This window comes from Flavobacterium sp. Root186, assembly GCF_001428525.1.
Lineage (GTDB): Bacteria > Bacteroidota > Bacteroidia > Flavobacteriales > Flavobacteriaceae > Flavobacterium.
This window is the reverse complement of sequence record NZ_LMHW01000001.1, coordinates 115,343-230,685: the sequence shown is the minus strand read 5'-3', so window position 1 is coordinate 230,685 and position 115,343 is coordinate 115,343. Positions and strand designations below refer to the sequence as shown.

The window sequence follows — 115,343 nt, the reverse complement described above, 5'->3', positions numbered from 1 at the left end:
ATATATCTACGATTTAGGTTCAGAACCTTCTTCAAGTCCAACAATGGAAGTCGCGCAAGAATTAACTAAAAATTCAGCTGCTCCAAAAGAAAGTTTGGTCGAATGGATTGCAGAAGTTTCAAAAGCAAATCCAATTGATACCAATATTTCAGGTCTTAAAAACGCAAATGATTTAAAAATAAATTCGGCACAAAATACAATTTCAGATAAAAAAGTAATCACAAAAAACGGCTGGCTTACTTATGATAATAAAGTAATTGCCGGAAACAGATTAAGCGTACCGTGGTGGCGCGGAAGCCTTAGAGACAGCGATATTTCTAAATCAGTTCCGGATGTTACCAGATTCGTTCCGGGAAGAACTGGAACCGGATTCACAGATAATATCAATGAAGTTTCAGATTATTTGAGTACCAATAATATGGTCGCTTTAGAACATAATTATGGTTTATGGTATGAGAGAAGAATGGACGATCACGAACGCGTTCGCCGTTTTGATGCCGATGTCTGGCCTCCGTTTTACGAACAGCCATTTGCCAGAAGCGGTCAGGATTTGGCTTGGGATCAATTAAGTAAATACGATTTAACAAAATTCAACGATTGGTATTGGGATCGTTTGGCACTTTTTGCTAACGTAGCCGAAATAAAAGGACAAGTATTAGTCAATCAGCAATATTTTCAGCATAATATTATAGAAGCTGGAGCACATTGGTCAAGTTCGCCTTGGCGTTCCGCAAACAATATAAACAGCACAGGTTTTCCGGAACCTCCGCCGTATGCAGGAGACAAGCGTATTTTCATGGCAGAACAGTTTTACGATGTTAATAATCCTGCAAGAAGAAAATTGCATGAAGGATTCATCAGAAAATCTTTGGAGAATTTTAAGGAAAACAGCAACATAATTCAGTTAACAAGTGCCGAATATACTGGTCCACTACACTTTATGGAATTCTGGCTGGACGAAGTTCAAAAATGGAAAGACGAAACGAATAAAAAAGCAATCATAGGTTTAAGTGCCACAAAAGATGTTCAGGATGCTATTTTAAATGATGCCAAAAGAGCCAAAACAGTAGACGCAATTGACATTCGTTATTGGTATTACAAAGAAGACGGATCGGCTTATGCACCAGAAGGCGGAAAAAATCTAGCGCCAAGACAACACGCGAGAAAATTAAAAACCGGAAAAGAAACAGACAATCAGGTTTATAGAGCCGTTCGTGAATACAGAGAAAAATATCCTGAAAAAGTAATTTTATACTCAACAGATGGTTCACCAAGATTTGGATGGCCGGCTTTAATGGCGGGAGCGTCAATGCCAAATATTCCAAAAATTGAATTGCCTGAGTTTTATGCAGCTTTAAGCGAAATGAAATTAGTAGAAGGAAACACGTTTTCAGATAATCTTTGGAAACTGGAAAATAAAGGAAAAAGCTACCTTTTCTATTTAAAAAACGATCAGGAAATTTCAATTGATTTGTCGAATACAAAAGGAACTTTCGAAGTTTACGCCATAAACGCAGCAACAGGAAAAATTACAAAAAAAGCAAATATAAACGGAGGAAAAACAGTAGTAATTCCGCAATCAGAAATCAAAGAAAAAGTGCTTTTCATAGTGAAAAAATAAAAGAGTCATTAGCCACGACTCGAACGATAGTGAACAGGCGAAGCAATTCACGAATTATTTATAATCATATTCAAATAAAAATTCGTGAATTCGTGGCAAAAAACTACAAAATATAATTTCAAAATAAAACCAAAATGAATCTGAAAATTAAATATTTATACGCCCTTTGTATAAGCTTTTTGTTGACAGCACAAAGCGGATTCTCGCAATCTCAAACAAAAGGTGCTTTACCTCAAATCAAAGTTTCTAAAAATCAGCATTATTTTGTTACCGAAAACGAAAAACCTTTTTTCTGGTTAGGTGATACAGGCTGGCTGACATTCGGAAAATTAGATAGAGCAGGAGTTGATAAATACTTTAAAGACAGAAAAGAAAAAGGATTCAATGTAGTTCAGGTCATGGTTCTGCATAATATAAACGCTGTGAATGTTTATGGAAGTGCAGCTTTAATTAACGAAGATGTTTCAAAACCTTTAATCACGGCCGGAAATAATTTCAACAACAAACAAGAATACGATTATTGGGATCACGTAGATTTCACTTTGGATGTTGCTCAGAAAAATGGAATCTACGTTGCAATGGTTCCGGTTTGGGGAACAAATGTTTCAAAAGGAAACAAAATCAATAAAGAACAAGCGGAAAAATACGCGAAATTTTTAGCTGACAGATATAAAAACAGAACCAATGTAATTTGGCTAAACGGTGGAGACACACATGGAAACGAATTTATGGATATCTGGAACGCGATAGGAAATACTTTAAAAACCAATAATCCAGACCAGTTAGTGACTTTTCACCCATTTGGAAGAACCGATTCTTCTGAGAATTATCATAACGAAAAATGGTTAGATTTCAATATGTTCCAATCGGGACACAGAAGATACGATCAGGATTCAATACAAACGAATTTCAAAGAAGACAATTATAAATTCGTGCTAAGAGATTTCGAATTAAAACCAACAAAACCTACACTTGACGGAGAGCCATCTTACGAAGGAATTCCACATGGTTTACACGACACTTTACAGCCAAAATGGACAGACAATGACGTTCGCCGTTACGGATATTGGTCGGTTCTTTCAGGTGCTGCAGGGTACACATACGGACATAACGCTGTAATGCAGATGTTCAGAAAAGGCGATAAACCAGCCTACGGAAACAAAGAATTATGGACATCGGCAATCAATGCTCCAGGTGCTAAACAAATGGTCTATATTAAGAAATTAATAGAAGAATTTCCATTTTTAGAAGGAGTTCCAGATGTTTCTTTAGTTTTAAATCAAGGTGAGAAATACGATTATATTCCGGCCATAAGAGGAGAAAAATACGCTTTGCTATACACTTACAACGGAAGAATAATAGAAGTAAAACTAGGAAAAATTTCAGGAGATAAATTCGAAGCGATTTGGTACAATCCAAGAAACGGGAAGAAAACTAAAATTGGAACATTTGATAATAAAGGAACTCAAAACTTTCAACCAGAAGGTAAAAAAGAAGATGGCAATGACTGGGTTTTGATTTTGAAATCTACTAAGTGATTAGTGAAAAGTAAAAAGTAATTAGTGAAATGCAATTCGTGAATAATCACGGGTTATCCACAATCTTGTCATTTCGACGAAGGAGAAATCTTCGCAAGAAACTCTACAAAGTTGATCAACCATGCGGAGCTACTAACGAGGATTTCTCCTTACGTCGAAATGATAAAAAATGAGAATATAATACTCTCGCAGATTTGACAGATCAAGCAGATAAAAAATCATTTTAATCTGTTAAATCAGTGGCAAAAAAAAAATCAGCACAATCTGCAAAATCTGTGAGAGAACAAAAAAATAAACTATGAAAAACATACTAATAACACTCTGCTTCATTCTCGGATTAAACACCGCTTTCGCAAACGACGGCTGGTTGAACATCCTAAACGAAGGCGGAAACAACAAAGGAATAAAATGCACACAAGCCATTCAGAATGCGATCGAAAAAGCATCTAAAAACGGGGGAGGAACCATTTTTTTTCCTGCTGGAGAATATCTTACTGGAGCATTAACACTAAAAAGCAACATCACCATTCATTTAGATTCAGGAGCACTTTTAAAGTTTTCAGAGAACTTCGATGATTTTCTTCCGTATGTAGAAATGCGTTACGAAGGAATCGTGATGAAAAGTTTCCAGCCCTTATTTTATGCCAAAGATGTAGAAAATATTACCATTACAGGAAGAGGTGTAATCGACGGACAAGGAAAAGCGTGGTGGAATGAAGTGTACCGAATTGAAACTGCCAAAGAACCACTTCCTCCGACGAAATATCAAACGATGTGGGAAGAGCAAAATAAAGGACTTTACACAGAACCATATTACAAAAGAACAGTTGACAAGAAATTCTTCAGGCCTTCTTTTTTTCAGGCTTATAACTGCAAAAACATTTTAATTGAAGGTGTTACGTTTCAAAATTCACCTTTTTGGACCATCAACCCAGAATTTTGTGATAATGTAACGGTTACCGGAATTTCAATTTTTAACCCGCATTCACCAAATACAGATGGAATTAACCCTTCTTCTTGCACCAATGTTCATATTTCAAACTGCCACATCAGCGTTGGAGACGATTGTATTACCATTAAATCAGGAAGAGATGGCGACGGTCGTAAATACGGAAAAGCGACAGAAAATGTTACCATTACCAATTGTACCATGTTAAGCGGTCACGGTGGTGTTGTAATAGGAAGCGAAATGTCTGGCGGAATCAAGAAAATCACGATTTCAAATTGTGTTTTTGACGGAACAGACCGTGGTATTCGTATTAAATCGGCTCGCGGTCGTGGAGGTGTTGTAGAAGACATTCGAGTAGACAATATCGTAATGAAAAACATCAAAGAAGAAGCCATTATTTTGGATTTATTCTATGATAAAGATAATAAGGCAGAGCCCGTTACAGAACGTACGCCTATTTTTAGAAACATTCATATCAGTAACGTTACGGGTGGAAATGTAAATAAAGCGGGTTTTATTCGTGGAATTTCCGAAATGCCAATTCAAAACATATCATTCTCTAATATTAACATGGATGGAAAAGAAGGTTTTACCGTTAATACAGCCACAGATGTTGAATTTCACGATGTAAAAGTAAATGCAACGGTTGGTTCCTCTTTCAAAATAGCAGATTCAAAAAACCTTATTTTAGATAATGTTGGTTCATCGACGCCAATAAAAGGAATTCCGGTTATCAAAATAGAGAATGCATCAAACATTATGATTAATAATAATTTTCCATTTAATGCAACCGATGTTTTCATCGAAGCAAATGGAAAAGAAACAAAGAATGTTTTCCTGAAAAATAATGTTTTTAACAACGTAACAACGGTAGTTAAAAAAGGAAAAGATCTGGATAAAAAAGCGATTGCAGAATAACATAATAATACAACACTGATTTCACGAATTTACACCAATTCAATTCGTGCTAATTAGTGAAATTAGTGTTTAATAAACATCATGAAAAAAATCTTCATCATACTAGCTTTCTGTTTTTTTGCGATGAGTTATTCGCAGAAAAAGAAAGACCTATATCTTTTTACGTCGTTTAGAGAACCAGCCACCGAAGGTTTGTATCTGGCGTACAGCGAAGACGGTTACAAATGGAAAGGTTTGGAAGGATCGTTCTTAAAACCGGAAATCGGCGCAAGCAAAATCATGCGCGATCCATCCATCACAAAAGGAGCAGACGGAACGTATCACATGGTTTGGACAACCGACTGGAAAGGCGGAAACGGTTTTGGATATGCCAGTTCTAAAGATTTAATGCATTGGTCAGAACAGCAATATATTCCGGTTATGAAAAACGAGCCAGAAGTCGTAAACGTTTGGGCGCCTGAAATTTTTTATGATGATGTCAAAAAAGAATACATTATTATCTGGGCATCGACAATTCCGTTCCGATTTGAAAAAGGAGTAGAAGAAGAAAAAAACAACCACAGAATGTATTATGTAACGACCAAAGATTTTAAAACATTCTCTGATACAAAATTATATTACGATCCAGGTTTCAGCGTAATTGACTGCGTGATTGTAAAGAAAGGCAAGAAAGATTATGTTTTGGTTTTGAAAGACAATACTAGACCCATGCGCAACATAAAAGTGGCGTTCGGAAAATCGCCTTTAGGACCGTTCAAGAAAAGTTCGGAGCCATTGACGGAATATCTATCAGAAGGACCAACGGTGGTAAAAGTCGGTAAAAACTGGTTGTTGTATTATGACAATTATGGTTCAAAAAATTATAAAGCTTTAAGCACTTCAGATTTTGTTCATTTTGAAGATGTTTCATCAAAAATAAGTCTTCCGGAAGGGCACAAACACGGAACGATTACTACAATTTCTGAAGAAGTTTTAAAGGGATTAATTGAAAAGAAAAATTAGAAGAAAATTTCACGCAGATTTAAATTGATTAAAACAGATCAGGCAGATTTTTAATTTTTAGTCTAATTAAATAAAATCAGAAAGATAAAAATAATATCTGCGGAAATCAGCCAAAATCAGCTAAAATCTGCGTGAAACAAAAATATATAAAATGATTACTTTCCAAAACATAAAAACCAATATCCTAACAGCCACAATTCTGTTGATTGGTACAGCTGTAAATGCCCAAAATGACACTGTGCGCTATGTTGGTAAAACACTTTCAAATGTCGATTATCATCACGGACAGTTAAGTCCGGCCGTTGGCGTTCACGCTACGCAGATTATGCGTGCAAGCCGTGAACATCCTGAAAAAGCAGATGGTTTTGGATGGACATACAATCACCAGCCAACTATGGCATATTGGAACGATACTTTTTATCTCCAATATTTGAGTGATCCTGCCGGAGAACATATTCCGCCAAGCCAAACATTGATTATGACTTCAAAAGATGGTGTAAGCTGGAAAATGCCAAAAGTAATTTTTCCTATTTATCATATTCCAGACGGATGGAAAAAAGATGGAGTAGAAGGCGTTGCCAAAAATCTGGATGCGATTATGCACCAGAGAATGGGCTTTTATACGTCAAAAGATAAACGACTTTTTGCTTTGGCGTATTACGGAATCGCAATGGATGAAAAAGATGATCCAAATGATGGAAAAGGAATTGGACGTGTCATTCGTGAAATTAAAAAAGACGGAAGTTTTGGCGAAATTTATTTCATCAGATACAATAAATCTTGGGATAAATCGAAATCTGCTTTTCCATTTTATACTCAGGCAAAAGACAAAGGTTTGAAAAAAGCCTGCGAAGAAATCCTTTCAGATCCTTTGGTTTTACAGCAATGGGTTGAAGAAGCCGATCGCGATGACGAATTAATTCCGCTTAAAAAACCATACAAAGCGCTTAGTTCGTATCATTTGCCAAACGGAGATGTTGTAGGTTTATGGAAACACGCTTTGACTTCGATCAGCAAAGACGGCGGAAAATCTTGGGAATATATGCCGCTTCGTGCACCAGGTTTTGTAAACAGTAATGCTAAAATCTGGGGACAAAAAACGTCTGATAATCGTTATGCAACCGTTTACAATCCGTCTGAATATCGTTGGCCATTAGCAATTTCAACCAGTGATGATGGTTTAAATTACAAAGATCTATTGTTGGTTCACGGCGAGATCAGTCCGATGCGTTATGGCGGAAACTACAAATCAGCAGGGCCTCAATATGTTCGTGGTATTTCTGAGGGAGACGGAATTCCGCCTGACGGAAAACTTTGGGTTAGTTACAGCGTTAATAAAGAAGATATTTGGGTAGCGTCGATTCCGGTTCCGGTTGTAAGTGCCGTTACTGAAAATGCAAATGATATTTTTAACGAACTTCCTGACGGACAAGAATTAAAGTTGTGGAATACGTATGATTTGGCTTGGGCATCTACCAAAATTGAAAAGAGAGAGGGTAAAAAATGGCTGACTTTAAGAGATCAGGATTATTTTGATTATGCTCGCGCTGAACGTGTTATTCCGTTTGCAGAAAAAATGGAAGTCACTTTTACGGTTAAACCGGAACAAAATAATCACGGTTTATTGCAGGTTGAATTTCAAAATAAACAAGGATTGCCTGCCGTAAGATTAACGTTTGATTCAGACGGACAATTGAAAACAAAAACCGGAGCGCGTTTTAATACGATTGCAAAATACGAAGCCGGAAAAGAATATAAAGTAAACGTGAAACTGAACGTTAAAACCCGTTCGTACACGATAAAAGTAAACGACGAAAAAGAATCAACAAGAATTTTTTATGCTCCCGTTGATGGTTTTGAGCGAATTATGTTCCGTACAGGCGAGCAAAGATATTCTCCAAATCCGGATACAGCGCCGGATACAGATGATTATGACGATCTGCCTCAAACCGGAAAATTAATCCCAGAAGCAGTATTCAATATCGAATCGTTGATAACGAAGAAATTATAATGATTTTTACCATTAAGAGATTAAGAAAATTAAGTTCAATATATAGTTTGACTCATTGAAGGTCATAAAGTTTCCACACCTAAAGATTAAGTAATTAAATGCTTAATGAACTAAATTTAAGGCTTAGATTTTCGACATAGTGAGCTTAATTTACTTAATATCTTAATGGTTCAATTAAAAATTTATAAAGTGAATATTTCAAAATCCATATTATCCTTCATTTTTCTTTTTTTATTTTTCATCTCGAATGGACAAATTTTGTCTGTGCGCTTAACCACAGAAATGGCCGAAAATCCATTAGCAGTCGTTCAGAATCAGCCGAGACTAAGCTGGCAGTTAGTTTCAAAAGAATCCGATGTATCGCAGATTGCTTACATCATTTTGGTTGCATCTTCGGAAGAAAAACTAAAAAATGACGAAGGTGATATTTGGAACAGCGGAAGGGTAAACTCTAGCAAAAACCTGCACATTTCTTATGGTGGAAGTCCTTTAAAAAATGAAACAAAATATTTCTGGAAGGTTAAAGTGTGGAATCAAACAGGCAAAATTTCGAAATGGAGTAAAACAGCTTCTTTCAGAACCGCTTCGTTAGAATCAGATCTAAATCCGGTTTGGATTGGTGCAATTACAAAAGCCGATAGCCATTTGCCGGAAGGCCGAAATTATCACACAGCCACTTTCAACAGAGAAAAAAAGAATTCGTTTATCAATGCTTCCGATTCATTAGCACGAAGAAGTATTATGCTTCGTAAACCTTTCGGAGTAAAAAAAGAAATCAAAGAAGCCGTAGTTTACATTTCAGGTTTAGGGCATTATGAATTAACAATTAACGGTAAGAAAGTCGGAAACAGTCAATTTGCACCTTTATGGACAGATTACGATAAAACGGTTAATTACAACATTTACGAATTAAGCGCAAAAGAATTAGATAAAGGCGAAAATGTAATTGGCGTGCTTTTAGGAAACGGAATGTACAATACGCTGGCTGAAAGATATACCAAATTTTTCGTGAGTTTTGGTCCGCCGACTTTATTTTTCAAAATGAAAATCAAATATAATGATGGTTCAGAAGAAATTATAAAGTCAGATGAGACTTGGAAATACAGCAAAAGTCCGATTACGTACAACAGCATTTTTGGAGGAGAAGATTTCAATGCCAATTTAGTTCAAAAAGGATGGAACAGTAAAGGTTTCAAAGATTCAGATTGGAAAAAAGTTGTAATTCAGGAAGCTCCAAAAGGAGTTTTAAGACCGCAGACCGCACCGCCAGTTATAATTCAGAAACAATATGAAATTAAAACGGTTAAAGAACTGAAACCGAATTTTTATGTTTTTGATATGGGGCAGAATCTTTCGGGTTTTCCAACCATCAAAGTAAAAGGAAAAAAAGGTCAGACTGTTCGTGTTTGGGTAGCCGAAGATTTAAATGAAGACGGAACTATTGCGCAGGGAAGATCAGGAAAACCATATTATTACGATTACACTTTAAAAGGCGAAGGAACAGAAGAATGGACGCCAAAGTTCAGTTTTTACGGGTTTGAATATATTCAGATTGAGAATGTTAATTACAAAGAAGCTAAAAACAAAGAACTGCCAACGATTTTAGATTTAAAATCAAATTTCATTTATAACTCGGCAGGAGAAGCGGGAAGTTTTGCATGCTCCAACGAGATTTTCAATAAAACACACGAACTGATTAACAATTCGATAAAAAGTAATTTCCAAAGCGTTTTTACCGATTGTCCGCAACGTGAAAAATTAGGATGGCTGGAAGAAATTCATTTGAATGGTCCGGGTTTAATGTTCAATTATAATCTTGAAACTTTTATTCCTGCAACGATGCAGAATATTTCTGATTCACAACGCGATAACGGTTTAATACCGACCATTGTTCCTGAATATGTAATTTTTGGTGGCGATTTTACCGATTCTCCGGAATGGGGCGTAACAGGTGTGATTTTACCTTGGATGTATTATGAATATTATGGCGATGCTTCTTTATTGGAAAAATATTTTCCTGTAATGAAAAAGTATGTGGATTATTTAGGAACAAAAGCTGAAAACCACATTGTTTCTCACGGATTAGGCGATTGGTACGATTACGGAACGCACGCAGCAGGATATTCAAAAAACAGTCCGATTGCACTTTCGGCCACTTCGCATTATTATTACGGAGCATATTTGGTAGGAAAAGCAGCTAAATTATTGAATAAAAAAGAAGATGTTGAGAAATACGAAACTTTAGCTTCTGAGATTAAAACTGCTTTCAACAAAGAATTTTTCAACGAAGAAACCAAACAATATGGTACGAGCAGTCAGTTTAGCAATGCTGTTTCGGTTTTTATGGATATTGTAGAACCGCAATATAAAGAAGCTGTAATGCAAAATTTAATAGCCGATATAAAAGCAAAAGGAGATCGTTTGACAACTGGTGATGTGGGGAATCGTTATTTGTTTCAGGCTTTGGCACAAAATGGCGAAAACGAAACGATGTACAAAATGCACAATCATTATGATGCGCCGGGTTATGGTTTTCAGATTAAATTTGGCTTGACCACTTTAACCGAACAATGGGATCCGAGAAAAGGAAATTCATGGAATCACTTTATGTTGGGGCAGATTGAAGAATGGTTTTATCAAAGTCTGGCCGGAATTAAATCTGATCCTGAAAAACCGGGTTTCAAACATTTCTTTATTCAGCCCGAAGTAGTAGGCGATATGACTTTCGCGAAAGCGGACTATCAATCGGTTTACGGAAAAATTGCCTCATCTTGGGAAAAGAAAAATGGCAAAATTATTCTAAAAGTTGAAATTCCGGTGAATACAAAGGCGACGATAAAATTGCCTGTTGCTAAAAAATCGGAAATTAAGATTGACAATAAAAACGTTAGGACTGGTTTTGATGAAAAGTCTCAAAAGCCATTCTTAGAATTAGGATCTGGAGTTTATACAATTGAGTGTGGATTGTAAAATGCAAAATGTTAAATGTGAAATGGAAGTTGTGATTGTTAAAATGATTGCAATTGAGATTAAAACAATATATAAAATTGAATTGCCTCCAGTTTTAACTGGAGGTAAAAAGAGAGACAAGTAACAGGGCTTAGCCAAATAAATACGTTAGGCTAAAGCCAATATTAGAAATCAAATTATTATCCTCCAGCTAAAGCAGGAGGCAATTCAAAAGATAAATGAAAAACATAAAATACGCCATATTAGCGACAATCTTTGCCTTGACATTTGTAAATGCGCAAAGCACATCTGATACTAATTTTAGAAAACCCGTTTCAGAAACTTTAAAGAAAATCGAAACCGTTTTTAATGTTACCATAAACGACGACCGAGGTTTATTAAAGGGAAAAGAACTCGATTATGCCGATTGGAGAATCGAACCCGGAAATCTCGCTATTTCGTTAACTAATATTCTGGCTCCGTTTGAATTGATGTATTTCAAACAGCCGGACGGAACTTACATTATAAGAAAATATGAAAACCATAAAGTTTCAGTTGATAAAGGAAAAGAACGTTTGTTCTATTTAGAAAGCCTTTATTCGACTAAAGAAGAATGGGAAAAACGTAAAACGGAGTTAAAAGCTTGTATGATTACATCATTTGGTTTAGACAAGGCGCCCCCAACACCAAAATCTAAACCACTTTTAACTCCAAAGAGAATTTATAAAGATTACAGCGTTGAGAATATTGCTTTGGAAATTCTGCCGGGCGTTTATGTAACGGGATCGATTTACAAACCGTATCCGTTAAACAAAAAAGCGGCAATTATTTTAACCCCAGACGGCCATTTCGGCGATGGAAGATATAGAAAAGACGAGCAGTACCGCTGTGCTATGATGGCAAAAATGGGCGCTATTGTAGTCGGTTATGATTTATTTGCGTGGGGAGAATCATTATTGCAGTTTCCAGAAGAAACGCACAGAAACAGCATCGCATCGACGGTTCAGGTTTTGAGCGGTATTCGATTATTGGATTATCTGGCAACAACAAAAAATGCCGATGTGACAAGAGTCGGTGTTACGGGAGGTTCAGGCGGAGGTTCGCACACGATGTTTTTAGCGGCTTTAGATGACAGAATTAAAGTTTCGGCTCCCGTTGTAATGGTTTCATCTCACTTTTCAGGCGGTTGTCCGTGCGAAAGCGGGCGCGGGATTCACCTTTGCGGCAACGGAACAAACAATGCTGAAATCTCGGCAATGATGGCACCAAAACCGCAATTAATAGTTTCTGACGGAAAAGATTGGACATTGGCGGTTCCTGAATTGGAATTTCCTTTTATCCAAAGAACGTATGAATTGTACGGTAAAAAAGATTTGGTGGAGAATGCTCATTTTGCAAAAGAAGGTCATGATTTCGGAGTTTCAAAACGTATGGCTTTGTATCCGTTTATGGCTAAATATTTAGGTTTGGATTTGAATAAAGTGAAGAATGAAAAAGGAGAAATCGACGAATCAACTTGTGTGATTGAACCTTATGATAAATTGTATGTTTTTGGTAATAAAGCCGAAAATTTGCCTAAAAATGCGCTGAAAGATATTGACAAATTATATGAAATGTTTGGCGAGAAAAATAATAAGATTTATGAAGTTAAGAAGTAAGATGTAAAAGATAGCCACGAATTCACGAATTATTTTAAGCCAATTTTAATAATTAAAAATTCGTGAATTCGTGGCGAAAAAAATATACTCTATGAAATTAAAAAATAAAATAGCTGCGATTTGTGTTGGAATTTTTTCGTGTGCTGCAACAGCGCAAAGTAATAGTGATTTAAAACTTTGGTACGATAAACCAGCTGCGATTTGGAACGAAGCTTTGCCTTTGGGGAACGGACGTTTGGGCGCGATGGTTTTTGGAGATCCTGCGGTGGAGCGTCTACAATTGAACGAAGAAACCATTTGGGCAGGTTCGCCAAATAGTAACGCGCACAATAAATCAATAAAAGCTTTGCCAATTGTTCGTCAGTTAATTTTTGACGGAAAATTTGATGAAGCACAGGATTTGGCAACGCAGGATATTATGTCGCAAACCAATGACGGAATGCCGTATCAGACTTTTGGAAGCGTTTATATTTCTTTTAACGGACATCAAAAATATACTGATTATTACAGAGATTTAGATATTAGCAATGCTACGGCAAAAGTAAAATACAAAGTAAACGGCGTTGAATTTACAAGAGAAATTCTGACGGCATTTTCAGATCAGGTTATTGTAGTAAAACTTTCGGCAAGTCAGCCAGGGCAGATTACTTGTAATGTTTTTATGAATAGTCCGATTGATAAGACCGTGGCTTCAACAGAAGAAAATCAAATTATACTTTCGGGTTTAGGAACCAATTTTGAAGGCGTAAAAGGAAAAGTGAAATTTCAGGGAAGACTTACGGCTAAAAATAAAGGAGGTGAAATAAATGCCAGCAACGGAGTTTTAAGCATTAACAAAGCAGATGAAGTAACTTTATACATTGCGATCGCAACGAATTTCAAAAATTATCAGGATATTTCAGAAGATGAAATTGCGAAAAGCAAAGGATATTTGGCGAAAGCCGAAACCAAAGATTTTGAAACGATAAAAAAAGCGCATGTCGATTATTATCAAAAATTCTTCAACAGAGTTTCTTTTGATTTGGGAATAAACGACGCGGCTAAGAAACCAACAAACGAAAGAATCAGAGATTTCTCGAAACAATTCGATCCGCAATTGGCGAGTTTGTATTTCCAATTTGGACGTTATCTTTTAATTTCGAGTTCACAGCCGGGCGGACAACCTGCGAATTTGCAAGGAATTTGGAATGATATGGTTACCCCGCCCTGGGACAGTAAATACACCACAAACATTAATGCCGAAATGAATTATTGGCCTGCACAGGTAACCAATCTTCAGGAAATGCACGAACCATTTGTTCAAATGGCAAAAGAGTTAAGCGTTACGGGAGCAGAAACAGCAAGAATGATGTACAATGCCAGCGGTTGGGTTTTACACCACAATACCGATATTTGGCGTGTTACCGCTCCGGTTGATTCGGCAGCATCTGGAATGTGGCCGACTGGCGGTGCATGGGTTTGTCAGGATTTATGGGAAAGATATTTGTATACAGGAGATAAAAAATATTTAGAAGAGATCTACCCAATTATGAAAGGAGCAGCAGATTTCTTCATTGACTATATGGTTATCGATCCAAATACAAAATACTTGGTAGTGGTGCCGTCAAGTTCGCCTGAAAATACACATGCGGGCGGAACAGGAAAATCTACCATTGCTTCTGGAACGACAATGGACAACCAGTTGGTTTTTGATTTGTTTACGCATGTTATCGAAGCTTCTAAATTGGTTTCTCCAGATGCTGTTTATGTAAAAAAAATAAGCGATGCGCTGGCAAAAATGCCTCCAATGAAAGTAGGTAAACACAGTCAGCTGCAGGAATGGCAGGACGATTGGGACAATCCGAAAGACAATCACCGACATGTTTCGCATTTATACGGATTATATCCAAGTAATCAGATTTCGCCAATTAAAACTCCTGAATTATTTGAAGCGGCCAAACAGTCTCTGATTTACAGAACAGACGAATCTACAGGATGGTCTATGGGCTGGAAAGTGAATTTATGGGCGAGATTATTAGACGGAAATCACGCTTATAAATTAATTCAGGATCAATTGCATTTGGTAACAGCCGACCAAAGAAAAGGCGGCGGAACGTACCCAAATATGTTAGATGCGCATCAGCCCTTTCAAATTGATGGAAACTTTGGATGCACAGCCGGTTTTGCCGAAATGTTAATGCAGAGTCAGGAAGATGCGATTCATTTATTACCGGCTTTACCAAGTGTTTGGAAAGACGGAAGCATAAAAGGTTTGGTTGCCAGAGGCGGATTTGTAATTGATATGACATGGAAAAACAATAAAGTTTCGGAGTTGAAAATCTATTCGAAAATTGGAGGAAATTGCAGATTGAAAGTAGAAAATACTTTAAAAGGATCTTCGCTTAAAAAAGCAAAAGGGAAAAACACGAATCCGTTGTTTTATGATGTGGAAGTGAAGAAACCCATTATTTCGGATCTAGCGAAACTGGATAATGTAAAACTGCCAAATTATAATATTTACGATGTGAATATGAAAGCTGGACAGACGTATACTTTTACAGGGAATTAATAAATGTCGTATCCTAACAGGTTTTTAAAACCTGTTAGGTATTAACTTTAGATAACGATTATCTGAATTGCCTCCAGCTTTAGCTGGAGAATAAAAGAAGAAAAGTCTTTGGCTTTAGCCTAACTAAGCATTCGGCTAAAGCCATTGGAGATGCATTTATTACAACCTCCAGCTAAAGCAGGAGGCAACTCAAAAACAAGAACAAAAAAACAAAGCTGAATAATAATTCTAATATGTTACAAAATTTCAAATACAAAATAGTTGTTTTTATAATTTTGATTGCAACTTTAAACAGCTGTAAATCGGGCGCAGACTATTCTCAAAAAGGAAAAGCAATCATTTTAAAAGAAAAAAACTTCAAACATTATGTTGATTATTTCAACTCGATGGAGGATGAAAATTTAAAATTTGCGATTCCGAATGACAGTGCGTGGACTTGGATGGAAAAGAATATTCCGTTGTTTGAATGTCCGCAGCAGAATTTTGAGGAGATTTACTATTTCCGCTGGTGGAGCGCGCGAAAACATATCAAGAAAACACCGCAGGGATTTGCGATAACTGAGTTTTTGGTAGACCGTTCGTATGCAGATAAATACAATATGATTAGTTGTGCTTTGGGGCATCATATTAATGAATTTCGATGGGTTCATGATCCGCAGTATATTGAGCAAGACGTTCATTTGTGGTTTAGAGGAAATGACGGAAAGCCTATGAAAAAGCTTAGAACGTTCAGCAGCTGGACGGCGGATGCTTTGTACAACCGTTATTTGGTAAATAAAGATGATAAGTTTTTATTGGATATTTATCCTAATTTGGTTGCCGAATATTCGGCTTGGGAAGGAGACAGAAAACGTAAAGACGGTTTGTTCTGGCAGTTTGATGTAAAAGACGGAATGGAAGAATCGTTGAGCGGTGCGAGAAAATTTAGAAACGCGCGCCCAACGATTAACAGTTATATGTTCGGCAATGCTCAGGCTTTGGCAAAAATGGCCAAGTTGAAAGGCGACTCGAATAAGGCAAGTTATTTTTTAGCGAAAGCCGATACACTTCAAAAATTGGTTGAAACCAAATTATGGAATGCTAAAAGCGAATTTTTTGAGACCTTTACAGAAAAAGATACTTTAGCGCAAGTTAGAGAAGCAATCGGATTTATTCCGTGGTATTTTAATCTGCCGGAAAAAAATAAAGGTTTTGAAAAAGCATGGGAGCAGATTAAAGATGAAAAAGGATTTTCGGCACCATTTGGGTTGACGACAGCCGAGAGAAGAAGTCCGCGTTTTAGATCGCATGGAACCGGGACCTGCGAGTGGGATGGGGCGATCTGGCCATTTGCAAGTTCGCAGACCTTAACGGCTTTAGCCAATGTCTTGAATAATTACGATCAGAATTTTGTTACCAAAACGGATTATTTCAAACAAATGGACTTGTATGTACAATCTCAGTATTATAGAGGTAAACCTTATTTGGGTGAATATCTGGATGAAACAACAGGATATTGGTTAATGGGCGACAGAGAAAGAAGCCGTTACTATAATCATTCGACTTTTAATGATTTGATGATTACAGGTTTGGTTGGTTTACGCCCGCGAGCAGATGAAAAGATAGAAGTGAATCCGTTGATTCCGCAGGAAAAATGGGATTGGTTTTGTCTGGATAATGTTTTGTATCATGGCAATATTATCACCATTCTTTGGGACAAAACAGGAGAAAAATATAAAAAAGGAAAAGGCTTCAGGATCTTTAAAAACGGAAAAGAAATTGCGCTTTCCGAGAGATTGGAGAAGTTGGTTTCTGAATAAAGCTTAAATTATTTCACCCAGATTTAAAGAGATTTAAGCAGATAAACGCAGATTTTATTTTTGTCATTTGGCAAAATTTCAAGATTAAAAATCAAATTAAATCTGCTCAAATCTGCCAAAATCTGCGTGAAAAAATCCTCACAAAGCATTAAAATAAAATTATGAAAAAGTTTTTTCTACATCTTACAATAATCATTTCACTTTTCACAATTTCGGCGAAAGCCCAAAACAAAATCAGTGTTACAGATTTAAAATGCGAAATGCTCACCAATCCGGAAGGCATTGATGTTTTACAGCCGAGATTGAGCTGGAAAATAAAAGCAAACGTAAATGATGTAAAACAAATTCATTACCAAATTTTAGCTTCTTCGTCTTTAGAAAAATTAAATGCTGGAAACGGTGATTTGTGGGACAGCGGAAAAGTGCAAAGTGACGAATCTGTTAATGTAATTTATAACGGGAAAAAGCTAAAAGACCGACAAGATATTTACTGGAAAGTAATTGTTTCTACAAATAAAGGCGAAGTAAAATCTACAGAAAATGCACATTTCAGCATTGGTATTTTAACCTATGCCGATTGGAAATCGACTCGATGGATTGGCTATGAAAAAGCTTCTCCGGGTGATAGTATTTCGCAGTATTCGAGATTGTCAGCCAGATATTTACGAAAAGAAATCGACCTGAAAAAGAAAGTCAAAAGCGCCAAGGTTTATATTATGGGTATGGGCTTGTACGAGTTATACATTAACGGAAATAAAATTGGAGATCAGGTTTTGGCGCCCGTTCCTACAGATTATACCAAGAATGTAAAATATAATGTTTTTGATGTGACTTCGCAATTGCAGGAAGGAAAAAATGCATTGGGAACGATTTTAGGAAACGGACGTTTTTTTACCATGCGTCAGGATTATAAACCGTATAAAATTAAAACTTTTGGTTATCCAAAAATGGCTTTGCAACTGTTTGTAGAATATGCTGATGGAAGCAAAGACGTTATCCGTACCGACGATACTTGGAAAATCACAACCGACGGACCAATCTTATCCAACAATGAATACGACGGAGAAGAATACGATGCGCGAAAGGAAATGAAAGGCTGGAACACCACGAATTTTGATGATAAAAAATGGCTTTCGGCAGAATATGTTCAGGAACCAGGTGGATTCTATGAAGGACAGATGTCGGCAAATATGAAAGTAAAAGGCGAAGTAAAACCTATTTCAATCAAACAAACACCAAAAGGCACTTATATCTTAGATATGGGACAAAATATGGTGGGTTGGTTACAATTGAAAATAAAAGGAAATGTGGGAGATAAAATCACGATGAAATTTGCAGAATCTTTACAAAAAGATGGTTCATTATACATTGCCAACTTGCGTGATGCTAAAACGACCGATATCTATACTTTAAAAGGCGAAGGCGAAGAAGTTTGGGAACCACGATTTATTTTTCACGGTTTCAGGTTTGTTGAAATTTCAGGTTTCAAAACAAAACCTAGTTTAGAAAATTTTGTTGGAAAAATCGTTTATGATGATATTGCCACAACGGGAACTTTTGATTCTTCTAACTCTATTATGAATCAGATTTTTAAGAATGCGTGGTGGGGAATCAGCGGGAATTATAAAGGAATGCCAATTGATTGTCCGCAAAGAAATGAGCGTCAGCCTTGGTTGGGAGACAGAACAACGGGAGCTTATGGCGAAAGTTTTTTATTCGACAATCAGACTTTGTATGCAAAATGGCTGGATGATATTAAAAACGCACAAACTATAGATGGCGGAATTCCGGATGTAGCACCAGCTTTCTGGCGTTATTACGGCGATAATGTGACGTGGCCGGGAACGTATATTACGGTTTCGGATATGTTGTATCAACAATTTGGAGACAAAAAAGTAGTCGAAAAACAATATCCGTCTATGAAAAAATGGATGGATTATATGGAAGAAAATTATTTGGTTGATGATATTATGACCAAAGATAAATACGGTGATTGGTGCGTTCCGCCAGAATCATTGGAATTAATTCGTTCCAAAGATCCGTCTCGTTTAACAGATGGCGAATTGATTTCGAGTGCTTTTTTCTATCAGCTTTTAAATACCATGAAAAAGTTCGCGGTAATTGCCAATGCTGAGAAAGATATTGCACATTACGATGATTTGGCTTCAAGAATCAAAAAAGCATTCAATGCAAAGTATTTTAATTCAGCCAAAAATAATTACGCCAATAATACCGTAACAGCCAATTTATTGCCTTTGACTTTTGGAATGGTTCAAGAAGAATTACAGCAAAAAGTCTTTGAAAATTTAGTTCATGAAGTAGAAGTAACTAAAAACGGTCACGTAAGCACAGGTGTTATTGGAACTCAGTTTTTGATGCGAACGCTAACTAATTTGGGGCGCGGAGATTTAGCTTTCAAACTGGCATCAAATAAAACCTATCCAAGCTGGGGTTATATGGTCGAAAACGGAGCGACTACGATTTGGGAATTATGGAACGGAAACACAGCAGATCCTGCAATGAATTCGCAAAATCACGTCATGCTTTTGGGCGATTTATTGATTTGGTATTATGAAAATATGGCCGGAATCAAGAGCAATCCTGAAACTCCGGGTTTCAAACAAATCATTATGAAACCGGATTTTAATGCGGGTTTAACGTATGTAAATGCTTCTTACGAATCGGTTTACGGCTTGATTAAAAGTGACTGGAAAAAAGATAAAAAAGCTTTGGTTTGGAATATTACCATTCCTGCAAATAGTTCAGCAGTAGTTTATCTTCCTACAACTGATGTTTCGGCTGTTTCAATCAACAAACAGAAATTAGATAAAACTTCGCATTCTTATAAAACAGAAAAAAGTAATCTTGCTATTACACTTTCTTCAGGAACCTATATTTTAAACGTAAAATAAGCTGCATTTTTAAGAATTCGGGACAGTACAGGATACATCTTTAGATTTTTAGTGTCATTTTTACATTTATTAAATAATTTTGTGCGAAAAATTATTAGGTATGTATTTATAATCAAAAATTTTAATTCATAATTAAATTAAGAATGAAGATAGTAAAATTAACATTTGTCTTGTTTGGACTTTTCCTTTTAGGAAGTTGTAAATCGGCTTTAGAAAAAAAGACTTGGAAAGAAGGTATTCTGGTTGATGAATTTATTTATGATAAAGCGCCTTATCCGTCTTGCCACGCGGTTACAATTGTCGAAGCAACAAATGGTGATTTAGTTTCATCCTGGTTTGGAGGTACTCACGAAAGACATCCTGATGTTTGCATCTACGTAAGCATCAAACCGAAAGGAAGTGATAAATGGGGCGAAGGCGTTAAAGTAGCCGATGGCGTGATGAAAGAAGGTCCGAGATTACCAACATGGAATCCGGTTCTGTATCAAATTCCGGGTGGCGATTTAATGCTTTTCTACAAAATCGGACCAAAACCATCTGAATGGTGGGGCGTAATCAGAACTTCAGCTGATGGCGGAAAAACATGGTCTGAGGCTAAAAAAATGCCGGATGGTTTCTTAGGACCAATCAAAAACAAACCTGTTTTATTAAGCAACGGAACTTTATTATGTCCGTCAAGTATTGAAGGAGACGGATGGAGACTTCGTATGGAATCGACTCCTGATTTTGGAAAGACTTGGATTATGGGCGATACACTTCCGAGAGGAAAACAAAAAATCAATGCAATACAGCCAAGTATATTATTCCACAAAGACGGCAGTATTCAAGCCATTGGAAGAACAAGAAACAGAGCTATTTTCAGCACATTCTCAAAAGATAACGGAAAAACATGGTCGGATGTCGAATTAATTGGTTTACCAAATAATAACTCAGGAACCGATGCCGTAACGCTTAAAAACGGAAAACATTTGTTGGTTTACAATCATGTTTTGCCTCCGGGAACGGAAGCAAAAGGTCCAAGAACGCCGTTGAATGTTTCAATTTCTGATGATGGAATTAATTGGAAAGCAGCATTGGTTTTAGAAGATTCAAAAATCAGTCAGTATTCTTATCCGTCAATGATTCAGAGCTCAGACGGAATGGTGCATATCGTTTACACTTGGAGAAGAGAAAAACTGAAATATGTAAAAGTTGATCCAAATAAATTAAAAGCATTCCCTATCAAAAACGGAATCTGGCCTGGAGAAGAAGGAAAAGTCGTAACAGCGGTAAAAGCGGAAGAAGAGTAAAATTTAAAATTTAACCATTAAGATATTAAGTTTCATTAAGCTTTATTTTCTGTTTTAAGTTTTATTAAGAAGCAGCGCTTAATTTTCTTAATATCTTAATGGTAAAAACCAATAATATGAAATCAACTTATTTTAAAAGAAATATTCTTGTTTTATTTCTGGCTGTTTTATCGGCAACATTCAACAGCTGTGCAACGGCTCAGTCTTCTAATAAAAAGCAAAAATATAAAGTTGCGGTTTGCGACTGGATGATTTTAAAAAGACAAAAATTAGGCGCTTTTGGTTTGGCTGCTGAATTAAAAGCTGACGGAATCGAACTGGACATGGGAGGTTTAGGAAACCGACCAACTTTTGACAGTAAACTGGGTGATCCTGTAGAAAGACAAAAATTCCTTGATAAGTCTAAAGAAACTGGAGTTGGAATCAGTTCTATTGCCATGTCTGGATTTTATGCACAGTCTTTTGCAACCAGAGAAATTACGCCAATGATTGACGACTGCATCAAAACGATGAAAGATATGAACGTAAAAGTGGCGTATCTACCGTTAGGAACACAAACTGATTTGGTTAAAAATCCGGAATTACGTCCAGAAGTTATTAAAAGACTGCAATGGGCAGGAAAAGAAGTGGGCAAAATAGGCGGAGTTATCGCAATTGAAACTTCTTTGAGTGCTACCGAAGAGAAAAAACTTTTAGAAGAAGTTGGTTCAAAATACATTAAGAGTTCTTTTAATTTTGCGAATGCAGTGGATAACGGCAGAGATATTGTATCAGAATTAAAAATATTAGGTAAGAAACATTTAGCACAGATTCACGCTTCAAATACGGATCAATTTTGGTTAGAAAATGATAAAGCGATCGATATGCCAAAAATCAAACAAACGCTTGATGAAATGAAATGGAGTGGCTGGCTAATTGTAGAGCGTTCACGTGACGTAACACAAGTACACAATGTAAAAGCCAATTACGGCGCAAATGTGGCCTATTTGAAAAAAATTTTTCAGAATTAAAAAAAGATCAAAATAAAATCTGCTTAAATCTGCCTAATCTGCGTGCAAATAATTTCACGCAGATTTTTATAGATAAAGGCAGATTTAGCAGATTCTTTTTAGAATGAATACCCAAAACAGCATACCATGAAATATTTAAGCTTAATTTTTTTAGTTTTCTACGTCTCTTTCGCGACAGCGCAAAATGTAACTATCGTTAGCAATGCCAACTCGCCGAGAGCAAAATTTGGAGCCGAAAAACTATCTGAAACGTTATCTGGTAAAGGATTCAAAATCACTTCTTCCAATAAAATCACAAAGTCAAAAGATCAGGTAATTGTTATTGGAGAAAAAGGAACCGATTTTTGGAAACAAAACGCAAAAAGCGCCAAAATCGACGATAGCAAACTGACTAAAAAAGAAGGCTTTCAAATTCGTACCCAAAAAAATATCATTTATATTGAAGGAACAGATGCTTCTGGAGCTTTATATGGCGCATTAGAATTAACTGATCGTATTAAAGATTCAGGAAAATTTCCGTCAGAAATTAACATTGATGACAGTCCGGAAATGGTTTTAAGAGGAGCTTGTATCGGAATGCAGAAACCCGTTTACCTTCCAGGACGTGATGTTTACGAATATCCGTATACGCCTGAAACTTTCCCTTGGTTTTACGATAAAAAACTATGGGTAAAATATTTGGATATGCTGGTAGAAAACAGAATGAATTCCTTGTATTTATGGAACGGGCATCCATTTGCTTCTTTAGTAAAATTGAAAGAATATCCGTTTGCAGTAGAAGTAAGCGATGAAGATTTTAAAAAGAACGAAGAAATCTATAAATTCTTAACCGTAGAAGCCAATAAAAGAGGAATCTGGGTCATTCAGATGTTCTACAATATTATCGTTTCTAAGCCTTTTGCGGAGCATTACAATATTAAAACACAAGATCGTTCGCGTCCAATTACGCCTTTACTTTCAGATTATACCAGAAAATCTATTGCGGCTTTTATCGAAAAATATCCAAATGTTGGATTAATGGTTTGTTTGGGAGAAGCAATCAATACCGTTGATGATGATGTAGAATGGTTTACGAAAACCATTATTCCAGGCGTTCGTGATGGTTTACAAGCATTAGGAAAAACAGAAGAACCGCCAATTATTCTGCGTTCTCACGATACAGATGGCCCTTTGGTAATGGAAAAATCACTTCCGTTATACAAAAATCTATACACAGAAAGTAAATATACAGGAGAATCTCTTACGACTTATACGCCGGGCGGACCTTGGGGTGAAACGCATAAACAATTAAGCGCTCTAAAATCAATTCATATTGAGAATGTTCATATCCTGGCAAACTTAGAACCTTTCAGATACGGCTCGCCAGACTTTATCCAGAAAACGGTAAAAGCCATGCACAGCGTTCACGGCGCAAATGCACTGCATTTATATCCGCAGGCATCGTATTGGGATTGGCCATATTCGGCAGATAAAACCAAAACAGGCGAACGATTATTAGAAATGGATCGTGACTGGATTTGGTACAAAGCCTGGGCTAGATATGCGTGGGATAGTAAAAGAGATAGAAAGGAAGAAGTTAAATATTGGAATACTGATTTAGCAGCTAAATACGGAACTGATCTAGAAGCTGCAAATAACATTCAAAAAGCGTATGATGAAACAGGAGAAATTGCTCCAAAAACATTAAGACGTTTTGGAATTACAGAAGGAAACCGTCAGACTTTATTATTAGGAATGTTCGAAAGTCAGTTGGTTAATCCATCAAAATGGCGTGTTTACCCAGGATTCCACGAATCGTGCGGACCAGCTGGTGAATTGCTTTTGGAATATGCTAAAAAAGAGTGGAATAAAGAACCACATTCAGGCGAACTTCCAACGCAGATTATTGCTGAAATCACAGAACACGGAAGATTAGCAGTTGAAGCGATCGACAAAGCAGAAAAAAGCGTAACCAAAGACAAAGAAGAATTTTTACGTCTTAAAAACGATATGCATGCTTATAAAGCGTTTGCCGATTTCTTTTCAGAAAAAGTAAAAGCAGCTTTATTGGTGTTGAGATACAGCTATTCAAATGATATTAGCGATTTAGATAAAGCGATGCCTCACTTAGAAAAAAGCATCGAGCATTATGAATTATTGGTAAATCTAACAAAAGATACGTATTATTACGCCAACAGTATGCAGACCGCTCAACGCCGAATTCCAATTGGGGGCGATGACGGAAACAACAAAACATGGGCAGAATTATTACCGCATTACGAACGTGAATTGGCTAATTTCAAAAGAAATCTGGACAAGTTAAAATCGTCAAAAGATGGTAAAATTGATACCAAAGAAGGAAAGCCCTGGAAAGCGGCAGAAGTAACTTTTATTGATGAAAAACCTGCAGCTTATTTAGTTAAAACAGGAACAAAAGTTTACGGAACAGACATTTCTGAATTGACGAAAATAGCTCCCGAACTTCAAAATCTAAAAGGTTTTAAGTATGTAGAAAACGATCAAAATGAAAAAGGAACGCATTTGAAGTTTAAAAACACAAAAGCGGTTAAATTAGTAGTTGGTTATTTCAATTCAGATCAGAAAAGATTTTTATTACCGCCGAGTTTAGAAACTGATGCAGCAGGAAATGCTCACGGTCAAGCCGAAGTTATTCTGGCAAGTGCAATGAATTTAAAAGAGCTTCCACGTGTAAATATTCACACGTATACGTTTCAGCCTGGCGAGAATAAATTAGATTTAGGAAAAGGAAAAGTATTGATTTTAGGTTTTATCGACGCAGATCAAACCATAACACCACGTGATGTTGGCTATATTGATGCAGGAGAAAAAGCAGCTATAGACTGGCTGTTTTATTAATATTATAGACAAAGTTAAACCTGACGGGTTTTAAAAACTCGTCAGGTTTGCTGATTAAGGATTATTAAATTCAAAACTTAAATTACCTTATATCACTGATATGGTTTAAAAATATGAACAGAATAGTTTTTTTTATTTTTTGTTTTTTTTCAAGTCTTTGCTTTGTTTGGAGTCAAAGCACAAAAAGTTCAGCGAAAGTCCGAAAGGAAGTTTCGCTGAACTCGTCTTGGGAAACCATTATTTTGGATAATCCGCAAGCAGAGAAATCTTTTGTGGAGAATCCAAAGTCAGATAAATGGTTAAACGTAAACGTGCCTCACAATTGGGATCAGTATTATGGTTATAGAAGAACAAAACACGGAAATTTGCATGGTACTGCCTGGTACAAAAGATCTTTAAATCTGGATAAAAAAGACGCTTCAAAACAACTTTTTCTTTATTTTGAAGGTGTAAGTTCTTACGCCACAGTTTGGGTAAATGGTAAAAAAGTTGGTGAACACAAAGGCGGCCGAACGACTTTTACCTTAGATATTACAAAAGCTGTTTTTTTTGACAAGGAAAATATAATTTTAGTTAAAGCGGCACATCCTTCTTTTATTGCAGATCTCCCTTGGGTTTGTGGAGGATGTTCGGGAGAATGGGGATTTTCTGAAGGTTCTCAGCCAATGGGGATTTTCAGGCCTGTTTCTTTAGTTGTAACAAATGATGTTCGAATTGAACCTTTTGGCGTTCATATCTGGAATGACAAATCGATTTCTAAACAAAAAGCGATTCTTCATACCACTACAGAAATCAAGAATTACGGTACTTCAGCCCGAAATTTGACTATCGAAAATATACTTTATGATGCTTCGGGAAAGAAAACAGTTACTACAAAAAGCGACATCAAATACTTTTCGGGAGAAACAAAAGAAATTGCACAAACACTTCCTGAGATTTTAAATCCGCAGTTATGGTCGCCGTCCAATCCATATTTGTATAAACTGGTGACTTCTGTTTATGAGAACGGAAAAATAATTGATCAGTTAACAACGCCTTACGGAATTCGCTGGGTGAGCTGGCCGGTCAGCCGAGACGGAAAAGACAATCGCTTTTTTATTAATAACGAACCTTTATTTATCAACGGAATCTGCGAATACGAACATTTAATTGGAAACAGCCATTCGTTTTCAGACGAAATGATTCATTCGAGAATCGAACAGATAAAAGCGGGAGGATTTAATGCTTTTAGAGAGGCACATCAACCTCATAATTTATTGTATCAAAAAGAATTAGACGAAAACGGAATCTTATTTTGGAGTCAGTTTTCGGCTCATATCTGGTACGATACGCCGGAATTTAAAGAAAATTTCAAAACCCTTTTACGCGAATGGATTAAAGAGCGCAGAAACAGTCCATCCGTTGTGATGTGGGGCTTGCAGAACGAAAGTACAATTCCGAAGGAATTTGCCGAAGAATGCACACAGATTATCCGTGAGATGGATCCATTATCGGCATCACAAAGAATCGTAACGACTTGTAACGGTGGAGAAGGAACCGATTGGAACGTGGTTCAAAACTGGTCGGGAACATACGGCGGTGATCCTTTAAAATATCACTTGGAAATGAGCACGCAGTTATTAAACGGCGAATACGGCGCATGGCGTTCAGCCGATTTACATACGGAAGGCGAGTTTGACCAAAAAGGAACTTTAAGCGAAAACAGATTTTCTCAGTTAATGGAAATTAAAGTCCGCGAAGCCGAATCGGTAAAAGATAAAATCGCGGGACAATTTAACTGGCTTTTTGCTTCGCACGAGAATCCGGGAAGAGTACAAAATGGAGAAGGCTTTAGAGATATTGATAAAGTTGGGCCTGTAAATTACAAAGGTCTTTTTACAATTTGGGGAGAACCTCTGGATGCGTTTTATATGTACCGTGCCAATTATGTTTCGAACAAAACAAATCCGATGGTTTATATCGTTTCACACACGTGGCCAAGCCGATGGGATTCGGCAGGAATTAAAAGCGGAATCGATGTTTACTCTAATTGCGATGAAGTAGAATTATTCAATGACGTCAATAAATCATCTTTAGGAAAATTAAAAAATCCGGGAATCGGAAAGCATTTTCAATTCAATAATGTCAATATTCAGTACAATGTTTTATATGCCGTTGGTTATGTAAATGGTGTGGCGGTTGCCAAAGATTATATTGTTTTAAATACGCTTCCGAAAGCGCCAAATTTAAGTGCTTTAATTGCTGATAAAGCAGATATTACAAAAGCTAAAAAAGGATACAATTATATTTATAGAGTAAACTGCGGTGGTTCTGAAATGACAGACAGTTCAGGAAATACCTGGTTTACGGATACACATAAAAACGGACAATATACGTATGGTTCTTTGTCATGGACGGATAATTTTGAAAAACTTCCTAATTTCTTCGCCAGTCAAAGAACAACTTTCGACTTAATAAACGGCACAAAAGATTCTGAATTATTTCAGAGTTTTAGATATGGAGTTGATAAATTACGTTATGAATTTCCTGTTGGTGAAGGGGAATATTTAGTAGAATTATATTTTACAGAACCTTGGTACGGAACCGGAGGCGGAATGGACTGCAAAGGCTGGCGTTTGTTTGATGTTGCAATTAATGAAAATGTAGTTTTAAAAGATTTTGATATTTGGGCAGAAGCGGGGCATGATGAGGCTTTAAAGAAAACATTTGTTGTAAAAAGCAAAAACGGAAAAATTGTGATTTCGTTTCCGAATATAAAAGCGGGACAGGCAATTATCTCGGCAATTGCCATAGGAACAAAAAAAAGATTTGAAAAACCTGCAGATCAATCTCCAAAAAATATTGAAAATTATGTGCAGGGAACTTATGATAAAAGCCTTAATACTATAGCTTCGTGGCTGGATATTAACTCAAAACAATTTTCAGATTCTGATGTTGTTTTTACTGAATTGCCTTCAGAAGTTTTTGGAGCAGATTATTTACAGTTTTCAGATCATTCAAAAATTAAAGGCTCATTTACTGTAAAAGAAGAATCTACCATTTTTGTTTTCGTTGACAGTAAAATCAAAGAATCTGCTTCGTTATCAGATTATAAAAAAATAGAAGAAAAAGCTAAAAATAGTAATCGTACTGAATTCTCCGTTTTCAGTAAAAAAGTAAAAAAAGGCGAGAAAGTTCTTTTTGATAACTCCCAATCTATAAGTTCGATTGCAGTTGTGCCAACTTATGATATGGGCGAAAAAGACGATTCAAGACCCATTGTAATCATCGAAGCCGAAAAAGCAAAAAGCACCGGAACCGGAATCGAGAAAGGAAATTTCAAAAAAGCCGATTATATTGAATTCACTCAAAAAACAAATAACAGCATTGAGTTTGAAGTTAAACCTGGAGTTGCCGGAATCTATTTAATGCGTTTTAAATTTATGAACCGAAATGAAACGCCGTTAAAAGTTAAATTCAAAATGGAAGATGCCTACGGAATTTTAATGCGAAACGATACTATTGAATTCTTTCCTTCAACAGAAAAATGGAAAATTTTGAATACCACTTCGGGAGGTTATATTAATGCAGGAACGTATAAAATTACTTTGGATGGTGATGATTTAAAAGGCTTGATGCTGGATAATTTTGAGTTTCAATAGTTTTTTTGGAGGTTCAGAGGGGCAAAGGGACAAAGGTTTTTTCTGTAGAGACGCACAGCAGTGCGTCTGCGTTGCAATTGGACATACTATACGTTACACGCATTGCTGTGCGTCTCTACAGAAAAAACGTGCGGAGATTTATTAGAATAAAAAAACATACTTATGATTAAACATAAAAACATATTTCAAAAAATTACAATTGCGTTATTGTTTTCGGTTTCGATTTTTGCACAAAAACAAGCCAGAATTATCGAAGATTTCAATAAAAACTGGAACTTTAAATTAGGAGATTATCCAACTGCAATTGAGGCAAATTTCAATACATCAGATTGGAGAACATTGCAATTACCTCACGATTGGAGTATTGAAGGCGCTTTTGATAAAGACAGTAAAACAAAACAAGCGCAGGGATTTTTACCTGCAGGAAAAGGCTGGTATCGTAAAGTTTTTACTGTTCCTGCAAGCTTTAAAAGCAAAACTATTTCGGTAGAATTTGACGGTGTTTTTAAAAACAGCGAGGTATTCATTAACGGACATTCGTTAGGAATTCGCCCAAACGGCTATATTTCATTTTCTTATGATTTGTCAGAGTTTTTAAATTTTGGTCAGGCAAATATTATCGCGGTTAAAGTTGATAATGATGCGCAGCCTAATTCAAGATGGTATACAGGATCTGGAATTTACAGAAACGTGCGTTTGGTAATCGCCGAAAAATTGCATGTTGACGAATGGGGAACTTTTGTAACAACGCCTGAAATTTCAAAAGAAAAAGCTTCGGTTCATTTAGAAGTTAAGATTAAAAATGCTTCGGAAAACGAAAAGGAATTTAGATTGGTTTCTGTTATTCTAGATAAGAAAAATGATGAAGTTGCTAAAGCTGAATCAATAGAAAAAATTGCTGCAAATTCATCTTCAACAAAGATTCAGAATTTCACTTTAAAAAAACCGATTCTTTGGGATATAGAAAATCCATATCTGTATAAAATTATCACTAAGATTTATGAGAAAGAGGAATTAAAAGACAATTACGAAACACCTCTTGGGGTTCGTTATTTTGATTTTGATGCCGAAAAAGGATTTTCATTAAACGGAAAACCAACGAAAATTTACGGAGTTTGTCTACATCACGATAATGGCGCTTTGGGTGCGGTTGAAAATATTCATGCGGTTAGAAGAAAACTGACTGTAATGAAAGAAATGGGAGCAAACGCGATTAGAATGTCTCATAATCCACATTCTTTGGAAATGATGAAATTGTGCGACGAAATGGGATTCATCGTTCAGGACGAAGCTTTTGACGTTTGGAAAAAGAAAAAAGTAACCAACGATTACCACAAAGACTGGGATGCGTGGCACAAACAGGATTTGGAAGATTTTATTAAAAGAGACCGTAATCATCCATCGGTTATGATGTGGAGTATTGGTAACGAAATTAGAGAACAATTTGACAGTACGGGAATTGCGATTACGAGAGAATTGGCTAAAATCGTAAAATCTTTGGATACGACACGTCCCGTAACTTCGGCTTTGACCGAAAATATCATTGAAAAGAATTTTATTTACCAATCAGGAGCTTTGGATCTTTTAGGATTCAATTACAAACACGAAGATTATAAAGATTTTCCAGAGCGTTTTAAAGGACAAAAAATATTGGCATCTGAAAGTGTTTCGGCATTGGAAACACGTGGACATTATGATTTTCCTGACGGAATTAAAGCCTGGCCTACAAAACACGGCGCTCCATTTGACGGAAATGCAGATTGGACGGTTTCGGCTTACGATCAGGTAAAATCGTATTGGGGTGCCACGCACGAAGAAAACTGGAAAACGATCAAGAAACAGGATTTCATGGCGGGAACTTTTATCTGGACAGGTTTTGATTATATCGGAGAACCTGATCCTTATCCGTATCCGGCAAGAAGTTCGTATTTCGGAATTGTTGATTTAGCCGGACTTCCAAAAGATGTGTACTATATGTACCAAAGTGAATGGTCGAATAAAACAGTTCTGCATATTTTTCCACATTGGAACTGGAAAAAAGATCAGGAAGTTGAAGTTTGGGCGTATTATAATAATGCTGATGAAGTAGAATTATTCTTAAACGGAAAATCTCTCGGGAAAAAAGCAAAACAAAATGATGATCTTCATATTTCCTGGCGAGTGAAATTTGAACCCGGAACGATTAAAGCCGTTTCAAGAAAGAACGGAAAAGTGGTTTTAGAAAAGGAAATTCACACGGCCGGCGAAGCTTCTAAAATTGATTTAAAAGCAGATAAAACTGCAATTAAAAATGACACTTATGATTTGGTTTATGTCACGGTTTCACTAACTGATAAAGACGGAAACTTATTACCAAATGCCACAGATTTAATCAATTTTGAAGTTTTCGGAGGAGGAAAATTAGTAGGTGTTGATAATGGTTATCAGGCCAATTTGGATTCTTTTAAAGCGAGTACCTGTAAATTATTCAGCGGAAAATGTATTGCGATTATTCAATCGAATGGAAAAAAAGAAAATATTCAGTTGAAGGCTTCGACTGGAAATTTACAGGCTTCTGTAATTGAAGTTAAAGCACAGTAGATTTGTTTCTCACAATAGGCGCAGAGTCGCAAAGTTTTTTTTGAACCATATAAGTTATATAAGTACAATTAAGCAAAAACTTAAATTAACTGATATAACTTATATGGTTTATTTTTTTAGATTAAAACATAAAGCTTAACTCATAACTTATAAGCAAAATTCTTTGACTTAATAACTTTCCCACTATCAGTAATCATCACACAACTGTAATCAGGGAATTTTTGAAGTAAAAGTAAACCCTCATTCTGGCCTAAAACCATTATCGAAGTACTTAATCCATTCGCAGTTTCAGCGTTGGGGCCGAAAACGGTGACGCTGCATAAACCGGCTGCGGGATATCCTGTTGCGGGGTTTATAATGTGTGAATATCGCTTTCCGTTAAAAACAACAAACTTTTCATAACTGCCGGATGTTGTTACCGCACCTTGATTTAAAGGCACAACTGCTAAAATTTTTTCAGGTTTAAACGGATTTGTAATGCCGATTTTCCAGGGTTGTCCGTTGGGTTGTTTTCCCCATGTGCTCATATCTCCTGAACCGTTTATAATTCCGGACTGAATGCCTTTTTCGATCATCATCGTTCGGCATTTGTCGGTTGCGTAACCTTCGCCCAGGGCGCCAAAACCAATTTTCATTCCTTTTAATTTTAAGAAGATTGTCGATTCAACGCTGTCCAGAATAATATTTTTATAGCCTACTTTTTCAACCGATTTTTTTATGGCTTCCGCCGAAGGCATTTTGGTCATCGATCCGTCAAATTTCCAGATTCTGTCCATTGCGGCAAAACTAATATCAAAACCGCCATTTGTTATTTCTGATAATTTTATAGCTCTTTGAGTAAGTTCAAAAACTTCACGATCTACTTTTATGGGTTTAATTCCTGCATTTTGATTGACTTGAGAAACTTGTGAATCTGGTTTCCAATCCGATATTAAATTTTCAATTCGGGCAATTTCGGCAATAACTTCGTTGATATTTTGTTCGGCGGTTAAAGAATCTTTGGCTACAATACTAATATCGAAACGTCCGCCCATAAGCAAAGTTGTTCTTTTTCGTAATATTTGCGAATTAGCTGATAAACAACAGCAAATCGCAAAAACACATAAAACTTTATTCAGGAAAGACATCTTTGTCATAATTTTATTAATAGCAATCGGTTAATAACTGCCCTTTGTTTTTATAATCTAAAAGAGTTGCGGTTCCGTTGACGAGGCACAATTCATTCAGAATCGTTTCAACATCTTTTTGCATGGCAAGAGATCCGCAAATCATAATTACGCCGCCTTGCTTTAATAAATCAATAAAAAAAGCAGTATCTCTTTTTATCAAATCCATTACATAAATATGCTCGGCTTCACGTGATAAAGCAACGTGGAAGTTATCCAAATGTTCTTTTTGAATCATTATTCCGGCAAACTTTTTATAAGCCTGGAGTGTTGGCGTTTCCATTCTAAATCCACTGTACAACTGTATTTCTTTCTTAGCACTATTTTGTTCGATCATTCCTAAGAAAGGAGCGATTCCGGTTCCGTTTGAAATGAAAGCAACTTTTGGAGCTTTACTAGGGAAATGAAAAGCTTTATTATTAATAATTCTGGCTTTGATTGTATCTCCAATTTCTAAATTATTTAGAAATGTTGAACCTAATCCGTTTGGATGCAGTTTTACCACCAATTGTACATTTCCGGAATGATTTCCAATAGAATAAAGTCGTTCTCTCGAATCATTCGCCGGATAAATTGCAAGCAAATCACCCGAAGCAAATTTTGTTCTGCTATTGGCACGTAATGTTAATATAAAAGTATGTTCAGTGTCAGAAATTGGCGTTTTATCCAAAACCATTAATTTCTGTAAACCTTTCGGAACATGATTGTATAAAGATGGAGTAGCAGCTAGTGGAATTTCAGTTTTAGCACTCCATAATTTAATCCATTCAACAAATTCGAATGCCGATTTATCATTAACCGTCTGCAAATCTAAAAAGCGTTCTGCCCAGTTTTGAGTCTCTAAAATTTGGTCAATTTCAATTGCAAATCCGCAGAAATCAGGATATGATTTGGAACCAAAACCAACGACAGAGAATTTAATTTTCTGTTCCTGATTTTGTTTCTGTAAAAGTGCTTTAAATTTAGTTCCATTTGAAGGTGCGTCTCCTAAACCGTGTGTCGAAGAAAAAACAATAATATGTTCGGCTTTTGAGTAAACCGTAAAACTATTCAATTCGGCTATAAAAGCTTTTTTTCCGTGACCGATTAATTGTTTCAGAATCGCATTGGCAAATCGAAAAGAACTTCCATTTTCAGAACCAACCAAAAGAATGTATTTACTTTCATTGGCTTTGAATTTATTTTTGATTCGGCTTGATCTTCTTTTTAAAGTAATGGCAAAACCCGAATAAAGAAAGAAAAGGATATTGATGCAGGCAATGGCCAAAATTACAGCCCAGATTCCGTTAATTCTGCCCGTATGAAGGTCAAGGCTTAAAGCCGATAATTGAACCGTAAACGGTGAACGTTTTTCAGAAATCAAAGTTCCATCAACCTGATTTACTTCAATTTCACGATCTTTAAGTTCAATGATATAATATTCTTCGGGATCATCGGTAAAAGGAAATTCGATTTTTTTTACGTCAGACAGGAGTGTAGTTTTAAAAATTGAAGTTTTTTTGGCTTCCACCGAAAATTCTGTTTTTACAGGTTTTGCTTTTTCTTCACCCATAAAAAAGTTGAATCTTTCGAGTGATAAATAAGTTCCTGTAAGCGCAATAATGAAAATCGGAATTAAAGCCAGACGCCCTAAAACAACGTGATAATATTGAGCAAAATATTCTTTTATGACTTTCGAAAAGAAATTACGGATTCCTCTTTGTCTTTTTAAAACCAATACAAATCCCGAAATCGAAATCAATAATAAGCAAAACGAAATTACACCCACAAAAAAACGTCCGGTTTCATGAAGAAACAAAGAACGGTGAAAACCTGTAACCCATTGAATAAATTCGCTCTTTTTTTTAGGTTTTCCTAATGCTTTTCCGGTTTTTGGATCAATGTAAGCATTAATGTCATTTCCGTCGGCATCAATTGCCTGGAGCGTTACAAACTGATTGTAATCGACACTTAATTCTGTAATTCCTGAGTACTCTTTTTTTAATACTGGCAGTGTTTCTACCAACGTTATTTTATCAAAATTTGCTGCTTTATACGGAAGTGTTTTTTCCTGTACAGCATCGACAGCCAGAATGATTCCGGTAACAGAAGCTAAAAGCAAAAATATCGAAGAAAATAAGGCCAAAGCCAAATGTGCGTAACGCCAGAAAGAAAGAGTCATTTAGTGTATTCTAGAAATGTAATAAAATGTTTAAAGCTTTGCCAAAATTAAAAACTTTGACAAAGCCTGGATTCAAGTTTAAGCAGAAAAAATAAATTTCATGCTTATAACGAGGTTAAGAAATAATTACTAAAAATTATATTTTGTTTAGCCTTACATATTTGATGTAACCTTTTCCGTCTGTTTTATCAGCAAGACCTTCTGTTGAAAGCGGAATTTCAAGATCACTTACGTAATATTTTTGATCTTCAACCGCAGTTTCAAAACGTAATTTGTAGCCTTTATTAATTTTCGAATCTTCAATTTCTATTGTTGTTACGCTGCGATCGCCGCCAGTGACAGATGCGCCCGTTTTTGCACTGATATCTTCTCCTTTTTGAGCATGGAATTTATTCCACTCTTTTAGAGATTTGTACCATTTTTTATCGTCGCCCATTACATAAAGTGTTTTTTCGTATCCGCCAGTTGGGTTAATAAGCGAAACCACAATATATGCGCCTTCTCCCATATAATTTGTCATTTGAAGCATGCATTTATATTTGCTTGATTGTGCATTTGCATGTAAAGCAACAAGAAAGATAAGAGCGCTTGTAAGAGCTATTTTAAGTATTGATTTCATTTTAATTAATTATGAATTATGAGTTGTGAATTATGAGTTTTGTTTTTGAGTTAAAAGTCTGAATCTATAAGCAAGTATAAAACTCATAACTTATAACTCAAAACTCAAAACTTTTAAAGACTATTTTAAAAAGTCAATTGAAACGTTGTTTTTTGTAAGCAGTTCATTTTCTTTAGCTAAAGCATATGCCGTTTCATCAAATTCAGTATTGATGTCTTTTTTTGCTCCTGCAGAGATAAGATATTTTAAAATAGAATCATCTTTAGAAGTCATAGCTGCTCTGTGCAAAGCTGTTAAGCCATCTTTATTTTTAGCATTAATATCAACTTTTAAATCAGTTATTTTTTTTAGAAGTGCGATGTCATTTTTTGTGATTGCTAAATGATACAAAGTATTTCCGTCTTTTTGGGCTGCAGCTAAGTTTAATCCTTTGTCCTGAAGTAATTTTGCTTTTGCATCAAAAGGATCAGTAATAGTTTCTTTTCCGGCTGGTCTGTAAGATTGAACCAAATAAACACCTAAATTGTTTCCGTCTTTGTCTTTTACATTTACATCAGCACCTTTGCCTAAAAGTAAATTTACAGCTTCTGGAGTTCCTGACTTTACTGCATTTGTCAAAGCCGATTCTCCTTTTAAGTTTTGAGCATTAATATTTTTAGCAGTAGGAAGCAAAATTTCTAAGACTGCAGTTTCTCTGGCCGCAGCAGCTGCCATTAAAGGCGTATTTCCTTCTTTATCAGCTTTGTTAGCATCAGTACCTTTGCTTAAAAAGTATTTAACGATTTCAGCCTGATTTGGTTTTCCTGCTAAAATGTGTAATACATTTTGTCCCGCTTTGTTTTGCGCAGTTGGTTTTAGTTTTACTTCTTCAACTAAATATTTATACGTTTCAATTGTATTGGTTTCTCTACGGCTTCCCTGAGCAGCGGTAAACAATGCATTATCATTTGGTTTTATTCCTTTTTCTAAAAGCTTTTTCAAAAAAGGAATGTTTCCAGATCTAGCTGCGTATGTAAAAGCTGTATTTCCGTCATTATCAACATCTTTAAGAGATAATCCTTTTGTAGAAAAATATTCGGCAGCTTTTAAATCTTTATCAGCAGAAATTGCTAAAAGCAATAAGTTAGCACCATTTGCATATTTTTTCTTCGGATCGATTCCGGCTTTAAAAAAAGCATCATATAACGCAGGATTAGACTGGCCGTTTGAAGCTGCAAAATCTACAGGAGTTGTACCATGGCTGTCTTCAAATTTAACATCAGAACCTTTTCCAATTAAATATTCAACTAATTCTGTATTCCCTCTATAAGCTGCCCAGTGTAAATAAATACGGTTATCGTGTGTTAATTTGGTAATAGAGTTTCCAGGCTGATCAATTAAAAATTTGATCGTTTCATTTGGTGCATCATTGTTGATTGCCAGTGTAGTAACATCAAAAGCATTTATGTTGGCTTCTGCAGGATTGTTTCCTTTTGCTATTTCTGCTTTTACTGTTTCAACATTCGGCGATGTTTTCCAAAATGATGCTTCTAAAAGCGTATTTTTTTGCTGTGCATTAACAAATGAAACAGCTGCAAATGCTAAAGAAATAAAAAGATTCTTTTTCATATTTTATTATGTTGTTTATTGGAATTTTAGCCCCAAAAATTATAGATGAGATAATTGTCTATTTAGAATAAATCAAAATAATGGCAAATGTAAAGATTAATATTTTTATAGCAAGTTTTATTGCTTTTAAAAGTTTAATTCTTATGATTTTTTAATTTGAATTCTAAGCTTACAATTATCTTCTTCTACTGCACCGATTTTCAAAATCGTAAGACAGCAGTTTTATATTTTGGTTTAATAAGTGTTTAATGTTTTTTATTATTTTTAATTTTAAAGTATTGGTAATTAGTTTTTTAGTTTTTGTAAAAGTGAAACATTTTTTAATTTTCTTTTCTTCTAAATAAAACTCTTTTTAAGAAGAAATTTGACGTTTAGATTTATTCAAAATGGAATCAAAAAAGTCCAAAATTGAAGTTTGAATGTTAATAACTGTTTTTTCATTATCCGTATTTTTTTCATTTTTTATGTTGACAACTTTATTTAGATTCAGTTTAAATAACTGGTATTTGGGCAACTACGAAAAATTATGCGGCTGTTAATAAATTGTTTTTTTAATGGTTTTAAACCTAATTTTTCCTTGTTGATAATTGTTCGGATTTTTAACATCAAAACCTAGTCTAAAGGAGAATCGTGGGTTAATTTTGTATATATAGAAAATGCAGTTCCCCACCTCAAATCCTGTTCCTTTTCTATTCTTACTTAGTCACCGTTAAATACTATATATATGTCTATATTTGATAAAAGAGTCAATTATAAACCTTTTGAATACCCGGAGGTTTTGCAATTTACAGAAGCAATAAATAAAGCGTATTGGGTTCATACAGAAGTTGATTTTACTGCTGATACTCAGGATTTTCATGCTCATTTAACAACAGCAGAAAAAACTGCAGTAAAGAATAGTCTGCTGGCAATTGCACAGATTGAGGTAGCTGTAAAAAGTTTTTGGGGAAACATTTACGAACATTTTCCAAAACCTGAATTTAATGGTTTAGGAAGCACTTTTGCAGAGTGTGAATTCAGACATTCTGAAGCTTATTCCCGTCTTCTTGAGGTATTGGGTTATAACGATGAATTTGAAAAACTTCTAGATGTTCCGGTTATTCGCAGACGTGTAGATTATCTTTCGAATGTTTTAAAAGATACACGTTCTCAGGACAACCGTAAGTATATGGTTTCACTGATTTTGTTCAGTATCCTGATCGAAAATGTATCGCTTTTCAGTCAGTTTGCTATTCTGCTTTCTTTTACAAGATTTAAAGGTTACATGAAAAATGTAAGCAACATTATCGCATGGACTTCTATCGATGAACAGATTCATGCAAATGGCGGAATTTACATCATCAATAAAATCAGAGAAGAATTTCCGGATTATTTTGATGCTGATACTTTAGAATTGATAAGAGAAACGGTTAAGGATTCTATTGCTGTTGAATCAGACATATTAGACTGGATATTTGAAGAAGGTGAAATAGAGAGCATCAAAAAAGGTGACTTAGTGAATTTTATGAAATTTAGAATTGACGAAAGCTTAAAACAAATTGGAATTCCAACAATATTCAACGTTAATATTGAAGATTACAAAGCTTTGGCCTGGTTTGAAGAAGAAGTTTTTGCCAACAGTCTCGACGATTTTTTTGCAAAACGCCCTGTAGAATATACCAAACACGATAAAAGTATTACGGCAAACGATCTTTTCTAAAAGCAAAACAGTATGAGTACAATAGATACAAATGAAGTAAATAGTCTTCCGCAAAATGAAGCAGGAACCAAAATGTGGTGGAAGAACTCTGAAAGTGAACAAATTTTAAATCGCGGTTATCTTTTAAAAGGTGAAACGGTAGAAGGTGCAATTGACAGAATTTGTACTGCTGCCGCAAGAAGATTGTATAAACCGGAATTAAAAGAATCTTTTGTAGAAATGATCGAACGCGGCTGGATGAGTATCAGCTCGCCGGTTTGGGCCAATATGGGAACCGAAAGAGGTTTACCAATTTCTTGCTTTAACGTACACGTTCCGGATAAGATTGAAGGAATTACACATAAATTAGGGGAAGTGATTATGCAGACTAAAATAGGCGGAGGAACTTCTGGTTATTTTGGAGAATTGCGTGAACGTGGAAGTGCCGTAACCGATAACGGAAAAAGCAGTGGAGCAGTAAGTTTTATGAAACTTTTTGACACGGCTATGGACACGATTTCGCAAGGCGGAGTACGTCGCGGTGCATTTGCAGCGTATTTAGATATCGACCACCCGGATATAGAAGAGTTTTTGAAAATTAAAAGCATCGGAAACCCAATCCAGAATTTATTTACCGGAATTTGCGTTCCTGATTACTGGATGCAGGAAATGATTGACGGTGATAATGATAAAAGACAAATTTGGGCAAAGGTTTTAGAAAGCCGTCAGCAAAAAGGATTGCCTTATATCTTTTTCAGCGATAATGTAAACAAAAGTAAACCGCAGGTTTATAAGGATCAAAACCTGAGAATCAATGCGAGTAATTTATGCAGTGAAATTATGCTTCCGTCAACACAAGACGAATCATTCATTTGCTGTTTATCATCCATGAATTTGGAGCTTTACGAAGAATGGAAAGATACTGAAGCGGTAAAACTGGCAATATTTTTCCTTGATGCGGTATTGCAGGAATTCATCGAAAAAACAGAAGGTAATTATTATCTTTCTGCAGCCAATAAATTTGCTAAAAGACACCGTGCATTAGGTTTGGGCGTTTTAGGATGGCATTCTTATTTACAGAAAAATATGATTCCGTTTGAAGGAATGGAAGCCAAATTGAAAACGACAGAAATTTTCAAACATATAAGCGATAAAGCGGATAAAGCAACTCAGGAATTAGCCCGAATTTATGGTGAACCTGAATTGTTAAAAGGTTACGGAAGACGTAATACGACAACAATGGCAATTGCACCAACAACTTCATCTTCGGCAATTTTAGGTCAGACTTCTCCGGGAATCGAACCTTTTAGCAGCAATTACTATAAGGCCGGTTTAAGTAAAGGAAATTTTATGCGTAAAAATAAATACCTGAAAAAATTACTTGAAGAAAAAGGTCTGGATAATGAAGAGGTTTGGAGAGAAATTATGCTAAACGGCGGAAGTGTTCAGCATATGTCTCAGCTTTCTCAAACTGAAAAAGATGTTTTTAAAACGTTTAAAGAAATCAGCCAATTGGAGATTGTGCAACAGGCAGGAATTCGTCAAAAATTTGTAGATCAGGGGCAGAGTTTAAACCTTAATATTCCGGCAGAACTGCCAATTAAAGAAGTAAATCGTTTAATGATCGAAGCATGGCAATTGGGGGTAAAAAGTTTGTATTACCAAAGAAGCCAAAGTGTTTCTAAAGAATTGGTTACAAGTTTGGTTACCTGCAGCAGTTGTGAATCATAAAAAAACAAAAGCCGAGTCAGAAATGATTCGGCTTTTTTATTTGAAAGTTTTAATCATATAAATCAAAAAGAAGTTTCACGCAGATTTTTTTGATGAAGACATTCTCGTAATATTTGTCATGTCGACGAAGGAGACATCTCCGCAAGTAACTCCGCAATCATTTTCTAACACATAAAAACATAGATTTTATTTCGTTTAAAAGAGTTGAAAAAAAATCTAGATTTTTACACATAGTCCCGAAGCTTCGGGATTTGTTTAAACAAATGAAACACCTTTGTAGACAAAGAAAAACTATGTTTCTATGTGTTATAATCTCCATTAAAACTAAAAACCTCCAAAATCATACGACTTTGGAGGTTTTCACAACTAACAACTAATATTTAGAACTTCACAAGCAAAGATGCTTTTACAGTTCTTGGCGACTGAGGATTTAAGAAATCACCCCAATACACTTCATTACTTAGATTATCTGCTTTAATAGCAATTCTATATCTTGCCTGCTCATAAAAAACAGAGGCGTTTAAAGTATGAACTTTTGAAATTGTTACTGTATTTGCAGAACTTAGGAAACTATCGCCTCTGTAATTTCCACCAAAACCAATTCCTAAACCTTTTGCATTACCTTGTTTAACGGTATAACTTAGCCAATAATTTATAGTATTTTTTGGGGTGTACGCAACGTGTTTTCCGGCATCTGTACCGTTTAAGAATGTAGCGTCAAGATTAGCGTATCCTAACATAATATCAAATCCTGCAAATGGATTCGCGAATAATTCCAATTCAAAACCTTTGTTTTTCTGGGTTCCGTCTTGTAAACTAAACAATTGGTTTTTTGGGTCCATTCTCAGTTTATTATCCACTTTAATATCAAAATAACTTGCCATTAAAGTTAAACGGTTTTGGAATAAACTCGATTTAAATCCAAGTTCCCATTGTGTTGCTTTTTCAGGATCGGCTTTTTGCATTGTTCCGTTTCCTGTTCCGTCATCTTTTAAGAAACTGTTGATGTTTTTATTTCCACCTAAATAGTTTCCAAATACGGCTAACTGCTCTGGCAGAATTTCATAAACTAATCCAAATTTTGGTGTCCACGCGCTTTGATCGAAAGAAAAATCAGGGTCTTCGGCATTTGGTACGGTGGCACTTGGTGACATTTCTTTAGAATATTCATAACGCAGACTTGTCATTAAATGTAATTGCGGTAAAATGTCTAAAACATTAGAAAAATAAATACTGTAACGATCGTTTACATAACCGCCGTTCCAGGAAGGATTGGTTTGAATCGCTTTATCAAAATCCTGTTTTGACATATAAGGGGCAACAGTCGTGTAATTAAATGTATCATAATTAGCAGAACCTCCAACATAAATTTCATCATCTCTTAAATAGTCAACTCCAACTAAAAGACGGTTGCGCATTTTTCCAATTTTAAAATCGCCGTTTAAATATTGCTGAATGGTTGTAAAATCAATATCGTAACGAGCAGAACCAATGCTTCTTGTTACTTGTTGTCCAGATATAGTAGCGTTGACATAATTTGGTGCATATAAGCTGTACGAATGTCCAAAAGAAGTTGTAGATGTCCATTGATCGCTTAATTTATATAAGGCATCAACAGAGAAAATTGTAGACGCTTTTTCGAATGTAATTTCGTTACTGCTAAATGATAATTTTCGAACAGGGTCTAATTCACTTACATTTGTGATTCCGTCAGCACTTAAGTAAGGACGTCCGGCACCGTTGATTTTATAAATATCAGCTTCAACAATAAACTGAAGTCTGTCGCTTGCTTTGTATGTAAAAGCCGGTGCGACAAAAAAACTTTCGGCCCAGCCGTAATCCTGAAAACTTTTTTCTTTTCTGTAAGCTGTATTTACTCGGCCTAAAAATGTAGAGTCTTTACTTAACGGACTATTAATATCAGCTGTTAAACGATTATAACCGTAACTGCCTGTGATGTAGTTAATGTTTCCGCCAAAAGCTGCGTATGGTTTTTTAGTGATGCGGTTAATGATTCCGCCGTAGTTTGCACGTCCATGTCCGCCAAATAGAGTTCCAGACGGCCCTTTAATCACTTCAATATTTTCGATATTTGCCATATCATTTTCGGTCCAGTTTCCAAGCATTTTTCCATCTCTGTAAAAAGCCTGATCGTCAAATCCTCTTAAATAGGAATACGATCTTACACCAGGTTCAGATCCTCCCGAAACAACTCCGGCTGCACTTTTTAAGGCATCATCAAAATTCGTTAAAACCTGCTGTTCGATTATTTTTGAATTTATAACCGAATATACTTGCGGATTTTCTAAGTTTTTAAGCGGCATTCTGGCTACGTAAACACTTTCCTTAGAAGATATTTTCTTTTTATCATTGGTTATAATTACTTCCTGAAGTTCTTTATTAGAAACTTTCAATTGTAAGTTGAGTGGAGTAGTGGTGTTTTCTGTAACGGTAACTTGTTCTTCAAGGGTTTCATATCCGGTAAGAGAAATTTGAGCCGTATAAGTTCCCGGTTTTATTCTATTAAATTCAAAAATACCGTCTTCATTGGTAAAGACACCGAATTTTGTATTTTTTAAAATTACATTTACAAACGATGCAGGATCACCATCTGATGTTGTGATTGTTCCTTTTATTTTTCCATTATTTTGCTGTGCCTGAACGATCAGTGCCGAAAAGAACAGGTATAGTAATAATGCGAATTTGGTAATTCTTTGATTTTTAAGATTCATGGTTTTAATGGTTGATTTTAATTCATATTATTTAGACTAAATAAAAACAGTTCAAATGTATAAATTAAAACTGACCATTTTTAAATTTTTTCTATCATTTAAAACAGAATATGTTAAATGGAATTTGAATCGTTGTTTTTAACTATTTGAGTGGATAAAACGTCATCTTTTTAAGTAATTATTTTTGATATTTGTATGAATAGTAAGCTGTAATTTTTTCGGTGATATTCTAATTTAATTATCATAAAATATTAATTTAGTAGCCACAAATTATCATCCAAAACAAATAAATACCCGCAGTAAATGGAAAATATCACAGTAATTATAATGTTACTTTTTGGCGTAGCTTTTCTTAGTTTAGTAAGTAAAAGATATAATTTTCCAATACCAATTGTACTGGTACTTTGCGGTGTAATTATTAGTGTTGTTCCGGGACTTCCGGTTATTGCGCTGAGTCCTGAAGTTGTTTTTATCATTTTCCTGCCGCCGCTTTTATATCACGCCGCATGGCATACAAGCTGGTCTGATTTTAAGCAGACAATCCGCCCGATAACCTTGGCAGCTGTTGGTTTGGTTTTTTTTACAACCGGATTGGTTGCTGTAGTTGCACACTGGCTTATAGATGATATTTCCTGGCCGTTAGCTTTTTTGCTTGGAGCTATTGTTTCGCCTCCCGATGCAGTTTCTGCAACATCCATAACTAAAGGCTTAGGTCTGCACCCAAGATTAATTGCCATTCTTGAAGGGGAGAGTTTGGTGAACGATGCCAGCGGTCTTGTGGCGTATAAATATGCTTTAACTGCAATTACAGCAGGAAATTTCGTTTTGTGGCAGGCAGGACTAAATTTTGTTTTGATGTCGGTTTTAGGAATTGCAATAGGTTTGGCTGTTGGTTTTATAATGTATTATATCCACAAAAGATTTGTTTGCGATGATATTATTGAGGTAACACTTACGTTATTGACACCCTTTTCATCTTATCTGATTGCCGAGCATTTTCATGGCTCGGGAGTTTTGGCTGTAGTAGCTACCGGACTTTTTTTGGCTGCAAGATCAGGTACTATTTTTTCGCATGAAAGCAGAATCATGACCAATACAATATGGGATGTTTTAAGTAATATTCTAAACGGTTTAATCTTCATTTTAATTGGATTGCAGCTGCGACAGATTATTGAAGGAATCAGTAATTATTCTGGAGATTCGCTATTCATTTGGGGAGCTGTAATTAGTATTGTTGTGATCGTTGTTCGTTTTCTATGGGTAGTTCCGGCCACAATGATTCCGAGGATGCTCAGTAAAAAAATCCGAATGAAAGAAGAATTTGATTATCGAAACATGATTGTTTTTGGATGGTCGGGAATGCGCGGCGTGGTTTCGATGGCTGCGGCTTTGGCACTTCCATTAATGCTGAATAAAACCGAAGAATTTCCGCTTCGTAATCTGATTATTTATTTGGTTTTTTGTGTCATTCTTTCCACTTTGGTAATTCAGGGGCTTACGCTTCCATGGCTTATTAAAAAGCTTAAAATTGTGCGATATTCAATTTTGGCAGAGGAATATGATGTTCGAAATATTATTGTTTCTGAAACTATAGCGCATATCGAAGATAATCTTTCATTGCTTGATGATGAATTGTTGCATAATATTAAAAGTAAATATGAAGTAAAATTTAATCGTTTGCAGAAGACAGAACTTCCGGCGAATTTTTTTGGAAACGGAAAAGTATTTGGAAATGAAATTTTTAATGATTTTACCAAAATTCAAATTGATCTTTTGAATGTAGAACGCGGCAAACTCGAAGTTATGCATAAAGCGGGTTCAGTAAACGAGGAGATTTTTCGTAAAATAGAAAAAGAACTCGATCTTGAGGAAACACGTCTTTGGATGGAAATGTATGAGGAATAGATTTTAAATAGGCTATGAATCCTTTTATAATTTTTCTATTTAACTTGAATTTTGTGCAGATCGGTTTTTGCGGGACCATTTATAACTGTTCCGTCGGCGGCAAATCTTGAACCATGACAAGGACAATCAAACGATTTTTCATCGGGATTCCACTGTACAATACAGCCTAAATGCGGACAGACTGCAGAAAAAGCCTGCAGCGTATTATCATAATCCCGATAAACGGCAATTTTTTTTAATCCCAGAGAGAGAATTCCGCCTTCGCCGGCTTTTAAGTCTGCGGTATTATTTACATCAGATGCAGTAATCCAATCCAGATATTGTGCCGCCATATTTCCGGCTTCTTTCATAAAATCTCCCAAGGCTTTAAAAGTAATTCTCGATGGATTGTATAAATCTTCCCATTTGTTTTTAACACCCAAAATTTGATCTGTTATAATCATGGCGCCAATTGTAGCGTGTGTCATACCATTTCCAGAATCTCCGGTAATAATATATATGTTTTCATCTCCTGGGTTTTTCCCCATAAATCCTAAAGAATCAAAAGGTTCCATTACCTGCCCAGACCATTTGTAGTTAATTTCATCCAGCATTGGAAAATATTTTCTAGTCCAAATTTCAAGTCTTTCATATCTTGATAATGCAGAAATTCCTTCTTCATCTTCTTGTCCGGTTTTATGATCCTCTCCGCCTGAAATCAATAAATCATATTTATGATCAAAGCTTTCTAAACGAACATAATGATAGGGTTGCGAAACCCATTTGGATTCCATATCGCCTGTGTCCCACCATAGCGAATAGGGTAAAGTTCCTTTTGGAATTTTTCCGGCAATAACATAAGTTCTGTAAGCGTGCTGTTTGGTATGCATGGTTAATACATCGTTGATTGGCGTGTTGGTTGCCACAACTATGTGTTTTGCATTAAAATTGAAACCATTTACTGAAGCTCCTTCTTTTGTAATATTGTCGGCATGTGCTTCAGTGAAAATGGTTCCACCGAGAGATGCAACAGCTTCGGCAAGTCCTTTTAAATAATATAAAATATGAAACTGCCCCTGATTTTTAAATTCAATAGATCTTTGGTTTTCTGCTCCGTTTAAATATGGCGTATAGTTTAATAGTGACGTTTGGAGTCCGGCATCTTTTGCTGCCTGAAATTCTTTATCCAGATTTTTTTCTTTATCGCTAGGATGAAGAAATAAATAACCATTTACTCTTTTAAAATCGCAGTCTATCTGTAATGTGGTAACTATTTTTTCAATTTCATCAATTGCAGCAGTATGGCTTTCGGCTGCAAGATGCGCACTTTCTCTGCCAAAAGTATTTTCAAGATAGTAATATCTATCATCGAGTGCGCAGGTTAAATGTGCTGTGGTTCTTCCGGTTTCACCGCTTCCTATAAATCCATCTTCGACTAAAACTACCTTTTTTCCTGCTTTTAAAAGTTTGTAAGCAGTTGTTAAGCCTGCAATTCCACCTCCAATGATAAGTACTTCTGTTGAAATATCCTGACTTGGTTTTTCAAAAGATAAAATTGGAGTGGTATCGATCCAAAAAGAAATATTATCTCCAGAAGTTATGCTTCCTTCATTTAAGCTGTCTGAATTATTCATATTGTAATTTTTAAATAAATGAAAATCATATAAGTGTAATCAAAACTACAAACAACAATAAAAAATATGCTTACATGTTTATTGTCAATATTTTATAGCATTCCCAGTCTGATTTTTAGATTATTCAGAACTCAAAAACTTAAAAATTATAATTTGAATTATGCACCCGTTTCCATATTGGGTGCATCGACAGGTTTTGACTGCGAAGAACCAATCTGGCGCAGGTATATTGATAATATTACAATAGCAAAGACCGATAGAAATTCGCTCTGCCAATTTTGAAAAGATTCAAACCAAAATCTTGAATTTTGTAAATAGGAGGAAATCGTTTCTAATTGTTTTCCTTCGAGAAGCAGTTTCTCATTTTCATCTTTAAGGCTTCCATAGAAATGAATTATTAAGGAAATAAAGAATAGTAACAATAGGGCAGCCGAAAGAGAGTGTTTATATAATGTCAAAATAAAACCTCCCTTTTTAACAGGCCATGGAGCATTTTTTCGTTTAGGATCAGGCTTGCGGTCAACTTCTTCTTTTTGATTCATTTTTTTTGATTCTGATGATCCTTTTTGTTTTAAAAAAATAGTAAATACAACAAAAAGACCCATTTGAAGAAATTCACTTTCCCAATTTTCAAAAGTAGATTCGATGAAATGTCCTGATAAAAGGTACGAACTGAGATTAATTATTTTCCCTCCTTCGCTTATGAGTTCTTTATTGTGCTCTTTAAAACCGAATAAAGTCTGGCCAATTAAAGTTCCGGCAAACAGTATCAAAAAACAGATACACAAACCATTATTGCGAAAATAAGTTTTCATTTTAATATTGTTTCTACAAATTTCCCAAAAACTATGATTACACAGTTATATAATTAAATTTTCAATTTATAGATTTTGCATTTTATAACAATAGTTTAACACATTTCTTTGATTCATATAAAGGATTGCAGAAATTATGTAATGATATTGGTATACAGTAGTTTAAATTTGAAATATAAAACGAATACAAACAGAAAAAAATATAATTATGAAAACGCTATTAAAAACCAAAATTGCTATGTTAGTCCTGTTGACGGGATTAGCATTTTCATGCAAGAAGAACGAGAATAAAACGGAGTCTCCGGGTTATACAGATTCGACAGAAACGATTATTGATACTGTAGGTCCAGAGGTTGATACAGTTACAAATGATACAGTTAGAACTATTACAACAGATTCGGTTAAAAAATAGAATCCAAATATTATAAACAACAAAAAACTGTAAGGGAAAAATCTCTTGCAGTTTTTTGTTGTTTATAATGGTTATAAAGTTTTTTACTATTGAAAATAGTATTTTTGATAAAAAAAAACAAACGTATGAAAATCGCAAAATTTATTAAATTTTTCTCTTTTACTTTATTGATAGTATGCATTGTGAGCTGTAGTGTTCATAACTCATCATCATCAGGTAAAGTTCCTCCTGGACAGGCTAAAAAAGCGTCGGGCAGCAAAAGTGCAAAAGCTTATGCTCCTGGTCAGCAAAAGAAAAGAGGGTAATAGTTTAAACTTACATTCTGTAAAACAAAAAAGCTATTCAATACTGAATAGCTTTTTTTAATTGGTCAAAAATTAATTATCGCAATGCAAATCTTAATTTAAGACCGTATGAAACAATTCTTGTACAGCTGCTTAAAGGAGAATTGAGTAAAGTGTCATATCCTAATTGTACCGGCTGTTCTGCATTGTATTGAACAAGCTGTCCATTTCCGTTTTTATCATAGATATTATTTAGGCCGTATTCAAAATAGGCACCAATGTATATAGAATTTCTATTGCCTAATTCTTGTTTTAAACCAGTTTCGAAAGTTGCTGAATAAGAAACTTCTGTATCAAGATCCTGCTCGCCGGTTACTAAATTATTTGTGCTTGCAAAACCTGCAAAAGCCGGACTAAACAACTCTACATTGTATTGTGGATAGTAACCGCTTGTAGTTAGATTTTGAAAAGTTGTTTTATAACTTCCGCTTGAAGCGAAACCAATTTTAGCACCTGCGGCAACATATAATTTTGATGTTCCCGGAGTTTCAAACTGAATATTAATTGGCACATTGATATAAGCCAGTTTTTGTTCTTCTCTTACATTTGTAGCTCTGTATCTAAACTGGAAATTTTCATTTTCAGCATCGGTAGCTGCAGATGCTCCGTATAAGGAATTGAATTTTAAATCTGAATTGTAAGTTTGATATTCAACACCAATTCCTAAACTTAAACTTTCGCTTAAATAATACGAATAACGAAGACCGGCACTTACACCAATTCCTGGTACAGTTTTTCCTGATGAATCAGAATCGATATAGGAAAATGGCCCTCCCAAAGAAATCGAAAATTCTTGTTTTTTATCCTGGCCATAACTATTTAAAGACGCTGCTAAAAATGCCGTAAAAATGGCAATGGATGTGATATAGCTGTAAATATTTTTTTTCATCTTAAGTTATATTATGCCAGTACTATTTCTAGTACTGGCAGGGTTTATTTATTTTACAATTACTTTGAAAGATTTTTTGATGTTAGGCGTTTCAAGAACTACCATGTACATATTGCTTTCAGTTGTTTGAGGTAATTGTATTTCAGTTTTAGCTGTAGATGATTGTACAGTTTTTACCAATTGACCTGTAACAGTATAAAGACTAATTTGCATTTTCTCTAATTCTTCTGCAGGGAAATCTGCTTCGACAGTAATAACTTTTCCAATTTCAATAGGGTTAGGATAAAGTTTTGCCTGTAGTGTATTTGTCAAAGTGATTTTAGAAGCACATACATATAGTACTTTTCCATCTTTAGTTGTCATTTTTACACTATAATCTGCAGCTGGATCTAATAGAGAAGTAAGACTGTTTCCTGCAGAATAATACTGGCCAGTTCCTATTGGCTGGTCGTTTTTGAACCATTCATAAGAAGCAAACTCATAACCACCATTTGTCTGCGGATTGTTATTTACAAGAAGCACGTTGTTAAATTTCTGTTTAACGATGTCAAAGAAATTAAACGGTTTCACAACTACGATAGAATAAGTTGCAGATAAACTTCCATCTTGTGATGTAATTGTTACATTCTGGCTGTAAATTCCTGGTTTAGGAGTTTGAATTGTAAAATTAGGAGACGGAGTTATAACTGCACCCGATTCATTTAAGATAGATACATTTGGATTTGTTTCCCCACATGGCAGTACATAAAAAATTGTTTTTCCAGGGTTATCAAAAACTTTTGTTCCTATAGTGATTTTCTTAACATCGATATTGTTATTTAAGATAACTAACAACTGTGAAACATCGGCTGCAGGAAGATAGTTGTTATTTCCAGCTTGATGAGCCGTAATTAATACATCACCAGATCTCAACATATTTACCACGCCTGTAGCAGAAACTGTTGCAGGAGCTAATGGTGCAGTATATGTTGATGTGTAAGTAACAGCTAGATTTGAATTTGAAGTCGCTGTTAAATTAAAGGTGTTGTTTGCTCCAAGTGTTTGAACCGGAATTGCATTAAATGTAATTTGCTGTGCTGCTTTATTAATAACAAGATTTGCTGTTAGCGTTACTACTGCACAATTTGGCGTACTAGCTGATGGTGTTACTGTAGCAGTAACTACATAAGTACCAGCATTTGTTGACGTATTGTTTGCAGAATAAGTTACAGTTGCTCCTGTTGGAAGATTCGCAACCTGTAATGCATGAGCATTTCCATCGTATGTAAATTGAGCGCCGCTAAAAGTTACAGCATTCAATGGAGAAGCAAGTACTTTTACTGTTTGCGTTTGTGTCGTAATGTTTCCATTTCCGTCATCATATTTCCATGTAATTACATAAGTTCCTACAGCATTGTAGCTTAAAGGATCAGTTGTAGTTCCATTTAGAATTCCTGCACAATTATCTGCAGCAGTTGGAATCGCGATATCTGATGCTGAAACTGCACAATAATTACTTATTTCCGGAAGATTAGCTACAGTTGGTACTGGCGCTGTTACGTCTGGAGTTGTAATAATAGTTATTGTTTGAGTTAATGTACATCCATTGGCATCTGTAATAGTTACAGTGTAAGCTCCTGCGCTTAATCCTGTTGCTGTTGCTGCCGTTCCACCAGTAGGTGCCCAAGAGTATGTATAAGCTCCAGTTCCTCCAGTTACAGTTACCGCTGCAGTTCCGTTCGTTCCTCCGTTGCAAGAAACATCAGTTTTAGATGTTGTTGCAGCAAGAGCACTTGGTTGATTGATAACTACTGTTTGAGTTGCAGTACATCCGTTAGCATCTGTAATTGTTGCAGTATAAGTTCCTGCACTTAATCCAGTTGCTGTTGCAGCCGTTCCTCCGGCTGGTGCCCAAGAGTATGTATAAGCTCCGGTTCCTCCAGTTACGTTTACAGTTGCAGATCCGTTAGCTCCTCCGTTGCAGGAAACATCAGTTTTAGATGTTGTTGCTGCAATGATTGTTGGTTCAGCAATAGTAACAGTTTGTGCTGCAGTACAACCGTTAGCATCTGTAAATGTAACAGTATAAGTTCCTGCGCTTAATCCAGTTGCTGTTGCAGCTGTTCCACCTGATGGTGTCCAAGAGTATGTATAAGCTCCAGTTCCTCCAGTTACGTTTACTGTTGCAGATCCGTTAGATCCACCGTTACAAGAAACATCTATTTTAGTTGCTGTTACAGAAAGGGCAGAAGGCTCAGTGATTGTTACTGTTTGTGTTGCAGTACAACCATTAGCATCTGTAATTGTTGCTGTGTAAGTTCCGGCACTTAATCCAGAAGCTGTTGCAGCAGTTCCTCCAACAGGTGACCAAGAATAAGTATATGGTGCTGTACCTCCAGCTGCGGTTACAGTTGCAGTTCCGTTAGTTCCTGCGTTACAAGAAACATCTGTTTTAGATATTGTTGCGGCAAGAATTGCTGGTTCAGTAATAGTTACAGATTGTGTAGTGGTACATCCGTTAGCGTCTGTAATTGTAGCAGTGTATGTTCCTGCGTTTAATCCAGAAGCAGTAGCAGCAGTTCCTCCGACTGGTGTCCAAGAATAAGTATATGGTGCTGTACCTCCAGTTGCAGTTACCGTTGCAGTTCCATTAGTTCCTCCGTTGCAGGAAACATCTGTTTGTGATGCTGTTGCAGAAAGAATCGCTGGTTCTGTAATAGTAATACTTTGTGTTGTCTGACACGCATTTGCATCAGTTACAGTTACTGTATAAGTTCCTGCATTTAATCCAGTTGCTGTTGCAGCTGTTCCTCCAAAAGGTGCCCAAGAATAAGTATAAGCTCCAGTTCCTCCAGTTACAGTTACCGTTGCAGTTCCGTTAGTTCCTCCGTTGCAAGAAACATCAGTTTGAGATGTTGTTGCAGCAAGGATTGCTGGTTCAGCAATAGTAATTGATTGTGTTGTAGTACATCCGTTAGCATCTGTAATTGTTGCAGTATAAGTACCTGCGCTTAATCCATTTGCTGTTGCATTTGTTCCTCCAGATGGAGCCCAAGAGTATGTATAACCAGGAGTTCCTCCAGTTACATTTACAGTTGCAGATCCGTTAGCTCCGCTGTTGCAAGAAACATCTGTTTTAGATGCTGTTACAGAAAGGGCAGAAGGTTCAGTGATTGTTACTGTTTGTGTTGTAGTACATCCGTTAGCGTCTGTAATAGTTGCAGTATAAGTTCCAGCACTTAATCCAGAAGCAGTTGCAGCAGTTCCACCTGATGGTGACCAAGAATAAGTATATGGTGCTGTACCTCCAGCTGCAGTTACCGTTGCAGTACCGTTAGTTCCTGCGTTACAAGAAACATCTGTTTTAGATGCTGTTGCAGTAAGAATTGCTGGTTCTGTAATAGTTACAGATTGTGTTGCAGTACATCCGTTAGCATCTGTAATGGTAGCAGTGTAAGTTCCAGCGCTTAATCCAGAAGCTGTTGCAGCCGTTCCACCTGATGGTGACCAAGAATAAGTATATGGTGCAGTTCCTCCAGTTGCAGTTACTGTTGCAGTTCCGTTAGTTCCTCCGTTGCAAGAAACATCTGTTTGAGATATTGTTGCAGAAAGAACAGCAGGTTCAATGATTGTTACTGTTTGTATTGTTTGACATCCATTAGCATCAGTAATGATTGCTGTAAAAAGTCCAGCGGCAAGACCTGTTGCAGTTGGAGCAGTTCCTCCATAAGGAGACCAAGAGTAAGTATATGCTCCAGTTCCTCCAGATACAGTTACAGTTGCAGTTCCGTTTGCTGCTCCATTACAAGAAATATCTGTTTGTGATGCAGATGTTGTCATAGCAGTTGGTTCTGTAATAACAATAGATTCAGTTGCAATACAACCATTAGCGTCTGTAACGGTTACAGTGTAAGTTCCTGGAATAAGATTGTTTATCAATGCAGTAGTTTCTCCAGAAGGACTCCAAGAATAAGTATAAGGAGCGGTTCCTCCAGCAGCAGTTATAGTTGCAGTTCCGTTAGCTCCTCCATTACAAGAAACATCTGTATGAGATGGAGTTAAAGCAATTACAGAAGGTTCTGTAATTGTAACAGATTGAGTTGTAGTACAACCATTAGCATCTGTAATTGTTGCAGTATAAGTTCCCGGGCTTAAACCAGAAGCTGTTGCAGCAGTTCCTCCAGAAGGAGACCAAGAATAAGTATAAGGTGCTGTACCTCCAGTTGGAATTACTGTAGCAGTTCCGTTGTTTAATCCATTACAAGTAACATCTGTTTGAGATATTGTCGCCGCAAGAATAGCTGGTTCTGTAATGGTAACAGTTTCAGTTGTCTGACAGAAGTTAGCATCTTGTACAGTTACAGTATAAGTTCCAGCAGCAAGACCAGAAGCAGTTGCAGCATTTCCTCCAGTTGGAGACCAAGAGTATGTATATGCTCCAGTTCCTCCAGTTACATTTACTGTAGCAGTTCCATTAGTTCCTCCGTTGCATGAAACATCTGTTTGTGATGTTGTTGCAGCAAGAATTGTTGGTTCTGTAATAGTAAAACTTTGTGTTTTGGTACATAAATTAGCATCTTGTACAGTTACTGTATATGTTCCGGCAGAAAGACCATTTGCGGTTGCATTATTTCCTCCAGTTGGAGCCCAAGAGTATGTATAAGCTCCGGTTCCTCCTGTAACAACAACAGTTGCAGATCCGTTTGCTCCTCCATTACAAGAAGTATTTATTTGCGGACTTGGAGTTACTATAAGTTCAGTTGGTTCTGTAATAGTAAAGTTTTTTACAATAGAACATCCGTTAGCAGATGTAATTGTTACAGAATAATTACCAGCTGTAAGATTAGTTGCTGTATCAGCATTGCCGCCAGAAGGTGACCATACATAAGTAAAAGGTCCAGGTGCTCCGCTTGGAACTACAGCAGCAGATCCTGTATTAGCCCCAAAGCATAATACATCCGTCTGAGAAGTAGTGGCAACTAAAGTATTTGTTGTAGTAATTGTAAAGTTTCTTGTTATTGTACAACCATTAGCATCAGTAACAAGAACACTATTAGCTCCGGCAGTTAATCCGGTTGCTATTGCTGTTGTATCGCCAGATGGTGACCATAAATAAGAATATGGAGTTGTACCACCGCTAACACTTACAGCAGCCTGACCACCAGTTGAACAGGTTGCACTTATTTGACTTTGTGTAGCAAATAAGGCGCTTGGCTGTGTGATTGTAAAACTTTGTGTTATTGAACAGCCATTAGAGTCTGTTACTAAAACACTATAATTTCCTATTGCTAGTCCTGTAGCAGTTGCAGCAGTTCCTCCAGAAGGTGACCATAAATAAGTATATGGTGCTGTACCTCCAGATGCAATTACTGAAGCCGTTCCCGTTGCACCACCATTACACAGAACATCAGTTTGTGATGGTGTTAACGATAAAATTGCAGGTTCTGTAATTGTAAAACTTTGTGTAGTTTGACATGCATTAGCGTCTGTAACAGTTACTGTGTAAGTTCCTTGTGCTAAACCAGATGCAGTTGCAGCATTTCCTCCGGTAGGAGACCACGAGTAAGTGTAAGCTCCGGTTCCACCAGTTACATTTACAGTTGCAGTACCATTTGTACCACCGTTACAAGAAACATTAGTTTGAGAACCAAAACTAGCTACAAGAGCGGCTGGTTCGGTAATAGTAAAGCTTTGAGTAGTTTGACAACCATTTGCATCGGTAATAGTAGCAGTATAGGTTCCTGCCGATAGCCCATTTGCACTAGCAGTATTTCCTCCGGTTGGAGCCCAAGAATAAGTGTATCCAGGAGTTCCTCCGCTTACAGAAACTGTAGCAGATCCATTAGCTCCTCCATTACATGAAACATCTATTTGTCCACCAGCAGTAGCTGTAAGTGCAGCAGCAGGTTCAGTAAGTGTAAAACTTTGAGTTGCCTGGCATAAATTACTATCAGTAACTGTAACAGTATATGTTCCAGCTGTTAATCCTGTAGCTGTAGCAGCAGTTCCTCCAGAAGGTGACCAAGAATAAGTATATCCTCCAGTTCCTCCTGTTGCACTTATAGTTGCCGACCCAGTGTTACCACCAAAACAAGCTATGTTAGTTTGTGCTACTGGTGATGCTACTAAAGCAGTAGGTTCTGTAATAGTAAAACTTTGTGTTATCTGACAGCTATTAGCATCAGTAACTGTAACAGTATAGGTTCCCGCTGTTAGACCAGTTGCAGTTGCAGCCGTTCCTCCAGAAGGTGACCAAGAATAAGTGTAAGCACTAGTTCCTCCCGAAACGGCTACACTAGCAGATCCAGTTGCAGCACCGTTACATAAAACATCAGTTTGTGATGGTACAACCGCAAGAGCAGCTGGTTCTGAAATAGTAAAACTTTGTGTAGTTTGACAGTTATTAGCGTCAGTTACAGTAACTGTATAGGTTCCTGCAGCCAGACTAGAAGCAGTAGCTGCCGTTCCTCCAGAAGGCGACCATGAATAAGTATAACCAGGAGTTCCTCCAGTTACTACTACTGTTGCTGTTCCATTTGTTCCAGAGTTACAGCTTACATTATTTATAGTTCCCTGAGAAGCCACTAATACAGGTGGTTCTGTTATAGTAAAGTTTAATATTTTTTCACATAGAATAGCATCTTTTATACTAACAGTATAATTTCCAGGTGCTAAATTACTAATAGAAGAAGATGTAGCAGCATTTGACCAAAGATAAGTGTAAGATCCTACACCTCCTAATGGTACAACTGATAATGAACCATTAGCAGCTCCATTGCAGCTAATGTCTACTTGTGTTGAAGATGCAGCTATATTAGAAACTTGTAATGTAACAGCATTTGAAACTGCAGCTGGAGTACAATTTCCAGTTGCTATTAAACGATATTGATAATTATTTAATGAAGCAGTTGCGCCTGTTATAGTAAGTGTTGCTGTAGTTTCTCCAGAGTAGGGAGCTCCACTTGCAATATTATTAAATCCAGCTCCTGAGTTTACCTGCCATTGATATCCTGTAGCATTTGAAACTGAAGCACTAAATGTTGTATTAGATCCCGAACAAATAGCACTATCAGTTGGCTGTGCAGTGATTGCCGGAGCTTGATTTACCGTTAAAGATGCACTATTTGAAGTTGCATTAGGAGTACATAAACCTGTAGCAACAACTCTATATATATATCCATTTAATCCCGCAGTTGCGCCAGTGATAGTTAATGTTGCAGAAGTTGTACCAGAATATGGTGCAGCAGCTGGAACATTAGAAAAACCAGCACCCTGATCTACCTGCCATTGATATCCTGTAGCACTTGATGCCGTTGCAGAAAAAGTAGTATTAGCCCCTGCACAAATTATACTTGCAGATGGCTGTCCGGTAATTACCGGAGCAGAATTAACTGTAAGAGCCACAGCATTTGAAGTGGCACTAGGAGTACATGAACCTGTTGCAATGACTCTGTAAATATATCCATTTAAACCGGCAGTTGCACCTGTTATAGTAAGTGTATTTGTAGTAGCACCAGAATAAACTCCGCCGTTTGAAACATTCGCAAAACCAGCACCCTGATCTACCTGCCATTGATATCCTGTAGCATTTGAAGCTGTTGCAGAGAAAGTAGTATTAGCACCTGCACAAATTGTACTTGCAGATGGCTGTGCAGTAATTGCCGGAGCTTGATTTACCGTTAAAGATGCACTATTTGAAGTTGCATTAGGAGTACATGCACCTGTAGCAACAACTCTGTAGATATATCCACTTAATCCCGCAGTTGCACCTGTAATAGTTAATGTTGCAGTAGTTGTACCAGAATATGGCGCAGAAGCAGGAACATTAGCAAAACCAGCACCCTGATCTACCTGCCATTGGTAACCTGTAGCACCTGAGGCAGTTGCAGAGAAAGTAGTATTAGCCCCTGCGCAAATTGTACTTGCAGATGGCTGAGCAGTAATCGCCGGAGCCGTATTAATAGTCAACGCTGCGTTATTTGAAGTCGCAGATGGACATGTTCCTGAAGCTACAACCCTGTAGATATATCCATTTAATGCTGCAGTTGCGCCAGTTATAGTTAATGTTGCAGTAGTTGTACCAGAATATGGTGCAGAAGCTGGAACATTACCAAAACCAGCACCCTGATCTACTTGCCATTGATATCCTGTAGCATTTGAAGCTGTTGCAGAAAAAGTAGTATTAGCCCCTGCACAAATTGTACTTGCAGATGGCTGAGCTGTAAAAGCTATAGTATTCATACTTCCTGTAACAGCGACATCTTTAGTTGTTATACCTGTTGAAGAAACAGTAATATTACCAGATGGCGTTCCTGTAGCTGATGCCGCTAAACGAGCATATATGGTTTTAGTTGTTACAACACCGCCTACGTTAGGAAAAGAAATATTGTTGGTGTAAATACCAGCTACTGATGTAGAAATTTCAAAACCAGTTGGAGCTAGTACATCCAATGATGAGGTTAAACCACCACCACTTATCGTGAAACTCTGTGCGGTAGAAGCTCCACTGCAGCTTGTAAAAGCACTCAATGATGTTGTTGATACAATAGAACCCGCAGGTTCAGTAATAGTTACAGTTTGAGTTTTAGAGCAGCCGCCGATTCCATTTGGAGTGCTGTCTGTAATCGTTACAGTATAAGTCCCCGCAGTAAGACCAGAAGCAGTAGCTGCTGTTCCTCCAGATGGAGACCATGAATAGAAATAAGGAGTAGTTCCGCCCGTAACACTAATTGTAGCCGAACCATTATTAGCACCGTATGTACTCGCATTACTTTGTGATGAAATTGAACTGCCAAGTGCCGTTGGAACGGTTAATGTTGCAGTAGAAGAATTTACAGAAGAAGCCCCTCCAGCCACACATCGATAATCATAAGCAGTCATTCCAGATGTAGCACCTGTTATAGTTAGTGTAGAGGTACTGCTTGTACCTATAGAAGTTACGATTGAGTAAACACCACCATTCGAAACGTTAACAAAACCACTTCCGTCATCTACCTGCCATTGTAAGCTAGTAGCATTAGTTGCGGCAACTGAAAATGAAGTATTAGCAGCAGGGCAAATAGTTTTGCTGGTTGGCTGCAAAGTAAATACCGGTGGCGTTGTAGATATAGATGGAGTTGGATAACTAGCCGCTGTTATAGGATAGTTAGCTGGAGTAGTACCAGTATCATTAAGCCAGTTCGCCGGATTATTAATAAGACCTAATAAAGTAGTAACATTCCCTGTTAGCGTACCATTATATTTCGCATTCGGATATTCCTGAGTTAACGGTGGATTAAATAAAGAAATACAAGTTGAACCGTTAACTAATCCTGATGGTAATGCACTTGAATTTCCGCCAGTTGTACCGGCCAGATTCCATTTTGTTGTTGGGTCATAATCACCTGAATTATAATCACCATTAATACCTGCGATAAAAGTTGGAAGGTTTGGTAAAATAGGTTGAGCGCCAACAGATGACTGATAAGCTAAAATCTGATCACCACCGTTAAGATTAAATCCTGTAAAACCAGGAGCAAAACCAATACCAGTTGTACCAGTAACTGTAAAAGTATCAATTCCTGTTTCCATTACCGAAACAATAGTTCCTACTGTGGTCAAAGAAGGTACTGTCCATTGAAGATGTGATTCAGCACTTCCAACATTCCACGTTGTACCATTCCATCCACGTTCACTAAAATAAATAACTGTTCCGGCTGGTATATCTTTTAAAACAATAAAAGAAAAACCATCCAGAGGATTTGTATTATAACCAATAAAGGCTATATCTCCCGGTCCCAGTTGGGCATTTGCTTTTTGCTGCACAAAAAAGGTGCACAAGAGCATAATAAATAAGAGTAATTTTTTTTTCATAACATACGTTTTAGTTAATGACATAAATAAGCATTCTGCCAACCGCCTTGTTGATCAGGCTTTGTAAATGAAGTGAAAGCCTTAATAAAATTTCCGTCATTTATCAATGTCTCAATTTTCCTAAAGCTTATATTATTAAGGGAATCTAAATTTAATTCGTAGATATAATGATTAAATATTGTTCTGTTTGTTTCCTTGTCAAAGCAAATAGCCCCTCTGGGACCCACAATATTTAATTTGTTTATCTCTTCAATTAAAGAATTCAAACTAAAGTCTTTTGCATTTAGAAGAATGTTCTTTAATATGAGTCCGTTTTCATATCCTAAAATTGAAAATACTGATGGACTTTCTGAATAAATGTTTAGATATTCGGAGGTGAAATCTAATGCTTCAGTATCATTTTGCATCCATGAACTTACTACATAAAGATTGTGTGGATTGGTTTTGTAGTCTTCTAATATTTTATCATTGATAAAAAAAGGAGTTACATAAAAAGGATATTTTTGTGTAATCTTATTTTGACTTACAAAACCAGCATTTTCTTCGGCATATATACCGCTGTAAAATGCAAAAACGGCATCAGGTTCCTGATTATTAATAGTCTGATCCATATATATGGCTTCATCTTCTCTTGGCACAAAAGGAGTAATGTAATGTCCTGAAAAATTACTATCTTCCTTAAATGCATATTCAATAGCGCTCAGCATACCATAACCAGAGTCATAAAACGAAGTCGAAGTGGCAATTTTTTTATACTTTTTGCTTGTTGTTAGATAATTTCCTAAATGATAGCAGGATTCAGTTAATCCAAATGAATTAATGTACACTCCTTTTGGAGTTACAGTTTCATAAGGTATTGTTGCTCCCAAATCTGCTGCTATTAATAAAATATCATTGTTTGAAGCATATTTATAAACTTCGTCTACATTATAATGACCAAAAAAACCTATAATAATAGATACATCTTCCTGAAAATTTAATTTCTGAATTTTCTCAATTATTATTTTATCGTCTGCAGCAATACCTATACTTTCGACAAAAAATTTTGTTTTGAGATTGTTAAGTTTTAAACCTCGCATAAAATCTTTATCCAGACCAGGATACTGTTGTGACTTTGGAATTAAAATCCCTATTTTGATGTCGTTATCCATAAAATTAGATTAAAAAAAACAGAGGCAGGAATACCTCTGTTTTTATAATTTGATATTAGTTACGAGAAGGGAAAATTCCTTCCATAGCAATACAAAGATTAATACCCAAATATGGATCTCTAATGCTAAATGCCTGAGAACCTCCTACTATAGATGTAGAACCAGATATACTTGCAGTTATACCTCCAATTTTGGTTGTATTTGCAGTTGGCTCACTATAAATAGCTGGTGTAGCTCCGGCAGCTGCCAGGAAGTTGTTACCGCCGTCAGTTTCATTAGAATTTGTACCACCAGTAAAAGCATTTGCAGTGTAAGCTAAATTTACCTGACCAGCTAAAGTTCCAGGAATAAGCTGGTGATTGTGCTGCGGCATATTGTTTATTGTTAGTGTAGTAGTTTCAGTTCCACCAACTTGCCCATAAGTAATAGGGGTTAAGCCAGGTCCGTTACCAACACCAACCATGCTGCGGCCTCTTAAATCTGGCAAAGCAAAAGTAGTTTGTCCATTTCCTCCGTAAGTAGTGCCAAGTAATGAAAAAAGGGCAGTGTTTTGAGCTATTGATATTAATTGGCCACTACAAGTTTGCCAGCCTCTAGGATTAAAAGTAAATCCAAAAGCCAAAATTGCTCCTAAGAAAGGTTCATTCATAATCTTTTAATTTAATAGTTAGTATTAGTTTTTTTGATTTATTAATAATTTGCCAGATTTGGTTTAAAAAAATACTCTGACAGTTTTTTATTACAACGCTAAGTTACTTGAATGTAACTATTTTTAAAACAGGTGTTTATACCTGTTTTGAAGTAGAAAGTATTTTGATAAAAAAAAATAGTTCCTACATTTTAAAATTAAATCGCTAAACTTTTATTGGTTTTAATTCAGGTTTAAAATTATATCGCTATATGCTTAACAGGGAAAAATATGTCATAGAACAGGTTTTTCTTGTCATGAAATTGCTTTTAGTATAAAGGCTTGTAAGGTAAATTTTATAAGGTTTTTTGCGTAATAAAGAGTTAAAGCAAAATTGATTTAACCTGTGTTTTTTGGTTTGTAAGTTTCTTCGCTAAGAAAGAATGAAATAAAGATAAATAAAAGCTTACAATTTGAAATTAAATATTTGTCAGATTTTTTCGAGGTAAATAAAATATATTATTGTATAATATATTGATTTAGAGAAGTAATAAAAAATAAACTGTCAGGAACTATATCTTCGTTTCCTTATTTGTTAAGGCTTTCGAAAAAAGTTCCTGACAGTTTATTTAGAGAATATCCTTAGATGATATTAACGCATTTTTATAATTTTGAAGAATAACTTCGGTAAGCGATCTCCTAAATTTTAAACTTCACAAGACGAATGTTCATCTATTATATTTTTGACACTGCGAATAAAAGTTTCAGTATTTATAATTTCTCCTTTAATATAGATATCATATTTGGTTAAGTTAAACTGTTCCAGCATCTCTTTTTTTAAATACTTTATCATTGATTCAACACTTCTTGTATCGCTGTTATTATGCTTATTCAGTTCACGCTGTTTGCTTTCAAGGTATGACAAAGTTTTTTTTAATCTTTGAATGCTCAATCTGTCCACGTTTTCAATCTTTTAAAATTAATAGAAAATAAATAATTATACTAAAATCTAATCTTCCGTACTTACGAGTAAATCGATAATTTAGTTTTAATAATTTTCCGGAATTTTTAAAATATTTTTTTAGAGCTGTATCTAAATTTCTGAGATTATAAACAACATTTAAACCTTTGTTTCTCTATTCTTAATATGATTTCGATGTGAAATTCCCCATTTAATCATTTCAGAAATAATTGGCCCGAAGGATTGACAATATGAAGTTGATTCATAAAGGATAGAAACTTTTGCATCACGGTCTTCGGTTCTTTTTACGAGATTATTCAGTTCCATATCTTTTAATTCCTTCGATAACATTCGCGAAGTAATTCCCGGAATACTTTCCTTAATTTCCTTAAATCTATTATTTCCGTTACAGATAGAATTTATAATAGGCAGTTTCCATTTTCCGCCTAAAACATATAAAGTATCCTGAAGAGCCTGAAACTCTTCTTTCTGATTTCTTGCCATATTTTTTAAACCATATAAGTTATATAAGAAATTTAAGTTTTTTTGGGTTTACATAAATCTCACAAGATCATTTTAATCCTTTAATCTGTGGTATTAAAAAAACTTTGTGCCTTTGTGGCATAGGATAACAAAAGTATAAAATAAATCATAAAATTGAATAAATGTTTTTATTTATGTATTTAACTACGTAGTTTTGTAATACAAAAATAAAATATCATGGAACCAAAAATTAAACTTGTAGAAAACCAATATTCAAATGTTATTGTTGATTTAATATTAAACATTCAGCAAAAAGAATTTAATGTACCCATTACTATCGAAGACCAGCCGGATCTGCTTACTATTAATGATTTCTATTACGCCAGCGGAGGAGGGTTTTGGGGAGCTTTTATAAATGAAGAATTAGTAGGAACGATCGCTTTGGTTAAATTTTCTGATACTGAAGCAGCGATAAGAAAGATGTTTGTAAAGAAAGAATTTCGCGGAAAAGAGTTTTCGATCGCTCAGAAATTAGTAGAGACTTTAATTGCATATTGCAAAGAAAACGGAATCGATGATTTATATTTGGGAACAGTTTCAATTTTAGAAGCTGCGTTACGCTTTTATGAAAAGAATAATTTTGTACGAATAGAGAAAGAAAAGCTTCCAAAAGCCTTTCCTTTAATGGCACCGGACAATGTTTTTTGTCATTTAATTTTAAAGAAATAAAGATGAATATTATAGACGAATCAGGAATATTGGCCCTTTCGACACGATTGCAGCGATTAAGCGAACAATTGCGTAAAGACGGCGCTTTATTTTATAAATCGTACGGAATTGATTTTGAACCCAAATGGTTTCCGGTAATTTATACTTTGTATCATAAAGAAGTTTTAAGTGTGGTTGAAATCGCCAATGAAATAGGTTACACACACCCATCGACCATAAGTTTATTAAAAGAACTGGAAAAACAAAAACTGATTCGTTCTAAAAAAGATAAAATCGACGAACGAAAAAGACTTCTTCAGCTTACTGCAAAAGGTCAGGAATTAATCGAGCAAATGAAACCTGTTTGGGACGTTATGAAAAAAGCCTTGAGTGAAATTGCCGATAATCAAAATAATCTGCTTCAGGCCATTAATGAAGCGGAGAATAAAATAGTACACCAGAGTTTTTTGCAGCGGGCTTTGCAGCTGAAAAGTGAAGGGGAGAAGTAATTTTATTTGTAAAAATAATACTACTTTTTAATTGCGATTTTGCTTAAACTTTAGTAACATTGCAAGAAAAAAATTGACCAATATTGATATTTATTATATTGCTTCTTCAATAGAAAACTCGATCATCCAATATTTTTTTGAAACAGAAGGCAAAAGGAAAATTCTCAAAGCAGTACAGTATTCGAAAATGAAAACCAAAAGTAATGAAATGTTTTACAATTTGGGTTTTGGAGATTATAATTTAGAAAGCAAAAATATTTCTGATAGCGAAAATAGTAATAATGGAGATGTAAGAATTGTATTTAATACGGTTTTAAATACGATACCTGAATTTTTTCGAGACAATCCAGATTTTCCAATTTATTTTCAAGGAAGTGATAGTAAAGATTCATTTGAAGAAGAATGTAGAAATAAATGTTCTAAAAATTGTACTCAAATCTGTAAAAATAAAAATCGACGAATTAGAATTTATACTTATTTTTTAGATAAAAACTATTTAAACTTTTTGAAGGATTATATGTTTTATGGATTTGATGAAGAATTGAAAATATTTGTCGAGTATGTGCCTAAAAATAAATACACTGCAATACTAATTTATAAGAAAAAATAGATAATTTTGTATATAGTAAGATGATTGTTATGGAAAAAGAAGAGAAAAAAATAAATGTAATTCCTATGTCGGAGGCAGCAAAAAAAAGGCTTACTAAGATTCTGGATGAAGTAAAAGGGAAAGATTTATTTCCTGAAAAAACTGCACTTGTAGAAAAGACATTACAAGATGTAAAATTACCAATTTAAATTTTAGTTAAAAATAAATAAAAGCGATCTTAAAAGGATCGCTTTTTTGTTGAAATTTGAAAATCATTCCAAATACCGAAATCATTGAAAAAGATACCCATATACAATCAAAGTCCGGAAGCTGTTGGCGGTATTTTCATTGCTTATCATTCTGCTGACGACCTGGCCAATTTTGATACTAAATTAGAGGCGCATCGAGATGATTTTTATATATTTTTTGTGCTCACAAAAGGGCAGGCCATTCTTCAATGTGATATGATCGATATTGAAATAAAAGCAACCAATGTATTGATGATCAAACCGCTTCAGGTTCATCATGGACAAGATGGTACTATTGATGCAGCAGGATATTATATTGGTGTAGCGCCTTTTCTTATTCCTAATAATTGTATTGAGATTTTTCAGAATTTAAAAATTTCAGAACAGCTCAATGCAATTGATCCGGCGTATAAGGAAGAACTTTTAGAAACCATTTATTTACTGCACCGTTCCTTTAAAAGTTTCAATCCAAATAAAGCACAAATCATTAATGGTCTTTTTAATGCCTTGATTTACAACTTGGCTAATATATATTCGGATACAAAAAGTCAGGTAAAGGAACTAAAAAATCAATCAGGATTAATTTATGCTAATTTTAAAAAACTGATTTCAGATCGTACTTTTTTAGAAAGTCCTTCTTATTTTGCAAAGAAATTAAATATCACAACCTCACACTTAAATGATTGTGTAAATGTTTCTTCGGGCAAATCAGTTACGTATTGGCTTCAAAATGCTATGATTATCGAGGCACAACGATTACTTTATTATACAGAAAGTGAAGTAAAAGAAATCGCTTTTACACTTGGATTTGAAGATCATACTTATTTTTCAAGATTGTTTAAAAAAATTACCAAAGAAACACCACTTTCGTTTCGCAAAAAATTCCGTGAATAGTCCAATCATCACCATTTATTATTCAATGACTCTTTAGGGTTTTATTTTCAATTTTGAATTGAATTTTAAAACCTAAGAATTATGAGTTCAATGCCCAAAATTATTGGTGATTTTATGGAAATGGCATTTACCAATAAAATCTGCAAAGTAAACGTTGCGACTATAGAAACACCAAGTCCCAATATAAAAATAATCAATTTTAAAGGTACTTTTCCACATGTTAAATTCAAGATCGGACAAGCAATTGTAATTCGGATTGATGATACCAATTACCGAAATTACACCCCAAGTAAATGGAATAGTGAAACGGGAACATTTGAAGTTATCTTTCATATTCACCACAACGGGCCTGGAAGTGAATTTATTAATAGTCTAAAACCACATGATCAAATTACCGTTGGTCTGCCAAGAGGTTTTAAGATTTTTAATAATGAAGCGCAATACCATTTCTTTTTCGGAGACGAAACCTGCATCAGCGTTTTCAAAAGCATCAAAGATGAAATTAACCGCAGCGAAAACAATTATTTAGGTATTTTAGAACTGGATGAACTTTCGGTTGAAATTCCTAAAAAACTTGGACTGGTTGTAGATGTTGTTCCAAAATCTGCCAATAAAGCCGAATCAGCGATAAAATCACTTCAAAATTTAGATGCAGAAATCTGGGATTTATGGAAAAAAGGTTATTTCTATTTAATGGGAAATGCCAAATCTATTCAGGCATTTAGAAAAGCCTTAAGAGAAAAAGGTGTTTCAAATAAAAACATTCACACGCAGCCGTATTGGGCAGAAGGAAAAGTTGGGCTTTAATTTTTCTAAAAAACAAAAAAGAAAAAGCGATCTGTATAAGATCGCTTTTTTAGTTAAATTATTTTAGTGGAACATCAAACGATATTATAAGAATGATAAACTCAATATGCTCCAAAAACAAATACCATCTGAATTTACTCCATTCCGCAAACACCATTTTATATATGTACGATAAATTCTATATTTTTGGTTTTGAAAGTATTGTTAAAGTTTTACAAATATTTCATTGAGCAAACTTCGACAAATTTTATTCTCAACAAAAAAGAAAAAAAACTTAGTACCTTAGCATCTCAGTACCTTAGAACCTTAGATCCAATGACCATTCAGCAGTTAAAATATATAGTAGCTTTAGATGATGAACGCCATTTTGCAAGAGCGGCCGAAGTTTGTATGGTTACGCAGCCCGGATTGACAATTCAGTTAAAGAATCTTGAAGAAGAAATCGGAATCAAGATTTTTGACCGAAATAAAGTACCATTAACGCCCACAATTCTCGGGACTGAGATCATCAACAAAGCAAGGAAAATTCTTCGTGAAGCGGATGAAATTAGGGATTTTGTGGTTAATGAAAAAAATCTTTTAGAAGGGGAGTTGAAGCTTGGAATTATTTCCACTTTATCGCCTTATCTCATTCCGTTGTTTATAAATGCAATGAAAGAAGCGGCGCCAAAAGTACATTTCATCATTAAAGAAGGCTATACGGGACATTTAATGAGAGATTTAGAAATCGGTGCGATTGATGTGGCTATTATGGCGACACCAACCGGAAACCCCAATTTGATTGAACATGTTATTTTTAAAGAACCTTTTGTAGCCTATTTGAATGAATCACATCCAATGGCAAACGAAGATTTTTACGAACTTCAGCCCGGAGATAAAACAGAACTATTGCTTCTTCATCACGAATATTGTTATAACGCTCAGCTTCTGGATATCTGCGGATTAAAAACATCAGACAAAATTAAGGAACAGTTTACCTACGATATTAATTCAATCGAAACCTTAAAAAACCTCGTTCGGGCACATTTAGGATTTGCGATTATTCCACAGCTTTCTATTTTAAACGAAGCAGCGTCAGGACTTTTTAAACCTTTTAAAGAACCCATTCCAGTAAGGGAAATCAGTTTGGTAGTTTCAGATTCTTTTTCGAAGAAGTTATTATTAGAAAAAATGAACGAAGCCGTTTGGAACTGTCTTCCCGATGCTCTCAAAAAAGATTTTGCCTATAAAAAAATACGCTGGAACGATTCGCCATATTTTGTAAAAGCGATTAGTAAAGTTTCTTAAAAGTAAATTCCAATAAAAAAATTCCAAATTCCAATTTTGTTACGAATTGGAATTTGGAATTTTAAAATTGAAAAATTTACCCTTTAGAAGCAGTAATAATCACATCAGCAACTTTAGCCGGCTGAGAAATAAAAACCACGTGGCTTCCTTTTATTTCAGTGATTTTTGTGTTAGAACGTTTGTACATAGCACGCTCGATATCAGGATTAATACTTTTATCTTCAGTTGCTACGATTCCGTAAGAAGGTTTAGTTCTCCATGCCGCTTTAGTAATTGGAGTTCCAAAACCGTTTGCATAAAAAGCACCTTGCGAAGCAAACATAAATTCCGCATCTTCTTTGCTTAAATCACCTGCAAAACCAGCATGAAATTTAGCTTTGTCATAATAAGCAATTCCTTTGTCATCTGGAGGCAGTACACCATTTTCCGGAGCTGGAGGCGCAGTTTGTAACCATTGAATAGAGTTTTCTCCATTATCAGGCTGTAAAGCGGCAACGTAAACCAAAGCGGCAACTTTTGGGTGATTTCCGGCTTCTGTAATTACAGTTCCACCCCATGAGTGTCCAACCAAAATTGTTGGCCCATCTTGTTTGTCAAGAGCTAAATTTGTTGCTTTAACATCGTCTTCTAAAGAGCTTAACGGATTTTGAACAATGGTTACGTTGTAACCTTTCTTAGTTAAAATTTGGTACAAACCTTTCCATCCTGAACCGTCTGCGAAAGCACCGTGTACCAATACCACATTTTTAATTTTAGGCGCAGTTTGCGCGTTTACATTTGCTGTTGTAAATAACAGACTAAAGATTATTGCTGCGAATGCTAAATAGCTTTTAAATAGTGTTTTCATTTTATTTAGATTTTAAATTGTTGTTTTAAATTGTTGTGTTGTTTTATTTGAAATTCCAATTTTTTGAAATTCCAAATTCCAAATTTTCCAATCTTTGTAGAGTTTCTAACGAGATTCTTCGTTCCTCAGAATAACAAAATTGCGTTTACTTTTATTTTACAGCAGTTGGAATTTGGAATTTCAGATATTGGAATTTAATTTAAAGTTACTGCCAAAGTAATTTCAGTGTTCAATAATTTAGAAATCGGACAAATTTCTTTGGCTTTTTGTGCCGCTTTTTGAAAATCTTCTTCAGAGATTCCAGGAACTTTTCCAGTCAATTCTAATTGAATTAAAGTAATGGTACCGTCTTCAAAAGTTACTTTAGCAGTTGTATCTAAATCTTCCGGAACAAAACCAGCTTCAGATAATAAAAAGCTTAACTGCATGGTAAAACAGCCAGAATGTGCCGCTGCGATTAATTCTTCAGGGTTTGTCCCTACACCTTGTTCGAAACGGGTTTTAAAAGATAATTGTGCATTATCTAAAGTTGTGCTTTGAGTACTAATGGTTCCTTTTCCTTCCATTCCTGTACCTTTCCAGTTTGCGTTTGCTCTTCTTGTAAATTTCATGATTTCTATTTTTTAAAGTTATTTTTTAAGATGATCAAATCATTTGTTTGATTTTGATGAGACAAATTTATGGCGAAGGCATTTATTAATCAAATTAATAATTTTTGACACTTATAAAATTAATTTATAATTATAGGTTTTATAAGGGCAGATCAAAACTTTAGATTATAATTTTTTTTCTTATAAAATTTTAAATCTAAGCTGAAAGGATGATTAATTATCAGTTTTTTGGTTTCAAGTTACAATTTGAAACCAACTAAGCGATTGATTTTTAGTTTTATATGTTCTGTCAATTTAATTTTATTCGAAACAATTTTACAGGAATACCCAGAGAATAAATTTTTAATGAATAATCTAACTTTTAAATTTATGAAAAAAGCTTTTCTAATAATTGTAATTTGTTGGAGTACAGTTTTGTTCTCCTGCAAAAAAGATAAAGATACTGATCAAGTAAATTCGGAAGCTGTAAAGTCTGATACTGCTGATGCTGCATTTGCCGATAACGGCTGGCCTCGCGAAGCTGAAAATAACGGTACAAAACTCGTTTATTATCAGCCGCAGGTAGATGACTGGAAAGATTATAAAGAAATTACAGCCCGACTGGCTTTTTCTTTGACACCAAAAGATGGAAAACAGGTTTTGGGCGTAGCTTCTTTAAAAGCCGAAACATTGGTTGATAAAGACAACCGAAGCGCTTTTATTAAAAACCTTCAGGTAACCGATGTGCGCTTTCCTGCTCTCGACGAAAAAAAAGTTCCCGAAATGGAAAAACTGTTTAAAGAAACACTGCCTAAAAGCGGAGATCCCGTTTCTGTAGATCGTATTCTGGCAGATTTAAGCCAGACTAAAAGTCCTGCAAAAGGAATTGCGGCTAAAAATGATCCTCCTGCGATTTTTTACAGTACCAATCCTGCTATTTTATTAATTGTGCAGGGAGAACCCGTTTTAGTGCCCGTAGAAAAAACAGATATTCAATATGTGGTCAATACAAACTGGGATTTGTTTTTTGATAAAACTTCTAAAGATTATTATTTGTTAGCTGAGAATGTCTGGCTGACTTCCAAAAAAATAGAAGGAAAATGGACTAAAACAGGGAAACTGCCTTCGGGATTAATTAATCTGCCTTCGGGACAGAATTTTGATGATGTCAAAAAGATGATTCCGCCTCCTTCAACCGGAAAGACGCCAGAAGTTTTCTACAGCAATAAACCTGCTGAATTGATTGCCGTAAACGGAAATCCTAAATTTATTAAAATTGCTGGAACCAAATTGCTGTACATTGATAATACCGAAAATGATATTTTTGCCGATGAAGGCGATGGTCAATATTATGTATTATTATCCGGAAGATGGTTTAAATCGAAAGACTTAACCGGACCGTGGTCGTATGCCGGAAATAACCTTCCTGCTGATTTTGCCAAAATCCCTAAAGATTCACCGCGGGCAAATGTATTGTCGTCTGTGCCCGGAACGCAGGAAGCTAACGATGCTGTAATGTTATCGCAAGTTCCCACAACAGCTATTTTAAAGAAATCAGATGCCGAAGCTAAAGTAAAAGTAACATATGACGGAGCCCCTCAATTTAAACCTATTGAAGGAACGAAAATGCAATACGCAAGCAATACACAGGAGAAAATTATAAAAGTAGGCGATTTGTATTATTTGTGTTTTCAGGCGGTTTGGTTTATGTCGACAAGTCCTAATGGGCCTTGGAAAACAGCCGATTCTGTTCCGAAAGAAATTTATACCATTCCGCCAAGTTCTCCGGTATATAATGTAACGTATGTTACTCAAACCACAACTGATACAACAGTCGAAAGCAGTTCAACGGCAGGATATTTAGGTGCTTTTATTATTGGTGCTACAGTAGGCGCTATACTAACATATGGTACAGGATGGTATTATCCGCCTTATGTGTATTATGGCGGATTATATCCTATTTACCGTCCGTGGCCTTATGCGTATGGAGGAGGAGCGGTTTACAATCCCTGGACGGGCGGTTATGCTGTCGGAAGACGCGTTTACGGACCTTATGGTGCTGCCGGAACTTCGGCCTGGTATAATCCGGCAACGGGAAGATACGGGCGTTCTGCAAGTGTTCAGGGATGGTATGGCGGTCGAACTGTTGCGAGTACTTACAATCCGTGGACGGGAAATTACGCCAGAACCAATCAGGGACATAATGCGTATGCACAATGGGGACATTCTGCTGCTACAAATGGCAATCAATGGGTTCAGACCGGACATGTTACCACCAGACGCGGAACGGCAATTGGTTATGAAACTTCCGGTGGAAATAAAGGCGTAATTACGCATCACAGAGGCGGAGGAACTACGATTCATACCAATAATAATCTATATGCGGGGCACGACGGACATGTGTATAAAAGAGATGCTAACGGAAACTGGAGTCATTATAATAACGGCAACGGTGGCTGGACACAAGCCGGAACTTTAGGTTCATCAAAAAAATCAGGTGAAGCGATTCAGCGTAATAAACCCAATCAGGGATTGGGCGCCAATGGAGCAGGAGAGAGGGTTCAGCGTGATAATCTGCCGAAACCCGAACAAAACTTAGGCGGCGAAACCCGATTAGGCGACAGAACCCAGCGTGATAATTTCCCAAAAGCAGATCAAACGCTCGGACAGCCGAATAAACCGCTTGGCGAAGCAGGCCGTTCTGATATTAAAAACGATCTCGATCGATCTGCTTTGTCCAGAGATAGAGGAGAATCGCAAACCCGAAACTTTCAAAACTTCCAGCATCAGGGTGGTTTAGGCGGTGGCGGTTTTAGAGGCGGCGGAGGCTTTCGAGGCAGAAGATAAATAAAAGTAAAGGTTGATTATAATAGGAAAATCAGGAATGGTAATGATATTGCCAGACCTGATTTTTTTGTTGTGAGAAGTTAGAAGCAAGAGACAAGAAACAAGAAGTAAAGTTTTAATTTAAAATTTAAGAACCCAAATTCCAACGCAATCTTGTCATTTCGAGGAACGAGAAATCTTCGCAAGTAGCTCCGTACAGTATGTCGCCAATCTTTGTAGAGTTTCTAACGAAGATTTCTCGTTCCTCGAAATGACAAGATTATAAAAACTTGAAACTTGAAACATAAAACTTGAAACAAAACAATTTCCTTATATTTAACCTTCAAAAAAATCAGACAAATGAACTATAACACACTTTTACTTTGTCTTTTATTTACAGGACAAATACTATTAGGACAGACAAACCCTGACATTAGTTTAAAGCAATTGAGCAAACAGCATCAATATGCTAAAATGGATAGTTTGAACAATAAGGAAAAAGGCAAAGACTATTATTTTTATAAAGGTTTATATGCCAATGTATGCAATAAACCCAAGTTGTCAAACCAGTATTTAGACAGTTTAAAAAACAATGAACTGACCAATACTTACGAATTTGCGAAGCTGAAAAATGACAACTATATCAAACTCTTTAATTACAATTTGGCTTATACGGCTTCTAAAGTTTTAACCCTTAAATTTCAAAAACAGTATACCGAAGAGGAACTTCAGGACGAATTAAACACACAGCGAATCTGGCAGACTTTACGCAATACACGCGCACAGACAATTGATAAATTTTCTACAATTTCAGTTGCTGCAGTAAAAGACAAAGCGGGTTTAATTACCACAGAAGTTAAGGCAAATGATACTCAGATTAATTTTGTTTTTGATACCGGAGCAGGAATTAGCTGTATTACCGAAAGTGTGGCGAAGAAAATGGGAGTTAAAATTCTGCCGGATAATAATATTTCGGTGGCGAGTTTTACGGGACAAAAAAACAAAGTTCGTATAGGCGTAGCACCCGAAATTAATTTAGGTGAATTGAAAATTCATAATGCGGTGTTTTTAGTATATCCTGATAAGGCTTTTACATTTGCAGATGGTGCTTATGTCATTAACGGAATTATTGGTTTTCCTATAGTAAAAGAGTTAGGAACGATTACGATTGAAAAAGATAAACTTACCTTTTCTAAAGAATTAGAGACCAATGCAATTGAAAAAAACTTATTCGTAGACGAACTCAGAGCGATTGTTACGCTCACGTATAAAGGCAAAACCCTGCCGTTTAATTTTGACAGCGGAGCAAAAGAAAGCCTTTTCAACAAGGCGTTTTACGAAACCTTCAAAACCGACCTTGATAGTATGGGGACTTTAGAAACGTCTAAATCCTCCAGCGCTGGCGCAGAAGTGGTTGCTACAGAAGTTTTGGTTTTAAAAGACCAGCAAATATATCTTGGAAAAAAACTTATCAAACTCTCAAAAATGGAAATTGACCAAAAGGATTATGGTGTTTATGGCGATGTGAATTTTGGAAATATTGGGCAGGATGTATTGGGGCAATTTGAAAAGGTTGTGATTAGTTTTGATGGGAATTATTTGAGGTTGGAGGATTGAGTTTTCTGGTTGTATTAAATATATTTTGAGTTATGGTTTTCCATAATATAATCTTGAATTTATTAATGTTATTTGTTTCCAAGATTAGAAGTTTAAATTTCTAATCATAATATAAATGTTTAATTTAAAAATACATTAATGGAAACAATTCAAGCAATTAAATCTGGTCCAAAACCGAAAAAGGAAGATGGGTCGTTAGATGAAAGAAGACGTGTAACTCCTGAAAAAAAGGAAGATTATCGCCCTTTAAAACCTCATATTCATAAACCAAAAGATTGATGAATTATGACTTCAAGAAAAAAGAGACAGTTTAATACTGTCTCTTTTCATGTCGTGGTAGATTAGTTTTGAGGGGAATTATTTGAGGATGGAGTATTAAGTATTCTTTGCCCAAATTTTATCTAAAAATCGTTTTTATATTTATTAAATTAGTAAGTTTTTATACTTTAAAAAAAGCATTGAATATATTTCTTTTTTATATATTTTTGTATAAAATGAAAAAAAACACTATGGATAAAAATAAATCTTTATATATTGATTTATTCGCTGGATGCGGTGGGCTTTCTTTAGGGTTACATAATTCAGGACTTTGGAAAGGGTTGTTTGCTGTAGAAAAAAATAAAGATGCCTTTGAAACACTGAGTTATAATCTAATTAGATCAAAAAAACATTTTGAATGGCCAAATTGGTTGCCAGAAAAAGAGTTAGATATTAATTTTATTCTTAAAGAATATAGCCCTGAACTTAAAGATCTTAGAGGTAAAATCGACTTAGTAGCAGGAGGTCCTCCATGTCAAGGATTCTCTACGGCTGGGAGAAGAATTGAAACAGATGAAAGAAATAAACTTATAAAATCTTATATTAATTTTATCAGACTTGTTCAACCAAAGATGATTTTTTTTGAAAATGTAAAAGGGTTTACTCAAAAATTTGATAAAAACAAAAGTAAAGGAAAAGCCTATTCAGAATATGTTCTAAAAGCTTTAAGAGCCAAGACTAACGATTTTCCTGGTTATGACGTTTATGGCAAATTAGTAGATTTTTCGCTATATGGAATACCCCAAAAACGAACTCGTTTTATTTTAGTGGGAATAAAAAAAGGGCTTTTGAATAAAAATAAAGCATCATCATTCTTTAAATCTTTGGATGAAAATAAAGAATCTTTTCTAATTACTAAAAACATAGGTGTCACTAATAATCTTGAACAGGCTATTTCAGATCTATTAAAAGAAGGCAAAGAAGTAGAATCTCCAGACACAAAGAGTTTTAAAGCAGGAATGTATGGCAGTGTAAAATCAAACTATCAAGAATTACTACGTCAAGGTGTAGATGATAGATTAGTTCCTGATAGTCATAGATTTGCAAAACATGCTAAATCTACATTAGAAAAATTTGAATATATTTTAAATAATGCAGAGAAGAATAAAACTTTATCTGATACAATAAAAAATATATTTGATTTAAAAAAACGAACAATTATACCACTTTCAGGAAATACTCCAACAGCAACAATTACTACTCTTCCTGATGATTATATCCATTATTGTGAACCCAGAATTTTCACTGTGAGAGAATATGCAAGAATACAATCATTCAATGATTGGTATCAGTTTAGAGGTAAATATACAACAGGAGGTAAAAGACGAACTCAAGAAGTTCCTAGATATTCACAAATAGGTAACGCTATACCACCTTTATTTGGAGAACAAAGCGCAATAATTATGAAAGGGCTTTTAGATGGGTGATTCTGAAAAACTACATTTTAAAACCAATGTTCTGTTAAAAAGTATAATTGGAAAAGATTTAATTACTGATGACAACATTGCAGTTTTAGAATTAGTAAAAAATTCTTTTGATGCATTATCTAAATCTGTAAATATAATTTTTAGTAATATTTTCGATGAAAACATTGAAAATTCAAAATTAGTTATTCAGGATTTTGGAAAAGGAATGAATGAAAAAGATATTCAGGATAAATGGTTAAACATAGCTTATTCAGAGAAAAAGAATTCAAAAAATATTGGAGATAGGCTATTAGCAGGAAATAAAGGAGTTGGAAGATTTTCTTGTGATAGATTAGGAGAATATTTAAATCTCTACACAAGAACCTCGAATGATGAAACGATAAATCATCTTTACATTGATTGGACAAAGTTTGAAATAGATGATAATTTAGAATTAAATATTCAAGATATTGATTTGAGATTGGTCAAATTAAGTGTTGACGAATTTATAACTTATACTGGCTATGATAGCTTTAGTAGTGGAACAATATTAGAAATCAAAAAATTAAGAAGAGAATGGGATTATAATAAGATTCTCAATCTTAAAAATAACTTAGAAAAATTGATTAATCCTAATCAAGCTTTTTCAAATGATAAATTCAAAATAGAAATTATTGCCAATGAAATTGATGATAATAATCTACCATATCATCAGAAAATAAATGGAGAAGTTGGAAATAGAGTATTTGATGAATTAAACTTTAAATCCACCTCAATTGAGTCTACAATTGATTCAGAAGGCAAAATTATAACAACAAAATTATTTGATAGAGGAGTAAATGTATTTACTCTAACAGAAGAAAATAGATATTCTCTTTTAAAAGATATTAAGATTACCATTTTTTATCTTAACCCTTATGCTAAAGCATATTTCACTAGACAAACTGGAATAAGATCTGTTCATTTTGGTTCAATATTTTTATTTATAAATGGTTTCCGAATTCCGCCTTATGGAGATGATGGAGACGATTGGTTAAATCTTGAATTAAGAAAAGGTCAGGGATATAATAGATTTATCGGTGCTCGAGAATTATTAGGAAGAATTGAGGTTATTGATCATAATAGCCAATTTAAGATTATTTCCAGTCGAGCTGGAATAGTTAATAATGATGTTTTTGAGGAATTAACTAAAGAATCAGCACCTTATGGCTTTTATTTTAAAACGCATAGAAGATTAGAACGATATGTTGTTGAAGGATTAAAATGGGATAGTGCTAGAGAAAAAGATGAGAATATTGAAAAAAAAGTACTAAGTGAAAGTTGGGACGAAAGTAAAGAAGAGTTTAAGGAAGACGAACTTGTAAAAATTAGACGTGCATTAAATAGTATAGTTCCAATAATTGGTCTAAAAAAAGATGAAATTAAAACTTTGCAGATTAATGAAAAGTTTATAGGCAATATTATAGATAAAGAAATCGAAAAGAAAAGCAATGAAGTTGATGAGCTAATAGGGAATATAGCTGAAAATTATACTATAGAAGATCTAGAAAAAATTACATCAAATTTAAAGAGAAAAATAAACGAAGTCGAAATATTGCAATCTGACACGAAAATTAGTGAATCTAATGAATTTGGTATTGAAAAATTTGATTATATACAAAAAAAATTAACCGAAGCATTAAATCAATTTTCAAGCCTTCAATTAGAAAAATTAGAAGTAGAAAGAGAAAGACAAAAATTAGAGGCTGAAAAAAAGAAATTAGAAGAAGAGTTACAATTTGAAATTGAAAAGAATACTTATTTAAGATATTCAAGTAGGGGTTTAAGCGAAGATGCAAAAGGATTGATACATAATATAAAGATAACTTCTAAAAATATTCAATCAAATGTACATACCTTAATTGAAAAAATTAGAAACAAAGAAATTAAAGATAAAGAATTGATTAGAAGGTTAGAAGTTATAAACTTCAATTCTGAAAAGGCCTTAAAAATTAGTAAACTGATTACTAGATCAAATTTTAAAACACAAGCCAATACACAAATAGTCGATGTTGTTAGATATATAGAACAATATATTTCTATATATTCAGATATGTATGAGAATTCAAAATTACAATTTGTATTCAATAATAATAGCGTAGAAGTATTTGAAAAGAGATTAAGTATCTTAGAATTGTCATTAATTATAGATGATTTAATTTCCAATTCTGAAAAAGCTGGAGCTAAAATTATTCAGATTGATATCCAGAATGGACTTGAAATATTATTTTCTGATGATGGAAAAGGGTTAAGTAATGTTTTTTTGGATAGACCTGAAAAAATATTTGAATTAGGAATTACAACAACTGATGGTTCAGGTATTGGTCTAAATTCCGTTAGGAACGCATTAAATCAAATGCAAGCGAAAATTTCCTTTGTTGGGAATGGAATAAAATTGTCTGGAGCAACATTTAAAATTGATTTTATTTAAAATGGAAGAAAAAACATGTTTATTAATAGATAACGAAAATCAAATTTCGAGCATCGAGACTATCGAACGTGAGGGAAAAAAAATAGGAACTACAATAAAATGTTATCAATTTAATGTGGGTTCAACAAATAATCCTGAATTTTTGACTGATAATAAAATTGACTTAAAAAAAGTGATAGCAGAATTTCATAAACAATATGGAGGAATTACTTTTGATTTGATTGCATTTGATTGGTCATTGGATGATGATGAAATTAACGGTGTTGAACTTATTAAATGCTTTCAAGACAACAAACTTCGTCGATCTACACCTAAACTCCTGTATTCAGGAGAATTAAAAGTTGAAATGGAGGGCTTGTTAAATTTATATAAAGACGAAAAAATTGAATTTAAGAAAGCTTGGAATCAAATAAAAACTTTAGTCGAAATTGATATTGTTGATTTTAAAGACAGGGATGAATATGAAATGGCAATAGTAAAGTATTTGCATAAAAATAATCCAAGTTTGGAAACAGTATTAGTAAAAGAACTAAGAAACAATAGTGATTTAAAATTTCTTGGTAATTTTGAAAAATTTGAAAACTTGACTTTTGCTGAAATTGCTTCAATTATCGAAAATGATCCTGATAGAAGTATTCATTTTAAAAAAGGATTAATTGAAGAATCTATAGCTTTTCTGGTTGACTTAAAAAATCATAGTGATGAATAGATTACTTATTATTCATCCAAAAGATGTTACGACACAATTTTTAAACTCAATATGGAGTTTTTTGTTGGAGCAATTCGATGATAAGATAAGTTTATACAATATTGCCTTTACAGACGATGAGCATTCTCTTGTTTTAAAAGAAATTTCTAATTTTGATGGAGATAATATTCTCTTTTTGGGTCATGGAACTTCAACTAGTTTAAAAGGCGCAAAAAATGAAATATATTCTAAAGAAATTTTTATTGGAAAGAATGATTTAGAAATTTTTAAAAACAAAAATGTACTTAGTTTTTCATGTAAATCAATTGACTTTTTTAGATATGTTAAGAATTTTAGCTATATAGGATTTGACGATATTCCTTCAGATATGGATGAAGTTCTGGGAGCGCGTGAATTTGAAAATACAATCTATGAAAACGTTGATAAAGAAATTATTGAAGAGTTTAAAGGTAAATTGATTCGAATAATTGGCAATTCTGTATTTGATTGGCTTATAGATGATTATGATATTAAGAGAGTTTATAATAGAATAAGAATAAGAATAAATAAAGAAATTGTGAATGTTTTAAGAACTAAGCAAAGTATAGAAAAAAAGAAAGCAATGCTAAATCTCTTAAATGATTTGAAAAAGAATATGGGATATAACTGTTTACAATATTAGTGATAGTTAAAGTTTTATAATTGAATATCATATAATTTTATACTCTTGATTTGTTTAAATCAAGAGTATAAAAAAATAAAAAACAGAAATTTACTCCAAATCCAAATAAGGATTCAAAATCTCGTCAAATTCATTGAGCCAATAAAAGCTGTTTTCTAATTTGATTATTTTTTGCTGGAGAGCTTCGTTTTAAACACGGGCTTTAATCTTCAATAATCCTCAAAATAGTCTTCGGAATTTCGGCGAAAGCCTCAAAAGAATAAGGTTTAATAAGATAAGCTTTTACGCCCAGCGCGTCGCATTTTTCTTTGTAAGCGGGATTGATGCTTGTAGAATATACAAAACACGGAATCGTTTTTAAATCGTTGTTATTCAAAATTTGCTGTAAGGCTTCGATGCCGTTGACTATGGGCATGTTGATATCGGTCAGGATTACGTCGGGGTTTTCGTTTGCCGTGTCTTTAAGGTAATTGAGCAGTTCTTCGCCATTGGCTACAAGGCTTACTTTTCCGAAATTCGGGTTTTGGTTGAAGGTTTCGCAGATTACGTCAGCGTCATCAAAGTCATCTTCGGCAATTATGATATGTAGGTTGTTTTTTTGTGGCATTTTATACAATGGGAAAGTAAAGATTAAATGTTGTGCCTTCGTTGAGCGTACTTTCGACGGTTATGTTTCCGGAATGGTTTTCCATGATCTTTTTACAAATCGCAAGGCCAATACCGTTTCCTGAATATTCGTTTCGGGCATGAAGGCGCTGAAAAATGGTAAAGATTTTAAGAAGATGGCTTGATTCCATGCCAATTCCGTTGTCTTTGATCTGTATCTTTACAAATTTAGCGTTTTGATTTGGCATTTCGGCGTTTAAATTTTCGGCCTGATAAATTTCTATAAACGGAGCGACAGCTTCTTTGCTGTATTTTATGGCGTTGGTAATCAGGTTGCCAAAAAGCTGTCGAATTTGGACTTTAGAGGCTTTTATGGCAGGGAGTTTTCCTATTTGAATCTTGGCCTTTTTATCAGTAATAATAATTTCGAGATCTTCAATAACTTCACCAATTATAGAGGCTAAATTAATTTCGGTTCGTTCTTCCTGCGCCGTGTGCGATGAATACTGGACCAAATCATCAACAAGTGAATTCAACCGCAATGCAGATGATTTTAGAACATTCATGGATTTGGCATCGGTTTCAGAAAGATAACTTCCGTCAATTCGGTCATTATGCATTACAATTTTCCGAAGCGGTTCTTTTAAATCATGTGAAATAACATGAATAAATTCTTCGAGATTGGTATTGATTCGGTTTAACTCTTTTATTTTTTCTTCTAATTCCTGCTGATGACGAATTAAGGCTTCCTCGTGTTTTTTCTTTTCGGTTAAATCGGTAATTACGATTCCAATTGCTTCTACGGCAGGTTCGAGATCGGTTAAGGCGATATAAGCCGGAAAAGTTTCTTTGTCGTTATTCGATTTAAAAAGAATTTCGTGCGTGGCGATTCCGTATCGAAGCGCCTGAATAAGCTGGACAAACTGCGTGGGATTATCAAAATATTCATTTAAATACGTCCCGATAATCTGCTCTGAAGGAATGCCAACGAGTTCTGAAAAATAATCGTTGCAATACAATACGAGTCCTTTGCGCGAAATACTAAGCGCACCCTGTCGGAATTTTTCAATAAGAAGCCTGTAAGTATAATCGGCAGTTTCGAGAGAGTATAGCTCCGGAACTCCGTTGTTACTTACGACTAAAGCATCAACATCTCCTTGTTTTATTGCATTTACAATACTATTAGATTCAAAAAGTTCTTCTTTTAAGGATTCTATTTCTGCTAATAACGATTCTATATTTCTTTTTTTTACCTCCAAATTATTGTTCAATGTTTAATATATACAAGACCTTTTCTTTATCTGATAAATCGCCCAAAATGATTCTTTTGGGTTCAGGATGTATTTTGATTAATGTTGGGATTGCCACAATTTGATGAATCACGGCTTGTTCCTTATCACGGCTGATATCTATAATTTCTAATTCGTAATTGTTGTTGAGATAAGTATCGCATATTCTGCGTAAATTTTCGATTGCATGTCCTGATTTAACAGACATACCTGAAACAAAAAGTTTGAACTTATGTTTGGTTGTACTTGTGCCATCAGATGAATCTTCCATGTCTAAGCGTTTACAGGTTTAATATTAAGTCCTACAAGCACTCTTTCTTCATTAGAAAGGTCACCTATAATTTTACGAATAGGTTCAGGAAATTTTCTCACCAGGGTTGGTACAGCCAAAATTTGATCGCCTTCTGCCAATTGCGGATTCTTCAGCAAATCGATAATCTCGATGCTGTATTTTCCTTTTAAGTGTTCTTCGGCGTATTTTTTTATGTTCTCCAGCGCCTTGATCGATTTTGGCGTTTGACCCGCTATATAGAGCAATAATTGCCATTCGGCTACTTCTTTTTTCATTTTAATTTTATTTTTTCTTAGAAGACAGTTTTTCCTGCAATTCTTCTGTTGCTTTAAGGATACTCAGTTCTTCTTCTGCCGATTCAAATTCGGTTCTTAAGGCTTCAATATTGGCTTCAAGGACTTTACGTTTGCGTTCGATTTCACGGTCTTTTCGGCTAATTTCGTTTTGAAGCTTAATATCCGAAATGGTTTTCTTAAACTGATGTGATTTTCTCGCAGCTCCGGTCAGGATTCCCTGCGGGCCTAATTCTACATCCAGTAACTCGATTCCCTTACCAGTTATCACAAATTCCCTTACCTGGTTAGAATGTCCCATTCCTCTGGCTTTGATGATAAAAATACCACGGTTTCTTTCGCCTACGCCTTCCATATCACGAACGGTAATCCAGGTATCTACTAAAGACGAAACGGATTCTTCGGCCAAATCTGGTCTGAAATTATCTGTCTGTTTATTTAAAGACGTAAACATGGCCGTAATATTGTTGGCTTTAAGCATATCGATTAATCGTACGAGCATAGAACGAACTTCATGTTCGCTTCCTACGGTAATAAGATTGCTGATTGGGTCAATAATAATAGTGGTAGGTTCAAATTCTTTGATTAATTTTCTAAGCGTAAGTAAATGCAGTTCAAGTCCGTTTAATGACGGACGTGAAGAATGAATTTGCAGAATGCCTTTTTTAATGTGTTTTTCAAGGTCAATACCAATCGATTTCATGTTGCGAACCAATTGCTGCGGCGATTCTTCAAAAGCAAAATAAATTGTTTTTTCGTTCTTTTCGCATTGTTCGTTGGCAAAATAACAGGCAACGGTAGTTTTGGCCGTTCCCGCCGTTCCTGATACCAAAATATTGCTTCCGCGATAGAAACCTCCGCCATGAAACATCTCATTTAATCCGGGAACACCTGTTGGAATTACATCTGAAGAAACTTCGTTATCCAGTTTTAACGACGTAATAGGAAGTACTGAAATTCCCTCTTCATCAATTAAAAACGGATATTCGTTTGTTCCGTGTGTTGAACCTCTGTATTTTACAATTCGGAGTCTTCGGGTCGAAACCTGTTCAATAACACGATGGTCGAGAACAATAACGCAGTCTGAAACGTATTCTTCTAATCCCTGACGGGTTAAGGTTGCTTCACCTCGTTCTCCGGTAATAACAGCTGTAACGCCTTTTGTTTTGAGCCAATGGAATAATCTTCGTAATTCGGCTCGCAGGATTGCCTGATTATCAAGACCTGCAAATAAAGATTCGATAGTATCCAGAACAACACGAGTCGCTTTTATAGAATCGATGGCGTGGCCCAATCTTATGAATAAACCATCAAGATCGTATTCGCCGGCTTCTTCAATTTCTGATCTTTCGACGCGAACATGATCGACTACGAGTTTTTTATCTTTTTTAAGTTGTTCGAGGTCAAAGCCAAGAGATTTTACATTTAGGGTAAGATCATCCGAAGGTTCTTCAAAAGACATGAAAACTCCGGGTTCGTTGAATTCTGTAATGCCTTTAATAAGGAATTGCATTGATAATAATGTTTTTCCGCATCCGGCGCCGCCGCAGATTAAAGTTGGGCGTCCTTGCGGAAATCCTCCATCCGTAATCTCGTCTAGTCCGTCAACTCCGGTTGGAGTTTTTGGAAATATAAAATGATGTGATTTTGTTTTTTCTTGCACGATAATAAAATTCAGTATTCTCTCAAATATACGTTTTCCTACACGATTTACAATGAATTCTTGTTAAGATTTAACAGCTGTTTAATGAAGTTTTAAAAGTAAATTAAGAAAAAGCGACTGTAAATATGAATAAATCGGATAATTTTAACCAAATAAATGCAAATTCGATGCATATATTTAACACTAATTTTTAATTTTTGCCTGAAATTGATTTTTGAGAATATTCAAATGTTAATTTCTAGTTTGCAGTATACTCCATGATACCTTTAAAAAAGCAATAGCCTTTCCAATTTAACTTTGTCCCATTAATTTTAAACATATAAAAATGGACAATTTAAAAGATAAAGTAGCCGTAATAACAGGCGGAAACAGCGGTATAGGTTATGCTGCAGCAAAACAACTAAAAGAGCAGGGAGCAAAAGTTATTATTACCGGAAGAAGAAAAGAAGCCATAGAAAAAGCAGCACTGGAATTGGGCGTTACGGCAATAACAGCAGACCAAGCGATTGTTTCCGATATTGAAGGTCTGGCTTTAAAAGTTAAACAGGATTTTGGTAAAGTCGATATTCTTTTCATCAATGCCGGAATTGCCGGATTAGGAAATATAGAACAGGCATCAGAAGAACAATTCGACAATATTATGAATGTGAATCTTAAAGGAGCGTATTTCACATTAAGCCGTTTTATTCCAATTTTAAAGGATGGAGCGTCGGTTGTATTTCTTTCTTCAAATACGGCGAGTATGCCCGGGCCGGGATCTTCGGTTTATTCGGCGAGTAAAACGGCTTTGAATTCAATTATGAAATCAGCAGCTTTGGAATTAGCGCCTAGAAAAATCAGGGTAAATTCAGTTAGTCCGGGCCCAACCCAAACCGAAGTCATGAAAAAAGTAGGTTTAGACGAAGCTACCGTAAATGGTATTATGGATATTGTTGTTGAGAAAGTTCCGTTAAAACAAATGGGAAAATCAGAAGATGTTGCCAAGATGGTTTCGTATTTAAGCAGTGAAGGAGCAAAATTCATCACCGGAGCAGATTTCATTATGGATGGAGGAATGGTTCTTTCTTAAAGTTATGAATTATTAGTTATAAGTTATGAGTTGATTTTTTTAACCGCAATCCCGATAACTATCGGGAGCTAAGGTTTAACAAAAGTTCGCAAAGTTTTATTTACAAAGCTTTGCGAACTTTGCGTTTATAGTAAGTCTTACGAGTCAAAATCATTGCGCACTTTGCGGTTAAGTTATTCGCATTTCAAACTCATAACTCATAATTCAAAACTCCTAACTCCAAGACTGTCCGTTTCACCTCAAACTTCGTCCGTTTGGACTATTTTCTCATTTCGTAAGAAGGGTTACCGTTCTACTTTTGACCAAGAAATTAACAACAACAAAATAATTTAAATCAAAAGTTATGGAAACTAAAAAACAAAAAACATGGGTAATAATCGCCATTATCATTTTAGGAATAATCGCCTTTTTGATTCCAAATCAAATCGCAGCACAAAACGGAATAAAACGTACTGATTTACAAAAACACGATTTAAGTATTCCGGGAAGAGAAACCGTTCAGGCCCGAATTGATTTTGACGGACATACCGCTTTCGGAAAACATTCTCATCCGGGTGAAGAAATCATTTATGTATTAGAAGGTTCACTTGAATATGAAGTAGAAGGCCAGCCGCCAGTAACCTTAAAAGCAGGAGAAGTACTTTTTATCCCGGCAGGAGTTGTTCACTCGGCTAAAAACAATACCAATGTAAAAGCATCAGAACTGGCCACTTATATAGTCGAAAAAGGAAAACCGGTTTTGGTGATGAAGAAATAGTTTGCAAATAATTTAACCGCAAAGCACGCAAAGATATTTGGCTTGTAAGATTCTTTAAAAAACGCAAAGATCGAAAAGCTGTACAAAAAAAACTTTGCGAACCTTGCGTAAATCTTAGCGCCCTTTGCGGTTGAATTCATTCGCATTTCATTCATAACTCATAACTCAAAATTCATAACTCAACCATTGTCCATTTCAACTTTTACTTTGTCCACTTCACCTTTTTTCTCCTTTTAAAACGAGGATTGTCAAGATACCTTTGACGAAGAAATTAACTGATAATCAACTAATCAAAAAAAATAATAATTATGAAAACGATAGTAAAAATCAAAAACAGTATTACAAACGCAGTTCTTTTAATTGCCTTTCTTTTAGTAAACGCAGCAGTAATTGCACAAACAGAAAAACCAGAAGGTTCACTAGGGACTTTAAAACAAATCAACGCCGGATTATTAAATGTAGGATATACAGAAGCCGGTCCTTCAAACGGAACTCCGGTAATCTTACTTCACGGCTGGCCTTATGATATTCACAGTTACAATGAAGTAGTGCCTATTTTAGTTTCAAAAGGCTATCATGTATTTACGCCTTATTTAAGAGGTTCAGGAACCACAACTTTTCTTTCTGCAACTACTTTCAGAAACGGACAGCAAGCAGCATTAGCAAGTGATATTATTGCTTTTATGGATGCCTTAAAAATCGATAAAGCCGTAGTTGGCGGATTCGATTGGGGGGCTAGAACAGCAGTAGTTATGGCAGCACTTTGGCCGGAACGTGTAAAAGGTCTGGTTTCGGTAAGCGGTTATTTGGTAGTGAATTTGGAAGCCAACTTAAAACCATTGCCTCCAAAAGCAGAATTAGGATGGTGGTACCAATATTATTTTGCAACCGAAAGAGGAAAACTCGGCTACAGCCAAAACACTTATGAATTCAACAAGCAAATTTGGCAGATCGCTTCTCCGTTATGGAATTTTGACAAAGCAACTTACGATCAAACGGCGCAGTCTTTTAATAATCCGGATCACGTAGCAATCGTAATTCACAATTACAGATGGAGACAATCTCAGGAAGCAGGAGAATCTAAATACGACAGTTTAGAAAAACGCCTTGCAGCAAGACCTGAAATAAAAGTGCCGACAATTACAATAGGAAGCGATTTTGACGGCGCTTTCGCGGATGGAAAAGCCTACGCCAACAAATTCACAGGAAAATATACCCACAGAATTCTAAAAGGAATTGGACACAACGTTCCACAAGAAGACCCGAAATCATTTGCGCAGGCGATTATAGACGTAGCTAATGGTAAATTGTAAATGGTTAATGATTAATTACCTTTTACATCTCACATTTCACAAATCAATATCAAGCATATAAAATTCACAATTCACAATTAATAATTCACAACTTCAAAAATCATGAAAAAGATAAAAATAATAAGTGCTTTTGCAATGCTATTTTTCTTAACCGGAAACACCATTTTCAGTCAAAGCAATCCAGATAAAAAAGGCTTTGCCCTTTTAGAATTATATACTTCAGAAGGCTGTTCGAGCTGTCCGCCGGCAGATGAATTACTTGGTAAAATTCAAAATGAATTAAAGGATAAAAATGTTTATGTACTCTCGTATCACGTAGATTATTGGGACAAACAAGGCTGGAAAGACATCTTCAGCAATGCCGATTATACAAAAAGACAATACGATTATGCTAAATATATGGGCAAAGATCCCATTTATACGCCACAAGTAATCATTAACGGAAAAATCGATTATATCGGTTCTCAGGAAACAAGTTTACGAAACGGAATTAAATCGGCACTTTCAAAACCAGCTTCGACGAATTTAAGTTTAGAAGCCAGTCAAAACTCCAATTCTCTTGCTGTAAATTATAATGTTGAAGGTACTTCAAAAAACAGCCGCTTATTGATTGCTGTAGTTCAAAAAGAAGCCAAAAGCAATGTAAAAAGAGGAGAGAACGCACACAGAGTTTTATCGCACTATCAAATTGTTCGTAATCTTCAATCTGTAGATTTAAACAAAGTTAAAAAAGGGACAACTTCGGTTCATCTTCCTAAAAATTATAATGCACAGGATTTCGAAATCGTCGGGTTTGTTCAGGATATGAATTCAGGGGCAATTTTAGAAGTAAAACGAGTTTAATTTTTTTTAAACACACATAGCTTATTGTTTTTCACGCAGATTCAGCAGATTTATGCAGATCAAATTAAAAAATCTGCTGTATCTGCTTTAATCTGCGGAATCTGCGTGAAATATTTCAAGTGCAAAACTATATGTGAAAATCTAGATTTTCTTTTAGTTCTTTAATTAATCTATGTTCCTATGGGTTAAAATATGTTTCACGCAGATTCAGACAGATTTTGGAGATTTTTTGATTCTATTCCCATATAATTTGCGAATAAAAACTTTGCGCCTCTGCGACTTTGCGAGATTAAAAACAAACTTAAATTATCTTTTTAAATCTGCATAAAATCTTTTTTCAAATAAACTTATCTTTGACCAACAGGATAAAAAACGGATACAATTATGGAAAAATCAAAACGTTTTCAGGTTTCGCTCAAAATTATTTGGGGAAGCTCGATTGCACTCGCAATTCTGGCTTCAATCCCCAAATTATTTGATGCCGATTCTACGCCTGGAGACATCATCATAAACTCTTCAATTACACTGCTGTTCTCCCTTTTTATATGGTATTACAATATTTATAGTTTACCAAAATTTTCATCGCAGCGTACCAATAAAAGTCTGTTTAACTGGAAACTTTTATTGAGTGTTGTTTTGGGGATTTTACTGATGGTGATTCTCGTAATTGCACATCAGGAACTTTTTCAGGTTTCAAAAATGGACGCGCCAATCATGTTCGAACTTCGGGGTATTTTGATCAATTTGATAGTATATATGTTTCTGCATTTACTTTTTCAGAATTATCAAACACAGCAAATGGGAGTAGAGTTGGAACGCACCAAAGCAGTACATTTAGGAGCGCAATACGAATTATTGAAGCAACAGGTAAACCCGCATTTTTTATTCAACAGTCTGAATACTTTAAAATCGATGGTCGATATGCAGGATCCGCAGAGTTCTGACTTTATCCTGAAATTATCTGATTTTTACCGATTTACTCTCGAAAGCAGAAAAATGGATTTGATTCCGTTAAAAGAAGAATTACAAATTTTAGATTCATATGTATATCTGCTGAAAGCCCGTTTTGAAGATGGATTTGAAGTCATAAAAGAAATAGATGACAAACAATACGATTGTGCGATTCCGCCTTTTTCGCTGCAATTATTAATCGAGAATTGTATCAAACACAATGTCGTTTCGCTTGATAAACCTTTGAAAATTAAATTATATACTGAAAATGATTTTCTGGTAATTGAAAATCCAATTCAGCTAAAACGAGGAACTGTATCAACCGGCGTTGGATTAAACAATATTAACCAGCGATTCCTGCATTTGGTTAACAAAGAAATTGAAATTGATAAAACCGAAACCCTTTTTAAAGTAAAAATACCACTGATCTATGACTATCGTAATAATTGAAGATGAAGTAAAAACGGCCAAAGCACTTGGTCAGCTAATTTTGAGTATCAGACCCGATGCTCAAATTTTGTCGTATATTCAAAGTATAGATGGGGCGGTAAGTTATCTTTTAGAAAACGATCAGCCCGATTTAATTTTTATGGATATTCAGCTTGCAGATGGTTTGAGCTTTGAAATTTTCAAAAATGTAGAAGTTTTATCTCCCGTAATTTTCTGTACCGCTTTTGATGATTATGCCATCGACGCTTTCAAATCAAACGGAATCGATTATGTTTTAAAACCTTTTTCAAGAGAAAGTATTTCACAAGCGATTAAAAAAGCGGGTGAACTGAAAAACTTCTTCCAAAGAAATAAAAAAATGATGCCCGATTTCGATTATCTCTTAACGAGAACGGGTGAGAATAAAGGAAAAAGCAGTTTTTTGGTTTTCAAAAACAATAAATACCAAACCATTCAGACAGAAAATATTGCCTTTTTCTACATCAAAAATGAAACACCAACAATAGTAACTTTTGATAAAACTGAATATCAAATTACACAATCTCTGGATGAAGTTCATAAACTTTTATCGGCCATTCAGTTTTTCAGAATCAACAGACAATATTTGGTAAACTTTTCTGCTATAAGAGAAGCAGAGCATTATTTTTCAAGAAAATTGATTCTAAAACTTACTATTCCAACTGAGGAAAAATTATTGGTTGGGAAGGAGAAAGCAACGGCGTTTTTGAGCTGGCTTGAGAATAGATAGTTTTTTTAGTGGTCAGTGGTCAGTTTTTTTTAGTGATCAGTTTTAGTATCAGTTTAAAGAATTAACCTAATGCAGTTTGTCATTTCGAGGAACGAGAAATCGCACACGAAACTCGACAAAGATTGGAGAATTACTGTGTGGAATATCTGGTGCGATTTCTCGTTCCTCGAAATGACAAACTGTGATTAAATCCTGCTACTGATCACTAAAAAAAACTGATCACTGAGCACTAAACTTTTGAAGGCGGCATTCCAAACTGTTTCTTAAAAGCAAATGAAAAATGCGATAAATCCTCAAAACCCACTTCTAAATAAACTTCAGAAGGTGTTTTTCCTTTTTCTTTAATTTGGTAATACGCTTCCTGTAATCTTTTCTGAATTAACCAACGGCTTGGAGAAATATCGAAAATACGCTGAAAATCTCTTTTAAAAGTAGCCAGACTTCTTCCCGTTAAATAAGCGAAACGATCTAACTGTACATTAAAATGAAAATTCTTTTTCATAAACGCTTCGAGATCAATTTTTTCAGGTTCGTTAAAGTCGAATAAAATATCTTTTAATTCCGGATTGCATTGCAGTAAAATCGTAATGGCTTCGTTTACTTTTAAAGTCTGAAGTTCTTCGGTAATAAGCTGATCTTCGTTGATGTAAGGAATCAGCGAATCCATAAAGCTTTTCAATAACGGAACTTCTTTTAACTGCAAAACCATTTCCGTTTCCGGGCTTTTAATTAAACTTGTTTTTTGATTGTATTGTATCGAATAATCACGAAGTGCTTCCTGATTCAAATAAATTGAAATAGACTGAAAAGCCGTATTCGGATCGGGCTGTTTGATGAATTTAATGAGCTGATTTCTTCGGATAAATCTAAAATCGCCCGGATTAAAAACATATTCTTTATTTCCATTATTTAAAGTCAAAATTCCCGAAATCTGAAAACTCAAAACATGTTCTGCAGCAAATTGCTCGCCTTCCCGATTTTGGGTGTAATAGCAGGAATAAGCAATGGGCGATGTTTTTTGATTTATTTTTGAATCGTTCATATCACAAATTTATAAAAAATCAAGCAGTAAGAATTTAAGGCACTCCCTGATTTAAAATTAAAGATTTATTTTGAAACATAGAGAAGCATAGATTATATTCTAAATAAAAGATACATGAAAAATCTAGATTTTTATACATGCTTTGTGTTTAAAATATTTCACGCAGATTTTAATGATTTAAGCAGATTTGGCAGATTTTTTTTTTTAAAATTTAATCTGCATAAATCTGCGTGAAAAAAAAAGCTATGTTTGTTTAAAAAAGTGAAACGCCCTTATAAAGAATGAAAAACTATGTTTCTATGTGTTTAAAATTATACGTTTATCATTGATATTGCATTTTTTTTACTGTTATTTCTTACCACTAAACCATTTAGCTTGCGCTGAATCTAAAAAACTTTCAGAATCTTGATGATCCGTAGATAAACTAATATTCATCCATTTTTCCATTTCTTCGGTTCTGTTTTGATCAGCAATTTGTAAAATTCCAATAGCTTCGCTTCCCAACACAAGATGTACTGGCGGATTTGGATGCGAAGCCAGATCAACCATAACTTTTGCCGCTTTTTCAGGATCTCCAACCGGAACAAAATTTCCAGCTTTAAAGAAATCTGTACGTTGTTTCACTATTTCGTAACCTTCAATATCTTCAGCAAACGTCATTGATGCTCCGGCCCAATCCGTGCGGAATCCGCCTGGTTCAACGCTGGTTACTAAAATTCCGAGTGGTGCAACTTCTTTGGCTAAAGCCTCAGTAAAGCCGCTTAAGCCAAATTTTGCTGCCTGATACATTGTTAAACCCGGATTTCCAACGCGTCCGCCAACAGAGCTTATTTGTAAAATTCGACCAGAAGCTTGTTTACGCATAAAAGGCAGAACGGCACGCGTAATTTCAATTGGCGCATATAAATTGGTTTCTAACTGACTGCGAACTTGTTCGTTGGTATAAGCTTCTGCAGCACCAATTATTCCGAATCCGGCATTGTTAACCAAAACATCGATTCTTCCGAAATGCTCAACAGCTTTGTTTACGGCCTGATGAACTTCATCATAATTGGTAACATCTAATTTCAAAGGCAGAATCTGATTCTGAAATTTTTCTTTTAAATCATTTAACTGATTAATGTCTCTTGCGGTTGCTGCAACTTTGTCACCGCTTTCTAAAACTGCTTCAGTAAGATTACGACCTAATCCTCGAGAGCTTCCTGTAATAAACCATATTTTGTTCATTGTAATTGTGTTTTTAAGTTCATTACAAAGTTACGTCGGGAATGAAGGTTATTGTTTTGTTGAAAAGCTCAAGTTTATTTGTTTTAAAGCTCAAGTTTTTGAAGTTATAAAGGTGCAGAGGTTTTTTTTGCCACAGATTATAAGGATTATATCTAGTATATTATTATTAATTAAAATTATCATTATTTCAATTGCCTCCAGCTTTAGCTGGAGGTTAACAGAAGTATGTTTTAGAGGCTTTAGCCAAAATTGTGTGTTCGGCTAAAGCCATTTGATATTAAATAAAGAAACCTCCAGCTAAAGCTGGAGGCAATAAAAAAAATTAATCTTTGCGACTTTGTGAGATTAAAAAAACATAATACTTTAGAATCTTAATTTTCCTCTGAAACTCTTGCTGTATAGTTTACACTGTATAATTTTCTAAACATTATATAAGTAACACTTACCATAACAAAAGCAATAATAGCATCAATAGTTGCAGGAAAACCTAATACAACCAATTTTGAAAAGAAAGCGAAAATAATATCAAAAAATACTCCCGCAAATACCCATTCTTTTAATCGTAATAATTTATTCGGGATTAATAAGGTGATTACTCCTGAAACTTTCATTACACCAAGGATGTAAATAAAATGTGCAGGATAACCCAATTGTTGTGTAATTTCCCAAACTAATTTGTTGGTTGTCAATTCAAAAAATCCGCTGGCACCAAACCATAAAGAAGTTAAAATAATTCCTGTCCAATAAATAATTTTTGTTGTTTTTGCATTCATGATTTTAAATTTTAAGTTGTTAAACAGGACAAAATTGCGTCAATGGCAGCCGATTTCATATTCAAGTTTTGGTGAAACGGACAAATTCAAATCCCAAATAGACAATCAATAAGTTCATTTGATTTTATAACTTTGCAAAAGATTTTCAAACCAAAATAGTCACCATTTAAAATGGAAACCAAAACACTTTTAAAGGAACATATCGCCAAAACAGCTTCTTTGACAGAAGAACAATTCGAATATTTCTTTTCGCATTTTAAAATGTTATCTTTTAAAAAAGGGCAAACAATTATCAGCGCAGGCGATAAAGTGGATTGTGAGTATTTTGTGATTTCGGGTTGTTTGAAAGCCTTTTATATTAATGATGAAATCAAAATGTATATTCTGCAGTTTGCAATGCCAACCTGGTGGACATCAGATTATAATGCGTTATACAATCAAAGTCCGGCAGCTATAAATGTCGATTGCATTACAGATGCCGTAGTGCTTTGTCTATCCAGCGCCGATCGCGAAAAACTCTGCACCGAATTTCATCAGGTTGAACATTTCTTTCGCTGGAGAACGAATAAAGGTTACATTGCTTCTCAAAAAAGACTTTTGTCTTTTATGAATAATAATGTCAAAATACGTTACGAAGAACTTTTGGCTTTGTATCCTCAATTATACAATTTAGTTCCAAAGCATTTAATTGCGGCTTATTTGGGCGTTTCAAGAGAAACTTTGAGCCGACTTTATAATTCTTAGTTCTTTGTTTGGCCACAGATTTTACAGATTATTTTTTTGTTTGTACAGATTTGGTTTCCGCAGATTTTGCTGATTGAGCAGATTATTTTATCGCTATAGGAATATTGCCTGTGTTTTTAACCACAGGGATGTTGGTTATGACAATACTTTGCGTTCCAGCGGTTGAAACCGCTGGCTATGTTTTTAAATTCTATATAGATATAAAAAAAACTTAGAACCTTAGCAACTTAGTCCCTTAGAACCTTTAAAAAAAAGAATGTGATCTACATCACGTAACCAATTTTTATTGTCGCCGTTCCTTTGTACTGTACTTTTAAATACAATAAAAATGGAAACAATAAATTTTGAAATCGTAAGCTCAAACAGCAGCGTAGAATGGACTGGTAGAAAAGTTACTGGTGCACATAATGGTACAATTGGTATCAAAAATGGTAATTTCATCTTTAATGATGGAAAAATAAAAGGAGGAAATGTTGTTATCGACACCACTTCTATTAAAATTCTGGATGTAACAGATCCGGCAACGAACACTCAATTTGCAGGACATCTTGCATCTGACGATTTTTTCTCTATCGAAAAATTCCCAACAGCGACATTAGATATTTTAAGCGTAAAAGAAATATCAAATACAACTTACCATCTAGAAGGAAATCTGACTATAAAAGACATTACACATCTTGTTGGGTTTGAAGCACAAGTAGAAAACAACCATAATATCATTTCACTTGGAGGTAAATTGATTATCGATCGTACCAAATACGACATCAAATTCCGTTCAGGAAATTTCTTCAAAGATTTGGGAGATACTTTAATCTACAACGACTTTGAGCTTGATTTTAATATCACTGCCAAAGCTGTTTTTTCAGGACAATCTAAAAACTAACATCATGCCTTACGTAAAAATCGAATTGACCCGCGAAGGAGTAACACGCGGGCAAAAACAACAATTAATCAGCGGAATTACCAACCTGATTACAGAAGTATTAAATAAAGATCCGCATTTGACTCACGTTGTAATTCAGGAAATTGAATTAGACGATTGGGGTTATGCAGGAGAACAGGTTTCAGTATTAAGAGAAAAAGGCATAACAGCCGATAAAAAATAAACATCATGAAAAAACAAACAATAATCGTTACCGGAGCAGCTTCAGGTATCGGAAAAGGAATCGCTAAATATTTTTTAGACAGAGGCGATAATGTAGTTATAAACTCAGTTACAGCATCTTCATTAGAAAAAACTTTCAATGAATTTGGCGCAGGCGAAAATCTGGCCATGTTTGCCGGAGATGTAAGCGATAAAAGAACAGGAGAACAATTGGTAAAAATTGCTTTAGAAAAATTTGGTTCTGTAGATGTATTAATCAACAATGCAGGAATCTTTGCCAGCAAACCATTCTTGGAAGTGGACGAAGCATATTTAGATACATTTTTGAAAACCAACCTAAAAGGAACTTATTTTACAACACAATCAGTGCTTCCGCAAATGCTGAAACAACAAGGCGGAGTTGTCATTAATATCGGAACACCATTAGTAAATCACGGTTTAGGCGGATGGCCGGCTTCGGCGCCAATTGCAAGTAAAGGTGCAATTCATGCTTTGACAATTCAGCTGGCTGCAGAATTTGGTAAACAAAATATTCGTTTCAATACGGTTGCTCCGGGTGTAATTCGCACGCCAATGCACGGTGATAACGCAGATCAAAGTGCCGGTTTACATTTATTAAACAGAGTAGGAGAGATCGACGATGTTTCTGAAATGGTTTATACCGTTGCCAAAAGCAATTTTATTACCGGTTCTATCATCAATGTTGATGGCGGAAAAGGTGCAGGACACAATTTAAATTAAGGTGAAAACTATATTATTAACTGCTTTTATGCTCTGGAGTTTTCAGGGCATAAAAGCTCAAAATACTAACAAAATGGAAAATCAAATAGAAATTCAGGCCATTACCGAAGCAATAGAAAACTATTACTTTAAAGGTATTTATGAAGGTGATGAAATTTTGCTTGGCAGTATTTTTCAACCCGGAGCATTGCTTTTTGGTGATATAAAAGGACAGCCGTATTTCAAAACCGTTGATTTGTATTTAGACGGCGTTAAAAACAGACAAAGTCCAAAAGATTCAGGCAAACCTTTTAAAGGTGAAATTCTGCATATAAGTGTTGTAAACTCTATCGCTGTAGCGGAATTAAATGTTAAAATGTACGACTTTAATTATAGGGATTTTTTATCTTTCCATAAGATTAATGGCAAATGGCTTATCGTCAATAAACTGTTGACAGACACCAGCAAATAATTTAAAATTTGAAGCAATGTGGTACAATACAAAAGCTAAGGAACTGTTAGGAATTGATTACCCAATTTTGCAAGGCCCTTTTGGGGGCAATTTATCAACGGTAGAATTAACGGCGACGGTTTCTAATCTGGGCGGATTGGGCGGCTATGGAGCTTACACTTTAAGTCCGCAGGAAATTTACGAAGTTGACAAGCAGATAAAAGCAGCCACGGATAAACCGTATAATATTAATCTTTGGGTTTCAGATCATGACATTCCGGATGGTGGTTTAACCAATGAACAATTTGAAAAAACAAAAGCAGTTTTTAAACCCTATTATGACGAATTAGGAATTCCGTTGCCGGAAAAACCGGCGCCGTTTCAATCGAGATTCGAGAACCAGTTACAAGTTATTTTAGATGTTAAACCGAAAGTTTTCAGTTTTATGTTTGGCGTTCCTTCGGCTGATGTTTTAGAACAATTTCGAAGATTAGGAATTGTTACCGTTGGTGTAGCTACAACTCTGGATGAAGCCATTTTTCTGGAAAGTAAAGGAGTTGATATGATTATCGCTTCTGGTTTTGAAGCAGGTGGGCACCGGCCTTCTTTTTTAACTAACGCTGAAGCATCTGTAACCGGAACTTTTGTTTTACTGCAGTTAATGCGTGAAAAAATAAAAACACCAATCATTGCAGCGGGTGGAATAGCCGATGGAAAAGGCATTGCCGCAGCTTTAACATTAGGCGCAAGCGCAGCCCAGATTGGAACCGCTTTTTTAGCTGTCGACGAATCGAATGCATTACCTATTCACAGAGAAATGTTATTTTCAGAAGCATCTAAATATACTACACTTTCCCGTGCGTACACAGGAAGACTCGGACGCGGAATAACGAGCAGAATCACAAAAGATATAATTGGAAAAGAATCAAACATGCTCCCTTTTCCATTGCAGACTACTTTTATTTCTCCGTTGAGAAAAGCGGCTCTTGATCAGCAAAAATGGGATATGATTTTGTTTTGGGGCGGACAAATTTCGCCAATCTTAAAACATACAAAAGCGGCAGCATTAATGAATTCTTTGATTGAAGAAACTACAGCGTATTTTAATGATTTAAAATCATAACTTTAGGTTGTTTTAATTAACAGGCTTTGGAGAAAATCACTGTAACTGCAAATCAATAATTTTTAAATGAAGTTAAAGAAGAACATTAAAATTGAATCGGCGAAAATAGGAAAGGATAAAAATCATTCTTTAATAAAATGCAATTTCAGAGTTTTAAAAATAGAAAAGTTTTTAAATAGAAAGAAGTATTTTTTCAAAAAAGACGGCATTAGTTCAGGTTATATTCTGCTAGTTTTATCTTCTGAAAATGAAGGTCATAAAATATATTTAGGAGATTCGGGATATGAAAATTCAATTGATAAAAATATTAAATTACTTAAAGAACATATTTTTATTCAAAACAAAAAAGTTAAGTACAAGGAATATTTTATTGTACTGAAAAAAGATCATTTTATAGATAACGAAGCTGTATTTTATGAATTATTTGCCTTGTTTAATTTTTTATTGATTGCCGAATTAAAAGAGAAACTCTCCAAAGATGATTTATTAAAAAAAATAAATAGGTTTAGTCTCTATGGAATTTTCAACTTTAAAAGATGGTCAGGTGTTTCAAACGATCAGCTTTTTTTTGATGTTAACCATAATGTTGGAACAATAAAAAATTATGTTGTTCAGCTTTAATAGAAACTCATTTCAAAAACGAAATGAGTTTTTTTATACTTTTTCAACAGTAAAAAAATAGAATTTCCGAATTTTATTCCGTCAAACGTATGAATTTCCATTATAAAATAATTAATTATTAAAATTTGTATCTTGTTTTAATTTGTTTAATATCAATGAATTGTATAGCGTATAAAATGTTTTTCAAATAAAATTCAAAAAAAATAACTTTAAATACTACTAATTCTGTAGAATTAATATATATTTGTAACACAGAAAAATTCTGAATGATACTTATCCAGAAAGACTGAGGGAACAGGCCCTATGAAGTCTTGGCAACCTGTTACGGAATAAGGTGCTAATTCCTTCCCGCCTTGCGGGACAGATAAGAAAGATTGGCGCAAATCTGGATAAGGTCATCATTGTTAAAATTATTTATTTTTTAAAATGAAAACCAAACTGCATTTTTTACACGATAGTGACGAACTTTTGAATTCAATTTTCGAAGAATATAGTCTTGCTGGTTTCAGAATGCGAAAGCATTAATTCTCTCTCTCATTTCTTTTTAAATACCGTTTATTGAAAGCCTTTTTACATTGGCTTAAAGGAATTCTTTTGCCCAATATTAAACTAAAATAAAAATCATATCATCACCTTAAAATCAAAATAAAATGAAAAAAATACTATTAGGTTTTGCCTTATTTCTTGGAGTTTCACAAACTCAGGCGCAAGAAAGTAATTTACAGTTAAAAGGAACTGTTGCAGATACAGTTGCGCAATATGTGTATCTGCAAAAATTCCATAATAAAATGTTTACCACAATTGATTCGGTAAAAGTAAAAGATGGAAATTTTAGTTTTAAAACTAAAGTTAAAACACCGGAATTATATGGATTAAGTGTAAACACAGAAGAGTCTCCATTGTATATTTTCCTTGAAAAAACGCCAATTACAGTAAAACTAAGCCCAAAAAAATATTATACAAGTTCTGTAGTTGAAGGCTCTGAATCTCAGAATTTATTCGAAGCTTATAAAAAATCGAAAGATGTAGAAATAAGTAAATTCATTACAGAAAATCCTAAATCTATTGTTTCGGCTTATGTATTGTACAGAAACTGGTCTTATAGATTATCTCCGGAAGAAATTACTAAAAATATTGCTTTGCTTGATAAAAGTCTGCAAAGTACCACTTACGTGAAAGAACTAAAAGAACTGGTTACTGTATTAGACGGATTAGCGGTTGGTAAAAAAGCCCCTGATTTTACAGCAAATGATCCGCAGGGTAAACCAGTTCGTCTTTCTGAAAATTTAAAAGGTTACACTTTAGTTGATTTTTGGGCTTCATGGTGCGGGCCTTGCCGAAGAGAAAATCCAAATATCGTTGCGGCTTATAAAGAGTATCACGACAAAGGTTTTAACATTGTAGGCGTTTCTTTAGATAAAAAGAAAGAAAACTGGATTAAGGGAATTCAGGATGATAATCTGACTTGGTTACATGTTTCTGATTTACTTTTTTGGAACAGTGCCATTGCCAAATTATACGGAGTAAGAGCGATTCCAGGAAATTATTTAGTCGATTCAAAAGGAATAATCGTAGCGAAAAATCTTCACGGAGAAGAATTGCAGACTACACTTAAATCGCTTTTAGAACAGGTAAATTAATCGTAGTAATCAGCTGCTCTAAACTTTTGAATTATTCGAAAGATTAAAACAATAATAAATTTAGTTAATTAAAATGATAAAGGAAATGAATGCTATTGAGACAACAACAAAACCAATTGAATTGGAGTGTTACTTCTCTAAATTTAGAGAAAATACAATAGGAGTAAATCACCGTTTTAAATCAGTTTATGGAAAGCAAAACCTGCTTTATGCAGATTGGGTTGCCAGCGGAAGATTATACGCTCCAATTGAGGATATTATGCTCAACAAAATTGGTCCGATGATTGCCAATACGCATTCACTTTCTAGTCAGACAGGAAAAACTTCAACGCATGCTTATCAATATGCGAGAGATATTATTAAGAAGTCGGTAAACGCAAATACTTCGGATGTTTTGGTGACTACAGGAAGCGGAATGACTGCCGCTTTATCAAAACTGCAAAGAATAATGGCTTTGCGAACGAATGATGAACAAGATAAACCTGTTGTTTTTATCACGCATATGGAGCATCATTCTAATCAGGTTTCGTGGTATGAAACCAACGCCGATGTTGTGATTTTACCACCAGATGAAAATAATTTGGTTGATCCCAATATTCTTTCCGAAGAAATTAAAAAATACACTCATAGAAGCTTAAAAATAGGTTCGTTTACAGCTTGTTCAAATGTTACAGGAATTATTACGCCTTATTATGAATTGGCTAAAATTATGCATCAAAACGGCGGACTTTGTTTTGTTGATTTTGCAGCTTCTGCACCGTATGTTAAAATCGATATGCATCCAAAAGATCCGGAACAGCAATTAGATGCTATTTTCTTTTCTCCGCATAAATTCTTAGGCGGACCGGGGACTTGCGGCGTTTTGGTTTTTAATGAAAAATTATACAAAGCAGATTTTCCCGATAATCCGGGCGGCGGAAATGTGAAATGGACAAATCCGTTAGGAAGATATTGTTATAGCGAGGTCATAGAAGTTAGAGAAGATGGCGGAACACCAGGCTTTCTACAAGTAATAAGAGCTGCTTTAGCTTTAGAATTAAAAGACAAAATGGGAGTTTCAAACATTAAAAACAGAGAAAAAGAATTGCTTGCTCTTTGTTTTTCAAGACTTCAAAAAGTAAAAGGGTTGTCAATTTTAGGAGATTTAAAAACGGAAAGAATCGGCTGTGTTTCTTTTGTAATCGAAGATATTCACTATAATTTAATCGTAAGGCTTTTAAATGACCGTTTCGGGATTCAGGTTCGCGGAGGCTGGTCATGTGCAAGTACTTATGCGCATTATTTGTTTAATATAAACGAAAAGAAATCAGCAATTATTACAAACGAACTTTTAGAGAAAAACCAAACTAATAAACCGGGCTGGGTACGTTTATCACTGCATCCCATTATGACAAATGATGAGCTTAATTTTATTTGTGATGCAATTGAACAAGTGTCTTTACATTATAAAAAATGGCAGAAAGATTACGAATATAATTCAATTACAAATGAATTTGAAAATCCTGAAATAAAAGAAACTATAGCCGAAGAAGTAAATGAATGGTTTAAGCTGGATTAAATGTTTAAATAGCGTTAAACCTGAAAGGTTTCGTATGAATTAATTATTTAAGAGATTCGATAATTTTTTCTCTATGTGTAATTCCCCATTTTACTAAAGTTTCTGTTACCGGAAGTACAGATTTTCCATATTCTGTAATAGCATAATACTTCGTGAGAATAAAACGGAAGGAAAAAAGTTAATTATGAAAATTTAGTTTTTTTTCTGCCACGAATTCACGAATTTTTTATTCAGAATTCGTGGAGAAAAAAAATCATTTTAATCCTTTAATCTGTGGCTATTATTTTTAATCCAAAAAGACAAAACGCACTTTAAATTAAAGCAATCGCTATAATAATCTACTATTTTGATAGGTTAATAAAAGTTTTAATGTTTTTTATACTAAAATTAAAATTATCTGTTTAAATTTGCAGCAACAATGAGAAATAATAGCCAGAAAATGAATAATTATTATAGATGCAGCATAATGTGCTGGGATGCTTTGTGATTGTTTGGCTTATATATAAAATGATATTATTTATTTCAAAAAGCCTTTCAAATAATTATGAAAGGCTTTTTTGTTTTTAAATCTGAATTGAACAAATGATTGAATTAAAAAACGTTACCAAAACTTTTTATCAAAAAGACAGAGTCGTTTCTGCTTTAGATGATGTCTCGTTAAAGGTGCCGCCCGGGAAAATTTTTGGTGTTATCGGAACTTCGGGAGCTGGAAAAAGTACGCTGATTCGATGTGTGAATCTTCTGGAAAGACCCACTTCTGGAGAAATTATTGTAGATGGAAAAGCTTTGATGCAATTATCAAATTCTGAATTGGCGATTGAAAGAAGACAAATCGGAATGATTTTTCAACACTTTAACCTGCTTTCTTCGAGAACAGTTTTTGAAAATGTTGCCTTTTCTTTAGAATTGGTTGGAACTCCAAAAACGGCAATTAAAACCCGTGTTTTAGAATTACTGCAATTAGTTGGCTTAGCCGAAAAAGCAAACGATTATCCTGCTAGCCTTTCCGGAGGACAGAAACAAAGAGTTGCGATTGCAAGAACTTTGGCAAATAATCCGAAAGTTTTATTGTGTGATGAAGCGACAAGCGCGCTTGATCCGGCAACAACACGTTCCATCTTGAATTTATTGAAAGACATTAACCGTCGTTTAAATATTACCGTTTTATTGATTACACACCAAATGGAAGTCGTTAAATCGATTTGTGATGAAGTTGCAGTAATCAGCCACGGAAAATTAATAGAGCAGGGAAGTGTGGGCGAAATTTTTGCCGATCCAAAACATGAATTGACAAGAGAATTTATTTCGTCATCGCTTCATTTGGAAATTCCAGACGTTTATCAGGAAAAACTACAAAAAGTAGATAACGGAAGTTTGAATCCTTTATTAAAGCTTGAAATGACCGGAAAATCAGTTAACGAGCCTGTTATTTCTGAGGTTTCAAGATTGTTTGATACTAATTTCAAAATTGTAAGCGCGCAGATGGATCAGGCCGGAGATGTAAACTTTGGCGTTATGCTGATAGAATTATCGGGAAAACGAGAAAACTACGACGCTGCAATTCAATATTTTATTTCAAAACACATTAAAACAGAAATCATAGGTTATGTCTGATTCTATTATTGACTTATTATTAAAAGGAACCTGGGAAACCATTGTTATGACATTTGTGTCTGGCTTTTTTGGTTTCCTAATCGGACTTCCAACGGGAGTTTTACTTTTCCTTACCCGAAAAAATCAAATACTGGATCAGCCGGTTTTAAACAGAACTTTATCTGTTATTGTAAACGTTTTTCGTTCCATTCCCTTCATTATTTTAATCGTTTGGATGATTCCGTTTACACGAGCCATTGTTGGAACTTCTATTGGAGTAAGTGCTGCTTTGGTTCCGTTAAGTATTGGCGCAGCGCCGTTTATTGCCCGTTTGGTTGAAAACAGTTTATTAGGCCTGCCATCAGGATTAATTGAAGCCGCAAGGGCATTAGGTGCAACACCTTTGCAGATTGTATATAAAGTATTACTTCCAGAAGCTTTACCATCTTTAATAAATGCAGCATCAATTACTTTAATCACTCTTGTAGGTTATTCTGCAATGGGCGGAGCAGTTGGCGCAGGCGGTTTAGGACAAGTTGGATATCAATATGGATATATTGGTTATGATGCCGTAACGATGAATTCGGTTTTGGTATTATTGGTTATTTTGGTTTTCTTGATTCAGTTTATAGGGGACAGATTATCAAAACATTTTGATCATAGATAAGTATCAATTAAAAATTAGGAATTAAAAATTAAAAATAGATTTGTCATGAAAATAAATTTCTTGAAAACAGCCGTAATTTTAGCTTTATCACTAGTTTTAGCTAATTGTGGAAAAAGTAAAAATAACGATCCGCATTTTATAAAAGTGGGTGTGGCATCAGGACCGGAATTAAAAGTTGCGGAAGCAGCTAAAAAAGTAGCTAAAGAAAAATTCGGACTTGAGGTTGAATTGGTTTCTTTCAACGATTATGTAATTCCAAATGAAGCTTTAAGCCAGGGTGATATTGATGTGAATGCATTTCAGCATAAACCATATCTAGACGAGCAGTCTAAACAACGTGGTTATAAATTGGCAATTATCGGAAATACATTCGTTTATCCGATTGCTGCTTATTCTAAAAAAATAAAAAACCTTTCTGAATTGAAAAATGAAAGCACTATTATTATCCCAAATGATCCAACAAACGGCGGACGTTCTTTATTGCTTTTACAGAAAAACGGTTTATTAAAATTGAAAGAAGGCATTGGTTTACTGCCTAAAGTAACAGATATAGTAAGTAATCCTAAAAACTTAAAAATATTAGAGTTAGAGGCACCTCAATTGCCTCGTGCTTTAGATGATGCCAATGTTTCAATTGCGATTATCAACAATACTTTTGCTTCTCAGGCTGGGTTAGTTCCGTCACGTGATGCATTATTTGTTGAAGATAAAGATTCTCCTTATGTAAACTTGGTAGTTAGTCGTGAGGACAATAAAAACGATGAAAAGGTAAAACAGTTTTTACAGGCTTTTCAATCTCCAGAGGTTGAAGCCGCAGCTATTCGTGAGTTTAAAGGCGGTGCTGTGAAAGGATGGTAATAATTATGAATTGTGAGTTGTTAATTGTGAATTGAACTTTGGCAACTAGACTATTTGATAAAAAAAAGGCAGATGAAAATTGTTTCATCTGCCTTTTTTATTTGTTACGTTTTTGTTTATGATTTCAAGTTTAGTTTTTAAGTTTATATAAGCCCCAATTGTCTCGCTTTATTAATAAGCTCTGTATCGCCGCCTTTTTCTAACAATAAGTGGCTTTTAATATTCGCTTTTCGCTTTTCAATTGAACTCATTGAAAGCGGAATATGATTTGGAATATTAACTGTTTTAACACCTTGAGATAACAGAATTAAAATCTGGCTGTCGTATTCGTCCCAATTTAAGTTTCGATGCGTTAATTTCTTCTGAGACTTCACGATCTCATCGCTGTAAATTATTTCCCCTTTTAGGATTTTTTGACAAATAGCCGGAAAAGATTCAAAATTAACTTCACTTTTTGATATAAACCCGTCGGGTGCAATAGTTTTTATAATCCTGTTTACTATAAAGGCTTCGGTATGCATTGTCAGCAATAAAATTTTGCATGAAGGGAGTACTTTTCTAATCGTTATTGCCAAATCAATTCCATTTGCAATATTGAATTCTTCATAAGGCGGCAGATTAACATCGAGAATAGCAAAATCCAGTCTGGTGTTTTGCTTTTCAAGCAGCATTATTTTTTTATAGGCAGTCTCGCAATTGTATTTTTTTAGGAAGGTGGGTTCAACTGTATCAAAGCAATCGTCAGACAGTAGGTTAACATAACTGTCTACCGTCATAGGATGATCATCAACAATTAAAATATTAAGTGACATTATCGTAAAATTTAAACAAAATTAAACAATCTTACGGATTTTCCGTAAAATATGCAACTTTTTTGGATGTTTTTTTGCAAAAACATAAAAATAACATACCATGAAAAGTAAAGTAATTCGTATTCTTTTTGCATCAATTTTAATGATGAATTTATCTTGCACAACTGATGATCTTGAAAGCCAAGATTTTAATTCAACCGAAAAAAAAAAGCTAAATGATGAAAGCATCAAAGATGAAACTGTTAACTCCAAAACAATTGACTCTCTAAAAATCAGCTATAATTTACAAATGAGCGCACCCGACGGAGATCCGCTAAATCCAAAAATTAAATAAAACATGTTCGACCCTATTTACTGAAGACTATAATACTGATATTGAAGTATTATAGTCTTCTTTATTTATGATATATTTGAATTTAATTTATAAAGTATCATTTTGAGATTGAAGTCGAAAATATATATTCCAATACTTCTATTAACAATAGTAATTTTATTAGTGTTTTATCATAGGAGGGATGAATTAAAAATTAGAAATAAAAATCAGAATACTTTTGATACAGAATACTTTAATAAAATTTCAGGAACTGCAAAAGAGAGATATTTAGATTCGCTTGTCGGTAATTTAAAGCATCAAAAAAATGACTCCGTTGTTAGAAATTTATATTTAAAAGCGGGAGAGGAATATTATTATTTAAATAATATAAAAAAATCACATTCATCCAGCTTAACAGCTTTAAAATTATCCAGACAAGAAAATGATAGTTCCAGAATAGCAAAGTCTCTTTATTTTATTGGAGACTGCTATGAAAGTTCCCAAAAAGACAGTGCCTACTATTATTATCTGCAGGCTCAAAAAATTTATTTAAAAATTCAGGACTATGACAAGTTAGGACAAATGTATTTTAATAAAGCATATGTTCTTTTTTATGATGGTAATTATGTTGAATGTGAGGTAGAATTAACCAAAGGTCTTGAATATTTAAAAGATTCGGATAACATAAAATTGCTGTATTCATGTAATACCTTAATGGGGAATTGCTTAGAAAAGTTGTTTATGTACGATCAGGCTTTAAAATATCATCAATTAGCGTTGAGAAATTTAAGAGCAATGAAAAAAAATAATACAGATAGTGATGAAGTGAATAACTTCAACATATCTTCTGTAATTAATATTTGCAATTTATATGATCTTAAAGGCGATTATTCTAAATCAATTAAAGAATTAAAGCCTTTATTGACTAAAAATTTAAGAAAAAACTGGCCTCGGTTTTATGCCATTGTTTTATCAAATCTAGCCTATTCTAAAATGAAAAATAAAGAGTATAAAAATGTTGAATCAATGTTTTTAGAGTCTTTAAAAATTGTAGACAGTCTGGGATATACTTCTGATGTTATGTATAAAAAGATTCATTTGGGAGAATTTTATCTGACACAAAAAGATTCTTTAAAATCCTTAAAGACTTTGCAGGAAGCTTATATAGTTTCGATCAAATTAAAAAACACCAACGAAACTTTAAATACATTAAAACTCCTTACCCGAATAGACAGCAAAAAAAGACTGTTTTATGCCAATCAATATATTGCAATAAGTGACAGTATAAACAGTATTCAAAGCAGAACCAAGAATAAATATGCAAGAATTGAATATGAAACCGTAAAGGTTGAAGATGAGAATAAGATTTTAACTAAAAAGAACTTTTATATTTTGATCTTTTCTTTTGCTTTGTTTTTAGCCTTGTCGGCAATTTCGGTAGCTATTTATTTAAAATATAAGAACAAAGAATTAAGATTTGTAAAGCAGCAGCAAAGTGACAGCGACGAAATCTATCAGCTTTTGAGCGAACAGCAAAATATAATTAACGCCGCAAAAGAAGAAGAGAAGAATAAAATCGCCAGAGAACTTCACGATGGTGTAATGAATAAGGTTTATGGCGTAAGAATGAATTTGGGATTTTTTAATTCTAAATCAGATGAGAAAACGATAGAAAAAAGAAAGCAATATATATTTGAATTGCAGAACATCGAAAATGAAATCAGGACAATTTCGCATGATCTGAACCAGGATTCTTTTTTAGAAAGCAATGATTTTAATACGCTTTTATCCAATTTAATTAAAAGTCAAAATGAAATAAGTAAAACACAGTTTAACTATTTTGTTGACGAAAGATTTGAATGGGAGCAAGTACAGAATATTTATAAAATAAATTTTTATCGCATTATTCAGGAAGCGCTTTTAAATATTCAAAAATATGCCAAAGCCTTAAAAGTCGATGTAAAAATAGAATTAATTGATAAAGATGTTTTGCAGTTATCAATTATTGATGACGGCATTGGTTTTGACATCAATACCGTAAAAAGAGGAATTGGCTTATCTAATATAAAAGAGAGAACCAACTCTCTAAAAGGAAACTTCGAAGTAAAATCTAAACCGGGAGAAGGGACCGAAATCATTGTAACTTTTACTATTTAGGCGTAAAAAAGATGTAATGAAATAAGTCTTATTTTGTTTATATTCAGTCTTCTAATGCCTGTTTTTTGATTTAATGCAGACTAATTTTGCTTCGTTAATTTGATATAAAATAAATAAATCAAATTAATGAAAACTTTAGACTAGCATTAAATTAAATACTTGTTATGAAAATATTCAACTTAATTTTATTTTTTACAATTAGTTTTTTTGGAAACGCGAAAGAGATTAAAAATAATACTCCTCCATTAAGTCCGGAAATGGAGCGACTTAATACTGAGCTTTTAGATGTGAAAGCGATGATTAAAAAAAATGCTGCTTACAATACAAAAATTGCCTTTTTTATTGATATGAGAATTAAATCTGGTAAAAACAGATTTTTTGTCTACGATTTAGAAAAAGATGAAATTGTAGATCAGGGTCTTGTAGCAAATGGTTTTGGTTCTGAAACCAATGTTAGAGGAGAATTAAAATTTAGTAATGAACCAAATTCAAAATGTACATCATTAGGAAGATATACTGTTGGCAAATCGTATAGAGGAATGTTTGGAAAATCTTATAAATTATCTGGTTTAGATGAGACAAACAATAATGCAGCAAAAAGAGCAATTGTATTGCATTCATATTCAGCAGTTCCAAATGAAGAACAAGATTATTATATAGCAAACAGCCACGGTTGTCCAATGGTTAGTGAAGCTTTTTTTAAGAAATTAGAAAAGATAATTGACAGCTCAAAATCGAATATTGTTTTGCATATCTATTATTGAGTTATGAATTATGAATTATGAATTTTAACTTCTAACTCATAATTCATAACTCAAAACTTAGAATAAATTAACCATGTGCCTGAACTGAGACATCAGCCCATTCTTCCCATGTTTTTAGTTTTTGCTCGTATGTTTGTTTGGCAAATGGTAAAGCTACTTTTCCTAAAAATAAACGTAAAGGCGGGTTTTCAGCTTCAACCAATTTAATGATTGCCGGAACTGTAGCACTTACTTGTCCAAAAGTATCTGGATCGTGTCCATCTGCAAGCGCTTTTTTGATTCCGTCGTAAGCAGTGATACTTTCGCTGTGGAATCCGTTACCCCAAATATCAGTAAAATAACCATTTGGTTCTACTAATGAAACATTGATTCCGAATTGTTTTACTTCAGATGCCAAAGTTTCACTTAAACCTTCAACAGCAAATTTTGAAGCATTATAAAGTCCGATAACAGGTAAAGTTGCAATTCCTAAAATAGAAGAAACCTGAATAATGTGTCCGCTTTTTTGATTTCTCATAATTGGTAAAACAGCTTGTGTTAACCATAAAGTTCCAAAGAAATTAGTTTCAAATTGAGCTCTTGCTTCCGCTTCACTTGCTTCTTCTACAGCACCATTTAAAGCATAACCAGCGTTATTGATCAAAATATCAATTGTTCCGAAATGATTTTTTACTTTTTCAACAACTGCAAATGATTCTTCGCGTTTATTAACGTCAAGTTTTAACGGTAAAATTGCATCGCCGTATTTTGCTTTTAAATCATTTAATGTATCGATATTTCTAGCTGTTGCAGCTACTTTATATCCTTTTTCTAAAAATGCTTCTGTCCAGGCTTTTCCAAATCCTTTTGATGCTCCTGAAATTAAAATTGTTTTTGACATGATTTTTTAATTATAAATTGTGAATTGTTAATTGTGAATGTTCCTATTGTAATTTTTATTGATATTGTTTTTTTGACAATTGAAATTGTTATTTTTATTTTTAAATATGACTGATCGGTCATTTTTTTGATAAAAAAAAATTAGATGCTGTTTTGCTCTATTAAATTTTTAAGTGTTTTTACAATGACTTCCATTTTATCATTGTTTCCAGACATTCTTGACATTAAATGTCCGCCTTCGAGCATTGCAAACATTACAGTTGCAAAATCAGCTGGTTTTAAATCTGTTTTAAATTCTCCGTTTGCAATTCCTTTTTCAGCTATGCCGGAAAGTAATTGCTGTGCGGTGCGAATAGCGTTATTTACTTTCTCTTTTACAATTGGGTTTGTGTCATCAGCTTCTGTTCCAAAATTTAATATCGGACAGCCTCCAATAAGCGGCGACTGAAGCGGATTACCAAAAAAATCGATATAAGCAAATAATTGTTCTTTTGATGTTTTAGGTTTACTTAATGCAGCCTGAAGCTTAGCTGTTAAAACTTTTACATTATGATCAACGGCAGCACAGGCAAGTACTTCTTTATTTTCAAAATGTACATACATACTTCCTTTAGACAATTTGGTAGCTTCCATAATATCGCTCATAGAAGTTGCTGCAATCCCTTTTGTATTAAAAATAGGAGCGGCTTTTTCTATAATAAATTGTCTGGTTTCTTCACCTTTTGCCATGATAGGTTTTATTTTAACGGTACAAATATATGACCGATTGGTCATATATACAAACAAAAACATCTTTATTTTTTAAAAAATTTCAAAATGTGCCTGTTTATGAAGGATTGGTAAGGGCAATAATTAATTTTTTGTGTTCAGGATATTGTGCAATTAAGGTATTGCGATCTCCTAAAAAGTAATCATTCGGATCAAACGGAGGTGCCATTGATACGCCCATAAGACTCCAGGAATCTTTACTTTTAATTCTGGAACCAATCCATGTTCCGCCCGGAATCACTTTCATCGGTTTTCCGCCTTTGGTAATATCATTACTAAAAATGCAGACTTCAGATTTTGGTGTATGACCTTCCGGATATAATAGAAGCATTTCTACAGGCTTTCCTGCGTAAAAGTGATACAACATATCTCCTGTAACTTTATGCATAATAGAACAGCGGGAATTATCCAAAAAATAATAGATCGCGCTGCAAGGAGAGTTTTCTACAGGCGGAATCGGATAAGTATTGGCAAAATAACCGCCTTCGGTACTGTTTAACTGCAAATTAAGCAGTCTAATTATTTCAGATGCTGGTGACATAATGTTAATGTTTAATTGGTTTGTTAGAAATAGTAAATCCCCGAAGATTTATAGTAAAACTTCGAGGATTTGGGTTAGTAAGGGATTATACTCTGGTTCGGTTTATCGGACTAATATCTGTTAATTCTTTCGTTGGATTAAACGGAGAACCAACGCTTTGCTGAAAATTAAAATAATTGTTTGGATCAACTTTCTTTTTAATTTCTAAAAGGCGTTTATAATTACTTCCGTAATATTGTTCGGCCCAGTTGTGCTGTAAAGGATCAATGTAGTTTACATAAGCTCCAGTTGCATTTCCGGCATCAGATAATCTTTCGAAAAATTCATAAGCCCATTCTACATTTTTCAATGTATCGCCAGGTTTGTCTAAATCCCAGATCGATTTAATTTCCGGAATAAAACGGCTGTTTCTGTGTACGTACGCTGTGGCATCTGAGGCAACATTTTCGATTGCACCTCCGGCATGTGTCCAAACGGCAAAACTTTCCGGAGACGGAGCTTTGCTCATTGATTCCACAATAACCTTTGCTACTTTATTGTTCATTCCACCTTTTGGAAGAACGGTAGAACGGATGTACGAGCTTCTTCCGGCAACTCTTGTCGTGTAACCGTTATAGAATTCCCAGTCCGGAAGTGTCATATTAAACAAATCGGCATTAATTGGTTTTAGTTTTAAAAGACCCTGAAGCAAATCAATTCCTTCGGCACCATCACCATTAAAAACCGGAGTTAAACCCAGCACTTTTACATTGGTAGTTTTATCGATCAAATCTTTTTGATTTCCCATAAAACCGTAAACTGCCATTGCATTTGGTACGGTTTCGACCCAGTCGTTGTAGTAACCTAAAACATCTTCGGCCATTTCTAATGGATAACGAATTTGTCCCACTAACATTTTTTTGCTTAATGGTTTACGGACTCTCATTTCCATTTCGACTACAATTCCAAAGTTTCCGCCGCCGCCGCCAGAGCAAGCCCAGAAAAGATCAATATCTTCTGTAGAAGTACTGTTTACACCAATATGACGTAATTCGCCGTCTGGAGTAACGATTTTTAAACTCTCCAAATTATCGATACTCATTCCGTACGAACGAGAAACAAAACTATAACCGCCGCCAAGCATAAAGCCCGGAGGAGCAACAGTAGGACAGCCGCCGCCCACAGGAATTAATCCTGTATTAGTTAACTGCATAAACTTGTAAACATCATACCAGATTACGCCCATTTCTGCCGTAACCGTTTCTTTTTTAGGATCGAATGTAATTCGGTTTAAATTTTTCATTGCAATAACGACACCGCCTTCGTTAAGGCAGTAACCGGCAGCACTGTGTCCACCGCCTTTTATGGAAAAAGGAAAATCGTTTGTAATGGCAAATTTTAATCCCAGTCTGACATCTTCAACTACAGCCGGAAAAATGATTAGGCGTGGTCTGAATTGAATTCGTCCGTTATCAATTTTTATAACGTCTTCATATTCTGAATCGCCGGGCTGAAGTACATAACCGCTCAGCTCACGAACTAATTCCTGAATTGCTGTTTCTATCATGATTTTTAGTTTTTGGGTTAAGGATTATCTCGTAAGCGAATACACTTTTGACTGGTATTTTATATAAGAATCAAAAATGTACGTGTTGTCAATCATTCCGGCAGTTGCAGGGAAGAATTCGTCGTGCTTTTTGCTTTTCAGATAATCATCGTATGCTTTTTTACTTTCGTAAATGATAGAAACCGCAACATCAAAATTTCGAACCGAAACATTTCTTTTTATATCGGTCAATCCTCCGGTTGTAAACTGCTGAATTCCCGGGTGTCCGGATAAATATTCTACACAGATATCCGTAAACTTTTTAATGTTTTCTGCTGATTTATCTTTTAAAGAGAAATACAGGTTGTGAAACATGCTTTGCGGATAATTCCCGTCGGCACCAATAGTTTGCGGTTCAGAAGAATTGCCGCCAATAATAAGATTCGTAACATAAGCATCCATAACACGTCTCGTTGTGCCCGGAACCCATCTGTTTACATCTATAACAAACTGATTGTGTGCAGAATCATTTCCGTTGTAAACATTAAAAGCATCTTCATTTACAAAAAGCTGATGCATGGCAATATCATAATTTAGATCATTTTCAGGACGAATCATATCATCTGCTCTAACGCCAATCCAGAAAGAAATCATTCCCACTGATTCAGAAAGATATTGTCTGGCTTCGGCCATGTAGGCTTCTACAATTCCCGAAGTATTACTTGTACCCAGGTTGAAATACGTGCTGTGCAGCAACATGGGTGAGCTGTTATTATTTTCCATTTTAATTTCGTTTAAATATTTTTAGTTGATTTTCTTCAGAATTTATGATTGCTGAAGACGAAGTGTTGCTACTGAAATATGAGGCCATTTAATTTCTACAACGCTTCCATCTGGGGCAAAAACGGGGAAATCAAGGATTACGGTTTGTGTATACTGCAATTGAAGGAATTCTGAACCATCTGCATTTTCAACAGTTTCTATCCAAAAAATAGCTGAAAGACTATTAGCATTGGCATTTACATTTACAAACGGAATGTTTGTAATCCCGCCAACCGGACCTGCTGCGCCCGGAGTTGCAACGCCATCGATTGGGTTGGCATCTAAAAAGATCACAACAGTTTTAGTAATGTTTTGTCCTTTAATTGCATTTTCCAAAAGAATATTTGGATTCATAATTACTTCTTTCGGAATTCCCGGAGGCGGAACTGCATTTACCAATTGTGATAAATAAGTATCGCTTGTGTCGTTTACTCTTTTTCCATTTACAATAAAAAATGGAGTAGGATCTGCCACTTCAAATTGTGGCGGGCCGTTTACTGTAAAGAAAGTTCCTTGTGCTAAAATTGAATCTCCATGCGGAATTGAACCTAATCTGGCGATACTTGGCTGTACCGCCGGATCAGTGCCACTTGGAAGATTTAAGAATAATCCCGTTTCTAAATGAATTCCGTTTTGACCGCTTGGAAGATTTACATCGTCTACCTGTTGTAAATAATGTAAGCCTTGAAAAGCGATATCAGATTGTGCGTTTCCGCGGTTGATAATATCACCTCCAATGGAAGAAAAAGTAAAAGTTTCTGCAGTTGAATTTAATATAATTTTGAATTTATCAGTTGGCGGCGGACCCGGTTTTGCCTGATTCATATTTGGAACTTCAATGATATTGAAACCCGGCCCAACCCAGGTTCCAACTAATGTTTCTAACACACCAAGATCAACTGGTGCGGTTTCTAAAACTTCGGCTTTAAATTTTGATTTAAGCCCTTTATTAACTGTTTTTGCTTCTAGCTTTTCTAAACCTGACAGGTTCAGATTTGCTAACGGATTATTTTGTTCTAATGCCATTTTATTTTTTTTGAATTGATTTTGTTTTTGATAGGGTATAAAATTGTTTCAGGATTTAAAGTGCTTTTCGGCTAAATCCCTGAATCTGAAATAATACTTCAGTGGTCATGAAAACTTGCGGCGGCGTGCTAAAATCGCTTAGAAATAAATCGCCGTACGTTTTTACAAATTGGGTGAATATGGGACCATTTACATGTTTGAAAAATGCATCCTGATTTTCATAAACTTCCCAAAAAATGACTTCACCCTGAGGCGGAGTCGGAAGACTTTTTTGTTTAAAATCAGGAACATGAACCATATACAATAGCGTTTCCGGTTCGTTTTCCTGAACATCTTTTGCCAGTTGAATCAAAGCAGTTTTTGCTTTTTCTTCATTTCCGGGCAGGATGGTCCATTTTGCTTCAAGTGGGTAATACATAGTTTTTTGAGTTATAAGTTATTAGTTAATGAATTATAAGTTATAGCCATTGTCATTGAAATCGCCATTGCTATTGTCATTGAAATTACCATTTTTACAGTTCTACATATTCAAATGTTGGTCCTGCACATTCGCCATTTTCAAGCGGAATGTTTAGTAATTCCAACGCTTTGTATTTAAGTTCATACATTACTGTAATTCCTTTAATAAGAAGATCAGGTTCACCGCTCACTGCATCGTTAATTCCGTTTAGGAGCTGTACATATACTTTGTTGAAGTCTTTTGCTTTTTCCAGTAATTCAGGATTATTTTCGTAATCTTTCATTTTTGGATTTGCTTTCATATTATAAACAGAAGACCAGCTTACTGTAAAAGGTTTTCCTGTTGGAATACTTTTTACAGGCATTTGAAAATTGGTATCATTGGCACTGTACATTCTTCCAAAACAGATTTCCTGAAATTTAAAATAGTGGGCATATTCAATATCTTCTCCAAACAAAACCTGCTCTGTTGCAATAGTTCCGTCGATACCTTCACCTTGACCTACGATTTCTCCAATCGCTTCTTCGGCATCTTCATAGCTTACAACTTTTGTAATTTTACCACCGCTTCCGTAATAGTGTTCAGCTGTAATCTGGCGTTTTGGATCTCCAATAAAAATTCCGCCCGGAGTTGATTCATTTAAACGAAGCAGACCATAACGAATTGCTTCATAAAATTGTCCGATACTATCAAAATGTCTGGTAATTGGCGCTTTAGGATCAGAAGGTCTTTCGATTGTAGAAAATTCATCTAATGCTTCTCTGGAGAATTTTAAAAGATGAACTTCAAACGGAGGTGAACCTTTAGGAACTTCCGGAACAATGCCACCCGGAAGCGGAGTAGGGTAGTTTGGAATAATGTCTTTTACATTAAAAAGTTTATCCCCTTTTTTTATTGTTTTTGGATCTGTAATGGCGTTCAAAATGTTTGAAACCAAAACCATGTGCAGCATTTCTTCTACAACAACACTTCTAATAAGCGTGGCAGCTTCCACATTACTACCTTCTTTAATCGTGTAAAGTCCGCACAAATAAGGTGGAATCGTTGAAAGCTCTAATTGTAAAGCTATTCTAAGATTGTGCTGAAGATCTTTAAGATCTTTGATGTAATTTTTTACATCTCTTTTAGACATTTTCAACGAAATACCTTTTGCACTTTTGGCTGCGATTGCTGGTGCAACATTGAGTTCATTATCTGCAATAAAGGTATTATCTGTAGCAACTGAGTAGACCTCTTCGTTAATATCCAGATCAGCAATTGGTTTAATTAGCTTTTGACGATTTGGATTGTTCTTTTGAAATAATTTATTTTCCATAATAGTTATTGTTCAAGTTGTTGAAGGATAGCTTCTGCCGCTTTAAAAGTTAGGGCAGACATAGTTAGAGTTGGGTTTGAAGTTCCAAGAGTCGGCATATTGCCGCAGCCTACTAAGAACAGGTTTTCGTGATCCCACGTACGCATGTTGGCATCGACAACAGAATCTTCTTTTGAGAATCCCATTCTGTGTGTTCCTACAATATGTCCTGCACCGGCAAAAGTGTAGCCCTTGCCTTTGTAAGTCACATAATCAGCATCTGAAGCCGGATTGTAAGATGTAAAATCTTCGATACCGCATTGGCTGAACAATTGCTCAGAAACAATTCCTGATGCTTCAAAAGCTTTCAGCATATATTCTGTTGCTTTATAATAAATTACAGGTCTGTAATTGCCAATATTATCTTTGTATTGAGGATCAATTCTTACACGGTTATCAGGATCTGGAGCCTGTTCGCATTCGAAGTGCGTAAAGAATTGTCTTGTAACCAGATTTTCGATTTTATCACGAAGTTCTTTTCCAATAATACCTTCGTTTACAGCATTAATAACATCTGTTGCAGGTGAACCAGTTGGCCATGCCCAGCCCCAATTGTCTAATGGAAGAATCCAGGCAGCATGATTTTTACGAAATTCTCCATCTCTAAAAGTTGGAATATTAGAAGTAGAACCCGGACCGCGATATGGATAAATAGGATCTTTTGATAATCCCCATCTTAAAACCGTCATATGATCCATTAAGTTACGCCCAACCTGATCGCTGCTGTTTGCTGCTCCTGACGCTAATAATAATTTAGCATTTTCAATCGCACTGCAGGCCATTACATACAAGGTTCCTTTAGCAGTATGGGTTTCGTATGAAGAAGAACTTCCTTTAACGTACGTTTTGTATTCAACGCCGTTAATCCAGTTTGAAGTTTCGTTGATTAACAATCGGGAAGCAACAGCTTGTGTTTTTACGACAAGATTTCCCATGTCGCATTTTCTGAATGTTTTTAAAGCATTGTATTTCGCCTGAACCGGACAAATTGGTACACAGCTTGCATTTCCTTCGCAGCGCTGGCCTGTATAT

At 34.9% G+C, this 115,343-nt stretch carries 88 protein-coding genes and 1 riboswitch (2 of these 89 running past the window's edge); of the genes, 55 read left to right on the top strand and 33 right to left on the bottom strand.

Going from position 1 to position 115,343, the window contains the following annotated elements:
* The 15 genes from ASD98_RS00855 to ASD98_RS00785 form a co-directional block, all read left to right on the top strand.
* A protein-coding gene (locus ASD98_RS00855; RefSeq protein ID WP_242412051.1) for a DUF6298 domain-containing protein crosses the window boundary here: on the top strand, positions 1-1,621 show its 3' portion. Its footprint begins 1,466 nt before the window's first position; only the last 1,621 of its 3,087 coding nucleotides appear in the window; its start codon lies off the left edge, out of view; its stop codon occupies positions 1,619-1,621.
* A 134-nt stretch (positions 1,622-1,755) separates the two neighbouring features.
* Positions 1,756-3,159, top strand: a complete 1,404-nt coding sequence (locus ASD98_RS00850; protein WP_056198769.1) for a glycoside hydrolase family 140 protein — start codon at positions 1,756-1,758, stop codon at positions 3,157-3,159.
* A gap of 298 nt (positions 3,160-3,457) precedes the next feature.
* Positions 3,458-5,026, top strand: a complete 1,569-nt coding sequence (locus tag ASD98_RS00845) for a glycoside hydrolase family 28 protein (protein WP_056198766.1) — start codon at positions 3,458-3,460, stop codon at positions 5,024-5,026.
* Positions 5,027-5,107: 81 nt separating this feature from the next.
* Positions 5,108-6,028: a glycoside hydrolase family 43 protein gene (locus tag ASD98_RS00840; protein WP_056198763.1), complete on the top strand. Its 921-nt coding sequence runs from the start codon at positions 5,108-5,110 to the stop codon at positions 6,026-6,028.
* A 151-nt stretch (positions 6,029-6,179) separates the two neighbouring features.
* Entirely contained in the window at positions 6,180-8,039 is a 1,860-nt protein-coding gene (locus ASD98_RS00835) for a six-hairpin glycosidase (RefSeq protein WP_056198761.1), read from the top strand.
* Positions 8,040-8,321: 282 nt separating this feature from the next.
* Complete coding sequence (locus ASD98_RS00830; protein WP_242412050.1) at positions 8,322-11,009, top strand: glycoside hydrolase family 78 protein; 2,688 nt, start codon at positions 8,322-8,324, stop codon at positions 11,007-11,009.
* 218 nt (positions 11,010-11,227) lie between these two features.
* Positions 11,228-12,646 carry an acetylxylan esterase gene (locus ASD98_RS00825; RefSeq protein ID WP_056198756.1) on the top strand — a complete coding sequence of 473 codons (1,419 nt, stop codon included), beginning with the start codon at positions 11,228-11,230 and terminating at the stop codon, positions 12,644-12,646.
* Positions 12,647-12,737: 91 nt separating this feature from the next.
* Positions 12,738-15,194 (top strand): glycoside hydrolase N-terminal domain-containing protein, encoded by a 2,457-nt coding sequence (locus tag ASD98_RS00820; protein ID WP_056198753.1) that lies wholly within the window; start codon positions 12,738-12,740, stop codon positions 15,192-15,194.
* A 233-nt stretch (positions 15,195-15,427) separates the two neighbouring features.
* Positions 15,428-16,993 (top strand): glycosyl hydrolase family 65 protein, encoded by a 1,566-nt coding sequence (locus ASD98_RS00815; RefSeq protein ID WP_056198750.1) that lies wholly within the window; start codon positions 15,428-15,430, stop codon positions 16,991-16,993.
* 161 nt (positions 16,994-17,154) lie between these two features.
* Positions 17,155-19,905 (top strand): glycoside hydrolase family 78 protein, encoded by a 2,751-nt coding sequence (locus tag ASD98_RS00810; RefSeq protein ID WP_056198746.1) that lies wholly within the window; start codon positions 17,155-17,157, stop codon positions 19,903-19,905.
* 143 nt (positions 19,906-20,048) lie between these two features.
* The gene (locus ASD98_RS00805) at positions 20,049-21,194 is read left to right on the top strand and encodes an exo-alpha-sialidase (protein WP_056198743.1); all 1,146 of its coding nucleotides are present in this window, start codon (positions 20,049-20,051) and stop codon (positions 21,192-21,194) included.
* A 116-nt stretch (positions 21,195-21,310) separates the two neighbouring features.
* The gene (locus ASD98_RS00800; RefSeq protein ID WP_082577774.1) at positions 21,311-22,204 is read left to right on the top strand and encodes a sugar phosphate isomerase/epimerase; all 894 of its coding nucleotides are present in this window, start codon (positions 21,311-21,313) and stop codon (positions 22,202-22,204) included.
* Between the two features lie 126 nt (positions 22,205-22,330).
* Positions 22,331-25,060 (top strand): glycoside hydrolase family 20 zincin-like fold domain-containing protein, encoded by a 2,730-nt coding sequence (locus ASD98_RS00795; RefSeq protein WP_056198738.1) that lies wholly within the window; start codon positions 22,331-22,333, stop codon positions 25,058-25,060.
* A 113-nt stretch (positions 25,061-25,173) separates the two neighbouring features.
* Complete coding sequence (locus ASD98_RS00790) at positions 25,174-28,701, top strand: malectin domain-containing carbohydrate-binding protein (protein WP_056198735.1); 3,528 nt, start codon at positions 25,174-25,176, stop codon at positions 28,699-28,701.
* A 162-nt stretch (positions 28,702-28,863) separates the two neighbouring features.
* Complete coding sequence (locus tag ASD98_RS00785; RefSeq protein ID WP_056198732.1) at positions 28,864-31,281, top strand: glycoside hydrolase family 2 TIM barrel-domain containing protein; 2,418 nt, start codon at positions 28,864-28,866, stop codon at positions 31,279-31,281.
* A gap of 140 nt (positions 31,282-31,421) precedes the next feature.
* On the opposite strand, the gene ASD98_RS00780 is transcribed toward ASD98_RS00785, so the two are convergent.
* The 4 genes from ASD98_RS00780 to ASD98_RS00765 all read right to left on the bottom strand — a co-directional run bounded on the left by ASD98_RS00780 (position 31,422) and on the right by ASD98_RS00765 (position 36,835).
* Positions 31,422-32,417, bottom strand: a complete 996-nt coding sequence (locus ASD98_RS00780; RefSeq protein WP_082577762.1) for an FAD:protein FMN transferase — start codon at positions 32,415-32,417, stop codon at positions 31,422-31,424.
* Positions 32,418-32,424: 7 nt separating this feature from the next.
* Positions 32,425-34,608, bottom strand: a complete 2,184-nt coding sequence (locus tag ASD98_RS00775; RefSeq protein ID WP_056198724.1) for a PepSY domain-containing protein — start codon at positions 34,606-34,608, stop codon at positions 32,425-32,427.
* Between the two features lie 136 nt (positions 34,609-34,744).
* Positions 34,745-35,227: a DUF2271 domain-containing protein gene (locus ASD98_RS00770; protein WP_056198722.1), complete on the bottom strand. Its 483-nt coding sequence runs from the start codon at positions 35,225-35,227 to the stop codon at positions 34,745-34,747.
* Between the two features lie 120 nt (positions 35,228-35,347).
* On the bottom strand, positions 35,348-36,835 hold the full coding sequence (locus tag ASD98_RS00765) for an ankyrin repeat domain-containing protein (protein ID WP_056198719.1): 1,488 nt from the start codon (positions 36,833-36,835) through the stop codon (positions 35,348-35,350).
* A gap of 724 nt (positions 36,836-37,559) precedes the next feature.
* Here ASD98_RS00765 and ASD98_RS00760 point away from each other — a divergent pair.
* Positions 37,560-38,534: a ribonucleotide-diphosphate reductase subunit beta gene (locus ASD98_RS00760; protein WP_056198717.1), complete on the top strand. Its 975-nt coding sequence runs from the start codon at positions 37,560-37,562 to the stop codon at positions 38,532-38,534.
* A gap of 12 nt (positions 38,535-38,546) precedes the next feature.
* Positions 38,547-40,244, top strand: a complete 1,698-nt coding sequence (locus ASD98_RS00755; protein WP_053471845.1) for a ribonucleoside-diphosphate reductase subunit alpha — start codon at positions 38,547-38,549, stop codon at positions 40,242-40,244.
* Between the two features lie 380 nt (positions 40,245-40,624).
* On the opposite strand, the gene ASD98_RS00750 is transcribed toward ASD98_RS00755, so the two are convergent.
* Complete coding sequence (locus ASD98_RS00750; RefSeq protein WP_056198715.1) at positions 40,625-42,976, bottom strand: TonB-dependent receptor; 2,352 nt, start codon at positions 42,974-42,976, stop codon at positions 40,625-40,627.
* 303 nt (positions 42,977-43,279) lie between these two features.
* Between ASD98_RS00750 and ASD98_RS00745 the strand changes: the two genes are divergently transcribed.
* Entirely contained in the window at positions 43,280-44,881 is a 1,602-nt protein-coding gene (locus tag ASD98_RS00745) for a Na+/H+ antiporter (protein WP_056198712.1), read from the top strand.
* 35 nt (positions 44,882-44,916) lie between these two features.
* Here ASD98_RS00745 and ASD98_RS00740 read toward each other — a convergent pair whose 3' ends face one another.
* Positions 44,917-46,494: an FAD-dependent oxidoreductase gene (locus tag ASD98_RS00740; RefSeq protein ID WP_056198710.1), complete on the bottom strand. Its 1,578-nt coding sequence runs from the start codon at positions 46,492-46,494 to the stop codon at positions 44,917-44,919.
* Between the two features lie 158 nt (positions 46,495-46,652).
* Entirely contained in the window at positions 46,653-47,309 is a 657-nt protein-coding gene (locus ASD98_RS00735) for a DUF6766 family protein (RefSeq protein ID WP_056198707.1), read from the bottom strand.
* A gap of 208 nt (positions 47,310-47,517) precedes the next feature.
* Between ASD98_RS00735 and ASD98_RS00730 the strand changes: the two genes are divergently transcribed.
* Together ASD98_RS00730 and ASD98_RS00725 are read left to right on the top strand one after the other, a co-directional pair.
* Positions 47,518-47,721, top strand: coding sequence for a hypothetical protein (locus tag ASD98_RS00730; protein ID WP_056198704.1), 204 nt, complete (start codon positions 47,518-47,520; stop codon positions 47,719-47,721).
* Between the two features lie 125 nt (positions 47,722-47,846).
* Complete coding sequence (locus ASD98_RS00725; RefSeq protein ID WP_056198701.1) at positions 47,847-48,026, top strand: hypothetical protein; 180 nt, start codon at positions 47,847-47,849, stop codon at positions 48,024-48,026.
* Between the two features lie 76 nt (positions 48,027-48,102).
* On the opposite strand, the gene ASD98_RS00720 is transcribed toward ASD98_RS00725, so the two are convergent.
* From ASD98_RS00720 to ASD98_RS00695, 6 genes are all read right to left on the bottom strand, one after another.
* Positions 48,103-48,954, bottom strand: coding sequence for an outer membrane beta-barrel protein (locus ASD98_RS00720; RefSeq protein WP_056198698.1), 852 nt, complete (start codon positions 48,952-48,954; stop codon positions 48,103-48,105).
* A 48-nt stretch (positions 48,955-49,002) separates the two neighbouring features.
* Positions 49,003-58,785 carry a T9SS type A sorting domain-containing protein gene (locus tag ASD98_RS00715; RefSeq protein ID WP_199866258.1) on the bottom strand — a complete coding sequence of 3,261 codons (9,783 nt, stop codon included), beginning with the start codon at positions 58,783-58,785 and terminating at the stop codon, positions 49,003-49,005.
* A gap of 14 nt (positions 58,786-58,799) precedes the next feature.
* Entirely contained in the window at positions 58,800-59,936 is a 1,137-nt protein-coding gene (locus ASD98_RS00710; protein WP_056198691.1) for an ABC transporter substrate-binding protein, read from the bottom strand.
* Positions 59,937-59,991: 55 nt separating this feature from the next.
* Positions 59,992-60,585: a phage tail protein gene (locus ASD98_RS00705; RefSeq protein WP_056198688.1), complete on the bottom strand. Its 594-nt coding sequence runs from the start codon at positions 60,583-60,585 to the stop codon at positions 59,992-59,994.
* A gap of 685 nt (positions 60,586-61,270) precedes the next feature.
* Complete coding sequence (locus ASD98_RS00700; RefSeq protein ID WP_056198685.1) at positions 61,271-61,525, bottom strand: hypothetical protein; 255 nt, start codon at positions 61,523-61,525, stop codon at positions 61,271-61,273.
* 159 nt (positions 61,526-61,684) lie between these two features.
* Positions 61,685-62,029, bottom strand: coding sequence for a helix-turn-helix domain-containing protein (locus ASD98_RS00695; RefSeq protein ID WP_056198680.1), 345 nt, complete (start codon positions 62,027-62,029; stop codon positions 61,685-61,687).
* 216 nt (positions 62,030-62,245) lie between these two features.
* On the opposite strand from ASD98_RS00695, the gene ASD98_RS00690 reads away from it, so the two are divergent.
* The 7 genes from ASD98_RS00690 (at position 62,246) to ASD98_RS00665 (ending at position 67,050) form a co-directional block, all read left to right on the top strand.
* Positions 62,246-62,737, top strand: a complete 492-nt coding sequence (locus ASD98_RS00690; protein WP_056198678.1) for a GNAT family N-acetyltransferase — start codon at positions 62,246-62,248, stop codon at positions 62,735-62,737.
* 2 nt (positions 62,738-62,739) lie between these two features.
* Positions 62,740-63,225: a MarR family winged helix-turn-helix transcriptional regulator gene (locus tag ASD98_RS00685; protein ID WP_056198676.1), complete on the top strand. Its 486-nt coding sequence runs from the start codon at positions 62,740-62,742 to the stop codon at positions 63,223-63,225.
* A gap of 187 nt (positions 63,226-63,412) precedes the next feature.
* Entirely contained in the window at positions 63,413-63,835 is a 423-nt protein-coding gene (locus tag ASD98_RS00680) for a hypothetical protein (protein WP_056199605.1), read from the top strand.
* Between the two features lie 29 nt (positions 63,836-63,864).
* The gene (locus ASD98_RS23910) at positions 63,865-64,023 is read left to right on the top strand and encodes a hypothetical protein (RefSeq protein WP_157849129.1); all 159 of its coding nucleotides are present in this window, start codon (positions 63,865-63,867) and stop codon (positions 64,021-64,023) included.
* A gap of 84 nt (positions 64,024-64,107) precedes the next feature.
* On the top strand, positions 64,108-64,956 hold the full coding sequence (locus tag ASD98_RS00675; RefSeq protein ID WP_056198673.1) for an AraC family transcriptional regulator: 849 nt from the start codon (positions 64,108-64,110) through the stop codon (positions 64,954-64,956).
* Between the two features lie 81 nt (positions 64,957-65,037).
* Positions 65,038-65,763, top strand: a complete 726-nt coding sequence (locus ASD98_RS00670; protein ID WP_056198671.1) for a siderophore-interacting protein — start codon at positions 65,038-65,040, stop codon at positions 65,761-65,763.
* 315 nt (positions 65,764-66,078) lie between these two features.
* A complete protein-coding gene (locus ASD98_RS00665) occupies positions 66,079-67,050 on the top strand; it encodes a hydrogen peroxide-inducible genes activator (protein ID WP_056199602.1) in 972 nt (323 codons plus the stop codon).
* A gap of 76 nt (positions 67,051-67,126) precedes the next feature.
* Here ASD98_RS00665 and ASD98_RS00660 read toward each other — a convergent pair whose 3' ends face one another.
* On the bottom strand, positions 67,127-67,897 hold the full coding sequence (locus ASD98_RS00660; RefSeq protein ID WP_056198667.1) for an alpha/beta hydrolase: 771 nt from the start codon (positions 67,895-67,897) through the stop codon (positions 67,127-67,129).
* Positions 67,898-68,091: 194 nt separating this feature from the next.
* Positions 68,092-68,508, bottom strand: coding sequence for an OsmC family protein (locus tag ASD98_RS00655; RefSeq protein ID WP_056198665.1), 417 nt, complete (start codon positions 68,506-68,508; stop codon positions 68,092-68,094).
* Between the two features lie 369 nt (positions 68,509-68,877).
* On the opposite strand from ASD98_RS00655, the gene ASD98_RS00650 reads away from it, so the two are divergent.
* The 7 genes from ASD98_RS00650 to ASD98_RS00625 all read left to right on the top strand — a co-directional run bounded on the left by ASD98_RS00650 (position 68,878) and on the right by ASD98_RS00625 (position 78,494).
* Positions 68,878-71,334 (top strand): hypothetical protein, encoded by a 2,457-nt coding sequence (locus ASD98_RS00650; RefSeq protein WP_242412049.1) that lies wholly within the window; start codon positions 68,878-68,880, stop codon positions 71,332-71,334.
* A gap of 339 nt (positions 71,335-71,673) precedes the next feature.
* Complete coding sequence (locus ASD98_RS00645) at positions 71,674-72,930, top strand: TIGR02281 family clan AA aspartic protease (RefSeq protein WP_056198659.1); 1,257 nt, start codon at positions 71,674-71,676, stop codon at positions 72,928-72,930.
* A gap of 138 nt (positions 72,931-73,068) precedes the next feature.
* Entirely contained in the window at positions 73,069-73,209 is a 141-nt protein-coding gene (locus ASD98_RS24075) for a hypothetical protein (RefSeq protein ID WP_199866257.1), read from the top strand.
* Positions 73,210-73,424: 215 nt separating this feature from the next.
* On the top strand, positions 73,425-74,675 hold the full coding sequence (locus ASD98_RS00640) for a DNA cytosine methyltransferase (RefSeq protein WP_242412048.1): 1,251 nt from the start codon (positions 73,425-73,427) through the stop codon (positions 74,673-74,675).
* Positions 74,668-77,124, top strand: coding sequence for an ATP-binding protein (locus ASD98_RS00635; RefSeq protein ID WP_056198655.1), 2,457 nt, complete (start codon positions 74,668-74,670; stop codon positions 77,122-77,124). The genes ASD98_RS00640 and ASD98_RS00635 overlap by 8 nt, the downstream gene beginning before the upstream one ends.
* A 1-nt stretch (position 77,125) precedes the next feature.
* Positions 77,126-77,833 (top strand): hypothetical protein, encoded by a 708-nt coding sequence (locus ASD98_RS00630; protein WP_128414760.1) that lies wholly within the window; start codon positions 77,126-77,128, stop codon positions 77,831-77,833.
* Positions 77,826-78,494, top strand: a complete 669-nt coding sequence (locus ASD98_RS00625) for a hypothetical protein (protein ID WP_056198649.1) — start codon at positions 77,826-77,828, stop codon at positions 78,492-78,494. Before ASD98_RS00630 ends, ASD98_RS00625 begins: the two co-directional genes overlap by 8 nt.
* Before the next feature lie 202 nt (positions 78,495-78,696).
* On the opposite strand, the gene ASD98_RS00620 is transcribed toward ASD98_RS00625, so the two are convergent.
* The 5 genes from ASD98_RS00620 to kaiC are packed head-to-tail and all read right to left on the bottom strand — an operon-like array spanning position 78,697 to position 82,637.
* Positions 78,697-79,101: a response regulator gene (locus ASD98_RS00620; RefSeq protein WP_056198647.1), complete on the bottom strand. Its 405-nt coding sequence runs from the start codon at positions 79,099-79,101 to the stop codon at positions 78,697-78,699.
* 1 nt (position 79,102) lies between these two features.
* The gene (locus ASD98_RS00615; RefSeq protein WP_056199597.1) at positions 79,103-80,359 is read right to left on the bottom strand and encodes an ATP-binding protein; all 1,257 of its coding nucleotides are present in this window, start codon (positions 80,357-80,359) and stop codon (positions 79,103-79,105) included.
* Between the two features lies 1 nt (position 80,360).
* Positions 80,361-80,660: a circadian clock KaiB family protein gene (locus tag ASD98_RS00610; protein WP_056198644.1), complete on the bottom strand. Its 300-nt coding sequence runs from the start codon at positions 80,658-80,660 to the stop codon at positions 80,361-80,363.
* A 2-nt stretch (positions 80,661-80,662) separates the two neighbouring features.
* Positions 80,663-80,956 carry a circadian clock KaiB family protein gene (locus tag ASD98_RS00605; protein WP_056198637.1) on the bottom strand — a complete coding sequence of 98 codons (294 nt, stop codon included), beginning with the start codon at positions 80,954-80,956 and terminating at the stop codon, positions 80,663-80,665.
* 7 nt (positions 80,957-80,963) lie between these two features.
* Complete coding sequence (gene kaiC / locus ASD98_RS00600; protein ID WP_056198635.1) at positions 80,964-82,637, bottom strand: circadian clock protein KaiC; 1,674 nt, start codon at positions 82,635-82,637, stop codon at positions 80,964-80,966.
* Positions 82,638-82,962: 325 nt separating this feature from the next.
* On the opposite strand from kaiC, the gene ASD98_RS00595 reads away from it, so the two are divergent.
* The 6 genes from ASD98_RS00595 to ASD98_RS00570 all read left to right on the top strand — a co-directional run bounded on the left by ASD98_RS00595 (position 82,963) and on the right by ASD98_RS00570 (position 88,768).
* On the top strand, positions 82,963-83,706 hold the full coding sequence (locus ASD98_RS00595) for an SDR family oxidoreductase (RefSeq protein WP_056198632.1): 744 nt from the start codon (positions 82,963-82,965) through the stop codon (positions 83,704-83,706).
* A 343-nt stretch (positions 83,707-84,049) separates the two neighbouring features.
* Positions 84,050-84,463, top strand: coding sequence for a cupin domain-containing protein (locus tag ASD98_RS00590; protein WP_056198628.1), 414 nt, complete (start codon positions 84,050-84,052; stop codon positions 84,461-84,463).
* Between the two features lie 308 nt (positions 84,464-84,771).
* Positions 84,772-85,776: an alpha/beta fold hydrolase gene (locus ASD98_RS00585; protein ID WP_056198626.1), complete on the top strand. Its 1,005-nt coding sequence runs from the start codon at positions 84,772-84,774 to the stop codon at positions 85,774-85,776.
* Positions 85,777-85,878: 102 nt separating this feature from the next.
* On the top strand, positions 85,879-86,619 hold the full coding sequence (locus ASD98_RS00580; RefSeq protein ID WP_056198624.1) for a thioredoxin family protein: 741 nt from the start codon (positions 85,879-85,881) through the stop codon (positions 86,617-86,619).
* Positions 86,620-87,003: 384 nt separating this feature from the next.
* Entirely contained in the window at positions 87,004-88,020 is a 1,017-nt protein-coding gene (locus ASD98_RS00575; RefSeq protein ID WP_056198622.1) for a sensor histidine kinase, read from the top strand.
* Positions 88,001-88,768 carry a LytTR family DNA-binding domain-containing protein gene (locus ASD98_RS00570; RefSeq protein WP_053472760.1) on the top strand — a complete coding sequence of 256 codons (768 nt, stop codon included), beginning with the start codon at positions 88,001-88,003 and terminating at the stop codon, positions 88,766-88,768. The genes ASD98_RS00575 and ASD98_RS00570 overlap by 20 nt, the downstream gene beginning before the upstream one ends.
* 229 nt (positions 88,769-88,997) lie before the next feature.
* Here the strand turns inward: ASD98_RS00570 and ASD98_RS00565 are convergent, their stop codons facing one another.
* The 3 genes from ASD98_RS00565 to ASD98_RS00555 form a co-directional block, all read right to left on the bottom strand.
* Positions 88,998-89,810, bottom strand: coding sequence for an AraC family transcriptional regulator (locus ASD98_RS00565; protein WP_056198620.1), 813 nt, complete (start codon positions 89,808-89,810; stop codon positions 88,998-89,000).
* A 348-nt stretch (positions 89,811-90,158) separates the two neighbouring features.
* Entirely contained in the window at positions 90,159-91,037 is an 879-nt protein-coding gene (locus ASD98_RS00560) for an oxidoreductase (RefSeq protein WP_056198617.1), read from the bottom strand.
* A 371-nt stretch (positions 91,038-91,408) separates the two neighbouring features.
* The gene (locus ASD98_RS00555) at positions 91,409-91,810 is read right to left on the bottom strand and encodes a DoxX family protein (RefSeq protein ID WP_056198612.1); all 402 of its coding nucleotides are present in this window, start codon (positions 91,808-91,810) and stop codon (positions 91,409-91,411) included.
* Positions 91,811-91,981: 171 nt separating this feature from the next.
* Between ASD98_RS00555 and ASD98_RS00550 the strand changes: the two genes are divergently transcribed.
* From ASD98_RS00550 to metQ, 12 genes are all read left to right on the top strand, one after another.
* Entirely contained in the window at positions 91,982-92,554 is a 573-nt protein-coding gene (locus ASD98_RS00550; protein ID WP_056198610.1) for a Crp/Fnr family transcriptional regulator, read from the top strand.
* Between the two features lie 328 nt (positions 92,555-92,882).
* A complete protein-coding gene (locus ASD98_RS00545; protein ID WP_056198607.1) occupies positions 92,883-93,437 on the top strand; it encodes a YceI family protein in 555 nt (184 codons plus the stop codon).
* A 4-nt stretch (positions 93,438-93,441) separates the two neighbouring features.
* On the top strand, positions 93,442-93,660 hold the full coding sequence (locus ASD98_RS00540; protein ID WP_056198604.1) for a 4-oxalocrotonate tautomerase family protein: 219 nt from the start codon (positions 93,442-93,444) through the stop codon (positions 93,658-93,660).
* Between the two features lie 5 nt (positions 93,661-93,665).
* Positions 93,666-94,400: an SDR family NAD(P)-dependent oxidoreductase gene (locus ASD98_RS00535; protein WP_056198601.1), complete on the top strand. Its 735-nt coding sequence runs from the start codon at positions 93,666-93,668 to the stop codon at positions 94,398-94,400.
* A 73-nt stretch (positions 94,401-94,473) separates the two neighbouring features.
* Positions 94,474-94,851, top strand: coding sequence for a nuclear transport factor 2 family protein (locus ASD98_RS00530; RefSeq protein ID WP_242412047.1), 378 nt, complete (start codon positions 94,474-94,476; stop codon positions 94,849-94,851).
* Positions 94,852-94,867: 16 nt separating this feature from the next.
* A complete protein-coding gene (locus ASD98_RS00525) occupies positions 94,868-95,953 on the top strand; it encodes a nitronate monooxygenase family protein (protein WP_056198596.1) in 1,086 nt (361 codons plus the stop codon).
* Positions 95,954-96,019: 66 nt separating this feature from the next.
* Positions 96,020-96,574 (top strand): hypothetical protein, encoded by a 555-nt coding sequence (locus tag ASD98_RS00520; RefSeq protein ID WP_056198594.1) that lies wholly within the window; start codon positions 96,020-96,022, stop codon positions 96,572-96,574.
* A 270-nt stretch (positions 96,575-96,844) separates the two neighbouring features.
* Positions 96,845-96,945: riboswitch (SAM riboswitch) on the top strand.
* Between the two features lie 279 nt (positions 96,946-97,224).
* Positions 97,225-98,214, top strand: a complete 990-nt coding sequence (locus ASD98_RS00515) for a TlpA disulfide reductase family protein (protein ID WP_056198590.1) — start codon at positions 97,225-97,227, stop codon at positions 98,212-98,214.
* Between the two features lie 85 nt (positions 98,215-98,299).
* Entirely contained in the window at positions 98,300-99,772 is a 1,473-nt protein-coding gene (locus ASD98_RS00510; protein WP_242412046.1) for an aminotransferase class V-fold PLP-dependent enzyme, read from the top strand.
* Positions 99,773-100,354: 582 nt separating this feature from the next.
* Positions 100,355-101,386 carry a methionine ABC transporter ATP-binding protein MetN gene (gene metN, locus ASD98_RS00505; RefSeq protein ID WP_056198583.1) on the top strand — a complete coding sequence of 344 codons (1,032 nt, stop codon included), beginning with the start codon at positions 100,355-100,357 and terminating at the stop codon, positions 101,384-101,386.
* Positions 101,379-102,032: a methionine ABC transporter permease MetI gene (gene metI / locus ASD98_RS00500; protein WP_056198581.1), complete on the top strand. Its 654-nt coding sequence runs from the start codon at positions 101,379-101,381 to the stop codon at positions 102,030-102,032. The genes metN and metI overlap by 8 nt, the downstream gene beginning before the upstream one ends.
* 45 nt (positions 102,033-102,077) lie before the next feature.
* On the top strand, positions 102,078-102,890 hold the full coding sequence (metQ, locus tag ASD98_RS00495) for a methionine ABC transporter substrate-binding lipoprotein MetQ (RefSeq protein ID WP_056198578.1): 813 nt from the start codon (positions 102,078-102,080) through the stop codon (positions 102,888-102,890).
* A gap of 143 nt (positions 102,891-103,033) precedes the next feature.
* On the opposite strand, the gene ASD98_RS00490 is transcribed toward metQ, so the two are convergent.
* The gene (locus ASD98_RS00490) at positions 103,034-103,702 is read right to left on the bottom strand and encodes a response regulator transcription factor (protein WP_056198575.1); all 669 of its coding nucleotides are present in this window, start codon (positions 103,700-103,702) and stop codon (positions 103,034-103,036) included.
* Between the two features lie 100 nt (positions 103,703-103,802).
* On the opposite strand from ASD98_RS00490, the gene ASD98_RS00485 reads away from it, so the two are divergent.
* From ASD98_RS00485 to ASD98_RS00475, 3 genes are all read left to right on the top strand, one after another.
* Positions 103,803-104,036: a hypothetical protein gene (locus tag ASD98_RS00485; RefSeq protein ID WP_056198572.1), complete on the top strand. Its 234-nt coding sequence runs from the start codon at positions 103,803-103,805 to the stop codon at positions 104,034-104,036.
* 108 nt (positions 104,037-104,144) lie between these two features.
* The gene (locus tag ASD98_RS00480; protein WP_128414759.1) at positions 104,145-106,172 is read left to right on the top strand and encodes a sensor histidine kinase; all 2,028 of its coding nucleotides are present in this window, start codon (positions 104,145-104,147) and stop codon (positions 106,170-106,172) included.
* Between the two features lie 164 nt (positions 106,173-106,336).
* Positions 106,337-106,936: a murein L,D-transpeptidase catalytic domain-containing protein gene (locus ASD98_RS00475; protein ID WP_056198569.1), complete on the top strand. Its 600-nt coding sequence runs from the start codon at positions 106,337-106,339 to the stop codon at positions 106,934-106,936.
* A 67-nt stretch (positions 106,937-107,003) separates the two neighbouring features.
* Here the strand turns inward: ASD98_RS00475 and ASD98_RS00470 are convergent, their stop codons facing one another.
* From ASD98_RS00470 to ASD98_RS00430, 9 genes are all read right to left on the bottom strand, one after another.
* Positions 107,004-107,816: an SDR family NAD(P)-dependent oxidoreductase gene (locus ASD98_RS00470; protein WP_056198565.1), complete on the bottom strand. Its 813-nt coding sequence runs from the start codon at positions 107,814-107,816 to the stop codon at positions 107,004-107,006.
* Positions 107,817-107,956: 140 nt separating this feature from the next.
* Positions 107,957-108,544, bottom strand: a complete 588-nt coding sequence (locus tag ASD98_RS00465) for a TetR/AcrR family transcriptional regulator (protein ID WP_056198562.1) — start codon at positions 108,542-108,544, stop codon at positions 107,957-107,959.
* Positions 108,545-108,641: 97 nt separating this feature from the next.
* Positions 108,642-109,124 (bottom strand): cupin domain-containing protein, encoded by a 483-nt coding sequence (locus tag ASD98_RS00460; protein ID WP_056198559.1) that lies wholly within the window; start codon positions 109,122-109,124, stop codon positions 108,642-108,644.
* A gap of 85 nt (positions 109,125-109,209) precedes the next feature.
* Positions 109,210-110,670, bottom strand: coding sequence for an FAD-binding oxidoreductase (locus ASD98_RS00455; protein ID WP_056198555.1), 1,461 nt, complete (start codon positions 110,668-110,670; stop codon positions 109,210-109,212).
* A gap of 24 nt (positions 110,671-110,694) precedes the next feature.
* Complete coding sequence (locus tag ASD98_RS00450) at positions 110,695-111,432, bottom strand: Dabb family protein (protein WP_056198552.1); 738 nt, start codon at positions 111,430-111,432, stop codon at positions 110,695-110,697.
* A gap of 42 nt (positions 111,433-111,474) precedes the next feature.
* On the bottom strand, positions 111,475-112,497 hold the full coding sequence (locus ASD98_RS00445; RefSeq protein ID WP_056198549.1) for a heme-binding protein: 1,023 nt from the start codon (positions 112,495-112,497) through the stop codon (positions 111,475-111,477).
* 55 nt (positions 112,498-112,552) lie between these two features.
* Entirely contained in the window at positions 112,553-112,915 is a 363-nt protein-coding gene (locus ASD98_RS00440; RefSeq protein ID WP_056198547.1) for a putative quinol monooxygenase, read from the bottom strand.
* A gap of 94 nt (positions 112,916-113,009) precedes the next feature.
* Complete coding sequence (locus tag ASD98_RS00435) at positions 113,010-114,272, bottom strand: ferritin-like protein (RefSeq protein ID WP_056198544.1); 1,263 nt, start codon at positions 114,270-114,272, stop codon at positions 113,010-113,012.
* Positions 114,273-114,277: 5 nt separating this feature from the next.
* Positions 114,278-115,343 carry the 3' portion of a GMC family oxidoreductase gene (locus ASD98_RS00430; protein ID WP_056198542.1) on the bottom strand. The gene runs 815 nt beyond the window's last position, so 1,066 of the gene's 1,881 nt are visible here — the last part of the coding sequence; its start codon lies beyond the right edge, outside the window; it ends in the stop codon at positions 114,278-114,280.

What these genes read in the sequence shown, in the direction of transcription:
- ASD98_RS00850 (WP_056198769.1), top strand. Translation starts at nt 1,756, where the DNA reads ATGAATCTGAAAATTAAATATTTATACGCCCTTTGTATAAGCTTTTTG.
- ASD98_RS00845 (WP_056198766.1), top strand. Translation starts at nt 3,458, where the DNA reads ATGAAAAACATACTAATAACACTCTGCTTCATTCTCGGATTAAACACC.
- ASD98_RS00840 (WP_056198763.1), top strand. Translation starts at nt 5,108, where the DNA reads ATGAAAAAAATCTTCATCATACTAGCTTTCTGTTTTTTTGCGATGAGT.
- ASD98_RS00835 (WP_056198761.1), top strand. Translation starts at nt 6,180, where the DNA reads ATGATTACTTTCCAAAACATAAAAACCAATATCCTAACAGCCACAATT.
- ASD98_RS00830 (WP_242412050.1), top strand. Translation starts at nt 8,322, where the DNA reads ATGGCCGAAAATCCATTAGCAGTCGTTCAGAATCAGCCGAGACTAAGC.
- ASD98_RS00825 (WP_056198756.1), top strand. Translation starts at nt 11,228, where the DNA reads ATGAAAAACATAAAATACGCCATATTAGCGACAATCTTTGCCTTGACA.
- ASD98_RS00820 (WP_056198753.1), top strand. Translation starts at nt 12,738, where the DNA reads ATGAAATTAAAAAATAAAATAGCTGCGATTTGTGTTGGAATTTTTTCG.
- ASD98_RS00815 (WP_056198750.1), top strand. Translation starts at nt 15,428, where the DNA reads ATGTTACAAAATTTCAAATACAAAATAGTTGTTTTTATAATTTTGATT.
- ASD98_RS00810 (WP_056198746.1), top strand. Translation starts at nt 17,155, where the DNA reads ATGAAAAAGTTTTTTCTACATCTTACAATAATCATTTCACTTTTCACA.
- ASD98_RS00805 (WP_056198743.1), top strand. Translation starts at nt 20,049, where the DNA reads ATGAAGATAGTAAAATTAACATTTGTCTTGTTTGGACTTTTCCTTTTA.
- ASD98_RS00800 (WP_082577774.1), top strand. Translation starts at nt 21,311, where the DNA reads ATGAAATCAACTTATTTTAAAAGAAATATTCTTGTTTTATTTCTGGCT.
- ASD98_RS00795 (WP_056198738.1), top strand. Translation starts at nt 22,331, where the DNA reads ATGAAATATTTAAGCTTAATTTTTTTAGTTTTCTACGTCTCTTTCGCG.
- ASD98_RS00790 (WP_056198735.1), top strand. Translation starts at nt 25,174, where the DNA reads ATGAACAGAATAGTTTTTTTTATTTTTTGTTTTTTTTCAAGTCTTTGC.
- ASD98_RS00785 (WP_056198732.1), top strand. Translation starts at nt 28,864, where the DNA reads ATGATTAAACATAAAAACATATTTCAAAAAATTACAATTGCGTTATTG.
- ASD98_RS00780 (WP_082577762.1), bottom strand. Translation starts at nt 32,417, where the DNA reads ATGACAAAGATGTCTTTCCTGAATAAAGTTTTATGTGTTTTTGCGATT.
- ASD98_RS00775 (WP_056198724.1), bottom strand. Translation starts at nt 34,608, where the DNA reads ATGACTCTTTCTTTCTGGCGTTACGCACATTTGGCTTTGGCCTTATTT.
- ASD98_RS00770 (WP_056198722.1), bottom strand. Translation starts at nt 35,227, where the DNA reads ATGAAATCAATACTTAAAATAGCTCTTACAAGCGCTCTTATCTTTCTT.
- ASD98_RS00765 (WP_056198719.1), bottom strand. Translation starts at nt 36,835, where the DNA reads ATGAAAAAGAATCTTTTTATTTCTTTAGCATTTGCAGCTGTTTCATTT.
- ASD98_RS00760 (WP_056198717.1), top strand. Translation starts at nt 37,560, where the DNA reads ATGTCTATATTTGATAAAAGAGTCAATTATAAACCTTTTGAATACCCG.
- ASD98_RS00755 (WP_053471845.1), top strand. Translation starts at nt 38,547, where the DNA reads ATGAGTACAATAGATACAAATGAAGTAAATAGTCTTCCGCAAAATGAA.
- ASD98_RS00750 (WP_056198715.1), bottom strand. Translation starts at nt 42,976, where the DNA reads ATGAATCTTAAAAATCAAAGAATTACCAAATTCGCATTATTACTATAC.
- ASD98_RS00745 (WP_056198712.1), top strand. Translation starts at nt 43,280, where the DNA reads ATGGAAAATATCACAGTAATTATAATGTTACTTTTTGGCGTAGCTTTT.
- ASD98_RS00740 (WP_056198710.1), bottom strand. Translation starts at nt 46,494, where the DNA reads ATGAATAATTCAGACAGCTTAAATGAAGGAAGCATAACTTCTGGAGAT.
- ASD98_RS00735 (WP_056198707.1), bottom strand. Translation starts at nt 47,309, where the DNA reads ATGAAAACTTATTTTCGCAATAATGGTTTGTGTATCTGTTTTTTGATA.
- ASD98_RS00730 (WP_056198704.1), top strand. Translation starts at nt 47,518, where the DNA reads ATGAAAACGCTATTAAAAACCAAAATTGCTATGTTAGTCCTGTTGACG.
- ASD98_RS00725 (WP_056198701.1), top strand. Translation starts at nt 47,847, where the DNA reads ATGAAAATCGCAAAATTTATTAAATTTTTCTCTTTTACTTTATTGATA.
- ASD98_RS00720 (WP_056198698.1), bottom strand. Translation starts at nt 48,954, where the DNA reads ATGAAAAAAAATATTTACAGCTATATCACATCCATTGCCATTTTTACG.
- ASD98_RS00715 (WP_199866258.1), bottom strand. Translation starts at nt 58,785, where the DNA reads ATGAAAAAAAAATTACTCTTATTTATTATGCTCTTGTGCACCTTTTTT.
- ASD98_RS00710 (WP_056198691.1), bottom strand. Translation starts at nt 59,936, where the DNA reads ATGGATAACGACATCAAAATAGGGATTTTAATTCCAAAGTCACAACAG.
- ASD98_RS00705 (WP_056198688.1), bottom strand. Translation starts at nt 60,585, where the DNA reads ATGAATGAACCTTTCTTAGGAGCAATTTTGGCTTTTGGATTTACTTTT.
- ASD98_RS00695 (WP_056198680.1), bottom strand. Translation starts at nt 62,029, where the DNA reads ATGGCAAGAAATCAGAAAGAAGAGTTTCAGGCTCTTCAGGATACTTTA.
- ASD98_RS00690 (WP_056198678.1), top strand. Translation starts at nt 62,246, where the DNA reads ATGGAACCAAAAATTAAACTTGTAGAAAACCAATATTCAAATGTTATT.
- ASD98_RS00685 (WP_056198676.1), top strand. Translation starts at nt 62,740, where the DNA reads ATGAATATTATAGACGAATCAGGAATATTGGCCCTTTCGACACGATTG.
- ASD98_RS00680 (WP_056199605.1), top strand. Translation starts at nt 63,413, where the DNA reads ATGAAAACCAAAAGTAATGAAATGTTTTACAATTTGGGTTTTGGAGAT.
- ASD98_RS23910 (WP_157849129.1), top strand. Translation starts at nt 63,865, where the DNA reads ATGGAAAAAGAAGAGAAAAAAATAAATGTAATTCCTATGTCGGAGGCA.
- ASD98_RS00670 (WP_056198671.1), top strand. Translation starts at nt 65,038, where the DNA reads ATGAGTTCAATGCCCAAAATTATTGGTGATTTTATGGAAATGGCATTT.
- ASD98_RS00665 (WP_056199602.1), top strand. Translation starts at nt 66,079, where the DNA reads ATGACCATTCAGCAGTTAAAATATATAGTAGCTTTAGATGATGAACGC.
- ASD98_RS00660 (WP_056198667.1), bottom strand. Translation starts at nt 67,897, where the DNA reads ATGAAAACACTATTTAAAAGCTATTTAGCATTCGCAGCAATAATCTTT.
- ASD98_RS00655 (WP_056198665.1), bottom strand. Translation starts at nt 68,508, where the DNA reads ATGAAATTTACAAGAAGAGCAAACGCAAACTGGAAAGGTACAGGAATG.
- ASD98_RS00650 (WP_242412049.1), top strand. Translation starts at nt 68,878, where the DNA reads ATGAAAAAAGCTTTTCTAATAATTGTAATTTGTTGGAGTACAGTTTTG.
- ASD98_RS00645 (WP_056198659.1), top strand. Translation starts at nt 71,674, where the DNA reads ATGAACTATAACACACTTTTACTTTGTCTTTTATTTACAGGACAAATA.
- ASD98_RS24075 (WP_199866257.1), top strand. Translation starts at nt 73,069, where the DNA reads ATGGAAACAATTCAAGCAATTAAATCTGGTCCAAAACCGAAAAAGGAA.
- ASD98_RS00640 (WP_242412048.1), top strand. Translation starts at nt 73,425, where the DNA reads ATGAAAAAAAACACTATGGATAAAAATAAATCTTTATATATTGATTTA.
- ASD98_RS00635 (WP_056198655.1), top strand. Translation starts at nt 74,668, where the DNA reads ATGGGTGATTCTGAAAAACTACATTTTAAAACCAATGTTCTGTTAAAA.
- ASD98_RS00630 (WP_128414760.1), top strand. Translation starts at nt 77,126, where the DNA reads ATGGAAGAAAAAACATGTTTATTAATAGATAACGAAAATCAAATTTCG.
- ASD98_RS00625 (WP_056198649.1), top strand. Translation starts at nt 77,826, where the DNA reads ATGAATAGATTACTTATTATTCATCCAAAAGATGTTACGACACAATTT.
- ASD98_RS00620 (WP_056198647.1), bottom strand. Translation starts at nt 79,101, where the DNA reads ATGCCACAAAAAAACAACCTACATATCATAATTGCCGAAGATGACTTT.
- ASD98_RS00610 (WP_056198644.1), bottom strand. Translation starts at nt 80,660, where the DNA reads ATGGAAGATTCATCTGATGGCACAAGTACAACCAAACATAAGTTCAAA.
- ASD98_RS00605 (WP_056198637.1), bottom strand. Translation starts at nt 80,956, where the DNA reads ATGAAAAAAGAAGTAGCCGAATGGCAATTATTGCTCTATATAGCGGGT.
- ASD98_RS00595 (WP_056198632.1), top strand. Translation starts at nt 82,963, where the DNA reads ATGGACAATTTAAAAGATAAAGTAGCCGTAATAACAGGCGGAAACAGC.
- ASD98_RS00590 (WP_056198628.1), top strand. Translation starts at nt 84,050, where the DNA reads ATGGAAACTAAAAAACAAAAAACATGGGTAATAATCGCCATTATCATT.
- ASD98_RS00585 (WP_056198626.1), top strand. Translation starts at nt 84,772, where the DNA reads ATGAAAACGATAGTAAAAATCAAAAACAGTATTACAAACGCAGTTCTT.
- ASD98_RS00580 (WP_056198624.1), top strand. Translation starts at nt 85,879, where the DNA reads ATGAAAAAGATAAAAATAATAAGTGCTTTTGCAATGCTATTTTTCTTA.
- ASD98_RS00575 (WP_056198622.1), top strand. Translation starts at nt 87,004, where the DNA reads ATGGAAAAATCAAAACGTTTTCAGGTTTCGCTCAAAATTATTTGGGGA.
- ASD98_RS00570 (WP_053472760.1), top strand. Translation starts at nt 88,001, where the DNA reads ATGACTATCGTAATAATTGAAGATGAAGTAAAAACGGCCAAAGCACTT.
- ASD98_RS00565 (WP_056198620.1), bottom strand. Translation starts at nt 89,810, where the DNA reads ATGAACGATTCAAAAATAAATCAAAAAACATCGCCCATTGCTTATTCC.
- ASD98_RS00560 (WP_056198617.1), bottom strand. Translation starts at nt 91,037, where the DNA reads ATGAACAAAATATGGTTTATTACAGGAAGCTCTCGAGGATTAGGTCGT.
- ASD98_RS00555 (WP_056198612.1), bottom strand. Translation starts at nt 91,810, where the DNA reads ATGAATGCAAAAACAACAAAAATTATTTATTGGACAGGAATTATTTTA.
- ASD98_RS00550 (WP_056198610.1), top strand. Translation starts at nt 91,982, where the DNA reads ATGGAAACCAAAACACTTTTAAAGGAACATATCGCCAAAACAGCTTCT.
- ASD98_RS00545 (WP_056198607.1), top strand. Translation starts at nt 92,883, where the DNA reads ATGGAAACAATAAATTTTGAAATCGTAAGCTCAAACAGCAGCGTAGAA.
- ASD98_RS00540 (WP_056198604.1), top strand. Translation starts at nt 93,442, where the DNA reads ATGCCTTACGTAAAAATCGAATTGACCCGCGAAGGAGTAACACGCGGG.
- ASD98_RS00535 (WP_056198601.1), top strand. Translation starts at nt 93,666, where the DNA reads ATGAAAAAACAAACAATAATCGTTACCGGAGCAGCTTCAGGTATCGGA.
- ASD98_RS00530 (WP_242412047.1), top strand. Translation starts at nt 94,474, where the DNA reads ATGGAAAATCAAATAGAAATTCAGGCCATTACCGAAGCAATAGAAAAC.
- ASD98_RS00525 (WP_056198596.1), top strand. Translation starts at nt 94,868, where the DNA reads ATGTGGTACAATACAAAAGCTAAGGAACTGTTAGGAATTGATTACCCA.
- ASD98_RS00520 (WP_056198594.1), top strand. Translation starts at nt 96,020, where the DNA reads ATGAAGTTAAAGAAGAACATTAAAATTGAATCGGCGAAAATAGGAAAG.
- ASD98_RS00515 (WP_056198590.1), top strand. Translation starts at nt 97,225, where the DNA reads ATGAAAAAAATACTATTAGGTTTTGCCTTATTTCTTGGAGTTTCACAA.
- ASD98_RS00510 (WP_242412046.1), top strand. Translation starts at nt 98,300, where the DNA reads ATGAATGCTATTGAGACAACAACAAAACCAATTGAATTGGAGTGTTAC.
- metN (WP_056198583.1), top strand. Translation starts at nt 100,355, where the DNA reads ATGATTGAATTAAAAAACGTTACCAAAACTTTTTATCAAAAAGACAGA.
- metI (WP_056198581.1), top strand. Translation starts at nt 101,379, where the DNA reads ATGTCTGATTCTATTATTGACTTATTATTAAAAGGAACCTGGGAAACC.
- metQ (WP_056198578.1), top strand. Translation starts at nt 102,078, where the DNA reads ATGAAAATAAATTTCTTGAAAACAGCCGTAATTTTAGCTTTATCACTA.
- ASD98_RS00490 (WP_056198575.1), bottom strand. Translation starts at nt 103,702, where the DNA reads ATGTCACTTAATATTTTAATTGTTGATGATCATCCTATGACGGTAGAC.
- ASD98_RS00485 (WP_056198572.1), top strand. Translation starts at nt 103,803, where the DNA reads ATGAAAAGTAAAGTAATTCGTATTCTTTTTGCATCAATTTTAATGATG.
- ASD98_RS00475 (WP_056198569.1), top strand. Translation starts at nt 106,337, where the DNA reads ATGAAAATATTCAACTTAATTTTATTTTTTACAATTAGTTTTTTTGGA.
- ASD98_RS00470 (WP_056198565.1), bottom strand. Translation starts at nt 107,816, where the DNA reads ATGTCAAAAACAATTTTAATTTCAGGAGCATCAAAAGGATTTGGAAAA.
- ASD98_RS00465 (WP_056198562.1), bottom strand. Translation starts at nt 108,544, where the DNA reads ATGGCAAAAGGTGAAGAAACCAGACAATTTATTATAGAAAAAGCCGCT.
- ASD98_RS00460 (WP_056198559.1), bottom strand. Translation starts at nt 109,124, where the DNA reads ATGTCACCAGCATCTGAAATAATTAGACTGCTTAATTTGCAGTTAAAC.
- ASD98_RS00455 (WP_056198555.1), bottom strand. Translation starts at nt 110,670, where the DNA reads ATGATAGAAACAGCAATTCAGGAATTAGTTCGTGAGCTGAGCGGTTAT.
- ASD98_RS00450 (WP_056198552.1), bottom strand. Translation starts at nt 111,432, where the DNA reads ATGGAAAATAATAACAGCTCACCCATGTTGCTGCACAGCACGTATTTC.
- ASD98_RS00445 (WP_056198549.1), bottom strand. Translation starts at nt 112,497, where the DNA reads ATGGCATTAGAACAAAATAATCCGTTAGCAAATCTGAACCTGTCAGGT.
- ASD98_RS00440 (WP_056198547.1), bottom strand. Translation starts at nt 112,915, where the DNA reads ATGTATTACCCACTTGAAGCAAAATGGACCATCCTGCCCGGAAATGAA.
- ASD98_RS00435 (WP_056198544.1), bottom strand. Translation starts at nt 114,272, where the DNA reads ATGGAAAATAAATTATTTCAAAAGAACAATCCAAATCGTCAAAAGCTA.